At 66.7% G+C, this 115343-nt stretch carries 88 protein-coding genes and 2 pseudogenes (1 of these 90 running past the window's edge); 39 read left to right on the top strand and 51 right to left on the bottom strand.

Going from position 1 to position 115343, the window contains the following annotated elements:
* The 3 genes from ACZK3J_RS00450 to ACZK3J_RS00440 form a co-directional block, all read left to right on the top strand.
* On the top strand, window positions 1-3612 hold the 3' portion of the coding sequence (locus ACZK3J_RS00450; RefSeq protein ID WP_478476281.1) for an indolepyruvate ferredoxin oxidoreductase family protein. 75 nt of this gene lie to the left of the window's left edge; only the last 3612 of its 3687 coding nucleotides appear in the window; its start codon lies off the left edge, out of view; its stop codon occupies window positions 3610-3612.
* Window positions 3613-3769: 157 nt separating this feature from the next.
* Complete coding sequence (locus ACZK3J_RS00445) at window positions 3770-4027, top strand: helix-turn-helix domain-containing protein (RefSeq protein WP_414577283.1); 258 nt, start codon at window positions 3770-3772, stop codon at window positions 4025-4027.
* 3 nt (window positions 4028-4030) lie between these two features.
* Window positions 4031-5353, top strand: a complete 1323-nt coding sequence (locus tag ACZK3J_RS00440) for a type II toxin-antitoxin system HipA family toxin (RefSeq protein WP_478476280.1) — start codon at window positions 4031-4033, stop codon at window positions 5351-5353.
* Here the strand turns inward: ACZK3J_RS00440 and ACZK3J_RS00435 are convergent, their stop codons facing one another.
* The gene (locus ACZK3J_RS00435; protein ID WP_478476279.1) at window positions 5354-5968 is read right to left on the bottom strand and encodes a DUF938 domain-containing protein; all 615 of its coding nucleotides are present in this window, start codon (window positions 5966-5968) and stop codon (window positions 5354-5356) included. It abuts the gene before it with no gap.
* A gap of 760 nt (window positions 5969-6728) precedes the next feature.
* Here ACZK3J_RS00435 and ACZK3J_RS00430 point away from each other — a divergent pair.
* Genes ACZK3J_RS00430 through ACZK3J_RS00390 form a run of 9 tightly spaced genes read left to right on the top strand, consistent with a single transcriptional unit; the run spans window position 6729 to window position 19080 of the window.
* Window positions 6729-8360: a TldD/PmbA family protein gene (locus ACZK3J_RS00430; protein ID WP_478476278.1), complete on the top strand. Its 1632-nt coding sequence runs from the start codon at window positions 6729-6731 to the stop codon at window positions 8358-8360.
* 30 nt (window positions 8361-8390) lie between these two features.
* Window positions 8391-10025, top strand: coding sequence for a TldD/PmbA family protein (locus tag ACZK3J_RS00425; RefSeq protein WP_032128710.1), 1635 nt, complete (start codon window positions 8391-8393; stop codon window positions 10023-10025).
* Between the two features lie 21 nt (window positions 10026-10046).
* Complete coding sequence (locus tag ACZK3J_RS00420) at window positions 10047-11381, top strand: TldD/PmbA family protein (RefSeq protein ID WP_019336350.1); 1335 nt, start codon at window positions 10047-10049, stop codon at window positions 11379-11381.
* Complete coding sequence (locus ACZK3J_RS00415) at window positions 11381-12088, top strand: DUF4159 domain-containing protein (RefSeq protein WP_032128709.1); 708 nt, start codon at window positions 11381-11383, stop codon at window positions 12086-12088. Before ACZK3J_RS00420 ends, ACZK3J_RS00415 begins: the two co-directional genes overlap by 1 nt.
* Window positions 12089-12104: 16 nt before the next feature.
* A complete protein-coding gene (locus ACZK3J_RS00410; RefSeq protein ID WP_049461571.1) occupies window positions 12105-13088 on the top strand; it encodes an AAA family ATPase in 984 nt (327 codons plus the stop codon).
* 7 nt (window positions 13089-13095) lie between these two features.
* Entirely contained in the window at window positions 13096-13992 is an 897-nt protein-coding gene (locus ACZK3J_RS00405; protein ID WP_478476277.1) for a DUF58 domain-containing protein, read from the top strand.
* The gene (locus tag ACZK3J_RS00400) at window positions 13989-15110 is read left to right on the top strand and encodes a BatA domain-containing protein (RefSeq protein ID WP_049461569.1); all 1122 of its coding nucleotides are present in this window, start codon (window positions 13989-13991) and stop codon (window positions 15108-15110) included. Before ACZK3J_RS00405 ends, ACZK3J_RS00400 begins: the two co-directional genes overlap by 4 nt.
* Complete coding sequence (locus tag ACZK3J_RS00395; protein WP_478476276.1) at window positions 15107-17275, top strand: hypothetical protein; 2169 nt, start codon at window positions 15107-15109, stop codon at window positions 17273-17275. Before ACZK3J_RS00400 ends, ACZK3J_RS00395 begins: the two co-directional genes overlap by 4 nt.
* Window positions 17272-19080: a hypothetical protein gene (locus ACZK3J_RS00390; protein ID WP_478476275.1), complete on the top strand. Its 1809-nt coding sequence runs from the start codon at window positions 17272-17274 to the stop codon at window positions 19078-19080. Before ACZK3J_RS00395 ends, ACZK3J_RS00390 begins: the two co-directional genes overlap by 4 nt.
* 79 nt (window positions 19081-19159) lie before the next feature.
* Here ACZK3J_RS00390 and ACZK3J_RS00385 read toward each other — a convergent pair whose 3' ends face one another.
* Both ACZK3J_RS00385 and ACZK3J_RS00380 read right to left on the bottom strand, forming a co-directional pair.
* Window positions 19160-19834, bottom strand: a complete 675-nt coding sequence (locus ACZK3J_RS00385; RefSeq protein ID WP_049398582.1) for a hypothetical protein — start codon at window positions 19832-19834, stop codon at window positions 19160-19162.
* A gap of 39 nt (window positions 19835-19873) precedes the next feature.
* On the bottom strand, window positions 19874-20392 hold the full coding sequence (locus ACZK3J_RS00380; protein WP_049461565.1) for a hypothetical protein: 519 nt from the start codon (window positions 20390-20392) through the stop codon (window positions 19874-19876).
* 212 nt (window positions 20393-20604) lie between these two features.
* Between ACZK3J_RS00380 and ACZK3J_RS00375 the strand changes: the two genes are divergently transcribed.
* From ACZK3J_RS00375 to ACZK3J_RS00365, 3 genes are all read left to right on the top strand, one after another.
* Window positions 20605-23094, top strand: coding sequence for a DEAD/DEAH box helicase (locus ACZK3J_RS00375; protein WP_478476274.1), 2490 nt, complete (start codon window positions 20605-20607; stop codon window positions 23092-23094).
* A complete protein-coding gene (locus tag ACZK3J_RS00370; protein WP_478476273.1) occupies window positions 23091-24116 on the top strand; it encodes a ribonuclease H-like domain-containing protein in 1026 nt (341 codons plus the stop codon). Before ACZK3J_RS00375 ends, ACZK3J_RS00370 begins: the two co-directional genes overlap by 4 nt.
* A 66-nt stretch (window positions 24117-24182) precedes the next feature.
* Entirely contained in the window at window positions 24183-24497 is a 315-nt protein-coding gene (locus tag ACZK3J_RS00365; protein WP_049461562.1) for an I78 family peptidase inhibitor, read from the top strand.
* 67 nt (window positions 24498-24564) lie between these two features.
* Here ACZK3J_RS00365 and ACZK3J_RS00360 read toward each other — a convergent pair.
* The 5 genes and pseudogenes from ACZK3J_RS00360 to ACZK3J_RS00340 all read right to left on the bottom strand — a co-directional run bounded on the left by ACZK3J_RS00360 (window position 24565) and on the right by ACZK3J_RS00340 (window position 30885).
* Window positions 24565-26512, bottom strand: a pseudogene (locus tag ACZK3J_RS00360) (M56 family metallopeptidase).
* 3 nt (window positions 26513-26515) lie between these two features.
* Window positions 26516-26902 (bottom strand): BlaI/MecI/CopY family transcriptional regulator, encoded by a 387-nt coding sequence (locus ACZK3J_RS00355; RefSeq protein ID WP_004133922.1) that lies wholly within the window; start codon window positions 26900-26902, stop codon window positions 26516-26518.
* A 107-nt stretch (window positions 26903-27009) separates the two neighbouring features.
* A complete protein-coding gene (locus tag ACZK3J_RS00350; protein ID WP_134951136.1) occupies window positions 27010-29265 on the bottom strand; it encodes a TonB-dependent receptor in 2256 nt (751 codons plus the stop codon).
* A gap of 17 nt (window positions 29266-29282) precedes the next feature.
* Window positions 29283-30503: an MFS transporter gene (locus ACZK3J_RS00345; RefSeq protein ID WP_478476272.1), complete on the bottom strand. Its 1221-nt coding sequence runs from the start codon at window positions 30501-30503 to the stop codon at window positions 29283-29285.
* Complete coding sequence (locus ACZK3J_RS00340; protein WP_223224697.1) at window positions 30493-30885, bottom strand: hypothetical protein; 393 nt, start codon at window positions 30883-30885, stop codon at window positions 30493-30495. The genes ACZK3J_RS00345 and ACZK3J_RS00340 overlap by 11 nt, the downstream gene beginning before the upstream one ends.
* 127 nt (window positions 30886-31012) lie before the next feature.
* On the opposite strand from ACZK3J_RS00340, the gene ACZK3J_RS00335 reads away from it, so the two are divergent.
* Window positions 31013-31960: a helix-turn-helix transcriptional regulator gene (locus tag ACZK3J_RS00335; RefSeq protein ID WP_478476271.1), complete on the top strand. Its 948-nt coding sequence runs from the start codon at window positions 31013-31015 to the stop codon at window positions 31958-31960.
* Window positions 31961-32104: 144 nt separating this feature from the next.
* A complete protein-coding gene (locus tag ACZK3J_RS00330) occupies window positions 32105-33172 on the top strand; it encodes a serine hydrolase (protein WP_279912792.1) in 1068 nt (355 codons plus the stop codon).
* A 72-nt stretch (window positions 33173-33244) separates the two neighbouring features.
* On the opposite strand, the gene ACZK3J_RS00325 is transcribed toward ACZK3J_RS00330, so the two are convergent.
* Window positions 33245-34351: an SDR family oxidoreductase gene (locus ACZK3J_RS00325; protein WP_478476270.1), complete on the bottom strand. Its 1107-nt coding sequence runs from the start codon at window positions 34349-34351 to the stop codon at window positions 33245-33247.
* A gap of 194 nt (window positions 34352-34545) precedes the next feature.
* Between ACZK3J_RS00325 and ACZK3J_RS00320 the strand changes: the two genes are divergently transcribed.
* Window positions 34546-34854, top strand: a complete 309-nt coding sequence (locus tag ACZK3J_RS00320) for a hypothetical protein (RefSeq protein WP_004153470.1) — start codon at window positions 34546-34548, stop codon at window positions 34852-34854.
* Here ACZK3J_RS00320 and ACZK3J_RS00315 read toward each other — a convergent pair.
* A complete protein-coding gene (locus ACZK3J_RS00315) occupies window positions 34842-35900 on the bottom strand; it encodes a DNA topoisomerase IB (RefSeq protein ID WP_100467659.1) in 1059 nt (352 codons plus the stop codon). The two genes, ACZK3J_RS00320 and ACZK3J_RS00315, sit on opposite strands and share 13 nt — an antisense overlap.
* 111 nt (window positions 35901-36011) lie before the next feature.
* On the opposite strand from ACZK3J_RS00315, the gene ACZK3J_RS00310 reads away from it, so the two are divergent.
* The 3 genes from ACZK3J_RS00310 to ACZK3J_RS00300 all read left to right on the top strand — a co-directional run bounded on the left by ACZK3J_RS00310 (window position 36012) and on the right by ACZK3J_RS00300 (window position 42566).
* Complete coding sequence (locus ACZK3J_RS00310; RefSeq protein WP_004133799.1) at window positions 36012-36401, top strand: I78 family peptidase inhibitor; 390 nt, start codon at window positions 36012-36014, stop codon at window positions 36399-36401.
* 175 nt (window positions 36402-36576) lie between these two features.
* Window positions 36577-41031 carry a glutamate synthase large subunit gene (gene gltB / locus ACZK3J_RS00305; protein WP_478476269.1) on the top strand — a complete coding sequence of 1485 codons (4455 nt, stop codon included), beginning with the start codon at window positions 36577-36579 and terminating at the stop codon, window positions 41029-41031.
* 89 nt (window positions 41032-41120) lie between these two features.
* Window positions 41121-42566: an FAD-dependent oxidoreductase gene (locus ACZK3J_RS00300; RefSeq protein ID WP_014035469.1), complete on the top strand. Its 1446-nt coding sequence runs from the start codon at window positions 41121-41123 to the stop codon at window positions 42564-42566.
* Here the strand turns inward: ACZK3J_RS00300 and ACZK3J_RS00295 are convergent.
* Window positions 42552-44960: an ATP-binding protein gene (locus ACZK3J_RS00295; RefSeq protein ID WP_071228635.1), complete on the bottom strand. Its 2409-nt coding sequence runs from the start codon at window positions 44958-44960 to the stop codon at window positions 42552-42554. The genes ACZK3J_RS00300 and ACZK3J_RS00295 overlap by 15 nt on opposite strands.
* Window positions 44961-45127: 167 nt before the next feature.
* Between ACZK3J_RS00295 and ACZK3J_RS00290 the strand changes: the two genes are divergently transcribed.
* Window positions 45128-45994, top strand: coding sequence for a methylglyoxal synthase (locus ACZK3J_RS00290; protein ID WP_049461554.1), 867 nt, complete (start codon window positions 45128-45130; stop codon window positions 45992-45994).
* A gap of 449 nt (window positions 45995-46443) precedes the next feature.
* Here the strand turns inward: ACZK3J_RS00290 and ACZK3J_RS00285 are convergent, their stop codons facing one another.
* The 3 genes from ACZK3J_RS00285 to ttcA are packed head-to-tail and all read right to left on the bottom strand — an operon-like array spanning window position 46444 to window position 49145.
* On the bottom strand, window positions 46444-47223 hold the full coding sequence (locus tag ACZK3J_RS00285) for a M48 family metallopeptidase (protein WP_032128692.1): 780 nt from the start codon (window positions 47221-47223) through the stop codon (window positions 46444-46446).
* 59 nt (window positions 47224-47282) lie between these two features.
* Entirely contained in the window at window positions 47283-48188 is a 906-nt protein-coding gene (locus tag ACZK3J_RS00280) for a recombination-associated protein RdgC (protein ID WP_005411825.1), read from the bottom strand.
* Window positions 48189-48224: 36 nt separating this feature from the next.
* Window positions 48225-49145 carry a tRNA 2-thiocytidine(32) synthetase TtcA gene (gene ttcA, locus ACZK3J_RS00275; RefSeq protein WP_180862782.1) on the bottom strand — a complete coding sequence of 307 codons (921 nt, stop codon included), beginning with the start codon at window positions 49143-49145 and terminating at the stop codon, window positions 48225-48227.
* A 91-nt stretch (window positions 49146-49236) separates the two neighbouring features.
* Here ttcA and ACZK3J_RS00270 point away from each other — a divergent pair, with 91 nt between their 5' ends.
* Window positions 49237-49440, top strand: coding sequence for a YdcH family protein (locus ACZK3J_RS00270; protein WP_049461553.1), 204 nt, complete (start codon window positions 49237-49239; stop codon window positions 49438-49440).
* A gap of 100 nt (window positions 49441-49540) precedes the next feature.
* Here the strand turns inward: ACZK3J_RS00270 and plsB are convergent, their stop codons facing one another.
* The 4 genes from plsB to ACZK3J_RS00250 form a co-directional block, all read right to left on the bottom strand.
* A complete protein-coding gene (gene plsB / locus ACZK3J_RS00265; protein ID WP_049461552.1) occupies window positions 49541-52177 on the bottom strand; it encodes a glycerol-3-phosphate 1-O-acyltransferase PlsB in 2637 nt (878 codons plus the stop codon).
* Window positions 52177-53130, bottom strand: a complete 954-nt coding sequence (locus tag ACZK3J_RS00260; protein ID WP_049398565.1) for a hypothetical protein — start codon at window positions 53128-53130, stop codon at window positions 52177-52179. Before ACZK3J_RS00260 ends, plsB begins: the two co-directional genes overlap by 1 nt.
* A 424-nt stretch (window positions 53131-53554) precedes the next feature.
* A complete protein-coding gene (gene pyrF, locus ACZK3J_RS00255; RefSeq protein WP_032128688.1) occupies window positions 53555-54280 on the bottom strand; it encodes an orotidine-5'-phosphate decarboxylase in 726 nt (241 codons plus the stop codon).
* Complete coding sequence (locus tag ACZK3J_RS00250; RefSeq protein WP_049461551.1) at window positions 54277-55200, bottom strand: 5'-nucleotidase, lipoprotein e(P4) family; 924 nt, start codon at window positions 55198-55200, stop codon at window positions 54277-54279. The genes pyrF and ACZK3J_RS00250 overlap by 4 nt, the downstream gene beginning before the upstream one ends.
* Window positions 55201-55301: 101 nt before the next feature.
* Here ACZK3J_RS00250 and ACZK3J_RS00245 point away from each other — a divergent pair, with 101 nt between their 5' ends.
* Complete coding sequence (locus tag ACZK3J_RS00245; RefSeq protein ID WP_032128686.1) at window positions 55302-55952, top strand: YceH family protein; 651 nt, start codon at window positions 55302-55304, stop codon at window positions 55950-55952.
* A 26-nt stretch (window positions 55953-55978) separates the two neighbouring features.
* Here the strand turns inward: ACZK3J_RS00245 and ACZK3J_RS00240 are convergent, their stop codons facing one another.
* Together ACZK3J_RS00240 and ACZK3J_RS00235 are read right to left on the bottom strand one after the other, a co-directional pair.
* Window positions 55979-56506, bottom strand: a complete 528-nt coding sequence (locus ACZK3J_RS00240) for a GNAT family N-acetyltransferase (RefSeq protein WP_049461550.1) — start codon at window positions 56504-56506, stop codon at window positions 55979-55981.
* A 269-nt stretch (window positions 56507-56775) separates the two neighbouring features.
* Complete coding sequence (locus ACZK3J_RS00235; protein WP_032128682.1) at window positions 56776-58752, bottom strand: UvrD-helicase domain-containing protein; 1977 nt, start codon at window positions 58750-58752, stop codon at window positions 56776-56778.
* Between the two features lie 101 nt (window positions 58753-58853).
* Between ACZK3J_RS00235 and ACZK3J_RS00230 the strand changes: the two genes are divergently transcribed.
* Window positions 58854-59474 (top strand): thymidine kinase, encoded by a 621-nt coding sequence (locus tag ACZK3J_RS00230; protein WP_008264720.1) that lies wholly within the window; start codon window positions 58854-58856, stop codon window positions 59472-59474.
* 95 nt (window positions 59475-59569) lie between these two features.
* Window positions 59570-60274, top strand: a complete 705-nt coding sequence (locus tag ACZK3J_RS00225) for an SEL1-like repeat protein (RefSeq protein WP_032128680.1) — start codon at window positions 59570-59572, stop codon at window positions 60272-60274.
* Between the two features lie 42 nt (window positions 60275-60316).
* Here ACZK3J_RS00225 and ACZK3J_RS00220 read toward each other — a convergent pair whose 3' ends face one another.
* The 4 genes and pseudogenes from ACZK3J_RS00220 to ACZK3J_RS00205 form a co-directional block, all read right to left on the bottom strand.
* Complete coding sequence (locus ACZK3J_RS00220) at window positions 60317-61921, bottom strand: OpgD/OpgG family glucan biosynthesis protein (RefSeq protein ID WP_012509627.1); 1605 nt, start codon at window positions 61919-61921, stop codon at window positions 60317-60319.
* 105 nt (window positions 61922-62026) lie between these two features.
* A pseudogene (gene mutM / locus ACZK3J_RS00215) lies at window positions 62027-62839 on the bottom strand (bifunctional DNA-formamidopyrimidine glycosylase/DNA-(apurinic or apyrimidinic site) lyase).
* 19 nt (window positions 62840-62858) lie between these two features.
* Window positions 62859-63191, bottom strand: a complete 333-nt coding sequence (locus tag ACZK3J_RS00210) for an EF-hand domain-containing protein (RefSeq protein ID WP_049462410.1) — start codon at window positions 63189-63191, stop codon at window positions 62859-62861.
* The gene (locus ACZK3J_RS00205; protein ID WP_049462412.1) at window positions 63188-64390 is read right to left on the bottom strand and encodes a DesA family fatty acid desaturase; all 1203 of its coding nucleotides are present in this window, start codon (window positions 64388-64390) and stop codon (window positions 63188-63190) included. The genes ACZK3J_RS00210 and ACZK3J_RS00205 overlap by 4 nt, the downstream gene beginning before the upstream one ends.
* A gap of 151 nt (window positions 64391-64541) precedes the next feature.
* Between ACZK3J_RS00205 and ACZK3J_RS00200 the strand changes: the two genes are divergently transcribed.
* Window positions 64542-65363: an ABC transporter ATP-binding protein gene (locus tag ACZK3J_RS00200; RefSeq protein WP_049462413.1), complete on the top strand. Its 822-nt coding sequence runs from the start codon at window positions 64542-64544 to the stop codon at window positions 65361-65363.
* A 143-nt stretch (window positions 65364-65506) separates the two neighbouring features.
* On the opposite strand, the gene ACZK3J_RS00195 is transcribed toward ACZK3J_RS00200, so the two are convergent.
* Complete coding sequence (locus ACZK3J_RS00195) at window positions 65507-66709, bottom strand: DUF4785 domain-containing protein (protein WP_049462415.1); 1203 nt, start codon at window positions 66707-66709, stop codon at window positions 65507-65509.
* Between the two features lie 11 nt (window positions 66710-66720).
* The gene (locus tag ACZK3J_RS00190; protein ID WP_049399000.1) at window positions 66721-67599 is read right to left on the bottom strand and encodes a hypothetical protein; all 879 of its coding nucleotides are present in this window, start codon (window positions 67597-67599) and stop codon (window positions 66721-66723) included.
* Window positions 67600-67861: 262 nt separating this feature from the next.
* Between ACZK3J_RS00190 and ACZK3J_RS00185 the strand changes: the two genes are divergently transcribed.
* The gene (locus ACZK3J_RS00185) at window positions 67862-68701 is read left to right on the top strand and encodes an acid phosphatase (protein ID WP_049399001.1); all 840 of its coding nucleotides are present in this window, start codon (window positions 67862-67864) and stop codon (window positions 68699-68701) included.
* Window positions 68702-68813: 112 nt separating this feature from the next.
* Here the strand turns inward: ACZK3J_RS00185 and ACZK3J_RS00180 are convergent, their stop codons facing one another.
* Window positions 68814-71087, bottom strand: coding sequence for a TonB-dependent receptor (locus ACZK3J_RS00180; RefSeq protein ID WP_049462417.1), 2274 nt, complete (start codon window positions 71085-71087; stop codon window positions 68814-68816).
* A gap of 159 nt (window positions 71088-71246) precedes the next feature.
* On the opposite strand from ACZK3J_RS00180, the gene ACZK3J_RS00175 reads away from it, so the two are divergent.
* Together ACZK3J_RS00175 and ACZK3J_RS00170 are read left to right on the top strand one after the other, a co-directional pair.
* The gene (locus ACZK3J_RS00175) at window positions 71247-72263 is read left to right on the top strand and encodes a TIGR00266 family protein (protein ID WP_032129262.1); all 1017 of its coding nucleotides are present in this window, start codon (window positions 71247-71249) and stop codon (window positions 72261-72263) included.
* A 484-nt stretch (window positions 72264-72747) separates the two neighbouring features.
* Window positions 72748-73740, top strand: a complete 993-nt coding sequence (locus ACZK3J_RS00170) for a patatin-like phospholipase family protein (protein ID WP_049462459.1) — start codon at window positions 72748-72750, stop codon at window positions 73738-73740.
* 39 nt (window positions 73741-73779) lie between these two features.
* Here ACZK3J_RS00170 and ACZK3J_RS00165 read toward each other — a convergent pair whose 3' ends face one another.
* Both ACZK3J_RS00165 and ACZK3J_RS00160 read right to left on the bottom strand, forming a co-directional pair.
* Complete coding sequence (locus ACZK3J_RS00165; protein ID WP_478476268.1) at window positions 73780-75780, bottom strand: hypothetical protein; 2001 nt, start codon at window positions 75778-75780, stop codon at window positions 73780-73782.
* A gap of 87 nt (window positions 75781-75867) precedes the next feature.
* Window positions 75868-76350, bottom strand: coding sequence for an Lrp/AsnC family transcriptional regulator (locus tag ACZK3J_RS00160; RefSeq protein WP_004153377.1), 483 nt, complete (start codon window positions 76348-76350; stop codon window positions 75868-75870).
* A gap of 125 nt (window positions 76351-76475) precedes the next feature.
* On the opposite strand from ACZK3J_RS00160, the gene phhA reads away from it, so the two are divergent.
* Entirely contained in the window at window positions 76476-77369 is an 894-nt protein-coding gene (gene phhA / locus ACZK3J_RS00155) for a phenylalanine 4-monooxygenase (RefSeq protein WP_049462434.1), read from the top strand.
* 110 nt (window positions 77370-77479) lie between these two features.
* Here phhA and ACZK3J_RS00150 read toward each other — a convergent pair whose 3' ends face one another.
* Window positions 77480-78535: a LacI family DNA-binding transcriptional regulator gene (locus tag ACZK3J_RS00150; protein WP_032129266.1), complete on the bottom strand. Its 1056-nt coding sequence runs from the start codon at window positions 78533-78535 to the stop codon at window positions 77480-77482.
* A gap of 239 nt (window positions 78536-78774) precedes the next feature.
* Between ACZK3J_RS00150 and ACZK3J_RS00145 the strand changes: the two genes are divergently transcribed.
* The 4 genes from ACZK3J_RS00145 to ACZK3J_RS00130 all read left to right on the top strand — a co-directional run bounded on the left by ACZK3J_RS00145 (window position 78775) and on the right by ACZK3J_RS00130 (window position 81765).
* Window positions 78775-79365, top strand: coding sequence for a cysteine dioxygenase family protein (locus ACZK3J_RS00145; protein WP_049399007.1), 591 nt, complete (start codon window positions 78775-78777; stop codon window positions 79363-79365).
* 116 nt (window positions 79366-79481) lie between these two features.
* Complete coding sequence (gene eda / locus ACZK3J_RS00140) at window positions 79482-80120, top strand: bifunctional 4-hydroxy-2-oxoglutarate aldolase/2-dehydro-3-deoxy-phosphogluconate aldolase (protein WP_049462437.1); 639 nt, start codon at window positions 79482-79484, stop codon at window positions 80118-80120.
* Window positions 80121-80215: 95 nt separating this feature from the next.
* Entirely contained in the window at window positions 80216-81244 is a 1029-nt protein-coding gene (gene adhP / locus ACZK3J_RS00135) for an alcohol dehydrogenase AdhP (RefSeq protein WP_049462439.1), read from the top strand.
* A gap of 128 nt (window positions 81245-81372) precedes the next feature.
* Window positions 81373-81765, top strand: a complete 393-nt coding sequence (locus tag ACZK3J_RS00130; RefSeq protein ID WP_049462440.1) for a hypothetical protein — start codon at window positions 81373-81375, stop codon at window positions 81763-81765.
* 71 nt (window positions 81766-81836) lie between these two features.
* Here the strand turns inward: ACZK3J_RS00130 and ligD are convergent, their stop codons facing one another.
* The 3 genes from ligD to ACZK3J_RS00115 form a co-directional block, all read right to left on the bottom strand.
* Window positions 81837-84323: a DNA ligase D gene (ligD, locus tag ACZK3J_RS00125; RefSeq protein ID WP_049462442.1), complete on the bottom strand. Its 2487-nt coding sequence runs from the start codon at window positions 84321-84323 to the stop codon at window positions 81837-81839.
* A 3-nt stretch (window positions 84324-84326) separates the two neighbouring features.
* Complete coding sequence (gene ku, locus ACZK3J_RS00120; RefSeq protein ID WP_049462444.1) at window positions 84327-85232, bottom strand: non-homologous end joining protein Ku; 906 nt, start codon at window positions 85230-85232, stop codon at window positions 84327-84329.
* A gap of 164 nt (window positions 85233-85396) precedes the next feature.
* Window positions 85397-85795, bottom strand: a complete 399-nt coding sequence (locus ACZK3J_RS00115) for a hypothetical protein (RefSeq protein ID WP_010487387.1) — start codon at window positions 85793-85795, stop codon at window positions 85397-85399.
* A 146-nt stretch (window positions 85796-85941) separates the two neighbouring features.
* Between ACZK3J_RS00115 and ACZK3J_RS00110 the strand changes: the two genes are divergently transcribed.
* Window positions 85942-86286, top strand: coding sequence for a hypothetical protein (locus tag ACZK3J_RS00110; RefSeq protein WP_032129273.1), 345 nt, complete (start codon window positions 85942-85944; stop codon window positions 86284-86286).
* Window positions 86287-86514: 228 nt separating this feature from the next.
* Here the strand turns inward: ACZK3J_RS00110 and ACZK3J_RS00105 are convergent, their stop codons facing one another.
* A complete protein-coding gene (locus ACZK3J_RS00105; protein ID WP_049462447.1) occupies window positions 86515-88605 on the bottom strand; it encodes a TonB-dependent receptor family protein in 2091 nt (696 codons plus the stop codon).
* Window positions 88606-88776: 171 nt separating this feature from the next.
* Between ACZK3J_RS00105 and ACZK3J_RS00100 the strand changes: the two genes are divergently transcribed.
* The 3 genes from ACZK3J_RS00100 to ACZK3J_RS00090 all read left to right on the top strand — a co-directional run bounded on the left by ACZK3J_RS00100 (window position 88777) and on the right by ACZK3J_RS00090 (window position 92231).
* Window positions 88777-89979, top strand: coding sequence for an amino acid aminotransferase (locus ACZK3J_RS00100; RefSeq protein ID WP_049462449.1), 1203 nt, complete (start codon window positions 88777-88779; stop codon window positions 89977-89979).
* A 419-nt stretch (window positions 89980-90398) separates the two neighbouring features.
* Entirely contained in the window at window positions 90399-91415 is a 1017-nt protein-coding gene (locus ACZK3J_RS00095; protein WP_014035428.1) for a class 1 fructose-bisphosphatase, read from the top strand.
* Window positions 91416-91523: 108 nt separating this feature from the next.
* Window positions 91524-92231: a 2OG-Fe(II) oxygenase gene (locus tag ACZK3J_RS00090; RefSeq protein ID WP_134950649.1), complete on the top strand. Its 708-nt coding sequence runs from the start codon at window positions 91524-91526 to the stop codon at window positions 92229-92231.
* A gap of 636 nt (window positions 92232-92867) precedes the next feature.
* Here ACZK3J_RS00090 and ACZK3J_RS00085 read toward each other — a convergent pair.
* The 17 genes from ACZK3J_RS00085 to dnaA form a co-directional block, all read right to left on the bottom strand.
* On the bottom strand, window positions 92868-95003 hold the full coding sequence (locus ACZK3J_RS00085; protein ID WP_277779116.1) for an RHS repeat-associated core domain-containing protein: 2136 nt from the start codon (window positions 95001-95003) through the stop codon (window positions 92868-92870).
* Between the two features lie 16 nt (window positions 95004-95019).
* Window positions 95020-98238, bottom strand: a complete 3219-nt coding sequence (locus ACZK3J_RS00080; RefSeq protein WP_277779117.1) for a DUF6531 domain-containing protein — start codon at window positions 98236-98238, stop codon at window positions 95020-95022.
* A 192-nt stretch (window positions 98239-98430) separates the two neighbouring features.
* A complete protein-coding gene (locus ACZK3J_RS00075) occupies window positions 98431-99522 on the bottom strand; it encodes a PA0069 family radical SAM protein (protein ID WP_414577308.1) in 1092 nt (363 codons plus the stop codon).
* Window positions 99523-99668: 146 nt separating this feature from the next.
* Window positions 99669-100412 (bottom strand): pyridoxine 5'-phosphate synthase, encoded by a 744-nt coding sequence (locus ACZK3J_RS00070; RefSeq protein ID WP_277779118.1) that lies wholly within the window; start codon window positions 100410-100412, stop codon window positions 99669-99671.
* Window positions 100413-100421: 9 nt separating this feature from the next.
* The gene (locus ACZK3J_RS00065) at window positions 100422-100691 is read right to left on the bottom strand and encodes a hypothetical protein (protein WP_032129280.1); all 270 of its coding nucleotides are present in this window, start codon (window positions 100689-100691) and stop codon (window positions 100422-100424) included.
* A gap of 40 nt (window positions 100692-100731) precedes the next feature.
* Window positions 100732-102192: a cardiolipin synthase gene (cls, locus tag ACZK3J_RS00060; RefSeq protein WP_414577311.1), complete on the bottom strand. Its 1461-nt coding sequence runs from the start codon at window positions 102190-102192 to the stop codon at window positions 100732-100734.
* A 101-nt stretch (window positions 102193-102293) separates the two neighbouring features.
* Window positions 102294-102707 carry an ExbD/TolR family protein gene (locus ACZK3J_RS00055; protein WP_005411740.1) on the bottom strand — a complete coding sequence of 138 codons (414 nt, stop codon included), beginning with the start codon at window positions 102705-102707 and terminating at the stop codon, window positions 102294-102296.
* A gap of 3 nt (window positions 102708-102710) precedes the next feature.
* Window positions 102711-103136 carry an ExbD/TolR family protein gene (locus ACZK3J_RS00050; protein ID WP_005411739.1) on the bottom strand — a complete coding sequence of 142 codons (426 nt, stop codon included), beginning with the start codon at window positions 103134-103136 and terminating at the stop codon, window positions 102711-102713.
* 62 nt (window positions 103137-103198) lie between these two features.
* Complete coding sequence (gene exbB / locus ACZK3J_RS00045) at window positions 103199-103960, bottom strand: TonB-system energizer ExbB (protein WP_049420916.1); 762 nt, start codon at window positions 103958-103960, stop codon at window positions 103199-103201.
* A 94-nt stretch (window positions 103961-104054) separates the two neighbouring features.
* Window positions 104055-104723: an energy transducer TonB gene (locus ACZK3J_RS00040; RefSeq protein WP_049420917.1), complete on the bottom strand. Its 669-nt coding sequence runs from the start codon at window positions 104721-104723 to the stop codon at window positions 104055-104057.
* A 143-nt stretch (window positions 104724-104866) separates the two neighbouring features.
* The gene (locus ACZK3J_RS00035) at window positions 104867-106054 is read right to left on the bottom strand and encodes a tetratricopeptide repeat protein (RefSeq protein ID WP_032128511.1); all 1188 of its coding nucleotides are present in this window, start codon (window positions 106052-106054) and stop codon (window positions 104867-104869) included.
* A 132-nt stretch (window positions 106055-106186) separates the two neighbouring features.
* Window positions 106187-106993, bottom strand: coding sequence for a M48 family metallopeptidase (locus ACZK3J_RS00030; RefSeq protein WP_032128510.1), 807 nt, complete (start codon window positions 106991-106993; stop codon window positions 106187-106189).
* 71 nt (window positions 106994-107064) lie between these two features.
* Window positions 107065-107910 (bottom strand): CPBP family intramembrane glutamic endopeptidase, encoded by an 846-nt coding sequence (locus tag ACZK3J_RS00025; protein WP_134951819.1) that lies wholly within the window; start codon window positions 107908-107910, stop codon window positions 107065-107067.
* Between the two features lie 67 nt (window positions 107911-107977).
* Window positions 107978-110437, bottom strand: a complete 2460-nt coding sequence (gene gyrB / locus ACZK3J_RS00020; protein WP_032128508.1) for a DNA topoisomerase (ATP-hydrolyzing) subunit B — start codon at window positions 110435-110437, stop codon at window positions 107978-107980.
* Between the two features lie 112 nt (window positions 110438-110549).
* Complete coding sequence (recF, locus tag ACZK3J_RS00015; protein WP_134951818.1) at window positions 110550-111644, bottom strand: DNA replication/repair protein RecF; 1095 nt, start codon at window positions 111642-111644, stop codon at window positions 110550-110552.
* A 991-nt stretch (window positions 111645-112635) separates the two neighbouring features.
* Window positions 112636-113736 (bottom strand): DNA polymerase III subunit beta, encoded by a 1101-nt coding sequence (gene dnaN, locus ACZK3J_RS00010; protein WP_005411731.1) that lies wholly within the window; start codon window positions 113734-113736, stop codon window positions 112636-112638.
* Window positions 113737-114011: 275 nt separating this feature from the next.
* Entirely contained in the window at window positions 114012-115343 is a 1332-nt protein-coding gene (dnaA, locus tag ACZK3J_RS00005; RefSeq protein ID WP_005411730.1) for a chromosomal replication initiator protein DnaA, read from the bottom strand.

Below are 115343 nucleotides of genomic sequence, written 5' to 3'. Positions count from 1 at the left end.
TACACCCGCAGCGAGGGGCGGATCTATCTGAGTGGCGTGCAGGCGCTGGTGCGGCTGCCGCTGATGCAGCGGCTGCGCGACGCCGCCGAAGGCATCGACAGCGCCGGCTTTGTCAGCGGCTACCGTGGCAGCCCGCTGGGTGGCTTCGACCTGGAGCTGTGGCGCGCGCGCAAGCACCTTGAAGCAGCCAAGGTGAAGTTCACCCCGGGCCTGAACGAGGACCTGGGCGCCACCATGGTGTGGGGCACGCAGCAGACCAACCTGTTCCCCGGCGCCAACGTGCAGGGCGTGTTCGGCATGTGGTACGGCAAGGGCCCGGGCGTGGACCGCTGCGGCGACGTGTTCAAGCACGCCAATGCCGCCGGCACCTCGCGCTACGGCGGCGTGCTGGCGCTGGCTGCCGACGACCATGCCTGCCGCAGCTCGACGCTGCCGCACGGCAGCGAGGACGAATTCGTCAGCGCGATGATGCCGGTGCTGAACCCGGCCGGCGTGCAGGACATCCTCGACATGGGCCTGCTGGGCTGGGCGATGAGCCGCTATACCGGCCGCTGGGTCGGCTTCAAGACGATTGCCGAGACGGTGGAATCGTCGGCCTCGGTCGAGGTCGATCCGATGGCGCGCCGCATCGTGCTGCCGGAAGACTTCGAGATGCCCTCGGGTGGCCTCAACATCCGCTGGCCGGACCCGCCGCTGGATCAGGAAATGCGCCTGCACCGCTATGCGGTGAAGGCGGCGCAGGCGTTTGCCCGCGCCAACGGCATCGACAAGGTGGTGATGGATGCGCCGCGCGCGCGGCTGGGCATCGTCACCACCGGCAAGAGCTACCTGGACGTGCTGCAGGCGCTGGAATACCTGGGCCTGGATGAAACGGCCTGCGCCGACATCGGCATCCGCGTGTACAAGGTCGGCATGACCTGGCCGCTGGAACCGCAGGGCATCGCGCGCTTCGCGCAGGGCCTGGAAGACATCATCGTGGTGGAGGAGAAGCGTGCCTTCATCGAGCGCCAGATGAAGGAACAGTTCTTCAACTGGCCGGCCAGCTGGGGCCAGCGCCCGTCCATCGTCGGCAAGTACGATGAAAGCGGCGAATGGATCCTGCCGTCCACCGGTGAGCTGACGCCGGCCACCATCGCCGGCGTGATCGGTCGCCGCATCCAGAAGTTCTTCAACAACGAATCGATCGAGCAGCGCCTGCAGTGGATGCAGGAGAAGGAAGCCGAGCTTGCGTTGCCGCGCGCCAGCTTCCCGCGCGTACCGCACTACTGCTCGGGCTGCCCGCACAACACCTCTACCCAGGTGCCGGAAGGCTCGCGGGCGCTGGCCGGCATCGGTTGCCACTACATGGTGACCTGGATGGACCGCAGCACCGACACCTTCACTCACATGGGCGGCGAAGGCGTGACCTGGGCCGGGCAGGCGCCGTTCACCGACACCCCGCACGTATTCCAGAATCTGGGCGACGGCACCTATTTCCACAGCGGCTCGCTGGCGATCCGCCAGGCGGTCGCCGCCGGCGTCAACATCACCTACAAGATCCTCTACAACGACGCGGTGGCGATGACCGGCGGCCAGCCGGTGGACGGCCCGCTGAGCGTGCCCGACATCGCAAAGCAGATGCGCGCCGAAGGCATCCACACCATCGTGGTGCTGTCGGACAACATCGGCAAGTGGACCGGCCAGCGCGAGCACTTCCCCAGCGACGTCGAGTTCCACGACCGCAGCGAGCTGGATGAGGTGCAGAAGCGCCTGCGCGAGGTGAAGGGTGTTTCGATCCTGATCTACGAACAGACCTGCGCCACCGAGAAGCGCCGCCGCCGCAAGCGCGGCAAGCTGGAAGATCCGCAGAAGCGCGTGCTGATCAATTCGCTGGTCTGCGAAGGCTGCGGTGACTGCGGCAAGAAGAGCTTCTGCGTGTCGGTGCTACCGAAGGAAACCGAGTTCGGGCGCAAGCGCGAGATCGATCAGTCCAACTGCAACAAGGACTATTCCTGCGTGAACGGTTTCTGCCCGAGCTTCGTCACCGTGCACGGTGGCCAGCCGCGCAAGGGCAGCAAGCGCGATGCTTCCACCCTGCTGGACAACCTGCCGGCACCGGCCATCCGCGGCACCCTCGAACAGCCCTGGAACATCCTGATCACCGGCGTCGGCGGTACCGGCGTGGTGACCATCGGCGCGCTGCTGGGCATGGCCGGCCACCTGGAAGGCAAGGGTGCGACCGTGCTCGACCAGACCGGCCTGGCACAGAAGGGCGGCGCGGTGACCACGCACATCCGCATCGCCCGTCGTCCCGAAGACATCCACGCCGTGCGCATCGCCGCCGGTGAGGCTGACCTGGTGGTGGGCTGCGACATGGTGGTGGTCAACGACTACTGGGCCCTGTCGAAGGTGCGTGCCGGCCGTTCGCAGGTGGTGCTGAACACCTACGAAGCGATGCCCGGTACCTTCACCACCCGCCCGGACATGCAGTTCCCCGCCGCCGACATCGTGGCCGGTGTGCGCGTGGCGCTGGGCGGCCAGGAGCCGTTGCTGCTGGATGCCACCCAGCTGGCCACCGCGCTGCTGGGCGATGCGATCGCCGCCAACCTGTTCATCCTCGGCTATGCGTGGCAGCAGGGCCTGGTGCCGCTGTCGTTCGAGTCGCTGATGCGCGCCATCGAACTCAACGGTGCGGCCGTGGCGATGAACCAGCAGGCCTTCGCCTGGGGCCGCCTGGCCGTGGTCGACCCGCAGGCCGTGCAGCAGGCCGCCGGCCTGGTGCGCAACCGCCACACCGATACCGAATCCACCCCGGGCCCGCTGCACCCGCTGCCGCCGGGCGAGTGGGAGGGCAACGAATGGGGCGCCACCGCCGCACCGCGCAACACCGGCGACGAACGCGAACTGCGTGGCCTGCCCTCGCACGGTGGCGACGTGGCATTCCTGCCGCTGGACGATGCACGCCTGTCGCGCTCGCTGGATGAAATGATCGAGCGCCGCGCCGCGTTCCTGGTCGAGTACCAGGACGCTGCCTACGCCAACCGCTACCGCAGCCTGGTCGAGCGCGTGCGCGCCGCCGAAGCCGACCGCATCGGCGGTTCCACCGCGCTGACCGAGACCGTAGCCCGTTACCTGTTCAAGCTGATGGCCTACAAGGACGAGTACGAAGTGGCCCGCCTGTATACCAGTGGCGACTTCCAGCGCCGCCTGCAGCAGCAGTTCGAGGGCGATTACCAGCTGCGCTTCCACCTGGCACCGCCGCTGTTCGCCAGGAAGGACGAGCAGGGCCGGTTGCTGAAGAAGGAATACGGCCCGTGGATGTTCAAGGCCTTCGGCCTGCTGGCCAAGCTGAAGTTCCTTCGCGGCGGCCGGCTTGATGTGTTCGGCCGCACCGAGGAACGCCGCATGGAGCGCAAGCTGATCGGCGATTACGAGGCCACCGTGCAGCTGCTGCTGGACGGCCTGGATGACGACCGCCTGGCGCTGGCGGTGGAAATCGCCAGCGTGCCCGAGCACATCCGCGGCTTCGGCCACGTCAAGGAAGCGCATTTCGAGCAGGCCAAGGCGCGCGAAGCCGCCCTGCTGGCGCAGTGGCGGAACCCAAAGGCGCTGCACATCGTGCAGGTGGCTTGAGCACCGCTGACGGCACGAAAGCAACCTATTGATTGCATATTGAGATAGCAATCGATAGGTTGCCTCCAGCGAAGGAAAGAGATAGGTTGCTTGTCGTAATGCAACCTATCCTTTGCGTACACGCTCGCGTACGGTCACTTTCTAGGGGACTGCCGATATGGACAGGCCGCTGCACACGGTGAGGACACCTCAACAACTGGCACCGCTGATGCGTGCGTTCAGGCGCCAGGCGGGCCTGAGCCAGGCGCAGTTGGCGGCCCAGCTCGGCATAAGCCGCCAGGCAGTAGGCGCATTGGAGCGCGACCCGGCATCGGCAAGCTTCGAACGGCTGATGCGGGTCTGGGCAGTGCTGGGTCTGGAAGTCAGATTGCAGCAGCGAAGCCGCCCGGAGACAACGTCAACGTTGGAGTGGTGAGCCATGGGTACGCTGCGGGTCTGGATGAATGGTGTCGAGGTCGCGCTCTGGGATGATGTCCGGAGCGGCTCTTCCCGGCTTTCGTACGTCGACTCGTGGATCAGCTCCGCCCAGTCCCGGCCGTTGTCACTCTCACTGCCCCTGCTCCCGGAGGGTGAGAGCCATCGGGGCGATGTCGTCAACAACTACTTCGACAACCTTCTTCCCGACAACGCCGTCATCCGCAACCGGATCCGCGACAGGTTCTCCACGCGCAGCAGCGACACATTCGATCTTCTCGAAGCCATTGGCCGGGATTGCGTCGGCGCAGTGCAACTGCTGCCGCTTTCGCATACACCGGGGGACATCCAGCAGATTACGTGCGAAGCGTTGGACGAATCAGGCGTCGCTGCGATCCTGCGTCAGGTGACGGCAGGGAATCTACCTGGCGCACCCACCAGTGATGATGCGTTCCGCATATCCATCGCCGGTGCGCAGGAGAAGACGGGACTTCTGCTGCATGCTGGCCAGTGGTGCATTCCTACCGGCAGTACCCCATCCACCCATATCTTCAAGCTGCCGCTTGGCATTGTGGGCAACATGCGGGCGGACATGCACCAATCCGTCGAGAACGAATGGCTGTGCATGCAACTGCTTTCCGCCTTTGGAATCCCCGTTGCGAATACGCAGATGGGACGCTTCAAGGACGAACGCGCGCTTATTGTGGAGCGATTCGACCGCCGCCTTTCTGCGGATCGCCGGTGGTGGCTGCGGCTGCCGCAGGAAGACATGTGCCAGGTCTTCGGTCTGCCCGCTGCCAGGAAGTATGAATCCGATGGCGGCCCAGGCATCGTGACCATCATGGATCTGCTTCGACAATCCGAGGATTTCGAGGATCGGGCGACCTTCTTCAAGACGCAGATTCTTTTCTGGATGTTGGCTGCAACCGATGGACATGCCAAGAACTTCAGTGTTTACCTCGAAGCCGGTGGACGCTTCCGCCTGACACCCGTCTACGACGTATTGTCGGTGCATCCCATCCTGGGTAGGGGGCCAAACCAGCTCGACCCGCGGAATGCACAGCTCGCCATGTCCGTCCAGGGCAAGAACCGCCACCGGAAGCTGCACCTTGTGCGACGACGCCATTGGAACGAAACCGCACGCGCCTGTGGTGTCGCTGATGGTGCGGAGCCGTGGATCGAAGCGCTGATCGCAGCCGTCGAACCCGCCATCGAGCAGGTCACGCGTCAGCTCCCAAGTGATTTCCCCGTAAACGTGTCCGAACCCATTTTCAACGGGCTGCGCGCTGCGGCGGCACGCCTTTCCAGCATGTCGCCGGACGCCTGATCACCCCAGCCGCCACAGCAGCAACCGGTTGTTGGCCGGCATCGCCACATCACCCAGGCGGGTGAAGCCGTTGTCCGCCGCCAGCGCCTGCACCGCTTCCACATCGCGGATGCCGCTGCGTGGATCACGCGCCTTCAGCCAGGCATCGAACTGCGCGTTGCTGTCGCTGGTGTAGCGACCGCCGTAGTTGAACGGGCCGTACACCGCCAGCAGCGCACCATGCCGCAGCACCGACGGCAGCGCGGCGAACAGCGCCTGCACATGCTCCCAGCCCATGATGTGCAACGTGTTGGCACTGAATGCGGCATCGAACGTGCTGCCCTCGGGCAACGACAGGCCCGACGCCGGAGGTAGTTCCACCTGCAGTGCCACCGGCGGCAGCAGATTGAGCAGCGCGGCCTCCGCACGCCAGGCCTCGATGCCGGGCAGATGGTCCGGATGATCGCTGGGCTGCCAGCGCAGCCAGGGCCAGCGCTCGGCGAAGAACGCCGCGTGCTGGCCGGTGCCACTGCCGATCTCCAGCACCCGATGGCGGTCGCCCATCCACGGGTCGAGTGCGGTGGCGATGGGTTCGCGGTTGCGCTCGCAGGCTTCTGAATACGGCTTGCTCGACATCAGGGACGGTGTCCAGGCGGGGTCGGCCCCATTGTGCACGAGGGGGTGTCTGCAGGGCTTGCAGCCCTGCACCCGCAGGAGCCGGAGCAACAGCAACAGCCAAAGCAACTGCAACAGCGGGCTTCCTGGGGGATGGCGGGGTGGGTCCGGTTGCGGGGGACGCCGTGAATCCCCCTCCGGGGTCCGGCCCAGCCGCTGGCGGCTGTGCGTTCGGGCGCTTGCGAAGCGGTGCTTCGCAAGCAAAGCGCCCTCACCCATGGAGGCTCGGTCGCGCCATCCATGGCGCTCACGCCCCCGCAACCGGACCCACCCCGCCTTCGACAGTTTTCAGCGGTCTGTCGGAACGGCTCTTGGGGTCAGATCCGTTTTCCGCAGGAGAACGGCTCTGACCCCGGATACATTTCGATATCTGACAGACGTGTCGACCAAGGTCGACACCTACCAACAGCCGAGTGAACCTGTCGAAGGTGGGGCGGTGTCGGATTGCGGGGTGTCAGCCGCATGGATGCGGCTGCCAAGCCTACAGGGACGTACTTGCGGCGTCCCCGCAGTCCGACACCGCCCCACCAACCCACGGAATGCCGCTCTGGCTTTGGCCGTTGCCGTTGCATTGAGCAGGTGCAGGGCGCAGCCCTGCCGAAACCCACCCAACCATGACTGCAGTCACTTGCCCGGACGCGCCGCGCTGGCGAAAGTCGAGGAGTTGACGTGATCGGTCCGGCCCGTTGCCAACCGCACGCAAGCGAGAGAGAGAAACGCTGTGCAACGACGTGAGTTCCTGGCTTTTTCCGGTCTGGGCCTGGCGGGCCTGCTGCTGCCGCATTCCCGTGCCATCGCCGCCGAGCAGCTGCTCGCCCCGGTCGATACCGCCCAGCGCAGACGCCTGGCGGACGTTGCGCTCGCCGCCGCACGCAACGCCAAGGCCAGCTACTGCGACGTGCGCATCGGCCGCTATCTCAACCAGTCGGTCATCACCCGCGAGCACCAGGTCGGCAATGTGACCAACCGCGAATCGTCCGGTGTCGGCGTGCGGGTGATCGTCAACGGCGCCTGGGGCTTTGCCGCTACCCACCAGCAGACCGAGGCTGCCGTGCGCGCGGCGGTCGAGCAGGCCGCAGCGATCGCCCGCGCCAACGCCGGCATCCAGACCCGGCCGGTGCAGCTGGCACCGACGCCGTCGGTGGGCGAGGTGCACTGGCAGACCCCGGTGCGCAGGAACGCGATGGCGGTGCCGATCCAGGACAAGGTCGAGCTGTTGCTGGCACTCAACGCCGCCGCGCTGAATGCGGGCGCCGACTACATCAATTCCACCCTGTTCCTGGTCAATGAACAGAAGTACTTCGCCTCCAGCGACGGCTCGTTCATCGACCAGGACATCCATCGCATCTGGCTGCCGTTCACTGCCACCGCCATCGACAAGGCCAGCGGCAGGTTCCGCACTCGTGCCGGCCTGTCCTCGCCGATGGGCATGGGCTACGAGTTCCTTGATGGCGATGCGCGCGGCAAGGTGCAGCTGCCCGGTGGCATCACCGCCTACCGCGATTCCTACGACCCGGTCGAGGACGCCATCGCCGCCGCCCGCCACGCGCGCGAGAAGCTGAAGGCGCCGTCGGTGAAGCCGGGCAAGTACGACCTGGTGCTGGACCCGTCCAACCTGTTCCTGACCATCCACGAGAACGTTGGCCACCCGCTGGAGCTGGACCGCGTGCTCGGCTACGAAGCCAACTACGCCGGCACCAGCTTCGCCACGCTGGACAAGCGCGATGCCGGTTTCCGCTGGGGCAGCGACATCGTCACCTTCTTCGCCGACAAGATCCAACCGGGCAGCCTCGGTGCGGTCGGCTACGACGACGAAGGCGTGAAGACCCAGCGCTGGGACCTGGTGCGCGACGGCATCCTGGTCGATTACCAGGCCACCCGCGATGAGGCCCACATCCTCGGCCGCGATGCCTCGCATGGCTGCAGTTACGCCGATTCCTGGTCCAGCGTGCAGTTCCAGCGCATGGCCAATGTCTCGCTGGCGCCGGGCAAAAAGCCGCTCAGCGTCGAAGACATGATCAAGGACGTGGAGAACGGCATCTACATCCACGGCCGTGGGTCGTATTCGATCGACCAGCAGCGCTACAACGCGCAGTTCGGCGGCCAGCTGTACTACCAGATCAAGGACGGAAAGATCGCCGGCATGGTCGAGGATGCGGCCTACCAGATCCGTACGCCGGAATTCTGGAATGCCTGCACTGCGATCTGCGACGAGCGTGACTTCCGCCTGGGCGGTTCGTTCTTCGACGGCAAGGGCCAGCCCGGCCAGGTCTCGGCGGTCTCGCACGGTTCGTCCACCACCCGCTTCAACGGCATCAACATCATCAACACCGCGCGCAGTCTCGGCGCTTGAGCCACCCATCCTTCGACATGGAGAGCAGCCTTGCAAAGACGTGACTTCCTGGCCCTGACCGGGCTTACCGCGGGCGGGCTGATCGTGCCTTCCTTCTTCGGCAAGGCGATTGCCGCCGAACAACTGCAGAGCACGCTGGACCTGGGGCTGAAGAAGCGCCTGGCCGATGCGGCGCTGGCCGCTGCCCGCCAGGCCGGTGCCACCTACTGCGACGTGCGCATCGGCCGCTACCTGCGGCAGTTCGTGATCACCCGCGAGGACAAGGTGCAGAACGTGGTGAACACCGAGTCCACCGGCGTGGGCATCCGCGTGATCGTCAACGGTGCCTGGGGCTTCGCCGCCACCAATGCGCTGGGTACGGCCGATGTAGCCAAGGCCGCGCAGCAGGCCGCAGCAATCGCCAAGGCCAATGCCGGCGTGCAGACCGCACCGGTACAGCTGGCCAAGGCGCCGGGCGTGGGTGAGGTGAGCTGGCGCACGCCTATCCGCAAGAATGCGATGGAAGTGCCGATCAAGGACAAGGTCGGCCTGCTGCTGGACGTCAACGCTGCGGCGATGGGCGCCGGTGCCAGCTTCGTCAACTCGATGCTGTTCCTGGTCAACGAGCAGAAGTACTTCGCCTCCACCGATGGTTCCTATATCGACCAGGACGTGCACCGCATCTGGGCACCGATGACGATCACCGCCATCGACAAGTCCAGCGGCAAGTTCCGTACCCGCGAAGGCCTGTCCTCGCCGATGGGCCTGGGCTACGAGTATCTGGACGGCGCGGCTGCCGGCAAGGTGGTCAGCCCGAATGGCGTGGTCAACTACAGCTCTTCCTACAACATGAAGGAAGATGCCATCGCCGCCGCCAAGCAGGCGCAGGAAAAGCTGAAGGCCCCGTCGGTAAAGCCGGGCAAGTACGATCTGGTGCTCGACCCGTCGCACACCTGGCTGACCATCCATGAGTCGATCGGCCACCCGCTGGAGCTGGACCGCGTGCTCGGCTACGAAGCCAACTACGCCGGCACCAGCTTCGCCACCCTGGACAAGCGCGAACAGCATTTCCAGTACGGCAGCGAGCTGGTCAACATCTTCGCCGACAAGACCCAGCCGGGCAGCCTCGGTGCGGTGGCGTACGACGATGAAGGCGTGAAGTGCAAGCGCTGGGACCTGATCAGCAACGGCAAGCTGGTGGATTACCAGACCATCCGCGACCAGGCCCACATCCTCGGCAAGACCGAGTCCGACGGCTGCTGCTACGCCGACTCGTGGTCCAGCGTGCAGTTCCAGCGCATGGCCAACGTGTCGATGGCACCGGGCAAGAAGCCGCTGAGCGTGCCGGACCTGATCAAGGACGTGGAGAACGGCATCTACATCATCGGTGATGGTTCGTTCTCGATCGACCAGCAGCGCTACAACGCGCAGTTCGGTGGCCAGCTGTTCTACGAGATCAAGAACGGCCAGATCACCCGCATGCTGGAAGACGTGGCCTACCAGATCCGCACGCCGGAGTTCTGGAATGCCTGCACCGCCGTGGCCGACGAGCGCGACTACCGCCTGGGCGGTTCGTTCTTCGACGGCAAGGGCCAGCCGGGCCAGGTCTCGGCGGTCTCGCACGGTTCGTCCACCGCGCGCTTCAACGGCATCAACGTCATCAACACCGCACGCAGCCTCGGCTGATCGGTCAGGAGCCCTTACACCATGAGTATCTTCACCGAAGCCCAGGCCAAGGCCATCCTCGACAAGGTCATCGCCCTGTCCAAGGCCGACGAATGCACCGCCGTGCTGGCCGGCGCGATCAGCGGCAACATCCGTTTCGCGCTGAACAATGTCTCCACCAGCGGCATCGTCGACAACACCGAGCTGGCGGTCACCGTCGCCTTCGGCAAGCGCGTGGGTACCGCCTCGATCAACGAGTTCGACGATGCCGCGCTGGAACGCGTGGTACGCCGCGCCGAAGACCTGGCGCGCCTGGCGCCGGAGAACCCGGAGTTCATGCCGGCCATCGGCAAGCAGAGCTATCGCGCCAGCCCGACCTTCAGCGAATCCACCGCTGCGATCGATCCAGCCTTCCGCGCCAAGGTCGCCGCCGATTCGATCGCCCCGTGCCGTGGCCACGGCCTGATCGCCGCCGGCTTCCTCGAAGACGGCCAGGGCTTCCAGGCCACCGCCAACAGCAACGGCAACTTCGCCTACCAGCGCACCACCAACTTCGATTACACCTGCACCGTGCGTACCGAAGATGGCCGCGGTTCGGGCTGGGTCGGCCGCAACCTGAAGGATGCCGCCGACTTCAAGGCCGACCAGGACATCCGCATCGCCATGCGCAAGGCCACCGAATCGGCCGAAGCCAAAGCGCTGGAGCCGGGCAAGTACACGGTGATCCTGGAACCGGCCGCGGCCGCGGGCCTGATCAGCTTCATGATGAACTTCTTCAGCGCACGCTCGGCCGATGAAGGCCGCAGCTTCCTGTCGAAGAAAGGCGGTGGCAACAAACTGGGCGAGCAGGTCTACGACCCGCGCGTGACCATGATTGCCGATCCGTGGCATCCGGACGCACCGGTGCTGCCGTGGGACGGCGAAGGCATGCCACGCGAGCGCATGGCCATCATCGAGAACGGCAAGATCGCCAACCTGGACTACTCGCGCTTCTGGGCGCAGAAGCAGGGCAAGACCGCCAAGGCAACGCCGGGCAACCTGCTGATGAGCGGTGGCGACAAGAGCACCGCCGAGCTGGTGCGCGGCACCCAGAAGGGCATCCTGGTCACCCGTACCTGGTACATCCGCATGGTCGATCCGCAGACCGTGCTGCTGACCGGCCTCACCCGCGACGGCACCTTCTACATCGAGAACGGCCAGATCAAGCACCCGGTGAAGAACTTCCGCTTCAACGAATCGCCGGTGATCATGCTCAACAACATCGAAGAGCTGGGCAAGCCGGTGCGCGTGGCCGGTGACGAATCCAGCTACGTGATGATGATCCCGCCGATGAAGCTGCGCGATTTCACCTTCACCTCGCTGTCCGACGCGGTCTGATGGATCGCCGGGCCTGCCTGCGCTGGTTGGCCGCTGCCGCTTCGGCGGCGGCGCTGCCGGCCTTGGCGCAGTCAGGCCCGCGCAGTTCGCGCTACGACTTCTGGTTCACCCGCCTGCAGTACGACTCCGGCGATTGGGACGTGGACGCGCGCATGCCGTCCAACCTGATCACCTCGCTGATCGACTACACCTCGCTGCGCGTGGACCCGCAGGAACACGTGGTGGCGCTGGCCGACCCGCGCATGCTGGAAGCGCCGTTCTGCTACCTGGCCGGGCACACGCTGGTGGAGTTCAACGCCGCCGAGCGGCAGAACTTCGTGCGCTATGTGCGCAATGGCGGCTTCGTCTTCGTCGACGACTGCAACCACGATATCGACGGCCTGTTCGCCACCTCGTTCGAGGCACAGATGGGTCGCCTGTTTGGTCCCAAGGCACTGCAGAAGCTGCCCAACAGCCACCCGCTGTACCGCAGCTTCTTCCGCTTCCCCGATGGCCCGCCCGCCACCAGCTTCGAACTCAACGGCTGGGGCGACGACCTGGTGCACGACTATCTGAAGGGCATCGAGGTCGATGGCCGCCTGGGCCTGCTCTACAGCAACAAGGACTACGGCTGCGAGTGGGACTACGACTGGCGCAACAAGCGCTTCCTGGCCGAAGACAACACCCGCTTCGGCGTCAACATCGTGATGTACGCGTTGAACAATTGATAGGACCTGCACGCCCATGACCACCGCTGACCTCGACTCCCTGCTGCCGCGCCTGCACGATCTGCGCGCTGCGCTCGCACGCGCGGTGGTGGGCCAGAACACCGTGGTCGAACAGCTGCTGATCGGCCTGCTGGCCGGCGGACACTGCCTGCTGGAAGGTGCGCCCGGGCTCGGCAAGACCCTGCTGGTGCGCTCGCTGGGGCAGGCGCTGGAACTGCAGTTCCGGCGCGTGCAGTTCACCCCGGACCTGATGCCCAGCGACATCCTCGGCACCGAGCTGCTGGAGGAAGACCACGGCACCGGCCATCGCCACTTCCGTTTCCAGCAGGGCCCGATCTTCACCCACCTGCTGCTGGCCGACGAACTCAACCGCACCCCGCCCAAGACCCAGGCCGCGCTGCTGGAAGCGATGCAGGAACGCACGGTCAGCTACGCCGGCACCACGTATGCACTGCCTGCACCGTTCTTCGTGCTGGCCACGCAGAACCCGATCGAGCAGGCCGGCACCTACCCGCTGCCGGAAGCACAGCTGGATCGTTTCCTGCTGCACGTGCTGGTGGATTACCCCAGCGAAGACGAGGAACGGCAGATCCTGGAACAGACCACCGGCGGTGCCACCGACGCTGTGCCGAAGGTGATGGATGCCGAAGCGGTGATCGCGCTGCAGGCCGCAGTACGCCAGGTGCATGTCAGCCCTGATGTGCTGGCCTGGATCACCCGCCTGGTGCGCGCCAGCCGCCCAGGCGAAGGCGCACCCGCGGCGATCAACCAGTGGGTGAAGTGGGGTGCGGGCCCGCGCGCCGGGCAGTCGCTGGTGCTGGCGGCGAAGGCACGCGCACTGCTGCAGGGCCGCTTCGCCGCCACCCGCGAGGATGTGCAGGCACTGGCCGCACCGGTGATGCGCCATCGCCTGCTGCTGTCGTTCGCCGCCGAGGCCGAGCAGAAGCGTGCCGACGACGTGGTCGCCGCCCTGCTGCAGGCCGTGCCGTTCCCGGGTTGAGCCACGCGTGAACGCAGGTGCCCCGCTGACGTTGCCACCGGAACTGCGTGCGCGCCTGCGCCTGCTGCGGTTGCGGCCGCGCCTGGCCAGTGGCGCAAGCGGCATCGGCCAGCACGCCAGCCGCAGCCGCGGTGCCGGCCTCGAATTCGCCCAGTACCGGGCCTACGAGCCGGGCGACGAACTGCGCCAGATCGACTGGAAGCTGTACGCCCGCTCGGATCGCTTCTTCGTGCGCGAATCCGAACGCGAAAGCCCGATCACGGTCTGGCTGCTGCTCGATGCCACCGCCTCCGCCGGCCAGGCCGATCGCGCGGTACCGCAGCGCACGCGCCTGGATCATATGCGCGGCGTGGCCGCGTGCGTGGTGGAGCTGGCCCTGCAGCAGGGCGACCGTTTCGGCCTGCTGGCGATCAATGGCGATGGACTGCAGCTGGTGCCCGCAGCGAACGGCGCACGCCAGCGTGATCGCGTGCATCTGCAACTTAATGCGCTGCAGGCGCGCGGTGGCTGGCCTGCGGCCGATCGCCTGCGCCCGCTGTGGGAGCGCGTGCGTCCGGGCGACCTGCTGCTGGCAGTTGGCGACGGCTTCGACGAAGCCTGCATCGCGCTGCTGGAACAACTGGCCAGCGCGCGCCGCGAAGTGGCCCTGCTGCAGATCCTGACTGCCGACGAACGCGACTTCCCGTTCGATGCCGGCCACCGCTTCCGCGATCCGGAAACCGGCGAGGAACTGCTGGGCGATGGCGCGGCGATCCGCGCCGACTACCTGCAACGCTTCGCCGTCGCACGTACCGCATTGCAGTCGCGGCTGCAGGCCAGCGGGATTGCCAGCGCAGCCGGCTGGCTCGACCAGCCGCTGGACCAGCCGCTGCAGGCGCTGTTCGGCCGTGGGGGCGATGCATGACCCTGCTGTTCCCGCTGGGGCTGGCAGCGCTGGCCGCGTGGCTGCTGCCGCTGCTGATTCACCTCGCCCGCCGCCATCCGTATACGCCGCTGGATTTTGCCGCGCTGCGCTGGCTGCGCGCGCAGATCCGGCCGCGCCAGCGCATCCGCTTCGATGACTGGCCGTTGCTGCTGGTGCGCCTGCTGTTGCTGGCCGCGCTGGCCTTGTTGCTGGCACGGCCTGCGTTGACCGGTCCCGCTCCGACCCCCAGTGCGTGGACGGTGGTGGCCCCAGGACTGGATGCCACGGCGCTGCGTGGCACGGCCAAGGATGGCAACTGGCATTGGCTGGCACCCGGCTTCCCGGCCATTGATCAGGCGCCCGCCGCAGCCAGCGCATCCCTGCCCAGCCTGCTGCGCGAACTGGACACGCAGCTGCCCGTTGGCACCGCATTGACCGTGCACGTTCCCGATCCCCTGCCCGGCCTGGATGGCGCCCGCCTGCAGCTGTCGCGTGAGGTGCAATGGCACACGCAGCCGATGCCGGTCACTGCGCAACCGCGTGCCGCAACGTCGCCGCGCCTGCGCGTGCACAGCGATGCTTCGGCCGCTGCCCAGCACTGGTTGAATGCACTGCAGCGCGCATGGGGCGTGCAGGCGCCGCTCGCTCCTCTGGTGGCGGATGCCCTGCCCGAACGCGGCGAGGTCGGCGTATGGAGCCGCAACGACGCACTGCCGGCGAACTGGCAGGCCTGGCTGCGCGACGGCGGCAGTGTGCTGATCGCCGCCAAGCCCGCCACGGAAGCCCAGGTCCTGCTGCGCAGCGCCGAAGGCGTGCCGCTGTTGTGGCAGCAACGTGTCGGCCTTGGCCGCCTGCTGTTACTACCGGGTGATTGGGATGCCGCCAGCAACACCGCGCTGCGCGATCCACAGCTGCCGCGTTCCCTGCTGCTGGCCCTGCAGCCGCCGCCGTCGCCACGCGTGGGCGATGCACAGGACCAGGCGCCGCGCCAGATTGCACTGCCCGCCGCAGCGTCGCCGGTGCGTGAGCCCACGGCGTGGCTTCTGCTGGCAATCGTGCTGTTGTTCGCACTGGAACGCTGGATGGCCAGCAGCGCGCGGCGCAGGGCGATCGCATGAAGACGCTGCAGCATGCCTGGCAACGTGCGCGTCGTCGCCGCGCCGCCATCACCCTGCTGCTGGGCCTGCCGTGGGCGCTGGCTGCGACGGCGCTCGCACTGCGGCTGTCCGGTTTCGATATCGCCTGCGTGGTCGCCACGGTCAGCCTGCTCGCCTGCGCGGCCTTCGCCACTGCAAGTGCCCGCCAGCTGGACCGCCAGTGGCTGCAGCGCCAACTCGATGGCAGCGGTACGAGCGAAGACAGCGCCGATCTGCTGTTCGCCGACGCCACCACGCTCAATCCGCTGCAGCAGCGCCAGCGTGTGCATGTGCTGGCCACGCTTGAACGCGCGATGCCGGAGCTGCGTCCGCGTTGGCCGCACCTGGCGGTGATGCTGTGCTGGATCGGTGGCTTGGCCGTTGCCCTGCTCGCGTTCGGCTGGCCGCGTTCGAACCCAGACCCGGCAGCCGTTCATTCCGCCACGACCGGCAGCACGGCGTCCGCAGGCCCGCTGCAACTGCAGTCCAGTCGCCTGCGCATCGACGCACCGGCTTACACCGGGCAAGCCACGCTGACGCAGAGCACGCTGGATGCAAAGGTCGCCGCCGACAGCCGGCTGTCGTGGTCGTTGCGCTTCGACCACGCACCGGCCAAGGCATGGCTGCAGTTCCACGATGGTCGACGGCTGCCGCTGAGCGAGCGCGATGGGCAGTGGCAGGCACAGGATGTGGCGCGCACGCCGGTGCTGTACCGCGTGGTGAGCGAACCGGCGCTGGCCGAAACCCGCCTGTACCGGCTGGATGTTGTGGCCGACCGCGCGCCCAGCGTGCGCGTGCTGGAGCCGGCCGCCAGCCTGGTGCTGGGCACGCCCGGGCAACGGCAATGGGCGCTGCGCTTCGAGGCCAGCGACGATTACGGTGTCGCGGCGCAGGCAACGCTGTCGATCACCACCACCCAGGGCAGCGGTGAGAACATCACCTTCGTGAAGCGCAGCGTCACGCTTGCCGGCAGCGGCGAAGCCACCGCGCGGCGTTTCGCCCATACCCTTGATCTTGCTGCGCTGGGCGCACAGCCCGGCAACGATGTCATCGCCCAGCTGGAAGTGCGCGACAACCATGCGCCCACGCCGCAGACCGGACGCAGCAGCAGCGTGATCCTGCGCCTGCCCAGCGCCGAAGTCGCACTCGGTGCAGAGCTGGAAGGCCGCATCAAGAAGACCCTGCCGGCCTACTTCCGCAGCCAGAGGCAGATCATCATTGATGCCGAAGCGCTGATCCGGCAGCGCCGCACTCTCGCCGCCGAGGACTTCGTGAAGCGCAGCGATGCGATCGGCGTCGACCAGCGCATCCTGCGCCTGCGCTACGGCCAGTTCCTGGGTGAGGAAAGCGAAGGTGCGCCGAAGCCACCGCCGACCAGCGACCTGCCCACCAGCGATACGCCCGCCGCAGACGACCACGATCACGACGACGATCACGACCATGGCGCCGAGGCCGGAGCGCACGATGAGCATGGCCACGATCACGGCGGCAAGGCGTCCAATGCCGATACGCCACCGGTGTTCGGCAGCGCCACCGACGTGCTCTCGGAATACGGACACACCCATGACCACGCCGAGGCGGCCACCCTGCTCGATCCGCAGACCCGCGCCACGTTGAAGGCCGCGCTGGACCAGATGTGGTCGGCCGAAGGCGAGCTGCGCCAGGGCCGTCCGGAGCAGGCATTGCCCTTCGCCTACAAGGCATTGGGCTTCATCAAGCGGGTGCAGCAGGCCGAACGCATCTATCTGGCACGTGTCGGACCGGAGCTGCCACCGATCGATGAAGGCCGCCGCCTCGGCGGTGACCGTGCCGGGCTGGCCAGTCGTGAACTGCCGCTGGCCGCCCGCACCCCGCCCGATCCGGCCATCGTCGAAGCCTGGCAGCGTCTCGGCGACGACACCGGCGCGCCGGATCTGGATGCGCTCGCGACCTGGCAGCAGCGCAACGCGGCCTACCTGCCCGATGCACTCGATCTGGCTGCGGCCATCGAGCAGCTGCGCATCGAGCCCGGTTGCCAAGACTGTCGCCAGCGCCTGCGCGCACAGTTGTGGCGGGCGCTGCAGCGTCCGCTGCCGCAGGCGATGCGGCGCAGTGCCGCCGATGCGATGGGCCAGCGCTACCTCGACGCGCTGGAGGCGCAGCCATGAACGCCTCCGCTGTGAACCTGTGGATTGCGCTGGCACTCGCCCTGATCGTGGTCATCGCCAGCGTGCGCCAGCTGCGTGGAAACACCGCGCACCCTGGCCGCCGGTGGATCGTGATCGCACTGCAGATCATCGTCGCCGCGCTGCTGTATTTCTGCCTGGTACCGCCCACCCGCCAGCAACCCGCAGGCGGGCTGGTCGTGCTGGGAACCGATGCCGGCAAGGCCGGCGCGCTCCCGGCCAGCGAAGGCCCGCTGTTGCTTTTGCCCGAAGCTGCCGATGTTCCCGGCGCACAGCGCGTTCCCGACCTGGCCACCGCGCTGCGCCAGCATCCGGCGTCCACACTGACACTGGTCGGTGCGGGCCTGACCGCACGTGACCGTGACGCGCTGCTGCCACCGGATGTACGTTGGCAGGCCGCACCGGAGCCGCGCGGCTGGATCGCACTGCAACCACCGGCCGATGTCGCTCCCGGTGCTCGTTTTGACGTCCAGGCACAGGCGCGTGGCGCGGCCAAAGCGAAAGCAGAGCTGCTTGACCCCGCCGACAGCGTGGTTGATCGCACGGACGTTGCCGAGGACGGGCGCGTGAAGCTCAGCGGCATCGCCCGCGCCGAGGGCCGCAGCGTGTTCCAGCTGCGCCTGCTCGATGCCGACGGCCATGTGGTGGACAGCGTACCGGTACCGCAGCAGACCCTGCCGGCCGCACCGCTGCGCCTGCTGGTGCGCGCCAGTGCGCCGGGTCCAGAGCTGAAGTACCTGCGGCGTTGGGCGGCCGATGCCGGCATCCGTGTGCAGGTGCAGGCGGATACTGGGGCCGGACTCAGCGTCGGTGATGGCGCGGTGTCGATCGATGCAGCATCGCTCACGCACAGCGATCTGCTGCTGCTGGACGAGCGCAGCCTGGCCGCATTGAGTGCCGGCCAGCTGGCCGCCGTGCGGCAGGCGTTGCGCGAGGGACTGGGCGTGCTGGTACGCGGTGCGGGCGCACCTTCGGCCAGCGCGCGCCAGCGCCTCCGCGATCTGGGCCTGCCAGTGCAAGGCGATGGCAGCAGCCACGCCCTCGAACTTCCCGGCGACGGCGACAGCGCGGTCCTCGCCGCACGACGTGGCCCGCTCGCCGCGGGTACGCTGCCGACCGGCTACGGCGAAGAGGCTGACCGCAGCTCGCACAATGCTCCCCTGCCTGCGCTGGAAGCACTCGCGCTGCAGGCACCGGGCAGCACCGCCCTGCTGCAGGCTGGCACGGGCAAGGCTGTCGGTGGCTGGCGCGCTGCCGGCAAGGGCCGCATCGGCCTGCTGCCGCTGACCGACAGCTGGCGCTGGGTACTGGCCGGGCGCGACGACCGCCACGGCGAACTGTGGAGCGGCGTGGTGGCCACGCTGGCACGTGCACAGGGCAGCGCTGATGCGCTGTGGTCACCGCAACCGATCGGCTGGGCAGGCGAACGACAGACGCTGTGCGGTGTGCAGGCGCCGCTGCAGGTCTTCAACAGGCGTGGCGACGATGTACCCCTGATCGTCGATGGCGCGACGTCGGCGCTGCGCTGCGCTGGCTGGTGGCCCCGCGAACCGGGCTGGCAGCGCCTGCAGCACGGCGACATCGTTGTCTGGCGCTATGTGTTCGATCCGAAGGATGCACCGACGCTGCATCGGCAGGCGATGATCGATGCGACCACGCGTGCACTGGCTGCCAGCACGCCGGCAGACGCGTCAGTGATGCAACCCGTGGCAGGCCCACGCTGGCCGTGGTGGCTGGCGTTCGTGTTGTGCGCATCGCTGCTGTGGTGGCTGGAACGGCGACGCTGAAGCCGGGGATTGATCCCGGGGTCGGATCCCTCCGATTGCCCTGGTAGATGCCAACCTTGGTTGGCGCCTTTCCGCGGGGTCAACGCGAACCGGCGCGCCGGTACACGCCGTTGAAGCGCACGTTCATGCCACCGCATTCGCTGTTGTCGGCCACGATCAGCACCTCCCCCAGCGAATGCACGCGCACCTTGCAGGTGTCCTCTACAAACTCGACATCGGCACCACGCGGCGCCGCGCGCGCTTCCACCTGGCCCATGTTCGGCCCGTAGGGACGCTGCTCCGGCGTGGGGTTGGCGGAGGGCCAGTAGGCGTCACCCTCCACATGCAGCTGCCCGCCCTGCACGGTGATGCGCAGGCCGTTGTCGCCGTCCTTCCAGTGGCCCGCCCAATCCTGCAGCGACGGCACGACCACCGGCAACGCCTGCAGCTTGCTGCGGTCCACCCAGCCAGCACTGCCACCCACCTTGTTCGGGAAGAACGCGCAGCGGTAGCGGCCAAGATCACGCCCGGTCACCACGGTATCGCCATTGACCACATAGCTGCGCTGTCGGCAGGCCGGTTCGCCCTTCGCTGGGCAGCCGTCCATGTCGCCAAGCAGGTACAGACGGGGCGCATCGACCACCCGCGCCAGAGCGAACCGGCTCTGTTCAGAGGGAAACGCGCCATTGCGGCAGGCGCCATCATCGGCGATGCCATCGGCGAAGGCGGACGCCGGCAGCAATGCGGCCAGCAGGCAGATCGAACGCAGGAACATGGCAGCACTAGCGGTGGGGAGCCGGCAGGATATACCGGCCTACTTCACCGGCGGTGCATCGCCGGCATCCTGCTCCTGGGAGAACCGCAGCGCACGCTGCTGCTGTTCGGCACTGAGCTCCGGCGGTGGCCGCGCCACGGCGGCCTGGATCTGCGCCGGTCCGCCGGTGAGTTTGTTGATCCCCTTGGCCGCCGCCATCACACCCTTGACCACGCCCATCATGATGTAGCCACCGCCCATGCTGACCTGCTCCGGCGACGGCGGTTCGCTCCAGTCGCGACTGAAGCGGTTGTCGCCGAACTTCACCGGGTTCTTGAAACGGTACAGATCCAGCGGCTCGTCTTCGGGCTTGAGCGCACGCACTTCGCCAAGGGTGGTGACGTTGTCCTGCGGCAGGGTGGTGGAGATCGGCGCGGTGGTTGCCGCCGGCGCATCTGCAGGAGGTTCGGGCGCTGGGTTGGGCACCGCTACCGGCGTGGCCTGCTGCGCCTGCGCGATACCGGCCAGCAGCATGCTGGCCAGGACGGCTCCCTGCGTTCCACGTCGTGCCACAGCCATCCACCCTGTTGGTTGCGTCCAGCACCCAAGGATACGGATGCCGGCTTCAGATTTCGTTGCTGCACTGGCAGCTGTTCAGCCAGGGGAGATGCGGCGACGCCACGGGACGCGAGCACTGAACGGTTCATGCCCTTGGTGTGCGGTGTCTCACATCCTGAGACGTGAGTGTGGTGCCATGTGACCCCTCGCAATCCGTCCCGGCTCCACTTTCCATGGCTTACGAACTCGCCAAGCGCACCGCCGATGCCGAGCAGAAGCTCGCCACCCGCGATGGCCTGCCCGCCCGCGACGGCGCACTGCTCAGCGCGCGCCTGCAGCGCCGCTACCAGGACCGCATCACCGGCAGCTTTGCCATTCCCGGCCGCGAAGGCCGCTATGCGCCCATTCCCGATTCGGTTCCGCCGGCCCTGGCTGCCGCCCTGAAGGCGCGTGGCATCGAACAGCTCTACAGCCACCAGGCCGAGGCCTGGAACGCCAGCCAGCGCGGCGAGCACGTGGCCATCGTCACCCCCACCGCCAGCGGCAAGTCGCTGTGCTACACCCTGCCGGTGGTCAGCGCGGCGATGCAGGACAAGGCCAAGGCGCTGTACCTGTTCCCGACCAAGGCACTGGCCCAGGACCAGGTGGCCGAGCTGCTGGAACTCAACCGCGCCGGCGATCTGGGCGTAAAGGCCTTCACCTTCGATGGCGACACTCCCGGCGATGCGCGCCAGGCCATCCGCCTGCACGGCGACATCGTGGTGTCCAACCCGGACATGCTGCACCAGGCGATCCTGCCGCATCACACCAAGTGGGCGCAGTTCTTCGAGAACCTGCGCTACATCGTCATCGACGAAGTGCACACCTATCGTGGCGTGTTCGGCAGCCACGTCACCAACGTGCTGCGCCGGCTCAAGCGCATCTGCGCGTTCTACGGCGTGCAACCGCAGTTCATCCTGTGCTCGGCCACCATCGGCAACCCGCAGGCGCATGCCGAGGCGCTGATCGAGGCACCGGTCACCGCCATCACCGAATCCGGCGCGCCCAGCGGGCCCAAGCAGGTGCTGCTGTGGAACCCGCCGGTGATCAACCCGGACCTGGGCCTGCGTGCCTCGGCGCGCTCGCAGAGCAACCGCATCGCGCGCATCGCGATCAAGTCCGGGCTGAAGACCCTGGTGTTCGCGCAGACCCGGTTGATGGTCGAGGTGCTGACCAAGTACCTGAAGGACATCTTCGACCACGACCCGCGCAAGCCGCCACGCATCCGCGCCTACCGCGGTGGCTACCTGCCCACCGAACGCCGCGAGACCGAGCGTGCGATGCGCGCGGGCAACATCGACGGCATCGTCAGCACCTCGGCGCTGGAGCTGGGCGTGGATATCGGCAGCCTGGACGTGGTCATCCTCAACGGCTACCCCGGCAGCGTGGCCGCCACCTGGCAGCGCTTCGGCCGTGCCGGCCGCCGTCAGCAGCCGGCGCTGGGGGTGATGGTGGCCAGTTCGCAGCCGCTGGACCAGTACGTGGTGCGGCATCCGGACTTCTTCGCCGAGGCCTCGCCCGAACACGCGCGTATTGCGCCGGACCAGCCGTTGATCCTGTTCGACCACATCCGCTGCGCGGCGTTCGAGCTGCCGTTCCGGGTCGGCGATGGCTTCGGCCCGATCGACCCGGAAGTGTTCCTGGAAGCGCTGGCAGAGACAGAAGTGATCCACCGCGAGGGCGAACGCTGGGAATGGATCGCCGACAGTTACCCGGCCAACGCGGTCAGCCTGCGTGCGGTGGCCGATGGCAACTTCGTGGTGGTCGATCGCAGCGATGGCCGCCAGCAGATCATCGCCGAGGTCGACTATTCCGCTGCCGCACTCACCCTGTATGAAGGTGCCATCCACATGGTGCAGTCCACGCCCTACCAGGTGGAGACGCTCGACTGGGACGGCCGCAAGGCCTATGTCACCCGCACGCATGTGGATTACTACACCGACAGCATCGACTTCACCAAGCTCAAGGTGCTGGACCGCTTCGACGGCGGCGTGGCCGGGCGTGGCGATTCGCACCATGGCGAGGTGCACGTGGTGCGCCGCGTGGCCGGCTACAAGAAGATCCGCTACTACACCCACGAGAACATCGGCTACGGCCCGGTGAACCTGCCCGACCAGGAACTGCATACCACTGCGGTGTGGTGGCAGCTGCCGCAGGCACTGTTGCTGCGCGCCTTCGCCAGCAAGCAGGATGCGCTGGATGGCTTCCTCGGCGCCGCCTATGCGCTGCACATCGTCGCCACCGTGGCGGTGATGGCCGATGCGCGCGACCTGCAGAAGTCGGTGGGCAACGGCGATGGTTCCTGGTTCGCGATTGCCGACCAGAGCGGCCGCGGCCAGCTGCGCGGCAGCGAGGGTGATCCCGGTGTGGTGGAGCTGCTGCAGGAGTTCGTGCCCACCGTGTACCTGTACGACAACTTCCCCGGCGGCGTCGGCCTCAGCGAGCCGCTGTGGCAGCGCCAGGCCGAGCTGGTGCAGCGCGCGCGCGAACTGGTGCAGCGCTGCGACTGCAAGGCCGGCTGCCCGGCCTGCGTGGGCCCGGTGCTGGCCGCGCAGGAAGAAGATGAGACCTCGCCGCGAGCGCTGGCGCTGCGCGTGCTGGACCTGTTCGATGCCGAGGCCTGCCAGCACGTGCCCGACGTGGTGGTGACCACGCGCGATCCGATGGAGCTGCTGGCCCCGTGAGCCTGAGCCTGGACAAGCTGCGCCTGCTGCGGAAGCAGGCCGGTGACCCGAAGGCAGTCACGCCGGCTGCGCCCGAGCCGCCGCCCGCAGCACCTGCGGCACCGGTTGCCGCCAACGAAGCGCGGCAACCACCGGCCGAGCGTTCGGTGTTCGCCTGGGTCGAACAGGAAATCCGCCACAAGCCGACCGGCGCTGCGGCCTCCACACCGGTACCCGCACCGCTGCGTCGGCCGGAAGTGGGCAGCCTGCATCGCCTGCTCGGCCTGCGTTCGCGGGGTGGAGCCGCGCCGGCACGCGCCAGCGCGCAGGATCGCCAGCTGCCCGGCGAGGAAATCGCACCGGGCCTGTTCCTGATCGAGTCGCTGCAGCCACAGCCGATTCCGTCGCAGCCGCTGTCGCTGGATTTCGCCCGCCGCGAAGGCGAACACGTATCCCCGCTCGACCTGCTGTTCTTCGATACCGAAACCACCGGCCTGGCCGGCGGCACCGGCACCCGCGCCTTCATGATCGGGGCCGCCGACTGGCATGTGTGCCCGCAACGCGGCGAAGGCCTGCGCATCCGCCAGCTGCTGATGGCGACGATGGCCGCCGAGTACGCGATGCTGGCCACCTTCGCCCGCTGGCTGCAGCCGTCCACCGTGTTCTGCAGCTACAACGGCCGCAGCTACGATGCGCCGCTGCTGAAGGCGCGCTACCGGCTGGCCCGCCAGCGCTGCCCGATCAGCGCGTTGGATCACGTCGACCTGCTCTATCCCACCCGCCGCCGCTATCGCGGCACGTGGGAGAACTGCAAGCTGTCCACCATCGAACGCCAGCTGCTGCGCGTAGTGCGCGAGGACGACCTGCCCGGTTCTGAAGCGCCGGGCGCATGGCTGCGCTTCCTGCGCGGCGGCGACGCGGTGAACCTGCGCCGGGTGGCCGACCACAACCACCAGGACGTGGTGACCCTGGCCCTGCTGCTGCAGCGGCTGGTACGGGAAGAACAACGTGAGCGCGAAACCCTGGCGCTGGTCGGGCAGTAGGCGTTGACGCAGCCTGACGGTGGCAGCGGTGACACTGCCGCCACCATCCACGCCTGGAGCCCGACGATGCGCCTCAACCCTCTGGTCCTGCTCGCCATCCTGCCCTTGGCCGCCTGCAGTCACGCCGGCAGCAGCACCACCCACGATCCCGCGCCGGCACCCGTGGCCGATGCTGCGCACGAATGCAGGCCGGAGGCGCTGGAGGCCTTCACCGGCAAGACCGCCGACGAAGCCACGATCAAGAAACTGGTGGCTGACAGCGGCGCGCGCGGTGCACGGGTAGTCAAACCCGGCATGGCGGTGACCATGGACTTCCGCCAGGACCGCGTGACCGTGCAGGTGGATGCGCAGAACCGCATCGAGCGCGCCAGCTGCGGTTGATCGCCTCAGGGTAGTGCCGGCCGCTGGCCGGCACCCCACATTGCCGGCCAGCGGCCGGCACTACCGCTCAGAGGCGCTCGGCCTTGCCGCTGGCCAGTGCGCGCGCGATCACCTGCTGTGCCTGCTGCGATGCCTGCGCATGCACGCGTGCCTGACGCTCGCCCAACGCGGCCTGTTGGCTGCCCAGTGCCGCCTGTCGGCTGGCCAGTTCAGACTGCTGGCTGGCCAGGCGCTGCATGTCACGGGTGCGGCCGGATTGCGCGGCCTCGCTGCGGGCTTCCTGCATTGCACGACGTGCCTCAGCGGCGGCCTCGCGTGCAGCCTCACGTGCAACGGCCATATCGCTGGTCGCACCACGCGCCGCCTTCGCTGCTTCTGCCGCGGCCTCACGGTTGATGTCGTGGGCGGCCATCGCGCTGCGCGCTACCTCAGCGGCGGCCAGCGCAAGGCGGCGTGACTCCTCGCCCTGCAGGCGGCCCATCTCACCCATCTGCCTGCCGAGTTCGCCCTGCTCGCGACCCAGCGCACTCTGCTGGCGGCCCAGTTCGCTCTGCTGGCGACCGAGGTCTGCGGCGCCGCTGTAGGCGCGCTGCAGGGTCTGGATCAGCATCGGGTCGCGCACCACATAGCGCTTGTCGCCCTGGCGGAACCACAGCGCCGGCCCCTTGCCGAGCTGCCTGCGGGCCACCGTTACATCGTCGATGCCGCCATTGGCGAAGGTCGAATCACCATCGACCAGCACATAGGCCTGCAACGGCGACTTGCCGAGATCCAGGCGCCCATAGGTGGTGATGGAGGTGGTGTGGGAAGTCGAATGCTCACTGTGCATGTCGGTATCCACATCGACATCCACGTCGACCGCCACATCGGCATCGTCCGGGCCTGACAGCGCCTCGACATCGGCCGGCTCGGCAGGCGGCGCGGGCGCCACCGGCACGGCCGGAATGCGCGCGGCCGAAGGCGCTGCGGGCGGCGTGTTCGGAGCCTTCGGCGGCGGCGGCACCACGGCCTTCGGTGCGGCCGGCGGCGCGGGCGGTGCCGGTGGCACTGGCGCAGCGACCAGCCGCATCGGTGCCACGCCCACCAGCACCACGACGGCGGTCAGTGCCATCGCCAGAATGCGCGGGCAGGCCCGGCGCGGCGCTGGCCACGCCCAGGTGTGGCTGCGGTGCCACGCCCAGCTGCAACAGCAGGCGGCCATAGGCCTGACGGCTCGCGCCATGCTGGCCAACCACGGCCGCATCCACCGCTTCTTCGCGGGCCTGTGCGTATTCGCGCGCCGACAGGCGCAGCAGCGGGTGGAAGAAGAACAGGTGCTGGGCCAGTGCGGGCAGCAGGCCCCACTGCAGGTCGCGCCGCTGCAGGTGTTGCAGTTCGTGAGTCAGTGCCAGGTCCAGCGCATCACCCTGCAGGGCGTTGTCGCCGGCCGGCAGCAGCAGCACCGGGCGGAACGGCCCGACCAGCTGCGGTGCGTCCACCTGCGTGCTCATCCACAACCGCGGCGCAGGACGCACGCCGTGGGCATCGGAGGCCAGCTGCAGCGCCTGCACCAGCGCCTCGTCCTCGCAGGGATAGGCGGCGGCCAGCAGCGCGCGGCAGCGGCGCCACTCACCGAAGGTGCGCAGGGCCATCAGCAGCACACCGGATGCCCACAGCGCGGCCAGTGCAACGGCCCACCACGCCACTGCCGGCACGTCCGCTGCAGGCACCGGCATCGCCGCCAGCAGCTGCGCCGAGGCTTCCGGCGCCAGCGGGTAGACCAGATCTGCGGCAACGTCAGTGGCGGTCATCGCCACCGCCTGCGGTGCCGGCAGCCAGGCCAGCTGCAGCGGCTGGCTCCAGAACAGGCCGAGCACGGCCTGCAGCGACACCAGCCACCACAGGCGGCAGCGGGTGGCCGCCGACAGCGACGGCAGCGCGCGGCACACGCCGTACACCAGGGCCACCAGCAGCACGGTCTGCAGGCTGGTCCAGCCCAGCCGTTCCAACAACGGGATCAGCATCGTGGTGTCCATGGCTCAGCCCTCGTGGCGGCGCGATTGGAGTTCGGCGACCAGCGCTTCCAGCTCGGCCAGCTCGTTGTCGCTGACCTGCTGGCGCTGCGACAGGTAGGCCACGAACGGCGACACCGAGCCCTGCAGGGTGTTGTCGACGAACTGGGCCACTGCACCCTGCAGCACGCTTTCCGGGCCACGCGTGGCCTGGTAGCGGTAGACGCCGTCCTGCTGCTGGCGACGAAGATACCCCTTCGCCCGCAGCCGCTCCATCATCGTCAGCACGGTGGACCGGGCCAGGCCACGGGCCTCGCCGTAGCCACTGGCGACCTCGCCGACGCTGGCCGGCGCATGTTCATCGATGTACTGCAGCAGGGCCAGTTCCTGGTCCCCGATCGTCTTGCCACGCATGACACCACTCCCTTGACTACACGTGTCGCCACTTTCTGCGTGACGACAACTGTAGTCAACCCCCCGGAAGTCATGGGCCGACGAACGGTAGGGGGACGCCGCCCGGCTCAGTACTCCACCCGATACCCGATCGAGAAGGTGCGCCCTGCCGCGGGCAGGCTGGACATCTTCCCGTAGGTCGCCTCGGCCTGCTGGCCATAGACCGTGCGGTAGTCACGATCGGCCAGGTTGTAGATGCCGACACTGAAGCGGCCGCCTGCCAGCGGCAGCTCGCCGATCAGGTCGAACACCGCATAGCCGTGGATCTTCGCCGCCGGGGTAGCGCGGATGCTGGGACTGATCGCTGCGAGCGGCGCATCGCGCCAGGCACGATCGGTCCCGCCCACCACTTGTCCCTGCAAGCGCAGCAGGCTGTCATTGGCGAAGCGCCACTGCCCATGCACACCCGCCTTCAAGGGTGAAACGCGGAACGCATTGAGCTCACGCCAACGTCCGGCAGCATCGCGGTACTGGCCCCGGGTGCTGGCAAGGCTTGCGCCCAGCTCCAGCTGCGCCGTCGGTGTGTAGCGCAGGTTGGCCTCCACGCCCCACACGCGCTCATCGGTGTCGGCCACCGACACGCTGTAGTCGCGGTTGAACTGCACGGTCTTGTCCGAGCGGTTGTAGAACGCGGTCACCGCGCTCTGCAGCGATGCATCGCTGCGGCGCCAGCCCAGCTCATAGCTGTCGACCTTGATCGGGCCGACGTTGCGGCTGTCGATGACGAAGCTTGCCGGTACATCGCGCAGCATGCGCTGGGTGTCGGGCAGGCTGAAGCCCTGCGAGACGTTGGCGAACAGCTGTTGCGATGCATCCATCCGGTACACCACGCCGGCATTGAACAGGGTCTGCGAGTGGCGCACGCGGCCGCCCCGCAGCAGGTGCGGCTGATACCCGGCAACGGCATCGGCGGTGATCGCTTCGGTGTAGGGAAGCGAGTCTTCTACGCGGTTGCGCAGGATCTGGTGGCGCACGCCGGCCTGCACGCTGAAGCGCTCACTCAGCGAATGGTCGGCCTGCAGGAACAGGCCGGTGGTATCCACGCGCACGTCCGGCCCCATCGCGTACTGCGCGGTGGGCTGGTAATCGAGACCGTTGCTGGCGATGAAGCGGTTGATGTCATACATCTGCCCGCGCTGACTGTCCTGCTCGCGCTCGTGGTCCACGCCGTACGACAGCTGCAGGCTGCGGCCCGCCACGTCGAAACCCTTGTGCAGCGCTGTGCGCAGCCCCCACACATCGATATCGGTATTGGACTGCATCGCCACATAGGCGAAGCCACCGCGCAGTGCCGGGTGCACCAGCGTCGACACCGACGGGAACCAGCGTCCCTGCTCGTTGCGGTAATAGGCTTCCACGCTCAGTTCCTGCCCGCCCAGTACATCGCGGTTGCGGTACTGCGCATTCACTCCCTGGTGCCGGGTACGTGGCTGCGCCTCCAGCTGCAGGCCGGGGAGCGCCTGGTGGCTGGGCGTGAATGCAGGGTTGAACAGCGCAGCCAGGCGCGGGCCATAGTCGGGGCCATGATCACTGTCCTGCTGATCGTCGAACCAGCGCACGCCCACGCTCAACTGCTGGCTGTCCGTCGGGGTCCAGTCGAAGCGCGCATTGAGTTCGCGGGTCTCGGTGTCCTGCCGATCAGTCTGCGCGATCTCCGGGCCGATACGGCGGCCATGCGCATCCAGCGATGCGCCCTGCCGGCCATAGGCGAAGCCGAACGCGCCACTGAACTGATCGCCGCGCACGGTCATGGTCTGCGCGGCGTTCCAGGCCAGCGTGTCACTGGACAGATGCGAGGGACTGCGCAGGCCGAACTGGCTGGCCAGCTGCACCGGCTGCTCACCGGGCTGAAGGGTGATGATGTTGATGATGCCGCCACTGGCACCGGCGCCATACAGCGCGGTGGCACCGGAGATCACCTCGATGCGCTCGATCATGGTTGGCGAAATGCTGTTGAGCTGGCGCGATCCATCGCGCGCGCCGGTCAGTGGTACGCCATCGATCATCACCTGCACGCTGCGGCCACGCATGGTCATGCCGTAGTTGCTGGTGGTTCCGCTGGCCGGCGCCAGCGACGGCACCAGCTGGCCGAGGATGTCGGCGGCGCTGCGCCCGGCGGTGATCTGCTGGGCAATCTGCTCGCGCTCGATGGCATACACGGTGCCGGCGATCTCGGCCACGCTGCGTGCGCCTCGCACGGCGGTGACACTCACCGCATCCAGTTGCCGGGTGCCGGACGTAGCGGACGCATTCTGCGCCGCCAGCTGGCCACTGATGGCCATCGCCAGCATCGCCAGCGGAAGGGTTGCTGCGGTATGCCGCATGGTGTCCTCGTTGCGTATCAGGGGGAGTTCGTGGGTGCTGCGAAGCGGCGCATCAGCGGCCGGCACAGCAGCAACCCGAGCGCCGAAACTGCCGCCAGCGCGATGTAGTAGATGGGGTAGCCCAGGCCCTTGGCGAGGAAGCCGGACAATGCACCGCCGATGAAATTGACCAGCAGCTCGAAGCACACCAGCAAGGTGAAGTCAGTGCCGGCCTGGGCACGCGAACTGACCCGCATGAACAGGGCATACAGGCTGGTCATCGCCACATAGCGCAGCGCCAGCAGTGCGATCACCAGCGCGCCCAGGCCCCACCGTGACGTCGCCATCGCACCGCTGTAAAGCATCAACGCCAGCAGTACATACAACACGGTGCGCCACCAGCCAGCGTGCATCAGCAACTGCTCGGCCCGGCGCTGCTTGAGCAGCCAGGCGGCGCCCACCGCAGCCAGCATGCCGGTACCGGCGCCGCCCACCGAGATCAGCAACCCGACCTCGGTCAGGCTGAACTGCTGGTCGACCAGCAGCGGGTTGATCATCGCCATGGCCGGCGCTTCCACCAGCCGGTACAGCACGATCAGCAGCAGCGCCCAGCGCAGTTCGCGGCGACGCAGCGCACGCAGGATGCTCGGCCGCGGCGCGTCGGGCCTGGCCGGCGTTTCGTTGATCTGCTGCACTGCCAGCAGGGTCAGTGCGCTCATTGCCGCCAGGCTCAGCAGGGCCACGCTCCAGCCGCGGGTTTCATACAGCCACAGCACGCCGGCGCCACCGATCATGCTGCCCAAGGCCACGCCCACGCTCTGCGCCATGCTGCCCAGCCGGTGCTCGGCCGGCGCCAGCGCCTCCACGGTATAGCCGTCGATGGCGATGTCTTGGGTGGCGGCAATGGTCGAGATCCACATGCCGACCAGCACGAACACGACCAGGCCATGATCCAGGCCGGTGAACGCCAGCACCAGGATCCCGGCCAGCAGCAACAGCTGGGTCAGCCACAGCCAGCTGCGGCGGCGGCCGAGGGCGGGCAGGTGCCAGCGGTCGACCAGTGGTGCCCACAGGAACTTCAGCGCCCACGGCAGGTAAAGCAGCGACAACATGCCGATCCAGCGCAGATCCACGCCCTGGCTGCGCAGGATGGCCGGTACCGCCACGTTGTAGAAATACAGGGGCAAGGCATGCGCCATGTACAGCGCGACGATCACACCCAGGCCGAATGGCGAAGCAGCGGCGCGCTCAGTGCGCATCGGCCTGCTCCAGGTGCTCGCCAATCCAGCGCATCCCCGCGCCGGCATCGGCGGTGACGAAGTACGGCACGGCCCAGGCCGCATGCAGCGCCGGAGTGTCCAGCCGTTGCTGCTCGGCGGCATCGCTGGCGATGCGCACCAGGCCCCGGCAGTACTGCCGGAAGGCGGCCTTGTACTGCTTGTACCAGACCGCCTGCAGGGCACGGTAATCGTCGCAGAAGGTGGCACCGGGCGCGGTGCTGGCAACGAAGTAGAAGGGGCGGTGGGCATCGATCAGCGCCTGCACGCGGTCCAGCCAGTACCGGATCTGGTGCGCATCCACCGCGCCATGGAAGACGGCACGCAGCACCACCGCCTCGTTGATCACCAGACCCATCGCCATCGACCTTCTTGCTGAACAGGGGAAAGGGGCAGCGAGCCCCCGCAAATGAGAATAATTTGCAATACCATTGAAAGTTTAGGCGCGACGAAAGAAAATTTAGGCACGACAGCATTCGCGGGTGCCTTGCATGCAGGTCTATTCCTGCGCCGAACTGATGAGCGCCGCCCACGCGCTGGGCGGCCGGGTCGACTTTGAATCGGGCCTCCCCGATGCGCTGCCGGTGCTGGCCGGCTGGCAGCAGGTGCAGTCGATGGACAGCGGCCTGGTGCTCTACCTCAGCCGCAGCCAGGACATGGTCGGCGGCCGCAGCCAGAACTGCCTGCCTGCGGGCCTCACCGCCAGCTTCCTGCTGCAGGGGCAGGCCGAAGTGGTCATCGCCAACCAGCGCCTGCAGATGGACAGCCGCCGGACCGGGAGCCCGGCGATGCTGGTCCACCTTCGTGAGGAGGAAGCGTTCCAGCGCCATTGGCAGGCGGGTCGCGAGGAAACCAAGGTCAGCCTGCACCTCGGCCAGGACTGGTTGTCGCGCCAGCTCGATGGCATTGCATCGGCCGGACTCACCCGTCTGCGACTGAGCCACGCACGCAACCAGGCGTGGCAACCGCCTGCGCCACTGCTGCGGCGGGCCGCAGCGTTGTTCGGGGCGGAAACGGCGGAGCCGCCTCTGCTGGCCAGCCTGCAACGCGAGAGCTTTGCGCTGGAAGTCGCGGCCAGCGTGGTTCGATCCATGATCGCCGAACGCGAGGCGCCTGCCCCCAGCGCACATCTGCGGCGTTGCGTGGACCAGTTGCAACAGTGGCTGCAGAGCGGCGAGGCCGATGGCCTGACCATCAACCAGATGGCGCGCAGGCTGGGTACGAACGCCGTCGACCTGCAAAGCACCTTCCAGCAGCTGCACGGCAGCAGCATTGCCGCCTGGCTGCGTGCACTGCGCCTGCAACGGGCGCACGATGCCCTGCTGCAACGACGGGTGTCAGTGGACGTGGCGGCCAGCGTGGCCGGGTACGCCCATACCAGCAGCTTCAGTGCCGCGTTCAAGCGGCAGTTCGGAAGGTCTCCTTCCCGGATCCGCTAGCCGCAGCAGGCACGCCCCGCGCACACAACCAGTACCTGCCTCGCAGCGCAGGTACTGCTTAAACCTTTTACGCACCCGCTGCATCCGATCCTCGACGCCCCGCCGGAATCCCGCATGTTCCGCCCAATGCTTCGAGTCGTGCTCATGCTCATCACTGCCCTGCCCTTCGCCGCCATCTCCGCCAGCCAGGACCAGGCCAACGACCAGACCCGCCGCCTGATCCGCCAGATCATGCTGGAGCAGCGCATTCCCGGGCTGCAGGTCGCGGTGATCAAAGACGGGCAGATCGTGTTGTCCGAGGCCTACGGCCTGGCCAATGTCGAGAACGGTGTGCTTGCCTCGCGCGACACCCGCTTTCCGCTCAATTCGGCCACCAAGGCGTTCACCGGCGTGGCCATCGCGCAGTTGGCACAGCAGGGGCGATTGGATCTGGATGCCCCAGCATCGCGCTATCTGGATGATCTTCCGGCCACCTGGCAGGACGTGCGTGTGCGCCAGCTGCTGGCACATACCTCGGGACTGCCCGACATCCTCGATGCGAGCGGGCTGCTGGGTGGTGGTACCGAAGCCCAAGCGTGGGCGGCGGTCACCGCGCTGCCGATGGAGGCGGCCTCCGGCCAGCGCTTCGCCTACAACCAGACCAACTACGTACTGCTGGCACGGATCATCGCGCAGCAATCCGGCATGCCCTACGAACGCTTCCTCGCCACCCGCCAGTTCAGCAGCGCGCGCATGGCGCGCACCACCTTCGGCGACAGCTACGACCTGATCCCGGATGTGGCGACGATGTACAGCCTGGCCCCGCGCGCCACCGACGCAGCCGATGCACCGCCGCGCCTGTCGCATTGGTTCTACGACATTCCGCCTTCACTGTGGGCCGGTGGTGGCATCCTCACCACCGCCGATGACACCGCACGCTGGCTGGTCGCGTTGACCGACGGGCGCCTGCTTCAGGATGCACCTCTGAAGAGGATGTGGACCGCAGAGCGCCTCACCGATGGCCGTGCCGGCCCATGGGCGGGCGGCTGGCCGGTGCTGCGCACATCGCCCGACCTGCAGGTGGCCGGTATCGGCGGTGCGCGCTCGGCCTTCGTGGTCTATCCCGACCGCGACGTCGCGGTGGTGGTGCTGACCAATCTGGTCGGTGCCAATCCACAGCAGTTCATTCCGCGCATTGCCGATCTCCATGCGCCTGCGGTGACCGTGCCCTGAGGCTGCCGGCCAGCGGCCGGCACTACCGGAGCATCGGCCGCGCCGACGGCCATTTCCGGCAGAATCGGTGCGTCAGCCGTGCGGCCCGCCCATCACCGGCAGGATCACCCCGCTGATGTAACTGGCACAGACCGGCGAAGCCAGGAACACATAGGCGGGCGACAGTTCTTCGGGTTGTGCGGGCCGCCCCATGTCACTGTCCTTGCCGAACTCCGCAACATCTTCGGCCTGCTTGTCGGCGGGGTTCAACGGCGTCCACACCGGCCCCGGCGCCACGCAGTTGACCCGGATGCCACGGGGCAGCAGCTGGCTGGCCAGCGCCTTGGTGAACGCATGGATCGCGCCCTTGGTGGCCGAGTAGTCGATCAGCGCCTTGCTGCCGAAGATTCCCGTTTCCGATCCTGTGTTGATGATGCTGGCACCCTCGCCCAGGTGCGGCAGCACCGCGCGCGCCATCTGGATGTAACCGCCGATGTTGGTCTGCAGGGTTTCCTGCAGATGCGCGTCTTCCAGGTCTTCCAGCCGCGCGCAATGCAGCTGGAACGCGGCGTTGTTGACCAGGATGTCGATGCCGCCGAACGCCTTGGCCACCTGCTTGACCGCCTTGTTGCAGAAGCGCGGATCGCGCACGTCGCCGGCGATCACCACGCAGCGGCCGCCTTCGCGCTCCACGTGCTGGCGGGTGATGTCCGCGTCCTCAGCCTCGTCCAGGTGCAGTACCGCCACATCGGCGCCTTCGCGTGCGAACAGCACCGCCACCGCACGGCCAATGCCGGAATCGCCACCGGTGACGATCGCACGCATGCCCTGCAGCTTGCCGCTGCCGGTGTAGTTCGGTGCAAGGAAACGCGGCGCCAGCTCCAGTTCGTGTTCATGCCCGGGCTTGGCCAGCTGCTGCGCCGGCATCGCCTCCGGCTGACGGCGTGCGCCTGCCTGGGTCGCGGTCTTCCTTGTCGCCTTCTTCGCCGCGCGCACATCCTTGGCCTTTTCCTGGTCCTGCAGGCGCCGCTGCCGGGCCGCGACGCGCGCTGCCCGCGGATCGCTGGCAGCCGCCTTGCGGGTTGCGGTCTTCACCACGCGCGGGCGATCGGGGTCGGCGACGGTCTTGCTTGCGGTGCTGCCTTTGCGCACCTTGGGCGAGGCTTTGCGGCGGACGGGGGCTTTCTTGGTGGTGGCCATGCAGGTCTCCTCGGGGGGAATGGGGTTGCCGGCCAGCGGCCGGCACTAACCGGGGCGGCATCCGCCGCGCCTGCAGTGTCTCCACCCACGCTGTTGGCGGCGGTGAGCGCGCCGTGTCCACGATGTGCACGGCATTCATTCCGCCACCACGTCTGACGTCGCACCCTGCACGCAATCAAACAAGGAACGCCACCATGAAACATGCCATCGCTACCACCGCCGTCTGCTTCGCCCTCGCCGCCTGCAGCAGCACACCGATGGCCCAGGTGCAGCCGATCGACGGCGTGATTTCCGGGCAGTGCCACAGCGACATGGTGCGCGGCGCACTGGGCTTGGCCGCTTCGGATGCCACCGTGGCCCGCGCACGCGTGGACAGCGACAGCCTGCATGTGCGGGTGCTGCGCCATGACGGTCCGCGGGTACCGCCGGCCAGCGAAGGCGGCGATCGCCTGACCATCGAGAAGGGCCGCACCAACAACATCACCGCGATCTACTGCGGCTGACGACTGCGGTTGAGCCGGCGCGCCCTGCGCAGCACGCGCAGGGTGGCCTGTTCCCACTGGCGCGGCCCACGCAGGCCGGCCAGCTTGGCCAGTTCGCCGCGCTCCCAGCCGGCGAACACGCACGGGTCGATGTAGGCCTTGCGGCACACCGCCGGGGTATTGCCCAGCAGCGATGCCACTTCGCACACCACCGCGCGCTGCGCCTGCGCCAGCGCGCGCTGACTGGCCGGTTCCGGCAGTTCGGTGGCGGCAAACGCCTGCACCGCCGCCACCGTGCCACCCCAGGTGCGGAAATCCTTGGCAGTGAAGTCCTCGCCCATCACCTCGCGCAGGTAGTCGTTCACCGCGCCGGAATCCACCGGCTGCAGCGCACCGTCGTCATCGCGATACTGGAACAGCGCCTGTCCCGGCAGCTGCTGCAGGCGCCGTACCAGCAGCCCCAGCCTGCGGTCGCCCACGGTCACCTCCTGCAGCTGCCCGGACTTGCCGCGGAAGCGCATGCGCACCCGGCCGCCGCGCAGCAGTTCCAGATGGCGGTTGCGCAGTGTGGTCAGTCCGAACGAACGGTTCTGTTGTGCATAGGTTTCATTGCCGACCCGCACCAGGGTGTCGGCCAGCAGCGCCACCACCACCGCCAGCACTTTCTCCCGCGGAAAGCCTGGCCGCTTGAGGTCGCGTGAAAGACGCCTGCGCAGCGTAGGCAAGGCCTCGCCAAAGGCGATGATGCGGTCGAACTTGCCGGCGTCGCGCTCCTTGGCCCAGTCGGCGTGGTAGCGGTACTGCTTGCGTCCGCGTGCATCGCGGCCGGTGGCCTGCAGGTGGCCGTTGGCGTGGGCGCAGATCCATACGGCGGTATACGCCGGCGGAATCGCCAGCGCACGGATGCGTTGCAGGGTGGTGGCGTCGCGTATCGCGTGACCATCGGCATCGCGGTAGCTGAAACCCTTGCCGGCGCGGCGCCGGCTGATGCCCGGTTGGGTGTCATCGACATAGCGCAGGCCGGCCGCGCGCGCGGCCTGTCGTTCGGGGGTGGAGGGGGTTGGCATGTCGGTAGTGTCGCCGTCGCCATGCCGCGATCCTGTCGATAACACAAGACAAACACGTGAGGGCCGGTTCGCCGCTATGCTCGGGTCTTCACAACCCCTTCCGGAGTCATGATGTCGTTCCCGATTCGCGCCCGTTCGCTCTCCGCCCTGTTGCTGCCGGCCGTGCTGGCGCTGACCGCCTGCCAGGCACCGGCGCTGGATGAACAGGATTCGGCCACGGCCCACGCCCAGCAGGCCGCCGAAGCCGCCAAGGCGCCGGCCGACGAAGCCGGCAAGGCCACCGAGGCTCCGCCGGTCGGCACCTGCGATGCCAGCCAGGTGCAGAGCCTGGTCGGCCAGACCTACACCGACGCGCTGGGCAAGCAGGCGCAGGAAGATGCCGGCGCCAACCAGGTGCGCGTGCTAAAGCCCAACGACGTGGCCACGATGGAGTTCCTCGGCGACCGCCTGAACATCGAAGTGGACGCCAAGGGCGCCGTCAGCGGCGCGCGCTGCGGCTGAGTCCGGCCCCGCGCCGGCACTGGGTTGCCGGCGCGTTCTGTTGCACCTGCAACCGTGTATTGCGGCGTTGCAGCAACCTGTGATCTAGTCGAGGCATCCGGTGGCCTCACGATGCGCTCCAGGGATTGAGCGGGCTTGAGTGTCCCCGTTCAATTCATTCCGCATCGAGGTAGAGATGGCCCCCCGCAACCGCCAAGGGCTTTACGACCCGCGCTCCGAGCGCGATGCCTGTGGATTTGGCATGGTCGCCCAGCTCGACGATCAACCATCGCGCCTGTTGGTTGATACCGCCATCGCCGCGCTTTCGCGCATGACCCACCGTGGCGGTGTCGCCGCAGATGGCCTGACCGGCGATGGCTGCGGCCTGCTGCTGCGCCGCCCCGATGCGTTCCTGAAACTGCTGGCCAGCGAAGCCGGCATCGCGGTCGCTGCGCGTTTCGCCGCCGGCCTGGTGTTCCTGCCACACGACGCCGACGCGGCGCAGGCCTGCCGCGCGCAGCTGCAGGCGCAGGTGGAAGCGGTCGGCTGCAAGGTCGCCGGCTGGCGCGAGGTGCCCACCGATGACAGCGTCTGCGGCCAGCTGGCGCGCGACACGCTGCCGCGCATCGAGCAGGTGTTCGTCGACGCCGGCATCGGCCAGGACGATGCCGGCTTCGCGCTGGCGCTGTTCCTGGCCCGTCGCCGCAGCGAACAGCAGCTGCGCGAACACGCCGACTTCTACGTCACCACCCTCACCCCGGATGCGATCAGCTACAAGGGCATGGTGCTGCCGGACAAGCTCAGCCGTTTCTTCCCGGACCTGCAGCGCCGCGAGCTGGCCTCCAGCGCGATCGTGTTCCACCAGCGCTTCTCCACCAACACGCTGCCGCGCTGGCCGCTGGCGCACCCGTTCCGCATGCTCGCCCACAATGGCGAGATCAACACCATCGAAGGCAACCGGCGCTGGGCGCAGGCGCGCAGCAAGGTGTGGAAGACGCCGCGCTTCGACATCGGTGAATTCGACCCCGTCATCTCCATGCACGGCTCTGACTCGCAGAGCCTGGACAACATGCTGGAGCTGATGGTGGCCGGTGGCATGGAGCTGATCCAGGCGCTGCGCATCCTGGTGCCGCCGGCCACCCAGTCGCTGGAATTCAAGGATCCGGACCTGGCGGCCTTCTACGAGTTCCACGGCCTGAACAGCGAGCCGTGGGATGGCCCGGCCGGCATCGTCGCCTGCGACAGCCGCTACGCCGTATGTACCCTCGACCGCAACGGCCTGCGCCCGGCGCGCTGGATGCTGACCGCCGACCGCCACTTCCTGGTCGCCTCCGAAGCGGGTGTGTGGGAAGTGCCGACCGAGCGCGTGGTACGCAAGGGCAAGCTCGGCCCCGGCGAAATGGTGGCCATCGATCTCAAGCGCGGTGACCTGCTCGACTCCGATGCGGTGGATCGCATCAACCGCGGTCGTGCGCCGTACAAGCAATGGCTGCAGCAGGGCGTGACCTACCTGCAGACCGAACTGATCGATCCCTCGCTGGTGGAGGAACCCTTCGACGAAGGCACGCTGCGCAGCTACCACAAGCTCTACCAGCTCAGCAGCGAGGAAGTGGAACAGGTGCTGCGGCCGCTGGCCGAGACCGAGCAGGAAGCCACTGGCTCGATGGGCGACGACACGCCGATGGCGGTGCTGAGCCAGCGCAGCCGTCCGCTCTATGACTACTTCCGCCAGGCGTTCGCGCAGGTCACCAACCCGCCGATCGACCCGCTGCGCGAAGACTGCGCGATGTCGCTGTCCACCCAGCTCGGCAAGGAGACCAACATCTTCCATGCCGGCCCGGAGACGGTGAACCACGTCATCCTCAACTCGCCGGTACTGAGCCAGCGCAAGCTGCGCCAGCTGCTGAAGATGGACCAGTACGTGCAGGCCAACCGCCTGCTGGACCTGTCCTACAGCGAAGACGAGGGCCTGCGCGCCGGCATCGAGCGCATCTGTGCCGAGGCCGAACAGGCCGCGCGCGAGGGTATGGTGATGCTGCTGCTGTCCGACCGCTACCCGGTGGCCGGGCGGCCGATGGTGCATGCCCTGCTCGCTACCAGCGCCATCCACCACCACCTCTCACGGCTGGGCCTGCGCTGCGACGTGAATCTCATCGTCGAGACCGGCACCGCGCGCGACCCGCACCACATGGCCTGCCTGCTCGGCTTCGGCGCTACCGCGGTGTACCCGTACCTGGCCTACCAGACCCTGTTCGACCTGGGCCGACGCGACATCCTCAAGCTCAGCAAGGGCGGTGAGCAGTCGCAGATCGGCCGCCGCTACCGCAAGGGCGTCTACAAGGGCCTGTCGAAGATCATCTCGAAGATGGGCATCTGTACCGTGGCCAGCTACCGCGGCGCGCAGCTGTTCGAGATCATCGGCCTGGAACCGGAAGTCGTGGACCTGTGCTTCCCGGATACCGCTTCGCGCATCGGTGGTGCCGGTTTCGCGCGCCTGGATGCCGACGCACGCGAGCTGTGCGCGCAGGCCTGGGACGCGCAGCAGGACGTGGATGTCGGCGGCCTGCTGAAGTACGTGCACGGCGGCGAGTACCACATGTACAACCCGGACGTGGTGACCACCCTGCAGCGCGCGGCGCGCAGCGGCGATCCGCGTGCCTGGCAGCAGTACTGCGATGCCGTGCACGCGCGTCCGCCGTCGGCACTGCGCGACCTGCTGGAACTGGTGCCGGCCGCTGCGCCGACACCACTCGATGACGTGGCGCCGGTCAGCGAGCTGTTCCCGCGCTTCGATACCGCGGCGATCAGTCTCGGTGCGCTGTCACCAGAAGCACACGAGGCGCTGGCGATTGCGATGAACCGCCTGGGCGGCCGCAGCAATTCCGGCGAAGGCGGTGAGGATCCCGCCCGCTATGGCACCGCCAAGCGCAGCAAGATCAAGCAGGTGGCCTCGGGCCGCTTCGGCGTCACCGCCGAATACCTGGTCAATGCCGAAGTGCTGCAGATCAAGGTCGCGCAGGGCGCCAAGCCCGGCGAAGGCGGCCAGCTGCCTGGGCACAAGGTCAACGAGCTGATCGCGCGGCTGCGCTACGCGCGTCCAGGCATCGGCCTGATCTCGCCGCCGCCGCACCACGACATCTATTCGATCGAAGACCTGGCGCAGCTGATCTACGACCTCAAGCAGGTCAACCCGACCGCGCTGGTGTCGGTGAAGCTGGTCAGCCATGCCGGCGTCGGCACGATTGCCGCCGGCGTGGTCAAGGCCGGTGCGGACCTGATCACCATTTCCGGACACGATGGCGGTACCGGCGCGTCACCGGTCAGCTCGATCCGCTATGCCGGCGTGCCGTGGGAACTGGGCATTGCCGAAGCACACCAGGCACTGCTGGCCAACGACCTGCGCGGGCGCACCCTGCTGCAGACCGACGGCGGCCTGAAGACCGGTCTGGACGTGGTCAAGGCCGCGCTGCTGGGCGCGGACAGCTTCGGCTTCGGCACCGCACCGATGATCGTGCTGGGCTGCAAGTACCTGCGCATCTGCCACCTCAACAACTGCGCCACCGGCGTGGCCACCCAGGACGAGCGCCTGCGCGAGAACCACTTCACCGGCCAGCCCGAGCGCGTGGAGAACTTCTTCCGCCTGCTGGCCGAGGAAGTGCGTGGCTGGCTGTCCTACCTGGGCGCACGTTCGCTGGAAGAAATCGTGGGCCGCACCGACCTGCTGCGGCAGATCGAGGCGGCGCCGCGCGACGGCGTGCGCGTGGACCTGTCACGCCTGCTGGCCGATGCCCGCTACGAGGGCAGTCACTGTGCCGCGCAGCGCCTGTACGAATCGCCGGACAGCCTGGCCACGCAGATGGACGGCCTGCTGGCCCCGGCCATCGAGTACAAGCGCGGTGGCGAACACCGCTTCCTTATCCACAACACCGACCGCAGCATCGGCACCCGCCTGGCCGGTGCGGTGGCGCGCGCACACGGCAACCAGGGCATGGCCGAGGCGCCGCTGGAACTGCGTTTCCGCGGCAGTGCCGGGCAGAGCTTCGGCGCGTTCAACGTCGGTGGCCTGCACCTGGAAGTGGAAGGCGAAGCCAACGACTACGTCGGCAAGGGCATGGCCGGCGGCCGACTGGTGGTGCGTCCGCCGCGCGGCGCCCGCTTCGAGGCACGCAGCACCGCGATCATCGGCAACACCTGCCTGTACGGTGCCACCGGCGGTGAACTGTTCGCTGCCGGTCGTGCCGGCGAACGTTTCGCCGTGCGCAATTCCGGCGCGCTGGCGGTGGTGGAAGGCGCCGGTGACCACTGCTGCGAGTACATGACTGATGGCGTGGTGCTGGTGCTGGGCAAGGTCGGCCTGAACTTCGGTGCGGGTTTCACCGGCGGGCTGGCCTACGTGCTGGACGTCGACCGCGATTTCGTCGACCGCTACAACCACGAGCTGATCGACATCCATCGCGTCTCCGCCGAAGGCTTCGAGAACTACCGCCAGCACCTGCACCGCCTGATCGGCCGCCATCGCGAGCTGACCGGCAGCATCTGGGCGCAGCAGATCCTGGACGAGTTCCGCGACTACATCGGCAAGTTCTGGCTGGTCAAACCGAAGGCCGCCAGCATCGAGTCGCTGACCGAAACCCTGCGACGCGCCGCGTAACGGTAGTGCCGGCCGCTGGCCGGCATCCCAGGATCACGTAGCGCCGGCCGCTGGCCGGCAACGTTCCCCCCCGCATTCCAGAGCCCGCCATGAGCCGCAAGCACGCCTTCCAGTTCCTCGACCTGCCCCGCACCATGCCGCAGCGCATTCCGGTGGAACTGCGTACGTCCGGCGACTGGGGCGAGCTGTATGGCAAGTTCGGCAAGGAGGACGCCCAGTACCAGGCCGGCCGTTGCCTGGACTGCGGCAACCCCTACTGCAGCTGGAAGTGCCCGGTGCACAACGCCATTCCGCAGTGGCTGCAGCTGGTGCAGGAGAACCGCATCCATGAAGCCGCCACGCTGTGCCACAGCACCAACCCGTTGCCGGAGGTGTGCGGCCGGGTCTGCCCGCAGGATCGCCTGTGCGAGGGCAGCTGCACGCTGGAGGAATTCGGTGCGGTCACCATCGGTGCGGTGGAGAAGTACATCGTCGATACCGCGCTGGCCAGCGGCTGGCGCCCTGACCTGGGCGCGGTGCAGCCCAGCGGCCACAGCGTGGCGGTGATCGGCGCCGGTCCAGCCGGCCTGGCCTGCGCCGATCGCCTCGCCCGCGCTGGCATTGCCGCCGTGGTCTACGACCGCTATGAGCAGATCGGCGGCCTGCTGCAGTTCGGCATTCCCAGCTTCAAGCTGGACAAGGACGTGATCCATCGCCGCCGCGAAGTGCTGGAGGGCATGGGCGTGCAGTTCCGCCTCGGCGTGGAGATCGGCCGTGACCTGAGCGTGCAGCAGCTGCTGGACAGCCACGACGCGGTGTTCGTCGGCACCGGCGCCTACCGCTACACCGATGGTGGCCTCGACGGCCAGGACCTGAAGGGCGTGCTGCCGGCCCTGCCGTTCCTGGTGCAGAACAGCCGCATCGTTGGCGGCGATGATCCGAAGGGCCGGCCGATTGCCGGCTGGGAAGACACCATTGCCCTGCCCGACCTCAACGGCAAGCGCGTGGTGGTGCTCGGTGGCGGCGATACCGGCATGGACTGCGTGCGCAGCGCGGTGCGGCTGGGCGCGGCCAAGGTCACCTGTGCCTATCGCCGCGACGAAGCCAACATGCCCGGCAGCGCGCGCGAAGTGGCCAATGCCCGCGAAGAAGGCGTGCGCTTCCTGTTCAACCGGCAGCCGCTGTCGATCGAAGCCGGCGCCGACGATGAAGTGATCGGCGTGACCGTGGTGGAAACCCGGCTGGGCGAGCCCGATGCCAACGGCCGCCAGAACGCCGTGCCGATCGAAGGCAGTGAATCGCTGCTGGAAGCGGACGTGGTGATCATCGCCTTCGGCTTCTCGCCGAGCGTGCCGGCGTGGCTGGCCGAGCTGGGCGTGGAAGGCCAGTCCAACGGCCGCATCGTGGCCGGCGGCAAGGACCGCCTGCCGTTCCAGACCGCGCATCCACGCCTGTTCGCCGGTGGCGACGCGGTACGCGGTGCAGACCTGGTGGTGACCGCCGTGGCCGAAGGCCGCGATGCCGCCGCCAGCATCGTGCGGCTACTGGCCCACTGAGTCCGGTACCAGCAGTGCCGCCAGCAGTGCCCGCAGTGCGTGCGGCTCTACGGGCTTGGCCAGGAAGTGGTCGATGCCAGCCGCACGACAGGCTTCGCGGGTGCTTTCCATCACGCTGGCGGTGAGCGCGATGATCGGCACCTGCGCACGCGCCGGGCAGGCATCGGCACGGATCGCCCGTGCCAGCGCGAAGCCATCCATGCCCGGCATGTGGCAGTCGGTGATGACCAGGTCGAACGGCTGCGCCTGCCATGCTTCAAGCGCCGACCGTCCATCGGTACAGGCGTGGACCTGCAGCCCGAGCGCACACAGGTGCTGCTCCAGCAGATGCAGGTTGGTGGGATGGTCTTCAGCCATCAGCACGCGCGCCGCCGGCAATGGACGCTCGTCCGCAACCGCCGGCGCGGGCGCGGCCACGGGTGCCTCACAGGCATCCAGGTCCAGATCCAGCCACACCGTGGTGCCCTTCCCGGGTGAGCTGCGCAGCTGCAGCTCCGCCCCCATCGAGATCGCCAGCTCACGGCAGATCGCCAGGCCCAGCCCACTGCCGCCGAAGCGCCGCGTGGTCGAGCGCTCCGCCTGGGTATAGGCAGCGAACACCGCCTGCTGGCGCTCCTCGCTGATGCCCACGCCGCTGTCGCTTACCTGCAGGCGCAGTCGCTGGCCCCAGTCGCGTTGCTGCAGTACCTGCACCTGCAGTTCCACGTGGCCGTGCCGGGTGAACTTCAACGCGTTGCCGGCCAGGTTGAACAGGATCTGGCGCAGGCGCAGGCCATCGGCCAGCGATCCCGGCTGCATCTCCGGATCAAGCACCACCTGCAGGTGCAGGCCTCGGCTGGCGGCCACCGGCATCAGCAGCTGCTGCACCGCGCGCACCAGTGCCGCCAGGTCGGTGGGCCGCAGCTGCAGTGGTGCGCCCTCCAGGCGTTGGCTGTGCAGTACATCGTCGAGGATCTGCCGCAGCATCCACGCGGCATCATCGACGGTGGCCAGCACCTGCTGCTGGCGTGGCTCCAGCCTGCTGCCCGCCAGCCGTTCGAGCATGCCCAGCAGCGTGCTCATCGGGGTGCGGATCTCGTGGCTCATCGTTGCCAGGAAGTGCGCCTTGGCCTGTGCCGCCTGCTCGGCCTCGCGGCGCGCTTCGGCCAGCGCGCGGGTACGTGACTGCACCTCACTGACGTCGATCCAGTAGCCGCTCCACTCGACGTCGCTGTCGTCGCAGGACAACGGCCGCCCATGCGAGCGCACCCATCGCCAGCCCTGTGGCGAGCGGGTGCGGAAGGTGACGTCGATCGGGCCACGCGCCAATGCAGCCATCTCGACGCAGGCCATCACCTGGTTGCGGTCATCCGGGTGGACCGCGGCCAACAATCGCTGGTGATCGATCCGCGCGGTCTCCACGCTGATTCCGAACAGAGCCTGCACGTCCCCGGCGATCTGCGGAAAGCTGTAGTTGCCGCCCGCCGAACGACGCGCCTGGTAGACCACCGCCGGCAGGTTCGCGGTCACCTCCTGCAGGCGCTGCTCCACCCCTCGGCGGCGCACGCTCTCGCGATGGACCCGCCAGTAGCCGAAGGCATGGACCAGCGCCAGGGCGAGCAGGATCAGCGAGGCCGGCACCAGCCAGCGCAGGGGCGACGATGACGGAGCGTTGCGCGGCCGGTCCGGCAGCCAGGCCGCGCGGATCTGATCGCGCTCGGTATCGGTCAGCTGCGACAGCGCCTGTTCGAAGCCGGCGATGACATCGGCGCAGGCGGGCGTGGTCGCCAGCACCAGGGCATCATCGAAACCGGCCGGCGCGGCGATCAGCAGTGCATCGCCCTGGTAGCGGCGCAACGCCGCCTCGACGTCGCCGAGGTTGGCAACCACCGCATCGATCAATCCGGTGCCCAGCAGCGGGAGTGCATCGTCCAGCGCTGCCGGTGGCAGCAGCTGTGCACCCGCTGCCTGCTCGGCCAGCAGCCCCTGCAGCGGCACCCGGCTGGGGCTGGCCACAATGCGTCCACGTAGATCTTCCAGGCCCAGCACCGGCGGCGCATCCTCCCGGCGCACGATCACCTGTGGCAGCTGCAGGTAGGGCGTGCTGACCACCCATCCGGCAGGCAGTTGCGAGCGTGGCCATCCCAGCAGCGCCTGGGTGCCGGCCGGCAGCTCGTCCCGGTCCACGCTGGTGGCCGGCACGGGCAACAGCTGCAGTGGCCGTTGCCCGCCCAGCAGCTTCAGGTACGCCGCGCCGAGCCCCCGGGCTTCGCCCTGTTCGCTGGACGACAAAGGAGCACGGTCGGACGGCCAGGCGATGCGCAGCGGTGTGCTGCAGCCCGTGGCGGAGGCCGCGGCAGGCAGCAGCAGGCTGGCCATGACAGCAATGGCTGCCGGGAAGCCGGCGACATTCACGGTAGGCATCCTCATCTCGCGGGCGGAAGGAACGGCCGCGCTGCGGTACCGCTGCCTGCCACGCTATCGACGCCCGGGCCGACGGCAATGAAGAAAGTTGTAAAAGCATCCAGATGGGGGAATGCCGACATACACTGCCGCCTTCACCCGTACCTGCGGAGCGTTCGATGCGCATCGGCCTGGCTGCCAACCGTCTTCATCACCACGACGCGCGCGCTGCGCTGTTCCGTTGGCTGCGCAGCAGCGAGGCCGGCCTGCGCGAGCTGGGCGTGTCGCTGCATGCGGTCGGCCGCACCCATGACGCGATCGAACGGCAGGGCTTCCTGACCGGGTACGCGGGCCTGCACCGTTATCCCTACGGACGCGAGGGTGGCCTGATGAAGCTGGTCGCCGAAGTCGTTGGCATGGGTCCGGATCGGACACTGGATGGCGCGATCTACCTGATCGACCCGGTCGATCCATCCTCGGTGTTTCCGGAAGCAACCGCGCTCAAGCGGCAGTGCGTGATCCACGGCAAGCCGTTCATTTCGACCGTGGCCACCGCACGCGACTGGGTGGAGGTGGAGCGCGTCCACGCCGGGCTGGCAGCCGATGCCGGCGCCGACGACCTGCATGCGTTCGAAGGCCAGACGCTGGCGCTGATCGCGCACGATGCGATGAAGCCGGCGATGCTGGCCTTCGCCGATGAGCACTTCGATGTGCTGGCCCGGTTCGGTGAGCGGGTGGCCACCGGGACCACCGGCCAGCGTTTGAACGAGCTGGCCTGGAGCCGGGGCTGGCCGCGTGATACGCCGTGGGTGACGCGCTACCAGAGCGGTCCGATGGGCGGTGATGCGCAGATTGCCGACCGGGTGCTGGAGGGGCGTTGCCAGCGCGCGATCTTCTTCGAGGATCCGCATGTGGCGCGCCAGCATGAGGCGGATATCCAGCTGCTGGAGCGCGCGGTGACGACGGTGACCGATCAGGCGGTGTGCATCACGGCGCCGCGGGTGGCGGCGCGGTGGGCGGCGGCGGTGGCGCTGCGGGCGGGGTGAGGGTTTCGGCCAACGGCTGAGCCCCTCGTGGTGGGTCGTTCAGATCAGAAGCCGTGCTTGGCCGGGTGGGGTGGATTGCGCAGGGGTCGCTGCAAGTCCCCCTCCGGGGCCCGGCCCAGCCGCTGGCGGCTGTGCGTTCAGGCGCTTGCGAAGCAGTGCTTCGCAAGCAAAGCGCCTTCACCCTTGTAAGCTCGATGGCGCCATCCATGGCGCCAACGCCCCTGCATGGCTCACCCGCCCGGCCTCAGACAGTTTCCGTGCGTGTCCAGCCACGGAAGAGAGAAAGAAGAGCAAGAGCGGAAGCGGGTCGCGCGCTGTGTGCGCTTCTGTAGAGTCGAGCTTGCTCGACTGCTCAGCACGCGGTCTTGAGTGAAGCCCCTTCTGTTGAAGGGGCGCGCCGAAGGCGGGGGTAGAGGAAGAATGCGTGGGCAACTGCTGTAGCGCGCGCGCTACAGCAGTTGCCGGAGCATGGCCTTCAGGCGTCGCCCTTCCAGCTGGAAGTAATCGCGCTGTTCGCGCCAGGCGGGGAAGCGTTGTTCCACTTCGTGCCAGAACGCGGGTGAGTGATTCGGCTGGATCAGGTGGCAGAGTTCGTGCACCAGCACGTACTCGAACGCTTCCGAACGACCGAGCACGAGGGCCAGGTCCAGTGCCATGCTGCCATCGGGGGCGAGCGAGCCCCATTGCGAGGACATCACCTTCAATCGCAGGCGGCTGGGTGCGCGCGGCAGGGTGGGCAGGTACTTCGGCAGCCAGCGGCCGACGTCGGCGCGGGTCTGTGCTTCGTAGAACTCGCGCAGCAGGCGACGCAGGGTGGCGTCACCACCACGTGTCGGCCACTGCACGCAGGCACCATGCGCGTCGATCTCCAGGCGCGCGTAGCGGCCTTCCTGCCAGCGCAGCGGCAACAGTTCGCCGCGCAGGGGCAGCACGCCGTCTTCGCCGGGCTGCAGCGGTGCCGGCAGGCCCTGGCCCTGGTACTGGCGCAGCTGCAGTGCCAGCCAGTCGCGGTGCTGTTCCAGGAAGCGTTCGCCCATCACCAGGCTTGCGCGCGGCGGCAGGGTCAGGCGTGCACCGCGTTCGTCCACGCTCAGCTTGATGCGGCGCGCACGCGGATCGCGCACGCGCAGTACCTCGATCTCGGCATCCTCCAGGCGCAGGCGAACGGTGTCGCGCTGTACGGTGGCGGGCGGGGTCGGGCTGATCAGGCGGCGCAGCAGACGGCTCATGCGCCCAGCATAGCGCCGCTTCGGGCCGCCGGATGACCGGCGGCCGTCGGGCTGCCTGTTCAGTCAGCCTTGCTGAGCTTGAAGGCTTCTTCCAGCAACAGGAACAGACGGCGGATCTCGGCGCTCTGCAGGGCGAAGCGGGCGTCGAACTCGGCGCGGCGGCCGTCTTCGTCGGCATGCTCCAGCTGGTCCAGGGCGCCGTCGAGGAACTTCAGCTTGCGCACGATCAGGTCGTCGCCGATGACGAACGACAGGTTGTCCTCGAAGATCAGCGCCAGCTTGGTCACCTGCTTGCCGGCGTCCAGGTGCTTGTCGATCTCGTCGCAGCGCAGTTCCTGGTGCTGGCACTTGACCACCGCGCCGCCTTCCACCGGGTCCTTCATCTCGCACTCTTCGCCCAGGCTCAGCCCGGTCGGCAGCGGCTCGCCGGCGATCCAGCCGGTCAGGATCGAACGCGGTGCGACTTCGGCGTTCAGCGGCATCGCCGGGAAGCTGCCGAGCAGGCCGCGGATGTCGGACATGAAGTACTCGCCGGTCTTGCGGCTGGAGGTATCCACCGCCACGTAACCGTGCTGCAGGTCGATGAAGGCGTCGTTGCGCGAGGACTTCACGAAGGCGCGCGGCAGCAGTTCATGCAGCAGGTCGTCCTTCATCCGCTTGCGTTCGCGGCCACCCGGGCGGCGGCCTTCCTTCTCCTCGATCTCCTCCAGCTTGCGCTCGAGCAGGTCGTTGACCACCGCCGCCGGCAGGATCTTGTCCTCGCCGCCCACGGTCAGCCACAGGTGTTCGGCGATACGGTGGGAGAGCAGTTCCTTCTCCTCGCGGCCGAATGGCGAGATGAAGCCGCGCGAATTCATTTCCAGCGCGCCGACCGGTTTCAGCAGGGCGTGCGGCAGCAGGGTGTCGACTTCGGAAAAATCGGTGGTGGTCGGGAAACGGAAGAACGTCAGGTTGCGAAAGAACATGGAATTCCGGATGGCAAAGAGGAAGGGCGACCGACCTTAGACGGTGGGCGTCTCGGGATCTGCGTCGGCGTCGGCCGGGGAGCCGGCCAGCCAGGCATGGGCGTCGGGCAGCGGCGCGTCGTCGCGACGGCCCAGCGCCATGAAGTCGAACAGGGTGGTGTCGGCCAGCTGCGAGGGCCGGACTTCACCCATGGCACGCGCGATCTGCTCGATGCGGCCCGGGTGGTCCTTTTCCCACTGCTTCAGCATCAGGCCGACCTGGCGGCGCTGCAGGTTCTCCTGGCTGCCGCACAGGTTGCAGGGAATGATCGGGAACTGGCGTGCCTGTGCGTACTCGACGATGTCGCTTTCGCGCACATAGGCCAGCGGCCGGATCACCACGTGCTTGCCGTCATCGCTGCGCAGCTTCGGCGGCATGCCCGACAGCTTGGCGTGGTGGAACAGGTTCATGAAGAACGTGGCCACCATGTCGTCGCGGTGGTGGCCCAGCGCGATCTTGGTGAAGCCATGGAGTTCGGCGTAGTTGTACAGCGCGCCACGACGCAGCCGCGAGCACAGCGAACACATGGTCTTGCCTTCCGGGATGACCCGGCTGACCACCGAATAGGTGTCCTGCTCGATGATGTGATACGGCACGCCCAGGCCTGCCAGATATTCCGGCAGCACGTGCTCGGGGAAGTCCGGCTGCTTCTGGTCCAGGTTCACCGCCACCAGCTCGAACGGCACCGGCGCCTTCTTCTGCAGCTGCAGCAGCACGTCCAGCAGGGTGTAGCTGTCCTTGCCGCCGGACAGGCAGACCATGACCTTGTCGCCGGCCTCGATCATGCCGAAGTCGGCAATCGCCTCGCCGACCTGGCGGCGCAGGCGCTTGGCCAGCTTGTGCTGCTCGCGCTCGGCCACGCGCGGATCACGGGCGGCGCGCGGCTGGGGATCGGGAAGGGAAATCACGGCACTCATGGGTTCCATTCTAACGGCTCGGAGCGGCCACGGCCGGGGGTCGGAATTCCCCTCTCCCGGCAGTCATCATCGCTGTGTATGCTCGGAGGCTGTGGACACCTACAGCCCCGCCGAGATCGTCGAGCACCTCGCCGCCCTGCGCGCCGAGCACCGCCTGCTGGATGAACAGATCACCCGCATGGCCGCCAATGGCGAGGACGAGCTGGAAGCCAAGCGCCTGAAGCGGCGCAAGCTTCAGCTGAAGGACTGCATCGCCAAGCTGGAAAGCCTGCAGATTCCCGACGAACCGGCCTGAGCGGTGGCCCATCCACGCATGGCGTGGATCTACTGCTTCGCCCCGGTAGATGCCAACCTTGGTTGGCATGCCGTTCGCCGGGCATCGCCCGGCGCTGCCTTCAATCCTGCGGCGCAGGCTCGTCCGGGCGGGCCGCTTCCGGGCTGACCCTTTCGATGGTGTGGCGCAGCTCGCGGCCGAGGATGAACTTGGCATCCTTGGCCCAGGCGTCCAGGCGTTCGTCGAACAGCAGCTTGCTGTTCTCGTCCGGCCACACCAGGCGCAGCTCGCGCAGCTTCTGGATGAAGCCGCGGAACAGGGACTTGTCGAAAAACTCCGGTGCCGCCGGTGCATAGAGCAGGCTCAGCCGCTGCGCGGCCTGCTGGCACAGGCTTTCCAGCTCGGCCGCGCCGAGCACGCCCGGGCCGTTCTTCACCAGCACCGAGATGGCGATGTAATAGCGCTCGAACGCCTGCTGCAGCGAATGGCCGATCGCACGCAGGCGGAACACCTCGTCGGTCTGCCCGGTGTTGCGCGCCAGGATGCCGCCATCGTCATCGTTGACGTTCTGCAGCAGGCCTTCGCGCACGAACACGTCGATGGTCCGGTCGATGCGCTGGGCGAACTCATCCTCGCTCCACGGCAGGAACAGCTCGGCCTGCAGGAACGGGTATACCGTACGGCCCAGCTGGACCAGGCCGGTGCGGCTCATGCGGCGGTTGTTCTGGAAGCAGCAGGCCACCCACGACGAGGCGGTGAACAGGTGCACCACGTTGTTGCGGAAGTAGCTGAGCAGCACCGCGGTATCGCCGCTGACGCTGAGCACGTCACCCAGCGGGTGCTTGATGCGGGTGAGGACGTTGATTTCTTCGGCGTGGGCGATGATCCGCTCCGGCGAGTGCGGGGTCACCGTCACCCGGTCCGAATACGGCATCTCGACCAGCAGGGTCTTGCACAGCTCGATCTGCGCGATCAGGTCGGACTCGCCCATCGCATGCTTCGGCGTGGACAGCAGGGCCAGCGCCAGCAGGTTGATCGGGTTGACGTCGGCGGCGCCGTTGATGCGCACCTGGATGCGTTCGGCCAGCGTATCCACCGTGGTCGACAGCCACGCCGGCTTCTCGTCCTCGGAGACCGCCTCGCCCTTCCACTCCGGCGCCTTCTCGGCGAGCACGTCGTTCAGTGCGATCGGCTCGCCGAAGTTCACCACCACCTGGCCGTAGTTCTGCTTGAGCACCTTGGGGATGCCCCACAGCAGCGACCAGATCGATTCCTTTTCCTTCGGCCGGCCGGACAGTTCGTCCAGGTAGCTGCCGCCCTCCATCAGCTTCTCGTAGCCGATGTAGATGGGCTGGAACAGCACCGGCTTGCGCGGCTGGCGCAGGAACGCGCGCAGCGTCATCGAGATCATGCCGCCCTTGGGCTGCAGCAGTCGGCCGGTACGCGAGCGGCCGCCTTCGACGAAGTACTCCAGCGAGTAGCCACCGGCCACCAGCTGCGCGACGTATTCGCTGAGCACCGCCGAGTACAGCGCGTTGCCACGGATCGAGCGGCGGATGAAGAACGCACCGCCCTTGCGCAGCAGGGTGCCGACCACCGGCAGGTTCAGGTTGATGCCGGCCACGATGTGCGGCGGCACGATGCCACGGTCGTACAGCAGGTAGGACAGCAGCAGGTAGTCCATGTGGCTGCGGTGGCTGGGCACGTAGACCACTTCGTGGCCCGGCGCGGCGGCCTTGAACTTGTCCAGGTGGTGCACCAGCACGCCCGCATAGATGCGGTTCCACACGTGGCTGAGCATGAAGCTGGCCGAACGCACCACCGGGCTGGAATAGTCCGCGGCGATTTCCCAGGCGTAGGCGTGCGCCTTCTTCCAGGCATCGGCCGGCTTCGAATTGTCGCGCTTGGCCTGTGCGGCGATCGCTTCGCGCACCGGTTCGGCGGCCAGCACCTGGTCGACCAGCAGGCGCCGCGTCGACAGGTCAGGGCCGATCACCGATTCACGAATGCGGCGGAAATGGGTACGCAGCACGCGCTGCAGCTTGCGCACCGTGCGCTCCGGCTCCAGGCCTTCGTCCACGGTGCTGCGCAGCGAGATCGGCGGGGCAAAGCGGACGATGGTGCTGCGGCCGTTGAGCAGCACCGCCAGCAGGCGGCGGAAGCGACCGACCAGCGCCCAGTTTTCCGAGAACAGCACGGCGAACCAACCGCTCTGCTTGTCCGGCGCGCGGCCGACGAAGATCGACACCGGCACCAGGTGCACGTCCAGGTCATCGCGCACGCGATGGGCCTGCAGCACCTTGGCCAGCGAATCGGAGTGGGTCTTGGCGCCGCGCTGTTCGGGAATCAGCGAGTTGCTGGAGCTGCGCCGCGACAGCGCCAGGTAGGCGCGCTTGCGGCCGGTCGGGTCACCGGCCAGCGGCACCAGCGGCGACGGCAGGCCGGCCTGGCGGCAGGCCTTGTCCAGGATCAGCGCATTGGACAGGCCGTAGTCCTCCAGCACGTACATGACCGGGCGGCCATCGTTGTACTGGCCCGGGTCTTCCGGTTCGATCTTCAGCGACAGCCACGGTTCGACCAGACGGCCGAGCAGGCGAGCCCACAGCGGGCGGCGGCCAGCCGGACGCGCGTGCGCGGGCGGCGGTACCGGGTTCGGGCCGGTACCGGTCGAGGGGGACGCCGGCACCGTATCGGCGGGCGTCGACTGGGATTCTTCGCCGGGGAACGGCAGCGGGTTCTGTTTCGACATCGGCGCCATTATGGCTTAGGCGGCAGTGTTGCCGCTTCCCCACCCTCGGGCGGGGTCTCGGCCGGTGCCGGCGCCGCTGCGGCACGGGCCGCGTCGGCCTTGCGCAGCAGGGCATCGGTGTCGGCCAGGGTGCGGGTCAGGTACCAGTGGCCCTCGCGGCGGCTCAGCGGCAGCTGCAGGGTCATCTCACGCCCCGCCAGGTCGTAGTGCAGGCGTACCAGCGCATTGTCGCCCTCCACCGACAGCAGCTCGCCCCGCACGCTGCGCAGCGCGTCATCCACGCCCAACCCGTAGCTGCCCAGCACCGCCTTGAGGGTATGGATGAACGGCGCCAGCTGCTGCAGGCTGCCTTCCATGCCCGCGGCCTGCAGGCCGGCCTCATCGTCGAAGCCGACCTTGCCGGCGGCCCCCACCAGCGCGGCGATCGTGCTGCGTGCACGCGCACGGTCACTGATCGGCGCGCCCTGCGCCCAGCTGGCGAGGGTTTCCACCAGGGCGATGTAATGGGCCTGCTGGCCGGGCGTATAGCCCTTCTGGTGGCGCAGGTACTGCACGCCGAAGTTGCCCATCGACTGCGCGGCCTGGCGTACGGCGCTGGCCTGACCAGCCAGCTGGCGATCGAAGCTGCGCTGCAGTTCGGCACCGGCATTGGGCGTGCGCAGTGCGGCCAGCATCGGCAGCAGCTGGTCGCCCAGTGGCAGTTCAGTCAGCGGCCACTGGCTATGGCCCTCGGCCCAGGCCTGCTGCAGGCGCTGGTACTGGCTGGGCGGAACCGACAGCTTTGCATAGCCGACCAGATCGTCCTCGGCCAGGCGCAGGGCCATCGCCTGCACCGCCGCGACCGGCTCGGCCGCCGGCTTGGCCGGATCGTTGACCGATTCACGGCACGCGGCCACGGCCAGCAACAGCATGGCTGCCAGCCCCCATCCACGCGCAGACCTTCCTCGCACTGCCACGCTCATGCACTCGGACTCCCCGGACCGGTCCGCATCTTGCGGCCTGCGAGGTGACAGCGGCAAGCCGGGACGTCACGGTTTCCGCGGTTGCTTGTGCAAGTCACTGATCGGAATAAAAAAAGAGCCGGGATCACGAGGATCACAGGCTCTTCAAGCCGGCGCAGGGCCGGTGGACAGTGTTGTGGCACATGTCCGGTCCGAGGACCGGATGGCGGCGATCCTACGCTGCCCTTCAAGTTAAGGCAACACTTCACGTAGTGTCATATAAATCATTGATTTTATTGAGTAGCCTGATGCCTTGCGCCGGGGCCATGAAATCTACGGCAGGTTTCGCGGCGATTCGGGCACAACCGGTCCTTCGGCGGATGCAAAAACGCCATCCCGCGCGGGTCGGGATGGCGTTCGGGCCTGCAGACTGCGCAGCGGAATCTCAGCGCGTAGCCAACGCCGACGCGATTTCCTGCTGGATGGCCCGGGCCGCAGCCTGCGGATCGGCGGCCAGGCGGATCGGGCGACCGACCACGATGGCATCGGCGCCATCGGCAAAGGCCTGGGCCACGCCAACGGTACGCTTCTGGTCATCGCCGACCGGGCCACCGGGGCGGATGCCCGGGCAGACGATCGAGAACCCGGCGCCGGTAGCGGCGCGGATCGGGCCGGCTTCCTGGCCCGAGGCGATCACGCCATCGATACCGGCCGCCTGCGCGGCCAGCGCGCGCTCGACCACCACGTCCACCGGCTCACGGTCGATGCCCATCTGCGCCAGGTCCGGGCGGCCCATCGAGGTCAGCACGGTCACCGCCAGCAGGCGCATGTCGCTGCTGTTGGCGGCGGCGCAGGCTTCCATCATCGCCGGGTGCCAGCCGTGGATGGTGGCGTAGCTGACCGGCCACTGCGACAGGCGCTTGATCACCGCCGCGGCGGTGGCCGGGATGTCGAAGAACTTCAGGTCGACGAACACGCGCTTGTCGCGGCGGGCCAGCTCGTCCAGCACCTGGAAGTACTCGCCGGAGGCGAGCAGTTCCATGCCGATCTTGTAGAACGCCACGCTGTCGCCGAGGCGGTCGACCCACTCCAGCGCCTGCACGCGGTCAGGCACGTCCAGCGCGAAGATCAGGCGCTCGTCATCGCGCAGCGGCAGCGGCGCGCGGCTCACGGTGCGTAGTCCAGGGCGGCGCGCTTGGCGTCGTGGCGGGCCTGGCGCGACTGGCTGTAGTCGTTGTTGAACTGCGCCGGCTCGAAGCCGCCGTAGGTCGGGTTCGGCAGCATCCACCAGCGCTCGCCGAACCAGTCGTGGTACTGCTGCAGCAGCGCGTCACGACCGTCGTTGGTGTTGGCGGTCACTTCGACGAAATCGCCCAGCTGGTCGCCGAACTGCATCAGCACGCGGTATTTCTGCCCGGCCAGGCGGCGGCGGCAGTTCTTCTCGCTGCCGGCCTGCTCGCAGCCTTCGACCACGGTGCCCAGGCCCAGGAACACGCTGTCATCGGCCACCGGCAGGCCCTGCTCGCGCAGGTTGGCCAGGGTTGCGTCCTTCAGGTGCACGGCGCGGTTGGAGATGTACAGCAGGGTCACGCCCTTGGCGTTGGCGGCCTTGGCGAAATCAACCACGCCCGGAATGGCCTTGGCCTTCTTTTCGGCCACCCACTGGTCCCAGGTCAGCTCGTCGTATTCCTTGCCGTCGCGCACCAGGCGCGCCTGGTAGGGCGAGTTGTCCAGCACGGTCTCATCCACGTCCAGCACCACGGCCGGCTTCAGGCCCTTGGCCTCGTTGCCGCGTTCTTCCGGCACCAGCGCATCCCAGTGGGCTTCCTTCAGCGCGGCATCCAGGTGGTCGGCGGCGGCACGGTAGGTCTGTTCGGTGATCGCCTTGTACTCCTGCGCGCGCTGCATCCACAGCACCGCATTGAGGTTGTCGTTGGCAGTGGCATCGAGCGTGCCGTCGGCCTTGGCAGCGGCGGCCGGGGCCTCCGGTGCAGCGGCTTCGGCGGCAGGCGCATCCACGCGCTTGCAGGCGGACAGGCCCAGCGCCGCGGTGGCGAGCAGGGTCAGGGACAGGGAAACGGGACGACGCATGGATTCACCGGCAATCAGATATACCGGCGCATTTTACCGGCAAAGGCGGTCCCGGGACGGCTATGCTTGGCGGTTGACCCGTTGCCCTTCCGGAGGCCGCCATGACCGATTCCACCCAGACCCCCGACGTCCCCCTGCTCGACGCCGTGCAGGCCCGCCTGCTGGGCTGCCTGGTGGAGAAGGAGGCAACCACCCCGGACACCTATCCGCTGACGGTCAACGCCGCCCAATCGGCCGCCAACCAGAAGACCGCCCGCGAGCCGGTGATGAACGTCGATGCCGGCAGCGTGCAGCACGCGCTGCGCCAGCTGGAAACACTTGGCCTGGCCCGCCAGCACTTCTCCTCCCGTGCAGACCGTTACGAGCACCGCCTGCAGGCCGCGCTGGACCTGACCCGGCAGCAGACCGTGCTGCTGGCGATGCTGCTGCTGCGTGGGCCGCAGACCCTGGGCGAACTGGTCACGCGCAGCGAGCGACTGCACCGCTTCGCCGACGCCGACGAAGCCCGCCACGCCATCGAGCGCCTGCAGCAGCGCGCGCTGCTGGTAGTACTGCCGCGCGCCAGCGGCCAGCGCGAAGACCGCTACATGCACCTGCTGTGCGGTGAAGTGGACGGCGCGGCGCTTGCGGCCAAATACGCCAGCAGCGGCGGTGGCAGCGACGCGGCCGATCCGGGCCTGGCCGAGCGCGTGGCCCAGCTGGAAGCGGCCGTGGCCGAACTGCAGGCGCAACTGGCTGAACTGCGCGGTTGATGGTGGGTGCCGGCCAGCGGCCGGCACTACCCGACGTCAGCCGCACCCAAGGTGGCGTACAGCCGGCTGGGCGTTTCGATGCCCGGCAACTGGATCACCCCGCGCTCCTGCATGCCCAGACCCAGCAGGATCTTCCCGGACACCACGTTGTCCAGATCGGTGATGCCGTACAGATCCTGCAGGCCCAGCTCAGCGCGCGCATGCGCGAACACCGCCCGCGCCGCCTCACCGGCATAACCCTGCCCGGCGAATTCAGACAGCACCGCGTAGCCGATGTCCGGCCCCGGCAGGCCATCTCGGCGCACCAGCCCGGCATTGCCCAGCCACGCCCCGTCGGCCAAGCGCTCGATGGCATACATGCCGAACCCGTTCAACGCGTAGCTGTGCAGCACCCGCAGCGCGATGTACTCACGCGCCTGTTCTTCACTGCGCACATTGCGGTCACCAATGAAGCGCACGAAGCCCGGATCATTCAACAGCGCCAGCATCGGCGCCGCATCGCGATCAGGTTCAATCGCACGCAGGCGCAGGCGTTCACTTTCGATGGGATGCACGCGCAGACCTCCAGCCGAAACCCCGATTCTGCCTCAGCCCCCGGCTGCTGCTGTTGCTTTTGATTTTCTTTTTTCTTTTCCGTGGCTGGTGCGCACGGAACCTGTCAGAGGCCGGGCGGGTGGGCTGGGCGGGACCGTCCGCGGCATGGATGCCGCGGCCGAGCCCCCAAGGACGGGTTTACGGCGTGTCCCGCCCAGCCCACCCGCCTGGCACGCTCACGAATGCACTGCGGACGACGCCAGCCACGAGGGGCTGCGCCGTTCGCCGGTCAATCGAACAGCGCCTCGATCGCCGCCAACCCCGCACTCGCCCGTTCCTTCTTGCGCACCGCATCGGCCACCGGATCAGCACCATCGCGCTGGATCTCCTCCGCCGGAATCTCCTCGAAGAACCGGCTCGGCTTCAACCGCACGTGCTCACCGAACTTGCGGGTCAGCTTGCTGTAACTCATCCACAGCTGGATCTTGGCGCGGGTGATGCCCACGTAAAGCAGGCGACGCTCTTCCTGCAGATTGCCCTCGTCCAGGCTGACCTGGTGCGGCAGCACGCCGTCCTCGCAGCCAACGATGAACACGTACGGGAACTCCAGGCCCTTGGAAGCGTGCATGGTCATCATGCGCACCTGGTTGCCGCCCTCGTCCTTGTCGCTGCGCGACAGCAGCGCCAGCTGGCCGGCCAGGTCGGCGGCAGTGGCACCGCGCGGGCCCCCCTCGAACCACTGCGCCAGTTCCTCGATGTTGTTGGCACGGCGCTGGTAACTTGCCTCTTCCTTGGCCTGCTGGCGCAGTTCGCTGAGCAGGCCGGATTCCTTGGCGACCTTGCGGATCATGTCGCCGGAAGTGACCTGCCGGGTCTGTGCACGCAGGTCACGCAGGATGTCGGTGAAGCGCGCCAGGCTGTTGGCCGCGCGCGGGGGCAGTTGCTGCAGGGCACCGATCGCCTCGGCAGCCTGCGCCATCGGCATGTCCTTTTCCTGCGCCAGTTCGGCCAGCTTGGCCAGCGTGCCGGCACCGACGTCGCGCTTGGGTGACTGCACCGCACGCATGAACGCGGTGTCGTCGTCCGGGTTCACCAGCAGGCGCAGCCAGGCCAGCGTGTCCTTCACTTCCTGGCGCTCCAGGAACATGGTGCCGCCGGTCAGGTGGTAGGGGATGCGCAGCAGCTGCATCGCCTTTTCCAGCGGGCGCGACTGGAAGTTGCCGCGGAACAGGATGCAGAAGTCGCTCCACGGCACGTTGCGCGACTGCGCCACGAAGGCGATCTCGGCGGCAACCTTTTCCGCCTCATGTTCGCTGTTGCGGCATTCCCACACGCGGATGCGTTCGCCGTCGGCCTGGTCACTCCACAGCTTCTTCAGGTGCTCGTGCGGGTTGTTGGCGATCAGCGCATTGGCCGCGCGCAGCACGCGGTTGGAACAGCGGTAGTTCTGCTCCAGCTTGATGATCTCCAGCTTGGGATAGTCGCGCCCCATCTGCTGCAGGTTTTCCGGATTGGCGCCGCGCCAGGCATAGATCGACTGGTCATCGTCACCCACGCAGGTGAAGTTGCCCTTGTCACCGGCCAGCTGCTTGAGCAGCCGGTACTGCGCGTCGTTGGTGTCCTGGCATTCGTCCACCAGCAGGTAGCCGATGCGCTCGCGCCAGGCCAGCGCGATCTCCGGATTTTCTTCCAGGATCTGCACCGGGAGACGGATCAGGTCATCGAAGTCGACCGCATTGAACGCCGTCAGGCGCAGCTGGTAGCGCTCGTAGACGCTGGCCGCTTCCTTCTCGCGATTGCTGCGCGCGGCGGCCATCGCCTGCTCGGGCGACAGGCCGGCGTTCTTCGCGCGCGACACCAGGTTCTTCATGTCCTCGATGTCATCAGGCTTGGCCCCGTACATCAGGTCCTTGATCTGCGCAGCGGCATCGTCTGCATCGAAGATCGAGAAGCCGCGCTTCAGGCCAACGGCGGCATGTTCGATCTGCAGGAACTTCAGGCCCAGCGCATGGAAGGTGCAGATGGTCACCTCGTCGGCGTCCTGCTCGCGCAGGCGCTTGGCCACGCGCTCGCGCATTTCCTTGGCCGACTTGTTGGTGAAGGTGATCGCCGCGATGCGGCGCGCCGGATAGCGGCCGCAGCCGATCAGGTGGGCGATCTTTTCCACGATCACACGCGTCTTGCCGCTGCCCGCGCCGGCGAGCACCAGCAATGGACCTTCGATGTGCAGGACGGCGGCGGCTTGGGGGGGATTGAGACCGTGCATGGGATGGGGATTGTAGCGGGGCCGGGTGACGACCACAGCGGGCCGCCGGTGGGGTTGCTGAACGGCTTCGGCGAAGCGGGGCCGCGGCGTACAATCCGTCGATGGCCAAGCTTTACTTCTACTATTCGGCGATGAACGCCGGCAAGACCACCACCCTGCTGCAGAGCGCCCACAACTACCGCGAGCGCGGCATGCGGGTGGCGATCCTGACCCCGCGCCTGGACGATCGTGCCGGCGCCGGCGTGGTCGCCTCGCGGATCGGCCTGCGTGCGGACGGCATGGCCTTCGACCGCGATACCGACCTGCAGCGCTGGGTTGAACAGGATCTGGCAGCCAACGGCCCGATGGGCTGCGTGCTGGTGGACGAGGCGCAGTTCCTGACCCGCGCCCAGGTCTGGCAGCTCAGCGAAGTGGTCGACCAGCTGCGCATTCCGGTGCTGTGCTACGGTCTGCGCACCGACTTCCGCGGCGAGCTGTTCGAAGGCAGCCAGTACCTGCTGGCCTGGGCCGATGAGATGCAGGAGATCAAGACCATCTGCCACAGCGGCAAGAAGGCGACGATGACGGTGCGTGTGGACGAGCATGGCCACGCGGTGCAGGACGGCCCGCAGGTGGAGATCGGCGGCAACGACCGCTACGTGTCGGTCAGCCGCGCCGAGTTCAAGAAGATCACCCGCGGTGAAGGACGGATCGATCCGGCGCAGGCGCCGCTGCCGCTGTAGCAGGCGCGCCGGTGCGCCATGACCTCCAGCGGTTTACAAGCAAGCGCTGTCGCGCCTAGGCTGCGGCTCCCCTGCTGCCGAACTGGACGTCCGACATGCGCTCTGCCCTCCTGCTGCTGCCGCTGCTGTTGCTGCCCCTGCTGGCCACCGCGGCCGAGCGCCCGTCAGGTGAAGACGATGCGGCAGTGATCGGCGCCGGTTTCATGGACAGCCACCCGGACATGATGTACCGGCAATGGGGCGTCAACGCGCTGCGTCGCAACGATGTCAACGGCGCGATGGACAACTTCCGGCTGGCCGCGCGGTATGCGGACAAGCCTGCCCAGGGCTACCTCGGCGAGATGTACTGGTACGGGGTAGAGCAGCCGCGCAATCCGGTCATGGCCTATGCCTGGATGGAGGTGGCGGCCGAACGTGGCTATCCGTTGTTCGTCGAGCTGCGCAACGAGTACTGGGCCACGCTGCCGCTGGAGCAGCATGATGCGGCGCGCGCGCAGGCAAGCGCGCTGCGCGCCGAGTATGGTGACGAAGTCGCGCGCCCACGCATGGCCGAAGTGCTCAGAAAGGGGCGCCGCGAGATGACCGGCAGCCGCGTCGGCTCGATGTCCAACAACGTCGACATCGTGTACATGGACGGCGGAATCTCCCGCACCATCAAGGCCGATCGCCTCTACGACCCGAAGTACTGGGACCCGAAGCAGTACGAACGCTGGCAGGACGAAACCTGGATGAAGATCCGCCGGGGCACGGTGGAAGTGGGTGTGCCGACCCAGTCGCACGCCACCGACAGCAAGCCTTGAAACAACGGTGCCGGCGTGTAGCCGGCACCGGGCCGCATCCATTCAGTACAGCGTGCGCTCCGGCGCACCTGCCGGCGGCGGGGTGTACTGGTACAGCCAGGTCTCGGTGAGGGTCTTGCCGCCACTGCGCAGGAACAGGCGGATGTCGATCTGCTCGGTGCTGCCTTCCGGCGGCACCAGGTCGAACATCGCGCGGTAGCCGTTGATCTCGCGCAGCGGGCGCGCCGACACGATCTCGACCCGGCCACGGCTGGCTTCCACCACGGCCTCGACCTCACCCTTGTCGATCAGCCTGGCCAGTTCGCCGCCTTCGAAGTCCACCGCGAAGCGCCAGCTGAAATACTCGCGCTTCTTGCCGACCACGCCGCCCAGACCGGTGCGGCTGGCCACGCAGTGCGCCAGCGGCGGCCGTGCCGGCGGCTCGGCGCCCCAGTACAGGCGGTAGCCGACCAGCAGCTCCTGGCCCGGCTGCGGCTTTTCCTTCGGGTTCCAGAACGCCACGATGTTGTCGAAGGTCTCGTCCACGGTGGGAATCTCCACCAGCTGCACCGAGCCCTCGCCCCATTCGCCCTTCGGCTCCACCCACAGGCAGGGGCGCTTCTCGTAGAACACGCCGTCGTCCTGGTAGTGGTCGAAGTTGCGGTCGCGCTGCAGCAGGCCGAAACCACGCGGGTTGCGGTCGACGAACATGTTGAAGCGCAGGTTGCGCGGATTCAGCAGCGGTCGCCAGATCCATTCGCCGGCACCGGTCCACAGCGACAGGCCGTCGGTGTCGTGGATCTCCGGGCGCCAGTCCCATGCCATGCGGCGGTCGTTCTCGCCCACCTGGTACATGCTGGTGCACGGGGCGATGCCCAGCCGCTCGATCGCCTTGCGCGGGTACAGCGCGCTGTCGATATCCATCAGCAGCACGTCGCCGTTGGTGATGGCGAAGCGGTACGCACCGGCCACGCTGGGCGAATCCAGCAGGCCGTAGACCACGATCGTCTCCGAATCGGCCGACGGCTGCTCCAGGTAGTAGGCGATGAAGTCCGGGAATTCCTCCGGCTTGCCCATGCCGGTGTCGATCGCCAGGCCGCGCGCGGACTGGCCGTACTGGCCTTCCTTGCCGACCGCGCGGAAGTAGCTGGCGCCGAGGAAGGCCGCGAAGTCGCGGTCGGTGTCCTTGCGGGTGTTCAGGCGGAAGCCGGCGAAGCCCAGATCGGCCGGCAGCTCGCCGTCCTTGATGCCGCTCTTGCCGTAGTTGAACGCCGCGCCGTCATAGGCCAGCTCCTGCGCCTTGCCGTCGACCACGTCGAACATGCGCACCGGCGAATGGAAGTACAGGCCCAGGTGGAAGAACTTGGCCTGGAACTTGCCCGGCTGGTCAGCCCACAGCGCATGGTCCTGGCGGTAGCCGATCGACTGGTACTGGTCCCAGTCCAGGCCTTCCAGGCGGCCCGGCAGCACCCGCTTGTGGCTCTTATAGGGTGCCTGTGCCAGCGCGCGCGCCTGGCCCTTCAGGGTGGCGAAGTCGAACGGCTGCGGCTGGCCGAGGCGGCGCAGGCCCATCTGGCCGCTCTTGCTGGCCGCGCACGCGGGCAGGGACGGCAGGCCGAATGCAGCCAGGGCGAGGGAGGCATTGCGGATGAAGTCGCGTCGTTGCATGCAGGCGCGTCAGGCACAGAGGGAAGGTCGGCCATCATAGGCAGACAAACGTTAACGGGCAGCGGAGACGTACCCTGCCCGTTCAGCTGCCGCTGGCCGCCCGCCTCAGCGCTGGCAGTGGCTGCACCAGACGCTGGCGCGCTGGCCGATGGTGGCGTGCTTCAGCGCGCGGCCACAGTTCGGGCAGGGCAGCCCATCGCGGCCGTACACCAGCAGTTCCTGTTCGAAGTAGCCCGGTGCGCCGTCAGGGCTGATGAAATCGCGCAGCGTGGTGCCGCCACGGGTGATGGCGTAGCCGAGGATTTCCTTCACCGCGTCGGCCAGCCGCTGATAGCGCCCGCGCGAGATCTAGCCGGCCTCGCGCAGCGGGCTGATGCCGGCCTTGAACAGGCTCTCGGCGGCGTAGATGTTGCCCACGCCCACCACCACCGCCTGGTCCATCAGGAAGGTCTTCACCGGCGCGCTGCGGCCGCGGCTGCGGGCGAACAGGTAGTCGCCGTCGAACGCGTCGTCCAGCGGCTCCGGGCCCAGCCCCTGCAGCAGCGGATGGACCTCACCGGCGGGCTGCCAGAGCAGGCTGCCGAAGCGGCGCGGGTCGTTGAAGCGCAGCAGGCGGCCGTTGTCCAGGCTGATGTCGACGTGGTCGTGGGCGCGTACCGGCGTATCACCGGGCAGCACACGCAGGCTGCCGGACATGCCCAGGTGCAGCACCGCGCTGCCGATGGCGGTATCCAGCAGCAGGTACTTGGCGCGCCGGCGGATCTCCTCGATGCGCTGCCCCGGCAGCAGCTCGGCCACTTCCGGCGGAATCGGCCAGCGCAGGTCGGCGCGGCGCAGGATCACGCCATGCACGCGGCGGCCCTGCAGGTGCGGCGCCAGGCCGCGGCGGGTGGTTTCGACTTCGGGCAGTTCAGGCATGAACCGATTCTACGCCCGCTCAGCGTGGCGGTGCCGCCAGTTCACGGGCATCCAGGACGCCATCACCGTTGGCATCCTGCTTGTGGAAACGCTGCACGATCACCTGCCGCTGCTGCTCGCGGCTGATCGCCCGGCCCTTGCCGCCCGGCAGCTCATCGGCGCTCAGCACGCCATCGCCATTGCGGTCCATGCGGTCGAAGGCATACAGCATCCACTGCACGTACTCGGATTCACTCACCCGGCCGTCGCCATCGCTGTCCATCCGCTGCAGGTAGCTGGTGGTGTCGGTGACCTGGGCCAGCGCCGCGCCCGGCAGCAGCATCGCCAACGCAAGCCCATACCCAGCCCTCACGCGCCCACCAGGCTGTAGCCCTTCAACCGTGCGGCATAGGCCTGCAGCGCGGCGATCCCGCTTTCCTCGGCCTCACGGCACCACGCCTGCAACTGATGCAGGCGCTCGGCGGCATCGTGGCCGCGGGCCTCGAGCAGCGCCGCCAGCCGCGCGCGGTACTCGACCAGGGTGCGGATGCGCGGGCGCTGCGCCACCCATTCGCTGAGCTGGGCACGACTGTCCGGCTTCAGCCAGCGGCCATCGTTGACCAGGCCACGGCGCAGCCGGCGTGGCAGCAGGCGGCGCAGCTTGGCCCCGGCCTGCACGGCTTCCTCGCGCAGGGCCGGCATGAACACATTGCGCTGGTAATCGGTCATCGCCTGGAAGCGGTGCGACAGCAGCGCCTTCAGGGTTTCGGCATCGGGCACGGCGATGTTCGGGCGCACATCCATGGCCGGCGCCACCCGCAGCACCTTGGCCAGGCGCAGCGCCTGCAGCAGGCGGATCGCACTCCAGCCGATATCGAACTCCCAGCGCCGCATCGCGAAGCGCGCCGAGCTGGGGAAGGCATGGTGATTGTTGTGCAGCTCCTCGCCACCGATCCAGAACCCCCACGGCGTCAGGTTCGTGGAGGTATCGGCGGACTCGTAGTTGCGGTAGCCCCACCAGTGGCCCAGGCCATTGACCACGCCGGCTGCCCAGAACGGGATCCACGCCATCTGGACCGCCCACAGGGCCACGCCGGGCAGGCCAAACAACACGGTATTGATCGCGAACAACAGCACCGGCCCCAGCGTGGCATGCGGGGTATACAGGCGGCGCTCGATCGCATCATCCGGGGTGCCGCGCCCGTACTGCTCGATGTCCGCGCGCTGGCCGCGCGCTTCGCGGTACAGCTCCACGCCATGCCAGAACACCTTGCCGATGCCACGGGTGACCGGGCTGTGCGGGTCGTCCTCGGTCTCCACCTTGGCGTGGTGCTTGCGGTGGATGGCCACCCATTCGCGGGTGATCATCGAGGTGGTCAGCCACAGCCAGAAGCGGAATACATGGGCCAGCGCCGGGTGGAAGTCGACCCCGCGATGGGCCTGGCTGCGATGCAGGTACAGGGTCACCGAGAAGATGGTGATCTGGGTGAAGACCAGCAGCACCGCCAGCATCGCCCACCAGCCCAGGCCGAGCACACCACCGGTCAACAGGGACATCAGGGCATCAGGCATGGCAGCGCTCCGGATCGACGCGGGGATGGCAGACATGATGGGCGCTTGCGTTGCAAACTGCATCCCTGCGGCGGTGCTTCGCATCGCCATCCGTGGCACCGTTCACAGTTGGGGACCTGAGTTGTCGAGCCTTGATCCACGCGCCAGCACCATGACTGCGGCCCCGCCCATCGCGGAGCCGCCCCCGTTGATCGAACTGGACCGCGCCACCGTGGTACGCGGCCAGGTGAAGGTGCTGCACGGGCTCAGCCTGCGCATCGCGCAGGGCCAGCACACCGCCCTGCTCGGCCCCAACGGCTGCGGCAAGTCCACCTTCATCAAGCTGATCACCCGCGAGCTGTACCCGCTGGCCCAGGGCGACGGCGCGGTGGCGGTGAAGGTGCTGGGCCAGAACCGCTGGCAGGTGGACCGGCTGCGCTCGCAGCTGGGCATCGTCACCGGCGACCTCAGCAGCAACCTGGCCGACATGCCCGGGCTGACCGTGGAACAGGCGGTGCTGTCCGGCTTCTTCGCCAGCTACGTGGTACCGGCCTTCCGCGAGGTGACCGCCGACATGCGTGCACGCGTCGGCGAGACACTGGCGATGACCGGCGCGCTGTCGCTGCGCGACCGCGCCTACGCCGAGTTGTCGGCCGGCGAGACCCGCCGCGTGCTGATCGCCCGCGCGCTGGTCAATCGGCCGCAGGCACTCCTGCTGGACGAACCTTCCACCGGGCTGGACCTGGTTGCCCGCGAACAGCTGGTGGCAACCATGCGGGTGCTGGCACAGCAGGGCATCACCCTGGTGCTGGTGACCCATCACATCGAAGAGATCATTCCCGAGATCGAGCGGGTGGTGCTGCTGCGCGACGGCCGCGTACTGGCCGATGGCACCCGCGCCGAGCTGCTGCGCAACGAACCGCTGTCGGCGGTGTTCGGCGGCGCGATCACGGTGGTCGAACAGGAAGGCCGACTGACCGCGTACGCGGGATAGACAGATGCATCGCTCTCCGTAACCGTCTGTAGAGTCGAGCCATGCTCGACTGCCGTTCGCCGCGAGCAGAAGCAGCCGAGCATGGCTCGGCTCTACAGAAGGCGGGGCAGCGGGCCGGATGTTCCGGCCCGCCACCGCTTTGCTCAGAACCGCAACGCCAGTGCGCGCGACTCGATCGGTGCCATCCGGCTCTGGTCCTGCAGCTGCAGGTCGCGCAGCTCGTACGGTGCGCCGAAGCCGGCCGGCAATGCGGCCTGGTCGAACGGCAGCACCAGCTGGCCTGCGCCCGGGCCATCGAACCACGCGGCCGCATGTGCCTGTGCGACCGGCTTCAACTGGCCATCGCGGGCCGTGGCATACAGCGTGCCCCGTGCCTCATAGCGGCCTGCGGCGGCCACCTGCAATGGCAGTGCCACCTGGCGATTGGACGGATCCGGTGCCGCCTGGCCACTGAAGCGGGCAGTCGGCCGTGCCACCGCAAAGGCGACCTTGCCATCGCGCAGCACACCGTCGGCCTGGGCGAACACCTGCAATTCCCACAGCCCCTGTGCAGTACCGACATCGGCCGGGATGCGCACCTGCGCGCGCAGGCTGCCATCGGTAGTGCGCAGCAGGCGCTGCGGCCAGCTGCGGCCATCCGGCGCGACCAGCAGGGCTTCTCCGCCGAGGCCGCCACGGCGCGATGCCAGCTGCGCGGTGGTGGCGCCGTCTTCCAGCAGGCGTGCCTGCAGCTGCATGTTGCCGCCGGCCAGCACCTGCGCCTGGTTGGCCTGCACCTCCAGCCGCAGCGGGCTGTTCGGCTCCAGCACCTGCACCACGTAGCGGCCCTGGGCCTGCGCGCTCTGCAGCGTGTAGGCACCGACGGCACTGGTCGCGCCGGTACGCAGCATGCTGCTGCCATCGCTGACCGGCATGCCGGCGTCCTGCAGCGCGCGCGCATCGACACTGCGCGCCACGCTGCTGCGGCCGGCCGGGTCGCGCACCTGTAGCGTGTTGGCCGGCAGCACGCGGGCACCGTCGGCCGGGCTCAGCTGGATCACCGCATCCGGCGCCGTCAGTGGCAGGTCCAGGCCGCGTTGCAGCTGCGTGCCATCAACCTGCTGCCAGTAGCTGCGGCTGACCGAGGCATACGGCGTGGCCGCCTGCAGCGGTTGTGCGGGGTCCAGCGCCCAGGCAAAGGCCAGTGGCGCGTGTTCGCTCTCATCGGTGGGAAGCGGCGCGGCTACCAGGGCGGCAGGCACCTGATCGCCCGCACGGGCGCCCTGCAGCGGCTGCGCGGCCTGCGCTGCGGAAAGGGACAGCACTGCCAGGGTGGCGCCGGCCAGCAGGGTGGATTGAATCGTCATGGTCGTCTCCCTCACTGGGTCAGGTCGTTGCGCAGCAGGGTGCCGAGGCCGAAGCACTCGCGGCGGCTCTGGTTGTGGCTGAGCGGTTCTGCACCCTGGGTACGCGCCTTGTCGGTGAACCAGGTGGTGCCGGCGGCCTTCTGGCTGCTGCACTCCAGGAAGCCATCGGAGCAGGACGACAGCCAGTTCTGGGTGAACTCCAGGCCGACGTTGGCGGCATAGCCACCGCAGTAGCTGTTGCTGTCCCACACCGCCGATTCCACATCGCTGCCCACCACCGCGCGGAACGGTTTGGGCAGGGCGGGACGGCCGGCGGTGCCGTACAGGTTCTGCGCGTTGTAGGTGGCCATGCTCGCCACCTGCTGCTGGCGCACGGCGTCGTTCTTGTAGCCCAGCAGCCAGCCCAGCGAGGTTTCAAAGGTGTTGCCGTTGAGCACCGCATCGGCCAACGGCGTGCCGGCCGAAGACGGTGCCAGCGCGTTGACCTTGCGCACCGTGCGGATGATCTTCGGATAGCGGCTGTCATAGGTCGGGTTGGACAGGATCCAGCGCATCACGTTGCCGCCGTTGGAGTGGGTGATCACCACCAGCTGGGTGATGCCACGGCTGTCGATGAAGCCGGTCAGCTGATTGGCCAGGCAGCCGGCCGCTTCCGGCTTCCACATGTACTGGGTGAAGTCACAGTTGATGACGACGTAGTTGCTGCTGTTCGGCAGGCCTTGGCGCACGGTGTCGATGATCGCCGGCTGCCAGTAGTCCTGGGTGGCGTTGGTCTGTGCGCCGGTGCCATGCACGAAGGCCACGCCGACCACGTCGGCCGCCTGAGCCGGCGCGGCTGCCAGCCCGAGGAGCAGGGCCAGGACGGTACTTCCTGTTGCGGTGCTGCGCATCGCTTCTCTCCCTCTGTCAACGGATCCCCTCGACCCGGCTGGAACTGGACGGCCCCTGGTGCTTGCCGTTGTGCCGATGCTCGCGGCGCGGCCGCGTGAAAGTCCGTGCGCTGCGCCCGGATTCAGGAGACTGACGTCACTCGATGACGCTTTTCATATCGCCGGGATGACCATGCCGGGTCTGGCCGTATGACCGATGGCCACTGCGGTGTCGTATACGGGCTGCGATCATGGCGCGATGTTTTTCCTCCGGAGCCTGTCCATGTCGCTGATTTCCCACCCTGCCCGCCCGCTGCTCGGCCTTGCCGTCATCGCGGCCCTGGCCGGTTGTGCCGCCACCGCCGCCAAGCCGACCGCCGTCGAAGCCAACATCACCACCAAGGCGGTGGGCTATCTGGACAAGAGCGCGGTACCGGCCAGCCTCGACCTGGTGCCAGCACCGCCGGTGGCCGGTTCGGCCGCCCTCGCCCTCGACGAACAGGTCAGCCGTGAAGCCCGCGCGCTGCGTGGCAGCCCGCGCTTCGCCCAGGCCGGTGTCGATGCGGAACTCGGCTTCCCCGAAGGCGCCAACCACTTCTCCTGCGCCGCCGACATCGACGTCGATGCGGTGAAGACCCCGGCGCTGTACCGCCTGCTGGAGCGCAGCCGGATCGACGCCAGCGCCGCCACCAAGGCCGCCAAGAACCACTACCAGCGCCCGCGCCCGTTCATGGTCAATGGTGAACCGACCTGCTCGCCGAAGGACGAAGAAGGCCTGCGCAAGAACGGCTCGTACCCGTCCGGCCACACCTCGATCGGCTGGGCCTGGGCCCTGATCCTGTCGGAGATCGCACCGGATCGCGCCGATGCCATCCAGGCGCGCGGCCGCAACTACGGCGAGAGCCGCCTGGTGTGCAACGTGCACTGGCAGAGCGACATCCTCGAAGGCCGCTTCATGGGCGCCGCCGCCGTGGCCCGCCTGCATGACAACGCCGCGTTCAACAAGGACCTGCTGGCCGCACGCAAGGAGATCGCTGCCGCGCGCAAGGCCGGCCTGCACTCCAGCCGCGACTGCGCGGCCGAGGAAGCGGTGCTGAAGGTGCGCCCGCAGAGCGCGCTGTAAGCGCCTGGCGGTTCAATTGTTGCCGGCCAGCGGCCGGCACTACCGATGGGTGTAAAGCAGAAGGGCCGGCATTGCGCCGGCCCTTCTTCATTCCATCAACGCAGCCACCACATCAGAACTTCGCGGTGAACTCCACGCCCCAGGTACGCGGCTCGTTGAGGAAGCCGGTCAGGTTGTTGAAGTCGATCGCGCCGACCACGCGGGTCTGGTTGGTCAGGTTGCGGCCGAACACGGCCACGTCGTACTGGCCGTAATCCCAGTTGTAGCCCAGGCGCAGGCCGCCTTCCAGCGAACTACGGCCGCGGAATTCCGGCGACTCGTAGATGAAGAAGTTCACCGCGCTGCGGTAGGCCCAGTCGGTGTAGGCATACAGCTCGCTGCCATCGCTGAGCGGGAAGCCGACACGCAGGGTCGCGTTGTGGATCCACTTCGGCGCCTGCGGCAGCGGATTGCCGTTGACCAGTGCGTAGGTGCCACCGTTGATGACGGTGGTCGGGTCGTTGATGGTGCAGCCACCGCCGCAGATCGCTACCGCCAGATCCTTGTCCTTGATCTCGGTGTCGTTGTAGCTGCTGCCGAAGGTCAGCAGCACGTTGTCAGCCAGATAGGCTTCCAGGTCCAGCTCCACGCCCTGGCCGATGGTCTTGTCGGCGTTGAGCAGGGTGGCGGTGTTGTTGGTGCCGCCCACGGCGATCAGCTGCTGGCCGTCAACGTTGTAGCGGAACACGCTCAGGCCCAGGCGCGCACGGCGCTCGAACAGGTCGGCCTTGATGCCGGCTTCGTACGAGATCACCTTCTCCGAATCGGCCTGCGACAGGCCCGGCGCGAAGGCCAGGCGGCCCTGGATCGACGGCGCACGGAAGCCCTTGGCCACGCGGGCGTAGGCATTCACGTTGTCGGTCAGCTTGTACACGCCGCTGACATCCCAGCTGACGTCGTTGACGTCGGTGTTGGCCAGGTACGGGCCACTGACCGGGGTGCCGAACGGAAGGACGGCCTGCAGCACGCTGGCGTTGAAGTCCTTCTTGTCCTGGGTGTAGCGCACGCCGGCGCGCAGCTTGAAGCGGTCGGTGACATCGAAGTCACCCGAGGCGAACACCGCCCATGCCTTGTTGCGCTGGTTCTGCACCACATGGCCGGTCTGCGGGTTGCCCGGCTTCAACGAGTTGTAGTTGAAGTTGTTGATGGTCACGTCTTCGTCGAAATAGAAGACGCCGGCCTGCCAGTCGAAGCGGCCCCATTCGTTGGATTCGACGCGGAACTCCTGCGTCCACTGGCGATGGTGCGGCAGGCCGTCGGCCGACTCCGACGAGAACGGGATGAAGCCCGGCCCATAGTTGCCAGCGCCCAGCGATGCGTCGCCGTAGCCACCGTCGATGTCACCACGATTGAGCGATTCGGCGGTTTCATAACCGGTGATCGAGTGCAGGGTCACCGAGCCGAGGTTCCACTGCAGGCGCGCGCTGCCGCCCCAGGTCTCCAGGTCGGAGAAGTTGACGCCGTCGTTGGCCACCTTGTCGCGGTCGAAGTTCTCGACCAGCGAATTGCCACCCTTTTCGATGATGTTGGCGCGGAACAGGCGCGCGGTACCGTTGAGCTTGCGCTTGTGCAGGTTGAACAGTGCTTCGAAGTCGTCGCCTTCGTACAGGAACTGCACGCGGCCGGCGGCTTCGTCATAACCTTCGAAACCGCTGTTGGGCGCACCGGCGCGGGTGTTGTCGACCCAGTCGTCACGGCGCTGGTAGATGGCCGAGACGCGTGCCGACCAGCGGTCGGTCAGCGGGCCGCCATAGGCGCCCTGCACGTTCCAGCTGTTGTAGCTGCCATAGCCCACGCGCACGTAGCCGTCGGCATCCTGCGACGGGCGCGCCGAATCGAACTTGACCACGCCGGCCGGGGTATTGCGGCCGAACAGCGTGCCCTGCGGACCGCGCAGCACTTCCACGTTGGCCAGGTCGAACAGCGGGAAGCCCTTCAGCAGCGGGCTTTCCTGCACCACGTCGTCGTACACCAGCGACACCGGCTGCGACGCATTGAGGTCGAAGTCGGTGTTGCCCAGGCCACGGATGTAGAAGCGCGGGAAGGCACGGCCGTAGGACGACTCGATGTTGAGGCTGGGCACGCGCGCGGCCAGGAAGCGGATGTCATCGCCCGCCGAACCCAGCACATCGAGCTTCTCGCCCTGGATCGCGCTGATCGCGACCGGCACGTCCTTGGCGTTCTCGACGCGGCGCTGCGCGGTCACCTGCAGGGCATCAAGGGCAACCGGATCCTTGGCAGCGGGAGTTTCCTGGGCGGCTGCTACCAGCGGCAACAGGGCGGAAAGAGCGGCAACGAGGGGGCGCGCGACCGGAAGGCGGCCACGGGAAGTGCGGGTCGGAGACATGGCGGTAGGCTGTGTTTGGAGGGGTGGTAAAACGGCGCTACCAGATAATTGTTGCAATACAGCACCTGCCCCGCAAATGCCTGCCGTTCATGGCCGCGTCGCTCCGGCCCCCGCGCCCTCGCTAGACTCGGGGTTTTCCAGCCCTGCAGAGCCGCCGCGATGACCCAGTGGTACTTCCATGCCTCCGCCCAGGCCGAGCGTATCGGCCCGCTTGATGACGAGGCCGCGCGCCGTTATGCGCAGGCCAACCCGCGCGCCCTGGCCTGGTGCCAGGGCATGAGCGGGTGGACCTCGATTGCCGAGGTGCCCGAACTGCAGTCCGCGGCCCCGGGCATGCCGAACACCCCGCCGCCGGTCCCCGCCGCGGCCAGCGGCCGCGCCGACGACATCGAATTCCGCATCGTCGGCCATGAAATGCAGTTCGTGGAGATCGAGCTCGACCCCGGTGAGAGCGCCATTGCCGAGGCCGGCGCATTGATGTTCAAGGATGCCACCGTGCAGATGGACACGGTGTTCGGCGCCGCCAACGGCGACCAGGGCGGCGGCTTCATGGGCAAGGTGATGGCCGCCGGCAAGCGCGTGCTGACCGGCGAGAGCCTGTTCGCCACCGTCTACACCCAGAGCGGCCACGGCAAGGGCAAGGTCGCCTTCGCCGCGCCCTACCCCGGCACCGTGCTGGCAATGAAGCTGGACCAGCATGGCGGCCGCCTGATCTGCCAGAAGGACAGCTTCCTGGCCGGCGCGCGCGGCGTGCAGATCGGCGTGCAGTTCCAGCGCAAGATCATGACCGGCCTGTTCGGCGGCGAAGGTTTCATCATGCAGAAGCTGGAAGGCGACGGCTGGGTGTTCATCCATGCCGGCGGTTGCGTGGTGGAGCGCGAGCTGGCCGCGGGCGAGCGGCTGGATGTGGATACCGGCTGCGTGGTGGCCTACCACCCGACCGTAGACATGGACGTGCGCCGGGTGGCCGGCATCAAGAGCATGCTGTTCGGCGGCGAAGGCGTGTTCCTGGCCACGCTGACCGGCCCGGGCAAGGTCTGGCTGCAGTCGCTGCCGTTCTCACGCCTGGCCGGCCGCATGTGGATGGCCGCGCCGCAGGGCGGTGGCCAGAACCGCGGCGAAGGCTCGGTGCTGGGCGGCCTGGGCCGGATGCTGGACGGCGACAACCGGTTCTGACCGCCCCCGGTCGTGCCGGCCGCTGGCCCGCAACCTCATGGACCTTGGCGCGCATCCCGGTAGTGCCGGCCGCTGGCCGGCAGCCTCATGAACCTTGGCGAGCGTCCCGGTAGTGCCGCCCGCTGGCCGGCAGCCCCATGAACCTTGGCGCGCATCCCGGTAGTGCCGGCCGCTGGCCGGCAGCCTCATGGACCTTGGCGAGCCTCCCGGTAGTGCCGGCCGCTGGCCGGCAGCCTCATGGACCTTGGCGCGCATCCCGGTAGTGCCGGCCGCTGGCCGGCAGCCTCATGGACCTTGGCGAGCGTCCCGGTAGTGCCGGCCGCTGGCCGGCAGCCTCATGAACCGTTGCCAGGTTCCCAATGATTGCCGGCCAGCGGCCGGCACTACCTTTATGAATGGGCGATGTTTCCTACCCTGCCCGCCCCGCCACGGCTTCGGTATGCTGGCGCCCTTTCCTGAATCCGGCGCCGCGAGCGCACTGCCGATGAGCCTGTTCCGCCCCCGCATGCTGCTGTCCGTCGCCCTGATCGGCCTGCTGGCCGGCTGCGGTGGCGACCCGGTCCGCCCCACACCGCCGCCGGCGCCGACCGTGGTGCCGCAGGCCAAGCCGGTGAAGATCGGCATCGCCCTCGGTGGCGGCGCAGCCAAGGGCTTCGCGCACATCGGCGTGATCAAGATGCTGGAGGCCAACGGCTTCGAACCGGCCGTGGTGTCCGGCACCAGCGCCGGCAGCGTGGTCGGTGCGCTGTACGCCAGCGGCATGGACGCGTTCCAGATGCAGAGCAAGGCGGTCGCGCTGGACGAAGCCAGCATCCGCGACGTGCGCCTGTTCTCCGGCGGCCTGGTGCAGGGCCAGAAGCTGCAGGACTACGTCAACGAGCAGGTTGCCAACCGTCCTGCCGAGCGCCTGAAGAAGCCGTTCGCCGCCGTCGCCACCCAGCTCGAAACCGGCGAGCGCTCGATCTTCGTGCGCGGCAACGTCGGCCAGGCGGTGCGCGCGTCCAGCAGCATTCCCGGTGTGTTCGAACCGGTGAAGATCGGCGGCCGCAACTACATCGATGGCGGCGTGGTCAGCCCGGTGCCGGTGGATGCCGCGCGCCAGCTCGGCGCCGACTTCGTGATCGCCGTGGACATCTCCAGCAAGGCCAGCGGCAAGGCGCCGACCGACATGCTGGGCATCGTCAACCAGTCCATCTCGATCATGGGCCAGCGCCTGGGCGAACAGGAACTGGCACGCGCCGACATCGTCATCCGCCCGAAGGTGCTGGACATCGGCGCCGCCGATTTCAGCCAGCGTGGCACCGCAATCCTGGAAGGCGAAAAGGCCGCGATGGCAGCCATGCCGCAGATCCGCGCCAAGATCCAGCAGCTGCAGCGTGCACGTGCCGCCGCAGCCGCACCGGCACCGGTGGCCGCGCCGAAGTGCGAGGAAGCCTCGCGCCTGGGCAAGCTGATGGGCCGCAAGGGCAAGTGCTGATCTGAGCCGGTGTGTCGCTGCCAGACTGCGACGCGCGTGCTAGCGCGTGGGCCGGTAGCCGCTGGCCTGCTGTCGCTCGCGCCTGCGCTTCTGGCGCGCCTGCTCCTGCAGTGTCGCCGTGTGCTGCAGCTGTTCCATGCCATCGGCCGGTACGTGCAGCTGGCGTCGCGCACGGGTCAGCGCCAGATAGACCGCGCGCACCGGGTTGTGCCAGATGCGCCCGCCCTGCCCCGCACTGAAGCAACCGGGCGACAGCGAGACCACGTCGAACTGCAGGTTCTTCGCGTGTTCGGCCAGGCACAGCGCCACCCGCCCTTCAGCGGGCGTGTCCTGGTCATCAAGCGCTTGCAGCAGTGACTGCACCCGATCGGCAGACGCAAACAGTTCGACCAGCGCGCCCTGCCCTTCGTCGGCCTGCGTGGCCAGGAAGCGCTCCCATTCCTGGTCCGATGCTCTGTCGCGGCGCCGGCGCCACGCATCCAGTGGCCGCTGCAGCACGCTGCGCAGCGCGCGCAGCGATGCCGGATGCAGGTAGGGCCGCAGCCCGAGTGCGTGCAGCTGTGCCGCGTCCAGGGCCAGATCGGCGACGCTGCCATGGATGCGCAGGCCCTCGCTCGGCACCTGCGCCCAGTCGCGGTAATGCAGCACACCGGTGGCGCGGTCGGTGGCACCGACGAACGGCCCACTTTCCTGGCCCAGTCCATCCAGTGCCAGGGTCTGGTTGACCAGGCCCTCGACCTGGTTGCCCTGGCGCACCGACTGGTGCATTTCCAGCACCTTCGACGCGGCCCAGCGCGGCACCGTACCGGTCAGGCACTGGTGCGGATCACCCAGGCTGACCACGCCAGGCGCATGGCCGGCCAGCAACTGCTTCCACGACGGGCTCAGGTCATGCGCCTCGTCCACCAGCAGCATGCCCATGTCCAGCGGCGGGGTGACGCCGCGCAGGGCCAACCACTTGCCGATGTGCGCCGGGCTGAGGCTCAGCAGCGTGCCCCGCTGCAGCTCGGCGTCGAACATGCAGCGCCAGACGTGCTCGGCGGCCGCCATGTACGGTGACACATCGAGCATCGCGGCAGGCACCGAACGGTCGAAATGCTGGAAGGCCATGCGCGGCGCGGACGAGGCGCACCAACGGTTGATGGCCTCGAACGCGGTCAGCAGCACCTGCTCCGGGCTGCGCCCACCGATGCCCTGCAGTCCGATGCGGCCGGCAATCTCGCGCGGCGTACGGGTGCTGCGCCGGTAGCTGGCAACGAAGCCACCGGTCTGGCCGCTGCGCGCGGCGTGCTGGGCCACGCGGTTGGCGAACTCGATCTGGGTCAGCAGGCGCACCGCAGTGCTGGCCGGCACGCGGGCGCGGAAGGCTTCCACCTGCCCACGCGAGGGCGCCACGTAGGTGTAGCGGCCCGGCCGCGCATCCATCAGCGCCAGCACCAGGTGGCCCTTGCCGGTGCCGGCATAGCCATCGAGGTCGATCAGCTCATCGGGGTTGGCGGCGATGGCGCGCAGCACGCGGGCCTGCTCGGAGGTGTACAGGCCATGGTGCTCGACCGACCGCGCGTCCGCGGCGGCGACGTCATCCTGCGTGGCCTCGTCGTCGTCACTGGAAAAGGTGGCGGGAAAGCGGATCTCATGTTCGACCAGGGTTTCCTGGCAGGCCTGCTGCAGGGCCAGGCCCGGGTACTCCCGTGGCGACTGCGCGATGACGTCCTGCAGGATCTCCGCCGGCGCCAGCAGCACGCCGTGGGCAGCCAATGCGGTCAGCCAGGCATCCAGCTCCGGTTGGCCACCGCCACCGGGCCCGGCCAGCTGTGCAGCCGCGCCTTCGTTGCCAGCAAACAACGCGCAGGCATCATGCAGCAGGCGCTCGATCTCGGCCGCCGGATGCAGGCGCGTCCGGCACAGCTGCGCGGCCATCAGGCCGGCCTGCTCCACTGCGGTCTGCGGTGGCGTGCCATGGGCAACGTAGCGCGCCAGCGACTTGCGCTGCAGCGGCAGGAACGTGGTGGTGGGCAGCGGGTGCTGGAGTTCGGACATGCGTGGAACCGGAAAGGAACGCTGCGACGCGCGCAGGGCGGAGATGCTCGGCTACCCGCCCGGCGCCGTCAAATCGCAGCGGCGCGTTCATTCCAGCTGCGAAAGCGGCAATGCCTGGAAGCCCTTCACCGTGCGCAGCACGAAGCTGGAATTGGCATCGGCCACGCCACCGGCGTTGAGCAGCCGGTCAAGCAGGAAGTGCGAGAAGTGCTCCAGGTCGCGCACGTAGACGTGCAGCAGGTAGTCCATGTCGCCGGTCAGTGCATGGCAGGCCACCACTTCATCCCAGCCCTGCACGCTGTCCACGAAGTGGCCGATGGCGGCCTGGTCGTGCTTTTCCAGCTGCACGCGCACGAAGGCCTGCAGGCCCAGCCGCAGCTGCCGTGGCTCCAGCCGCGCGCCATAGCCGACGATCACGCCCTCGCTTTCCAACCGCTGCAGGCGACGCAGGCAGGCAGAGGGCGAGAGGTTCACCCGCGTCGCCAGCTCGGCGTTGGTGGCGCGCCCATCCCGCTGGATTTCAGCCAGCAGACGTATATCCGTGCGATCGAACTGGACTTCTCCGGCCATTGTTGCCCCGCAACATGGTGAGTACGCAAGGATATTGCGCCAACAAGGCCAATCGGCGCAACTTTTGCAACCCTGTTGCGCGCGCCCTGCCCTAGCATCGTGGGTATCTCATCCCGGAGTGCCCCATGGACCTCGCCCAGCCCCGCCGCGTCGAACACCAGCAGACCGACAAGGGCTACGTGCCGGTGTATACCACCGCGCTCGTCGAGCAGCCGTGGGACACCTACAGCGCCGACGACCACGCCACCTGGAGCACGCTGTACCAGCGCCAGCGCGAACTGCTGGTCGGCCGCGCCTGCCAGGAATTCCTGGATGCACAGGACGAGATGGGCATGAGCGCGCACATGATTCCGCGCTTCGACCAGCTCAACGAAGTGCTCGGCGCCGCCACCGGCTGGACCCTGGTCGGCGTGGAAGGCCTGCTGCCGGAACTGGACTTCTTCGACCACCTGGCCAACCGTCGTTTCCCGGTGACCTGGTGGATCCGTCGCCCGGACCAGATTGATTACATCGCCGAGCCGGACCTGTTCCACGATCTGTTCGGCCATGTGCCGCTGCTGATGAACCCGGTGTTCGCCGACTATATGGAGGCGTACGGCCGTGGCGGCGTCAAAGCCCACGCGATCGGCCCGGATGCACTGCAGAACCTGACCCGCCTGTACTGGTACACGGTGGAGTTCGGCCTGATCGATACGCCCGACGGCCTGCGCATCTACGGCGCCGGCATCGTGTCGTCGAAGGGCGAATCGCTGTACTCGCTGGAGTCGGCTGCGCCCAACCGCATCGGTTTCGACCTGCAGCGGATCATGCGCACGAAGTACCGCATCGACACCTTCCAGAAGACCTACTTCGTCATCGACAGCTTCGAACAGCTGATGCAGGCGACGTCGCCGGACTTCACCCCGATCTACGCGGCGCTGTCTGATCAGGCGCATCTGCCGGCGGGCGATGTGCAGGCCGATGACCGCGTGTTCCAGAAGGGCACCGGCGAAGGCTGGGCCGACGGTGGCGACGTGTAAGCGCACGGCGCCCACCTCTTCGCATTGAAAAGAAAACGGCGCACCGGGATGCGCCGTTTTCGTTGCTGCCTGCCTGCACCGTCACGGCAGTGCAGGCGAGGGCAGGGCGATCAGGCGTCCACGGCCCGGCAGGAACCGCGCACCATCAGCTGCGGATGCACGCTGGTTGCGGTCGGCGCATCCGGCACGTCGGCCTGCACCAGCATCGCCGCTGCCATGCGCCCGATGTCGGACACATGGCGGCGCACCGAGGTCAGCGGCGGCCACAGCCGCGACGCCAGCGGGCTGTCGTCGTAGCTGACGATCGACAACTGCTGCGGCACCGCGATGCCCGCACGCAACGCCACCTGATACACGCCGGCAGCCATTTCGTCGTTGCCGGCAAAGATCGCACTGGGCCGTTGTCCGCCCATCAGCAGCCGTTCGGCGGCATGCACGCCCGACTCGAACGTATCGCCCGCTTCCAGCACGCGTTCACCCGGCAGGGTCAGGCCCACCTGCGCCAGCCGGTCGAGGAAGCCATGGGTGCGCTCGCGTGCGGTACGGCGGTCGCCTGGACCGGCAATCACCGCGATATCGCGGTGGCCGAGCGAGAGCAGGTAGCCCGCTGCCGCGGCTGCACCGTCGCGATCATGGGTGACCACGGCCTGTGCCTCGTCATCCGACACATGCGCGTTGATGCGGACGTAGCGGCATTCAATGCCGTCGAGCATCTCCGTCAACGCAGCCGACTCGGAGGCACGCGGGCCCAGGATCACGCCGTGCAGCTTCTGCTGCTGCACGAAGCGCCGCACGCCGTACGCACAGTCCGGAGCCAGGCTGTCGCAGGGATGCACGACCAGTTCATAGCCGGTGCCGCGCAGCGCTTCCAGCGCGCCGTGCTGCAGGTCGACGATGCATTGGGCGCCCGGGTCGTCATACACCAGGCCGATCAGGAAGGAGCGGCGGAACGCGAGGCCGCGCGCCAGGGGGTCGGGCACGTAACCGACCTCGCGCATCAACGCCTCGACCTTGTCGCGGGTGTCTTTGCGCACCAGCGGCGAGTTGTTGATGATTCTTGAAACCGTTTTCTTGGAAACTCCCGACAGTCGTGCGATGTCGTTGATCGTGGCAGCCTTGCCCTTCGATGCCGGCAACGCGGCATCGCTAATAATTCGCACTGACATGTATAGAACCAGGTAAGTCGGAGAATTCTAGCCTTGCGCCCGTGGGGCGCGAAGTTGCGGAATGTCGCAGCGAAGATGGATCGCGTCGTGTTCGACCGCTTCTGCTGCGCGAGGTTCCATTGTGATCGCTCTACTTGATGTCCATCTGAACCGTTCTTCCGCGCGTGTTCACCTTGAATGCGGGCGCGACGCGTGCGAACGCCAACATTCCCTTAACCACGCTCCGCTACAGTCGGGGCATGGACCTGCAGACTTCTCCGTTTCCGGTGTTCCGTGGCCGCGACAGGTTGATCGCTGCGGTCGACGCAGCGATGACCTCCGGTGATGCCGAGCGCATCACCGCCGACCTGCAGCTGGCGCTGCAGGAAGCCATCGCGGACAGCCGCATCGAATTGCCCGAGTGCGTACACCGTCCGGTCAGTGATCATTACGCGCGACGCCCGCTGTACCACAGCCGCGAACACGGCTACAGCGTGATTGCCATGAGCTGGGGCCCAGGGCAGGGCACGCCGCTGCACGACCACGATGCCATGTGGTGTGTGGAGGGAGTGTGGTCAGGCGAGCTGGAGATCACCCGCTATGAACTGCTGGAGCGCAACGGTGAGCGCTGCCGCTTCCGCCGCCACGCCGTGCTGCGCGGGGGCTGCGGCAGTGCCGGCAGCCTGATTCCGCCGCACGAGTACCACACCCTGCGCAACGCCAGCAACGAAGCGCTGGCGATCTCGGTTCACGTGTACGAGGCGCAGATGGAGCGCTCGGCGGTGTTCGATCCACTCGGTGGTGACTGGTACCAACGCCGCATCCAGGCATTGCAGGCCGACCCGGCCTGAGCCGGGGGCAGGGCGGGGCACCACCAGCACCGTCGTGAGCCACGTGGCATCATGCGCCGCTGCGCTGCCGGACCCGGCGGCGATCCGCGATGCCCGGTCGGGCAAGGAGCAAGACGATGTCCAGCGCTGATCCGCGCCTGCGCGCGCTGTTGAAGCTGGCACCGGTGATTCCGGTGTACACCCCCGAAGATGTGAATGAAGCGGTCGAAGTGGCCCAGGCGCTGTTCCGCGGCGGCCTGCCGGTGATCGAAGTGACGCTGCGCACGCCGCAGGCGCTGGATGCGATCAAGGCGATGGTCGAGGCCGTGCCCGATGCGGTAATCGGTGCCGGCACCGTGCTCAACGCCGCGCAGATGCAGGCAGCCAAGCAGGCCGGTGCGCGTTTCGCGGTGTCCCCCGGTGCCACGCCGACGCTGTATGCCGCCGCGCGTGATGCCGACCTGCCGTACCTGCCTGGTGCCGCCACTGCCTCCGACCTGATCCTGGGCCTGGAGCACGGCCACGACACCTTCAAGTTCTTCCCGGCGGTGCAGGCCGGTGGCGCTGCGTTGCTGGCGGCCTGGCACGGCCCGTTCGCCGATATGCGCTTCTGCCCGACCGGCGGCATCAGCGCGCAGACCGCGCCGCAGTTCCTGCACCTGCCCAACGTGCTGTGCGTGGGCGGCTCGTGGCTGACCACCCCGGCGCTGCTGCAGACCCGCGACTGGGATGCGATCGAGCGTCTGGCCCGCGAGGCCTCGGTACTGGCCGGCTGAACCGCTGCACGAATCGTCAAAGGTTTGATCGTGATCAAAGCGCCGGCCTCGAGCCGGCGTCATTCTGTGGGCAAGCGCACTACGGAGATCCGAACATGAATTCGACCATGAAGGCCGCTGTCGTGCGTGAGTTCGGCAAGCCACTGGTGATCGAGGAAGTCCAGGTACCGCGCCCGGGGGCGGGCGAAGTACTGGTCAAGATCGAGGCCTGTGGCGTCTGCCACACCGACCTGCACGCCGCCGAGGGCGACTGGCCGGTGAAACCGAACCCGCCGTTCATCCCCGGCCACGAGGGCGTGGGGCACGTCGTGGCCGTGGGAGGCGGGGTAGGGCACGTCAAGGAAGGCGACAGGGTCGGCATCCCCTGGTTGTACTCGGCGTGTGGCCATTGCGAACACTGCCTGGGTGGCTGGGAAACGCTGTGCGAGACACAGCGCAACACCGGTTACTCGGTCAACGGCGGCTTCGCCGAGTACGCACTGGCCGATGCCAACTATGTCGGCCTGCTTCCGAAGGACGTGGGCTTCGTCGAGATCGCGCCGGTGCTGTGCGCCGGCGTGACCGTCTACAAGGGCCTGAAGGTCACCGACACCAAACCCGGTGACTGGGTGGCGATTTCCGGCATCGGTGGCCTGGGCCACATGGCGGTGCAGTACGCCCGCGCGATGGGTCTGAACGTGGCTGCGGTGGATGTGGACGACAACAAGCTGGCATTGGCCCGGCAGCTCGGCGCGCAGATCACCGTGAACGCGCGTACCACCGATCCCGCCGCCTTCCTGAAGAAGGAAATCGGCGGCGCGCACGGCGCGCTGGTCACCGCGGTGTCGCCGAAGGCGTTCGAGCAGGCGCTGGGCATGGTCCGCCGTGGCGGCACCGTCTCGCTCAACGGACTGCCGCCCGGTAATTTCCCGCTGGACATCTTCGGCATGGTGCTCAACGGCATCACCGTGCGTGGCTCGATCGTCGGCACCCGGCTGGACCTGCAGGAGTCGCTGCAGTTCGCCGCCGAAGGCAAGGTCGCGGCCACGGTCAGCACCGACCGCCTGGAAAACATCAACGACGTGTTCGCGCGCATGCATGCGGGCACGATCGAAGGCCGCGTGGTGCTCGACTTCGCCGCCTGACCGCCTGTGCATGGCCGCCGTCGCTCCGTCCCCCTCTCCCACGGACGCGGCGGCCATGCCTATCCCCCGGTGGTGCCGGCCGTTGGCCGGCAAACCCCAGGCATTTCGCGCCGCCGTACAATGCGCGCATGCCCGACCTGCTCAAGACCCTGTTCCTGTCCCTCGTCGCCCTGATCGGCGGCGTGCTGTCGCTTGCGCTGGTCAGCAGCGTCGCCAGCTGGCTGCCCCCGCTGGTGGGCATGTCGCCGGACAACAACAGCGTGCAGCTGGGGTGGGACCTGGCCTTCAGCGTACTGGGCGGCATCGCCGGCATTTCCTTCGCCACCTACTACGCGCCGTGCTGGCCGCGTTCGCATGGGTTCTCGATCTGGTCGCTGATCGCGCTCGGCTGCGCCTACGCAATGTGGACCGCAGGCGCGGATTTCCCGCTCTGGTTCGTCATTTCGCTGCTGGCGTCACTGCCGCTGCAGCTGCTGGCCGGCTGGTGGTTCGGTCGCCGCGCGTCGCGCGATCCGCGCTGAGCGCATCCAGGTAGTGCCGGCCGCTGGCCGGCAACCTCGCCCATCCTACAGGTGCCGGCCAGCGGCCGGCACTACCGCTTCAGCGACGGCAGCGTCTGCTTCAATCGCGCGATGCCCTGCCATGGGTCACCCTTCAGCCGCTTGGCACGCGCCAGCGCCTTGGCCATCGGAAACGCGTCGGCCGCGCTCACCCGCGCCAGTTCTTCCCAGCGCAGCGGCACCGCCACGCCGCCAGAATCGCGTGCACGCAGCGACCACGAGCACACGCTGGTGGCGCCTCGGGTGTTGCGCAGCCAGTCGATGAAGATGACGCCATTGCGCTTCGCCTTGCTCATCGTCGCCACGTAGCGGTCCGGCGCCTGCTCCGCCATCGCCTGTGCGAACGCCTCGCAGAATGCCTTGGCTTCGCCCCAGCCTGCCTTGGGCTGCAGTGGTACCACCACGTGCACCCCCTTGCCGCCAGACAGGCGTACGACGCTCTCCAGACCCACCTGCTGGAGGCGGTCACGCACATCGCGTGCACCGGCTTTCACCTGTGCCCAGCTGACGCCGTCACCAGGGTCGAGATCGAACACCAGTCGATCCGGATGCTCCGGGTCGGCCACGGTCGCACCCCAGGGATGCAGCTCCAGCGTGTTCATCTGCACCAGTTGCAGCAGGCCCCGCGCATCGTCGATGTAGACGTAATCCTCGCGGCCGCTCTTCTGCAGGAGGGGCACCGCATGCACCGCATCGCCCAGGCCGGGGCCATGATGCTTCTGGAAGAAGCAGGCCTTGCCGACGCCATCCGGACAGCGCAGCAATGACAGCGGACGTCCGGCGATTTCGGGCAGGATCCAGCGCGCCATGCGCTGGTAGTAGTCGGCCACGTCGCCCTTGCTCAGTTTCTGCTTTGGAAACACCACCCGCTCAGGATGGGTGATCTGGACCTCACCTCCGGCTTCGGCATCTGCGGTGCTCATTCCCAGGTCCTCCTCCTGCTTGTCGCTGCGCAACCGCTTGAAACTGGCCTGGCGGAGCAGGCCTTCCTTGCCCCAGCCACGGAACGCCACCTCCGCCACCGTCACCGGTTTCACCCAGCGTACGCTGGCGGCGCGGAACGGCACATGCGCCGGCAGCTGCAGCACCGGCGTCTTCACTGCCAAAGGCTGCAGTGCCTTGAGCAGCGCGCGCAGGCGCTCGTCGTCGAAGCCGGTACCCACGCGGCCCACATAGCGCAGCCCGGCCTTGTCCGGCGTGGCCAGAAGCAGCGAGCCGAATCCCACCCGGGAACCCTTGGGTGCCGTATAGCCGACGATCACGAACTCGTCGGTGTCTTCGTGCTTCACCTTCACCCAGCTGCGCGCGCGGGTGTTTACGTACGGCGCATCCACCTGCTTGCTGACGATGCCTTCGAAGCCGGCCTCGCCGCTGGCATCGAACACCTGCGGCCCATGGTCGACCACGTGTTCGCTGAAGGCCAGTGTGCCGGGCGCCGGCCCGATGAGATCCTTCAGCAGCGCCTTGCGTTCCAGCAACGGCGCACGACTGATGTCCACGCCGGCCACACCCGGAAGATCGAACACGATGTAACGCAACGGTTGCTTCGAGCTTCCATCGATCACGCGCTGCAGTGCTGCGAAATCGCTGCGTCCTTCCTTGTCCAGAACCACCAGCTCGCCATCCAGGCGCGCATCGCGCACCGGCAGCGCCAGCACGGCCTGCGCGACCTCGGGAAAATCGGCCGTCCAGTCCAGGCCGTTGCGCGAGCGGAGTTTCACCTCGCCATTGTGCAGATCGGCCAGCAGACGATAGCCGTCCCACTTGATCTCGTGCAGCCAGCGCTCGCCGTCGGGGGCACTGTCGCGATGATCGGTCAACTGCGGTTTGAACCCAAGGGGAAAGGGCGTATCACGTGCGCCGTGCAGTTGCAGCGCGCGTGCATGCCAACGCGCATCGGCCTTGCGCGTGGTCGTGCGTGCGACGGGTGCAGCACGCGCCGCCTTCGCTGTGGAACGCTTCTTCGCCGCAGATGCTCGTTTCGGCGTGGGTGCCGTCAGCAGGTCATCCGCCTCCGCGTCGCGCGCTTCGCCGTCGTCGCGCTTCATCAGCAGCCACTGCACCTGGCGGCCTTTCATCGCGGTCCGCACCAGCTTCCAGCCACCGGCCAGGCGTTGCCCGTGCAGCACGAAGTCGATCTTTCCAGCCGCCAGCGCCTGCAGTGGATCGCCTTCACAGGCCCAGGTGCCGTGATCGAAGACATCCACGTGGCCAGCGCCATAGTGGCCTTCAGGAATGTCTCCTTCGAAACCGGCGTAGGACAACGGGTGATCTTCCACCTCCACGGCCAGCCGCTTCTCACCAACGCGCAGCGAAGGCCCCTTGGGCACAGCCCAGCTCTTCAGTACGCCGTCCATTTCAAGGCGGAAGTCATAGTGACGCGAGCTTGCGTGATGCAGCTGGATGACGAAGGTCGGCCGCCGCTTCGGATCGCCGCGTGCGGGCGTGTCGTCAGGCTCCGGCGTCTGCCCGGCGCCACCACCCAGTCTGCGCTTGCGCCGGTACTGGTGCAGCGACATGGTTCAACCTGCCTTGCGCCGCGTGGTCTTCTTTATGGCCCTTTTGGCGGCCTTCTTCGCAGCCTTCTTCGCCGGTGCCTTGCGCATTGCCGGCTTCTTCGCCGGCGTGCGCTTGTTGGCGTCCAGGCTCTTCTGAAGCAACGCCATGAAATCCACCACATTGGTGGTGGCATCTTCACGTGGTGCGGGCTCGTCTTCCACCCGGGTAGTGCCGCCCTTGGATTTGATGCGCTTGTTCAGTACCAGCTGCAGACGCTCGCGGAACTCATCGTGATAATCCGAAGGATCCCAGTCACCGGCCATTGACTCGATCAGCTGTTCGGCCATCGCCGTTTCCTTGCTGGTGATGCGATAGTCGGACAGTTTTCCGGTGGGCAGCTTGTAGTCCTCGGGATCCACCAGCTCCTGCGGATAGCGCAGGATCATCAACACCAGCGCGTCCTCATGCGGCATCACCGCGCACAGGTATTCGCGCGTGCGCACCACCACCCGCGCGATGCCCACCTTGCCGGTACTGCGCAGCGTTTCGCGCAGCAGCACATAGCCCTTTTCGGCCTTCTTGCCGGGCACCAGCAGATACGGTTTCTCGTAGTAGCGTGGGTCGATCTGCGCCGCATCCACGAACGATTCCACCTCCACCGCTTCGTGGCTTTCCGGCGCCGCCGAACGGATATCACCTTCCTCCAGCACGACATAACTGCCCTTGTCGTACTCATAGGCTTTGACGATGTCCTTCCAGGGCACTTCCTCACCGGTGTCGGCGTTGACCCGTTCGAAACGGATCGGCTTGCGATCGCGGGAGTCGAGCATGCGGAACTGCAGATCGACCTTGCGTTCGCCGGACATCAGTGACACCGGCACGTTGAGCAGGCCAAACGACAACGTGCCGGTCCAGATCGGGCGGGCCATGGGCGCACCTTTGGCGGGGCAGGGTGCCCAGCGTGGGCCGGAGGGCGTAAACCAGCCGTGTCCGTGCCGTGCACGTGGGTTCTACGGAAAGCGGTAGTGCCGGCCGCTGGCCGGCTGAGGCTCGCGGCCTGAAGTTTCCTGGGGTTGCCGGCCAGCGGCCGGCACTACTGCAGCAACGGCCTCACCGCCGCCGCCGGAATATGGTCCAGTGCGCGCCAGGCGTCCTCCACCACCGGCCTCGCCTGCGACCAGCTCAACCGCGACTGCCCGCGCATCTGCTCCCAATGCTCGGCCAGTTCCTCGCAGGTATCGGCGGCATCACCGCGCGGCCAGTCGGCAGCGTGGGTAGTCAGCGCGAAGGCATACACCGGGCACAGATCGCGCCAGTTGCGGTGGCTCTGGCCTCGGCGCTCTTCGTAGTCACTGAGCATGTACTGCAGGTAGTCCTGCGCCACCGCCTGCGGATCTTCCTGGCGGCGCGTGCGGCGCTGCGCGGTGCGCTGGCCGAGCGGATCGAGCAGGGCGTTGAACACGGACGGTGCGGGTCGTTCAAGACGGGGCATGGCCGGCTCCTGCAGCGGGGGCGGGTGGGCAGGAATACGCGCGGTGCCGTTACCGGGGGGTGAGCGAGATGTTCATGACGCCAGGTTCGCGGCGGCTTTACCTGCAGGGCGGTGTAGTGGGAGCCCCCGAGTGCAGGTACCAGACCATGAGCCGAGAGACCTCACGAGACCCGCTGCGCGAAAACCACCCGCCCATTCCCGGCGAGCAGCGCGGCAAGCGCGATGCCGACAATGCCGACTACCGCGGCACCGGTGCACCGTTCTTCGATGCCGAGCATGCCGGAGAGCATCTGCCGGTGAAGCACGAGTCTGAACAGGCCGCGCTGGACCGCAAGGACGGCGGCGACCGCCATCGTGGCGGCCAGGAAAGCCCGCTCAAGCGGCGTGAGCGCAAGCAGCGCGCCAGCGACAACCAGGATGAGGCGCTGGAGGAGACCTTCCCGGCCAGCGACCCGACCTCGCCGTTCGTACCGGCCAAGGCCCCCGACTGACGGTAGTGCCGGCCGCTGGCCGGCAACCTCCTGACGTCCTGCACGGCGCGATTCTGGCCAGGGCCCCCGACTGACCGGTAGTGCCGGCCGCTGGCCGGCAACCTCCTGGCGCCCTGCACGGCGCGATGCCGGCCACGGCCTCCGATTTACGGGTAGTGCCGGCCGCTGGCCGGCAACCTCCTGACGTCCTGCACGGCGCGATGCCGGCCAGCGGCCGGCACTACCACTTCAACGCCACGACCACTGCAGGCCGACGTTGGCCCGCCGTCCCGGTCCCGGCTCGTAGAAGCGGCCATTGCCGTCATTGACGATCACCGAGCCGATGTAGGCCTGGTCCAGCACGTTCTCCAACCGTGCGAAGGCCCGCAGCTCGCCACCCGGCAGGTTCCAGCGACGCCCGCCTTCCAGATGCAGCAGGGCGAAACCGGGCGCACGTTCGGTCGCCACGTCGTTGACCACGGTATCGCTACTGGCGGACGCCTCCAGCGCCCATTGCCAGTCGGCGGGGGTCCACTGCAGCCTGGCGAAGGCCTGCTGCTGCGGCACACCGGGCAGGCGGCTGCCCGCGGCGACCACGCTGTTCGAGGTCAGGTACGGCGAGCGCACCTGCGCCTGCAGCCATGTCCATGCCAGCTGCAGTTCCAGCTGCTCGGCCAGCGGCTGTCGGTACTGCAGTTCCACACCCTGGCGGCGGGTGCGGCCGATGTTGCGATAGGTGCTGCGCCCACCAGAGTTGCTCGCAACTGCCAGCTCATCGTCGGTATCTGCGCGGAACAGGCTGATATCAAGCTGGGTTCCGTCCTGTGCGTGCCATTTGCTGCCTATCTCCAGATTGCGGCTGCGCGCGGCCGCCAGATCCAGTGCCAATCCCGCGTGGCCGTCGGCGCGATACCCCAGCTCATTGAAGGTAGGCGTCTCGAAGCCCCGGCCCACGGCGGCGTGCAGCCGCCACTGCGGGCTGGCCTCGAAGCTGACACCTGCCACCGGCGTGGTTGCCTGATAGCGACGGTGGCCGCTGTCGTCCGGATTGCGCCCGGTGATGTAGCGGTCATTCGATTCGAATCGCACGGCGCTGTGGCGCAGCCCGGCCAGCAACGACCAGCGCGGGCTCCACTGCCACCAGGCCTGGGCGAACTGGTCCACGTTCTGCACGACGTCGATCTGGTCACGACGCAGGCGCCCACGCACGCCCAGGGTGCTGCCGATGAAGTTCTCGTAGCCGGTGCGATGCTGGCGCTGGCGGTCGGCGCTGAGCCCGGCCACAAGATCCAGCGGTCGGCCGGCGAGGTCGCCGTGCCAGCCCCAGCGCGCGTCCAGTCCGCCGTAGCCCGCGTCCAGATCGATCACGCCGCCCGCATGCAACGGGTTGGCCTGTGCGGTCGGCGGAATCGGCAGGTACTGGGTGACCTCACGCTGCCCGGCATAGCCCATCAGCTGCCAGCGCTGGGTGTCGGTTTCCCGGGTCCAACGCAACCCAGCCTGCTGCTGGCGCACCGATTTGCGGGTGTTGTACTGGTGAGCCACTGCCGTGGCCTGGCGCGGATCGGCCGCCACCTGGGAACGGCTCAGGCCCAGCGGATCCTGCGCATCGGGGGCATCGAGCGCGTTGAGCAGCAGCTCGAGCCGTCCACCGCCCAGATCACCACCAATACGTGCGTTGAGCGATTCACGGCGCGCGCGGCTATGGTCCCGCCAGCCATCGGTGCGGAAGTGATTGGCGGCGATGTTGTAGTCCAGCGCTTGGCCGGCACCCTTCAGTTGCGCGCCGACACTGAGCGTGTTGTCGGCGCCGGCGTTCACGCGCAGCCGCCACGGGTCGCCGGCCTGGCCCTGCGCGCTCCAGACCTGCAGCACGCCGCCGGAGGAATTGCCGTACAGCGCCGAGAACGGCCCGCGCAGCACCTCGATGCGTTCGGCGCCCAACAAGCTGGCGTGCGACAGCTGGCCCTGGCCATCGGGCATGGTCGCCGGCACCCCGTCGATCAGCACCCGCACCCCGCGCACACCGAAGGTCGAGCGCGCACCGAAGCCACGGATCGACAGCTGCGTATCCTGAGCGAAGTTCTGCCGGTCGCGTGCCAGTAGTCCCGGTACGCCGGCCAACGCCTCGGACAGCTGCGCGCCGGTGCCCGCGCGGCTGGCGTCGATCCAGACGGTGTCCAGGCTGGCCGGCAGCGCGAACGGGTCGATACCCGGCACCCGCGCCACCTGCACCTGCACGGCGGGCAGGGCGGTGGGCGCAGGCTCGGCCATGGCCGCCAGTGGCGACAGCAGCAGGGCGGACAGCGGCAGGCAACGGCGTCGTGCGGCAGGATTCATGATTCAGGTTGATGGATCGGGCGGCAACGCACGCCATGGTACGGGGCCGCGGATGACGATGGCGGCGGCCAGCCCCGGCAGGCTTTGTTACGATGGGCTGTTTCCGGCCGAAAAGCCGCAGACCGCGTGGCGCAATTCCTCCCCCTTTCCGTCTACCGAACGAGTACCGCCGTGTCCTTCTTTGCAAACGTGGAACTGGTCCCAGGCGACCCGATCCTGGGCCTGACCGAGGCGTACAACGCCGACAGCCGCCCGACCAAGGTCAACCTGGGTGTGGGCATCTACTACGACGAGAGCGGCCGCATTCCGCTACTGCGCGCCGTCAAGCAGATCGAGCAGCAGCTCGCCGCTGAAGCCAAACCGCGCGGCTACCTGCCGATCGATGGCCTGCCGGCGTACACGCAGGCCACGCGCGAGCTGGTGTTCGGCAAGGACTCGCCGCTGCTGGCCGCCGGCCGCGTCACCACCGCACAGACCGTCGGTGGCAGCGGTGCGCTGCGTGTCGGCGCCGATGTGCTGAAGAAGCTGCTGCCGCACGCCACCGTTGCACTGAGCAACCCGAGCTGGGAAAACCACCGCGCCGTGTTCAGCGCGGCCGGCTTCGAAGTGGTGGATTACACCTACTTCGACCCGACCACCCACGGCGTCAACTTCGACGGCCTGCTGGCCGACCTGGGCAAGCTGGAAGCCGGCACCGTGGTGCTGCTGCATGCCTGCTGCCACAACCCCACCGGCGCTGACCTCACGGTCACCCAGTGGAAGCAGGTCGCGCAGCTGCTGAAGGAAAAGCAGCTGTTCCCCTTCATCGACATGGCCTACCAGGGCTTCGACAAGGGCATCGAGCAGGACGGCGCCGCCGTGCGCATCATCGCCGAAGCCGGCATCGACAGCTTCATCGTCGCCAATTCGTACTCCAAGTCGTTCTCGCTGTACGGCGAGCGCGTGGGTGCGCTGTCGATGGTGGCGCCGACCGCCGCTGACGCCAAGGCCGTGCAGTCGCAGGTCAAGCGCGTGATCCGCACCATCTACTCCAGCCCGTCCACCCACGGTGCCGCGCTGGTGGCCGGCGTGCTGACCAACCCGGAACTGCGCGCGATGTGGGAGCAGGAGCTGACCGAGATGCGCGAGCGTATCCACGCACTGCGCCAGGGCCTGGTGGAGAAGCTGGCCGCTGCCGGTGCCCCGCAGTTCGGCTTCATCAACGAACAGGCCGGCATGTTCTCCTACTCCGGCCTGAGCCGTGAGCAGGTCGAGCGTCTGCGCGACGAGTTCGGCATCTACGCCGTCGGCACCGGCCGCATCTGCGTGGCCGCGCTGAACCAGAACAACCTGGAATACGTCGCCAAGGCCGTGGCCACCGTCGCCAAGGGCTGAAACAACGCTCCAGTGGTTTGAAGACAAAGGCGCCGAAAGGCGCCTTTGTTTTTTGCTTTTGCTCTTGCCTTTGCCATCCCCACCGCGCTCGCGGCGAACCCTGAAGCGCGTGGGAGGGGGAGGTGATGCAGGACCGTTGGCGCCATGGGCCCGAGGCATGCCTCGGGCGGGTTGGGCAGGACGCACCACCCCGGTCTTGCCGTGTGCGCAGGACAGCGCACACGAGCAAGGCGCCATCGAGCTTACATGGACGTACTTGCAGCGTGTCCTGCATCGCCTCCCCCTTCCACGCGCCTCGACAAAAGGAAGGCGCCACGAGCGCAACGCATCTGGAAACGATTACGCCTTCCCGCGCTCACGCACGGCCCCGCCATACGGGCGACAATAGGCGTTTTCCCGCTGCCGAGACCTGCCCGACCATGTCCCGTACTTCGTTGACCCGCTTCCTGATCCAGGAACAGCACGCCGGCCGCATCAATGCCGACCTGCGCCAGCTGATCGCGGTCGTCGCCCGCGCCTGCACCAGCATCTCCATCGCCGTCAGCAAGGGCGCCCTCGGTGGCGTGCTCGGCGACGCCGGTACCGGCAACGTGCAGGGCGAAGCGCAGAAGAAGCTGGATGTGATCAGCAACGAGATCCTGCTCGAAGCCAACGCCTGGGGCGGCCACCTCGCCGCCTGCGCCTCGGAGGAAATGGACCACAGCCAGCCGGTGCCGGACATTTATCCGCGCGGTGATTTCCTGCTGCTGTTCGATCCCCTCGATGGCAGCTCCAACATCGACGTCAACGTCTCCGTCGGCACCATCTTCTCGGTGCTGCGCTGCCCGACCAACGTCGAACTGCCGGGCGATGATGCCTTCCTGCAGCCGGGCAGCAAGCAGATCGCCGCCGGCTACTGCATCTACGGGCCCAGCACCCAGCTGGTGCTGACCGTCGGCCACGGTACCCATGCCTTCACCCTGGACCGCGAGAAGGGCGAGTTCGTGCTGACCACCGAGAACATGCAGATTCCGGCGGCCACCCAGGAATTCGCCATCAACATGTCCAACCAGCGTCACTGGGAAGCGCCGATGCAGGCCTATGTTGGTGATCTGCTGGCGGGCAAGGAAGGCGCGCGCGGCAAGAACTTCAACATGCGCTGGATCGCCAGCATGGTCGCCGACGTGCATCGCATCCTGACCCGCGGCGGCATCTTCATCTACCCGTGGGACAAGAAGGATCCGTCCAAGGCCGGCAAGCTGCGCCTGATGTACGAAGCCAACCCGATGGGCCTGCTGGTCGAACAGGCCGGTGGCGCTGCCTGGACCGGCCGCGAGCGCATCCTCGACATCCAGCCCGACCAGCTGCACCAGCGCGTGCCGGTGTTCCTGGGTTCGCGCGAGGAAGTGGCTGAAGCCGTGCGCTACCACCACGCGCACGACGACGCGCAGGGCTGACGGCCTATCGCCTGACAGCGGTCATGGCAGTTCGGTGACATGACCGTGGGGTGACACCGAGGGCGGCAAACGGCACCATCAAGCCGTTGCCGCCTAAGGAATGCACGCATGCACGAGCAGGGCCCGGTCGATTTCATCGAAGTCATCCACAACGCCGTCCCCAGCGAGGTCTGCGCGGCCATCGTTGAGCGCCTGCGCGCTACGCGTGGCCTGCAGCCCGGTGCGGTGGGCAGTGGCGTGTTCCCGGAACTCAAGCACAGCAAGGATCTGCGCATCAGTGGCCTGGACGGCTGGCAGGATGTCGATCAGCAGCTGCAGATCGCGGTGTTCAATGGCCTGCTGACTTATCTACGCCGTTATCCACAGGCGTTGATCGCGCCGCTGATGTTGCAGATCCAGGACAGCAACGGCCAATCGCGACGCCTGTCTGCCGAGGACTTCCCTGACATGCCGCAGCAGCAGCTGGCCGATCTGGCCCGCACCTGCCTGCGCCCGGGTGCGATCAACCTGCAGTGGTATGCGGCAGGCGAGGGCGGCTACCCGTACTGGCATTGCGAGCTGTACCCGAAGGATGCGCAGGCCGAGACCCTGCACCGGCACGTGCTGTGGACGCTGTACCTCAACGACGACTTCGACGAAGGCGAGACCGAATTCCTGTTCCAGGGGCGGAAGATCGCGCCGCGCACCGGCAGCCTGCTGATTGCGCCGACTGCGTTTACTCATACCCATCGTGGCAATCGGCCACAGGGTGGGGACAAGTTCATCGCGACGAGTTGGATCCTGTTCCAGAGTGCGCAGAAGTTATTTGGGGGGTAATGCGGTGCAGCAGCACATGTAACAACAGACCGCTACTTCCCTCTCACTGGGTGGGCCTGATCAAACGGTGAGGCGTCCGGGTCAGCTTTTCCCGTCCAGGCATCCAGTTGCCCAATGTCCAGTTCCGTTGTTCTAAATCTCTCAGAAACACGAGCAGGAATGTCACACTCTCCCCGCCATTCCAACGGGCTCTTCTGATCGAAGAGAGCGTCGACCTGAATATCAACGCGGCCCGGACTAGACGATACAATCGTAATCGTTCCTGACGATGCAGCGCCATAGCATCCATTCTTGCCCGCGAACGCACTGGGCCCGGTGCTACGGAATGCCTTGGCTATGCCATCCGCTATTTTGTAGGAATCGCCAGACTTTAGCCCGTCTGGCAACTCGACAGTGAGCTTCATGAAACTCGATCTATCGCTCCTCCACGAGGAATAGAATGTTCTGATTCCGAACACCTTGCGGTCGCCAGGGACGATCTGATGGCAATCGAAAAGAAGACGCCGACTATCGACCCGCAAACAGTCCTGAGCATTCATCGCCGCCTTATCGACGAAGAATCGAACACTCTTTGCTGCAGCTGCGTCGCCGCTGGGAATGGAAAACAGAAATGCACAGGCTGTCAACGTTAGAAAATTATTCACAGCTTTCTGTAGCAAGCTTGATCTTGGTAGCATTTCGGCTCGTTCTCCGCGCGGCCTCATCGTAGATTTCCTTGTGGCGCCCAGTGTACTTATCTCCATTTCCCGAGAGCACGCCTCTATTGCGATGGAGAACTTCATGGACGATGGTGTCATATAGCTCTCTCTTCTGAGCATCAGAAAGGACCTCAAGATACTGCTTGTCTAAGTAGAGCCTTCTGGTTACGTGATTGTACTGCCCGGCCACATTTCCCATATCCCTTACAAATGGGTCACGTGCAGGGAAATCAAGATCCGTTTCCGTTGCCTTCGCGAGTGCGTATAGGCGATCAATGTCCTCCTGAGTCAAACCTAGTGGATCAATGAAGTTTATTGGATTCCCTGAGACGTACGCGTAGGTATTCAATCCCCCCGCCAAGCCAATCGGATCACTCTGCACATACCGGCCAATGCTCGCGTCATAGTCGCGGAAGCCGTTGTACCAGAGTCCGCTTTCCGCGTCGTAGTACTGGCCCGGGAAGCCAATGTTCAACCCGCCAATCTCATCCTTCTGGACGCTACGTCCGTAGGCGTAGTTGTACGCCTTCCAGACGGTCTGCTGGCTTGGGCTGGTGACGAACTCCGGGCGTCCCAAATGATCGGTATGCACGTAATTGTGCTGCCCGCTGCGAGCAAGCCCAACCAGTTCACCTTCAAACCAGAAGTAGTTGGTCCACACCCCGTTGTTCAGCTCAGTCATGAGCTGGTTCTGGCCGGCGTAGAAGTAGCGGCTGTTGGTGGTCTGGTTGATCTTTGCAACGCGCTGCCCCTGCGCATTGAGCACGTAGTCAGTCGCAATGCCACCGATGTTGCTGCGGCTCATGCGATTGAAGGCGTCATACTCGTAAGTGCTGATCCGGCTGCCTGCGGTCTCGCTGATGCGGTTTCCCAATGCGTCGTACTGGTACTGACGGCTGCCGTCCTGGTTGGTGTAGTTCAGCACCCGGTTGCTCCCCGGGTCGATGCTGTATTGGGTCAGCTGATTTCCTGCCTGGTAGCGGTCGTGATTGCCGCCGGCATCGTAGGAAAGATTGTTGATGACACCGAAGCGGGTCAGCTTGGTCATACGACTCAACGCGTCGTAGCCGATCAACTGGGTCATGTTCGGGTCGACAGCGTCGACAATGGCGGTGATTTCGCCATCGCCGCTGTACTGATAGTCCCAATAGCTGACCTTGCTGCCATTGGGTCCCCAGACCGACATTGCGGTCAGCCGCCCCTCCTGATCGTGGTTGTAGCCCCGGGCAAGCCCGTTGCCGTAGGCCAGCCACTCATGCGCTCCCGTGACCTTCCAGTTTGCCTGGGAAATGATTGAGCGCTGAGTCCCGTCGACCGTCGCCATCAACGCACTTGGTTTTCCTTGGGAGCCATATGTGTAGGTCGCCTTGTCACCGTTGGGATAGGTGATCTGGCTCAGGCGATTGATGCCGTCGTATCCATAGGTGGTGCTGTAGTCCGTCTTCTGACCAGACAGATCGGTGAAGTCGCGGCGTATCTGCAGCTGACCGTTCGGTGTATAGGCAAAATGGGTGGCGGTTCCGGGCCCTGAAGTGCCGCACAGTTGGCCTTTACCATTGCCGCACCAATCGTAGCTGTAACCCATTGTTCGGCCTTCTGCGCTCGCAGAAGTCATTCGTCCCAGACCGTCGTAGCCGAAGGAGACGACGCTGCCATCGGCCCGCGCCGTCGATGTCCGCAGACCTGCAGCATCGTACTGGTGCTGTGTCGTTCCCGTGTCCGGACTCACCTGTTTCCAAAGCTGGCCGAAACCATCGAATTCGTAGGTGGTAACGAGATTGCGGGGATCGCTCACACGGATCGGGCGATCTGCCAGATCGTAGGCAATCTGGGTCGTGCCCCCGGCGGCGTCGATTGATTTGATCAGGCGTCCACGCGGATCGTAACTCATACGGGTGACGCGATTCTGCGAATCGGTCACCTGGGTGACTCTCCCCTCTGCGTCGTAGACGTACCTTATGCTTCTTCCCTGCTCAGTGCTCTCGGATATCACACGCCCCAACTCGTCGTACTGATAGTTCACGGAAGAGACGATGGTATTTAGCCCCATCATGGCCAAGGCAATTGCGGACATGTCTTTTGGGCCTTCCTTAGCGTGGCTCTTCGCAGAATTTCGGGTTGCAGCTACCCTTGTCGTTTTCCGCCCTTACCGTCACCTGTGCCTGCGGCCCCCAAGAGGTGGGCCCAGATGCCAACTGGCCCATATACCCGAATTGCGCAACACCACTGCCGGTGTTCACGGGCGAGACGATCACGGTGAATGTGGCTACAGCGCCTGGTGCGACCGGAGACGAAAGCCCGATGGCCTCGCTGGTCCGCAACGTCCTCAGGACCATATAGGTATCGCTTGGATTCCAGATGACATTGCCAGTGTTCCGGAACTGGAATGTCACGCTGGATGACTGGCCATTGAAGATATGAGGCGCCGAGGTTGATGCGGAAACCAGCTCGGCGCTACGCACCACAGCAGGTACGGTAAAAGCACCTGAGCGATTGATGGTCAGGTTCGGACCGCCAACAGGCGAGATACCGTGCACGTATAGTGCTTTGCCTCCGTGATTCGATCGTACGTTGCCGTCAAGAGGAATCTTGAACCAATAGGCACTTCCGCGTGCCTGACACGCGTTGGCAACGTTTCCGTCGGTGGCCAAGTTGGCGCGGCTCGAAGCGACGAATGTACCGCCACCAGCTGCGCCACCGGCATAGACGTGTACGTCGATCGAGGCGTCCACGCCAGCTGAGCAGGCCCAGCCTTCAATGAAGAAGTTCCAGTTGCCGTCCTGGGTCACGCCGCCGATGTCACCAACGATGCTTGCAGTTGGAATCGCAAACACCCCTGAGTTCGCGAGCGGTCGATCCTGGCCGCGGCCCTGCGGAGATTGGCCGTAGACGGAGAATTTGCGACCGCCCAACTGTTGCCTCTGGGCTAGCGATATCGGCAACTGATACCTATAGGCACTACCTGATGCTTTGCAAGCCGCAGCAACACCTGGCTCGCTGGCAAGGTTTGCCTGAGTGCTACCCAGATAGACGTTGCCATCGGCGTAACCGTCCACCTGGATTGACCCAGCCGAGCCGGTGGAGCAGGCCCAGCCACGTACGAACCAGTTCCACTGCGCATCATGGGTGATTTCGTCAATCACGCCGCTCACCACCGAATCCAGCGGATAGTCGGTTTGTGAAACCTCGGTGCGCGTGCGATTGGAGGCGTTGTTGTAGCTATGACGGGTCCACGCCCACTTGCCGTCCCCCATCGAACGGACTTCCTGTGTCAGTCGGCGCCCTGCATCGTAGCCGTAGCGGACTGTTACGCCATCAGGCTGGGTAAGCGAGGCGATGTCACCTGCAGCGGTGTAGCCAAAGGCGGTCGTCGCCCAGCCGGTTCCCGAACTGGTTCTGTCGAATAGAACGCGGCCGCGGCCGTCGTACGTCAGCTCTCGCACACCACCGTTCGCGTTGACGATGCGCCCCGGCAGCCCAAGTCCGTTGTAGTTGGAATAGCTGATCGTATGACCGAGAGCGTTGGTGGTGCTGGTCAGATCGCCCTGGTTGTTGAAGGTCGAGGTGACGTCATCCTGCGGAAGCGGGCCATCGATTTTGATCGAGGCCTTCAATCCATTGGCGTGATAGCTATAGGTGGTGCGGGTTACCCGCGTCTGGCTGGGCACCCCACGTGCCGTCAGATTGCGCTCAGTCACGCTGGCCACGTTTCCGCGATCGTCATAGGTGTAGGCGACTTCAAGATCACCCACCACCGTTGTCTTGAGCAGCCGGTTACGCGCGGTATCCCACTCCTGCAACGTCGTACGTTCGGCCGTGCTGCCGACCGCTTCCACCCGCTTCAGCAGGTAACCCTGTGCGCTGTAGTCGAAGTTGGTCAGATTGTCCTGGAAATCATGGACCAGATCAGGGTACCCATTGGCGTCGTAGCTCTGCTCCTTGTAGCTGGCAGGGCAGTTCGGCGACGGATCACCCTTGGTCGACACCATCTTTCCGTCCTTGAACGTGTAGGTGGTGCTGCGGCCAAGAGGGTTGATCACAGTGACATCGATATCGACGGGCCGCGTAAGGCTCGGCGCAGCGGCGGCGGTCATGCCGAGAGCGCTCTCCATCGGCAGCGAATCGACAGGCAGCGAGCGCGGCTGGTAGCAGATGCGTGAGCCTCCGGGGCGCTGCTCGCACCATCCACGCTCTTCGTCGGCGCGGACACCGCCCGGTCGAGCCGGGGCGGGGGGCGGAAGCACCGGTTCGGTGCTGCGCACGGCGTAGTTGAAGCGGAATCGTTCGATGCCGCCATTGTGCTCGGTGCTGATGGCGCGCCGCTCCGCGTCGTAGGCAAACGTGGAATAGCGCACGCCGTCAAAGGACTTGCCGGTCAGGGCACCCGGGAAGCGGCCGTCTTCGTAGTGGTAGCTGATCGTCGTTGCAGGAGCGCCTGGCAATGTCGTGCTGGCGAGCCGCCCACGCCCATTCCCGAACACGTTGGGGGTATAGGTGTAGCGGTAGATGTTGCCGGCCGGGTCGGTCACCTGGGAGACCTGTCCATTGGTCCAGCCAAAGCTGATACTGCGTCCCGAGGAGTGGGTGACCTTCTGCAGGTAGCGATCGGTATAGGAGAACGTCCAGCTCACACCTTGCTCATTGCTGAGCCGGGTGATGTAGCCCTCGGCGTTGTAGATTTCCGTCCCGTTGTTTTCGTTTCGAAGCGTGAACGTGCCGTCTCCGTTCGCGGCGAGATACGCGATGGGCTGGGCCTTGTCCTCGTACCAGCGGCCGCTGGCTGGATCCTTGAGATACTTGATGCGGCGACCGTCGGGCCGTTGTACCCACGCCAGCTGGTTTGCATCGGTGAACGCGAGCGAATAGTCGAAGTTGCTCAGCCAGTGATTGCCGAACAGACCGGTCGCGCTCCAGTAATGATTGTAGTTGCGCTGCAGGAACAGGCCCATTTCGCCCTGGCTGGCGAAATCGAGTTCCGGCTCGACCTTGTTGCCGCTGTAGAGCACGACAGGATTGCCCTTGCGGCCATTACAGTCCTTCTCCTTGTCATCGGTCGGCTGTTCCTTCGCCGTTTCGGTCGGAATTGCACCGCCGCCACCGCCATTGTCCATCTGTGACTCGGACAGGTGGACACCACTGCCGCCACCAAATCCAAAACCGCCTGCACCGCCACCTCCAACAGGGAGCGTGGCGGTGACTTGAACGGTTTCGAGGGTGTTTGCCGCAGTTGCCAATGTCATCGGCAGGGAAAGCAGCGGCAGAAGAAGAAGTCGGGACTGCAAGGTGTTCCGTGTTGCAACGTGCGTCATGCGCTTGCCTAGCTCCTCATCCGAGACCGACTCATTCAGTCATCGGGAATTCATGTTTGTAACGAGTGTATGACGGCACGCTGCAACGGTGCAATGGAGGCACGTAATGTTTCTCGTGCATTGCCCATCAATGAGCTGGGCACAGCACAGCGCGACGAATCGCTGGTGCATACGCCAGCAGATGTACACACCTCAGAAGAGCGAACCCTGTGGCGAATCCTTCTTCGGCGGCAGCGGCTTCTGGAACCGGCTGCAATCCAGCTTCGGCCAATGGCTGTTCTGCGCATTGAAGCCGAGACGCTTTCGCGCCAGCTTGAAGCGGTTGTTCAACAGATCGGCATACACGCCCTGGCCCCGCATGCGCGTGCCGAACTGGCTGTCGTAGTCCTTGCCGCCGCGCAACTGCTGGATGGTACTCATCACATGTGCGGCGCGATCTGGATGATGGGTGTCCAGCCACTCGCGGAACAGCGGCGCCACTTCCAGTGGCAGGCGCAGCAGCACGTAGCCTGCGGTGCTGGCACCGGCATCGTGTGCGGCCTCCAGCACGGCTTCCAGTTCGCTGTCGTTGATCCACGGGATCACCGGCGCCACCATTACACCCACCGGAATGCCGGCGTCATGCAGACGCTTCATTGCGCGCAGCCGTGCATGCGGCGCCGACGCGCGCGGTTCCAGCTTCGCGGAGAGGTGCGGGTCCAGCGAGGTTACCGAGAAATGCACGCTGACCAGGTTCTCCGCCGCCAACGGTGCAAGCAGATCGATATCGCGCTCGACCAGCGCGTTCTTGGTGATCAACGAAAACGGATGCTTGGTTTCCAGCATCACTTCGATCAACTGGCGGGTGAGTTTGAACTTGCGCTCGATCGGCTGGTACGCGTCGGTGTTGATGCCCAGCGCGATCGGCTGCGGCACGTAGCCCGGCTTCGACAGCTCCTTGCGCAGCAGTTGCGGCGCATTGGTCTTGGCGAACAGCTTGGTCTCGAAGTCCAGGCCTGGCGACAGGTTCAGATAGGCGTGCGAGGGTCGCGCGAAGCAGTACGAGCAGCCGTGCTCGCAACCGCGATAGGGATTCACGGATTGACTGAAGCCGACGTCCGGCGAGGTGTTGCGGGTGATGATGCTGCGCGCGGTTTCGGCGCGCACTTCGGTGCGCAGGCGAGGGGCGAGGAACTCTTCGCTCTCGTCGACCGCCCAGCCGTCGTCCACCGCCTCGCTGACGGTGCTTTCAAAGCGCCCGGCAAGGTGGGACGTGGAACCTCGGCCCTTGATCGCAATACCCATTGCGGCAGGGTACGTCGTGGTTGTCTCAATGGCTGCGACGGCCGCCTGAAGGGTTCAGCGCCACCCGTAGAGTCGAGCCTTGCTCGACTGCACCCAGGGTGGCCCCAGACCGAAGTCGAGCAGGGCTCGACGCTACAGGGGAGGGGTCAGAGCAGCGCCAGGTACCCGCGCACCGTGGCGTCCAGCCCGTCGTACAGCGCCTCACCGATCAGCGCGTGGCCGATCGACACCTCCAGCACGTCCGGCACGTTGGCCAGGAAATCGCGCAGGTTGTCCTGCGACAGATCGTGGCCGGCGTTCACGCCCAGGCCAACGGCCTGTGCACGGCGTGCGGCAGTGGCGAACAGCGCCAGCATCGCGTCAGCATCACCAGCCGCATGCGCCTCCGCATAGGGCCCGGTGTACAGCTCGATGCGGTCCGCACCCACTTCGGCCGCCTGCTCCAGCAGCGGGTTGCCCGCGTCGACGAACAGGCTGACCCGGCAACCCATCGCTTTCAGTTCGGCAATCAACGGGCGCAACCGCTCGGCATCGCGCTCGAAGTCGAAACCGTGGTCGGACGTGATCTGCCCATCGCCATCCGGCACCAGGGTGGCCTGCGCCGGACGGGTCTGTTCGCACAGCGGCAGCAGCCCCGGGTAACCCTCGCGCGGCGGCGCAAACGGGTTGCCTTCGATGTTGAATTCGACGCCACGCGCGCGGGTCAGCGTGGACAGGGCCAGCACGTCCTCGGCGGTGATATGGCGGCGGTCCGGTCGCGGATGCACGGTGATGCCATGCGCGCCGGCATCCAGGCAGGCCTGGGCGGCGCGTACCACGTCCGGTTCGGCACCGCCGCGCGAATTGCGCAGGACGGCGATCTTGTTGACGTTGACGCTGAGCTGGGTCATGGAACGAAACTACTTGGAAAGAGGGGATGGATCGTGATCGTTGGGGTCGTCACCGCGGCGGGCCTGGGCCTGTTCGCGCAGGCGGCGCAGTTCTTCGGCATCGACCAGTGTGGACGGATCGCGCTGTGGATCACCGAAACGGGCCACATAGCGGCCGCGTACCCAGGCCAGCAGGAAGGCGAGGGCGGCCAGCAGGCACAGGGTCATCAGCCCGGGGCTGGGGGTCTTCAGCGCGAAGGCGAAACAGCCCAGCGCCAGCAGCAGGTACAACCAGTACATAGTCGGGCTCCCCGGATGATCGGCGCAGTGTAGCGCTGCGTCAGAGCAGCGGCGAGGCCAGCCGGGCGAAGGCCTCGGGCAGGCGGTGCAGCCACAGCGAACGACCGGCCTGGTCGTGCACCCGCGTGGAACGGTCGAATTCGCCCTGCAGCAGTTCGGCCAGCGCAGCCACCCGGTCACGGTCGCTGATCATCATCGACAGCTCGAAGTTCAGCCGGAAGCTGCGGTGATCGAAGTTGGCACTGCCGACGATGCAGACGTCGTCATCGGCGATGAAGGCCTTGGTATGCAGCATGCGTGGGCCGTACTCGTAGATCTTCACCCCGGCATGCAGCAGCTCGTCGAAGTAGGAGCGGGCGGCCTGGGTGACGAACCAGGAATCGCTCATCTTCGGCACCAGCAGGCGCACGTCCAGCCCGCCCAGCGCGGCCGAGGTCAGTGCCATCCGCGCCGCTTCGCCCGGCACGAAGTAGGGCGTGACCAGCCAGACGCGCTCGTGCGCTTCCTGGATCGCCGCCACATGCAGGCGATGGATCGTTTCCCAGCCCGAGTCCGGGCCGGAGACCAGCACCTGGGCGTTGATCGCACCATCGACGCGCAGCGGCATGTCAGCTGGCCACAGACGCGCGATGTCCATGCGCGAGGGATCCTGTCCACTGGCGTAGAGCCAGTCCTCGGCGAATACCAGCTGCAGGCTGCGCACCACGTGGCCGCGGATGCGCATGTGCAGGTCGCGGTAGGCATCCGCCCTGCGGCTTTCATCCTCGTCGTCGGTGATGTTGATGCCGCCGGTGAAGGCGAGGCGGCCGTCGACGATCACCAGCTTGCGGTGGGTACGCAGGTTCAACCACGGGCGCTTGAATGGCTTCAGCAGCTGCCGTGGGTGGAACCAGATCGCTTCGCCACCGGCGTCGAGCAGCGGCTGCAGGAAGCGGCGGGGCAGGGCAGACGAACCCACCGCGTCGAGCAGCAGGCGCACCTGCACACCCGCGCGGGCGCGCTCGACCAGGGCGTCGCGCAGCGCGGTGCCGGCATGGTCCGGGTTGAAGATGTAGTACTCCAGGTGCACGTGATCGCGGGCCTGCGCGATGGCGTCCAGCAGGGCCGCGTAGGTTGCCGCGCCATCCACCAGCCAGGTGACTTCGGTGGCGCTGCTCGGCGCGAGCCCGGTCGTGGCCTGTGCGACCTTGGCCAGCTCGGTGCAGTCGGCGTCGGGTGGGCAGACATCGCTGTAGTGCTCCATCCCCGAGCGGGCACGGCCACGGCGCAGGCGCTGCCGCTTCACCTTCTGCGGGCCCAGCAGGTAGTAGATGAAGAGACCCAGGTAGGGCAGCAGCGCCAGCGACAGGATCCAGCTCAGCGTGGCCACCGGCTCGCGCTTCTGCAGCATGATCCAGCCCGCCAGCGCGAACAGGTACAGCAGATAGGCGACCGCCAGGATCGTGCCAAGGTGGGCGATGCCGTCGAGCCAATGGCGCAGGGAGTCGAAGAGGGCGAGCATCCGCGGATCATAACGGTCCAGACCGTCAGGCATAAAAAAGACGCCCCTGTTTCCAGGGGCGTCTGCAGTCGCGTCATGACTGTTGTGTTGCGGTGTAGCGTTTACTGCTGCACAAAACCGATCTTCTTCATCTGAGCATTCTTCGCGGCGGCCAGAACCTTGGCCATCACGTCGTACTCGGAATCCGGGCTGGCGTCGATGCGCAGTTCCGGCTGGTTGGTCGGGTCACGCTGGACCTCCTGCTCCATCCGCTGCTGCAGCTCGCTCGTATTGATCGGGCTGTTGTTCCACGAGACCTGGTTGCTGGCGTCGATCTTCAGTTCGATCGGCGGCGGCGGTTCGACCAGCTGCGGCGGTGGGTTGAGCACGCGCTGCGGCAGGTCCACGGCGATCGGGTACGTCATGATCGGCGCGGTCACGATGAAGATGATCAGCAGAACCAGCATCACGTCCACGAGGGGCGTGACGTTGATGTCTGCCATGGGGCCCTTGCCACCACCACTACTGAATGCCATGGCTTATTGCCCCTTTTCTTTGGTCGCGACGAAGCCGACGTCCAGCATGCCCTGCTCCTGCGCGACCTTGGTCAGGTCGTTGATGACGCGCATCTTGGTGGTGCGGTCACCACGCAGGTTAAGCGGCGGCTGCGGGGTCTGCTGGGCGGCGGTCGCCAAGCGCGACTCGAGAGTCTGCTTGTTGATTTCTTCGTCGTTCCAGTAGATCGAGCCGTCTTCCTTGACTGCCAGGGTGATCGGTCCGGAACGCTTTTCAGCGTCTTCCGGCTTCTGGATCAGGTTGGCTTCCGGCAGATCCACCTTGACCTTGTGGGACATCAGGGGCGCCGTGATGATGAAGATGATCAGCAGCACCAGCATCACGTCCACGAGGGGCGTAACGTTGATGTCGGCCATGGGGCCGCCGCTGTTACCACTACTGAAAGCCATAACGGGCTCCGTCTAGATCTTGGTGACTACTTACGTTCGTCGCTGGGTGACGCGCGCCGCAATTAGCGGACGCGCGAGCCGGTGGCGAAGAAGTCGTGCAGGTCGTGCGCGAAGGTATCGAACTTGCTGATGGTCGCGCTGTTGATCTTGCTGAAGAAGTTGAAGGCGAACACGGCCGGGATCGCGACGAACAGACCGATCGCGGTCATGATCAGCGCTTCACCCACCGGGCCGGCAACGGCGTCGATCGAAGCGGAGCCGGTGGCACCGATCTTGATCAGCGCGCCGTAGATGCCCCACACGGTACCCAGCAGACCGACGAACGGAGCAGTTGCACCGACGGTGGCCAGCAGGGTCATGCCCGACTGCAGCTTGTTGCTTTCGCGGGTGACCGCCTGACGCAGAGCGCGGTCGACGAACTCCGAACGGCTCAGGTTCTCACCGACGCCGCCGGTAGCACCGCCTTCAGCGCGCTGGTGGTGGGCAGCTGCCTGGGCAGCGTCCAGGGCGATCTTCGAGAACGGCTCGGAAGCCGGCTGTTCTTCCATCGCACGGATGGCGTCCTGCGCGTTCGGGGTGTCCCAGAACAGGCTGACGACGCGATCAGCGGCGCTCTTCAGGCGGGTGGCGCGGAAGATGTTGATGACGGTCCAGTACCAGGACATGGCCGACATGATGACCAGGGTCAGCAGCACGACCCAGGAAACCGCGAAATCACCCGGCTTGGTGGTCATTTCGTGGATCAGGTGCTCGAAGCCCATCTGCGACAGGGCGTTGGACGGATTGCCCCCGGCAGCAGCGGCGATGAAAATTTCCTGCAGCATGACGCTTACCTTTGTTGTGTGTGGTGATAAAGGGTGTAGCTAAGCTAAACAATCGAACTGGGAGCGGGGGTGGCCAGGTGGCCACCCGGACGCATCAGTTCAGCGCAAAGTTGACCGGGACGCGAACGCGACCTGCCGCCTTCTTACCGCCAGATTCAGCGGCGTTGAAGCGCCACTTGCGAGCTGCTTCCATCGCAGCACGGTCCAGGTCGCGGTTACGGCTGGACTTTTCCACCGTGACATTGGTGACGTTGCCGTTGGCATCGACATCAATGATCAGGATCACTTCGCCCTGGATACCCGCGCGGAAGGCTGCCGGCGGGTAACGCGGCGGATTCATGGCCTTCGAGGAGATATCCACGCTGGCCTCGATCGAGGTCGGCGGAGCCGGCGGCGCGGGCGGCGACGGCGGGGTGACGATATCGTTCGGACGCGGTTCCGGCACGTCCACGACCGGCGCCTGCGGCGGCGGCGGGACCGGCGACGGCTTCGGCGGCGACAGATTCTTCACCGGCGGTGGCGGAGTATCCTGCGGCGGCGGCGGCGGCGGCGGCGGTGGGGGCGGCGGCGGCGCGTCGACGATGGTCACCATGACGTTGCGCTCCTTCTCAGCCACGGCCTTGGGAGCCACGGCGGGGATCAGGAGCATCATGAACGCGGCCAGATGCAGGGCAATTACAAACGCGATGCCGACGATGCGAGGCCAGCTCAGCCCCTTGTCATCGGGTTGTTCGTACCGGTGAACGACTAGTTGTTCCGTCATGCGCCAAGAGCTCAATAGTGGGGCCGGGATGCCGGGGGCGGAATCCCTGATCAGCGGTGCATGACACCGCAGGAACCTCCAAGCTTATACCAATCCTGAGCGCCTGCGCATCAACTGAGCAGGCATTCAGGCGTTATTCCTACTTACTTCAGGTTGATGATTTTTTTTGCATCAGCCTGGTTCTTCACACCCTTCGCCAGCGCCTGCTGGGCGGCTTGCTTGGCCTCCGGGATGCGACCTTCGGCATGCAGGACGCGTGCCAGGTTCAGGTAGGTCTCACCGTCCTTGGACAGCGGGGCAGCCTTCTGCCACGCATCGATCGCCTGCGGCACCTGGTCGGAGTAGTAGTAGGACTGGGCCAGCGCCAGGTAGACCTGGTAATCCGGCTTCAGGATGCCCTTCTGCAACCCTTCGTTGATGACCGCGATGACGTCCTTTTCCTTGTGTTCGGTGTTGGCATAGATCGAGTACAGCTGCTTGTACTCGCGCTCTTCGGTGAGCTGGCCGCTGCTGCGCAGCTTGTCCATCACCGCGGCAGCCTTCTCCATCTGATCGGCCTGCATGTACATGCTGGCCAGGTTCAGCTGGGCCTTCTTGTCATTCGGGTTCTTGGCGGCCAGTGCCTCGGCTTCCTTCACCGCTTCACCGGACTGGCCGGCTTCGGAGAGGGCCGCCATCAGCAGCTGGTTCCAGTTGTCCTTCGGTTCGGTGGCGCCGGCGATGGCCTGCTTCAGCACCGGGATCGCTTCCTGGTAGCGCTCCAGCTGGTACAGCGCCTGGCCCTTGGCGATCAGCTCTTCCGGCTTGGTCGACTTGCTCTCGGCGAAGTACTTGTCCAGGGTCGCCAGGCCTTCGGCGGTCTGGTCTTCCTGCAGCTGCAGCTGGCCCAGCATCAGCATCGACTGGAAGTGCCCGTTGTTGTCCAGGCCGTTGAACTGCAGGACCTGCTTCAGGTAGGCCACGGCAGCCGGGGTGTCGTCGGTCTGGTAGGCGGCCTGCGAGGCCAGCTGCGCGGCCAGCGACTTGTCGTACTCGTTCGCGGCGCTGTCAGCCAGGATCGCGTCGGCCTGCGTGCGCGTCTCCGGGAACTTTTCCTTGTTGTAGCTGTCGATCATCTTCTGCAGCTTGCTGCCCAGCTTGGCCGATGCCTTGACGGTCGGCTCCTCGCGGGTCGCGTTCGGGTACAGCGCTTCGGCCTTGGCCTGCTTGCCGCCGCGGTTGCCACGCTCGGAGGAACGCGAGGACTGCGCGAAGGCATCGGTGACCACGGCGCCGGTCAGGGCGGTCGCGACGAGGACGGAAAGCACAGCTTTGTGGTTACGGAAAATCATCGTTCACCTCGATCGAACCGCCGGATAGCGGCAAAGTCGGACTGTCAGAAAAATCTGAGCCGCCAAACGTATCAGAAACAGATGGCGTGAGAAATCGTTTTATGTGCTGCAATACAGCATAGAACTGCGCACTCATCCGCACTTTGGCCGCAGCCCGGCCGCCTGCGCCTGCTGATAGACCGGCGTCAGTCCCGGTGCATCGCGTCGCAGTTCCTGGATACGGTTGGCTGGATCGGGGTGGGTGGACAGCCATTGCGGGCTGCGGCCGCCACTGGCGGCCATCATGTTCTGCCACAGGTCGACCGCCTGCGCCGGGTTGAAACCGGCCTGGGCCATCAGTCGCTGGCCGATCACGTCGGCCTCGCTTTCCTGGGTGCGTGAACCGGGCAGCAGGAAGGCGGTCTGCGCGCCCATGCCACCGAGCTGGTTGACGGTGCTGGCAGCGCCTTCTCCGTAGGCCGCGCCGGCCAGCGCACCGAGCACGGCCAGCCCGGTCTGCGCACCCATCTGCCGGGTGATGCGCTCTTCGTGGTGGCGGGCGATGACGTGGCCGATTTCATGGCCGATTACGGCAGCCAGCTGATCCTGGTTTTTGGCGACGGTGAAGATGCCGGTGTTCACGCCGACCTTGCCACCGGGCAGGGCGAAGGCGTTGGGCTCCTTGTCGACGAACACGGCCGTCTCCCACCGTACGCCACGGTATTGAGGCGGCAGCTGCGCGACCAGGGCGTTGACCACGCACTGCACGTAACCGTTCTGGCGGCCGTCGGTGCTGATCTTTTCCTTCTGCTTGGTTTCGGCGAACGCCTGTGCGCCGAGCTGGTCCAGCTGCGCCTGCGACACCCCGCCCACCATCTGCCGACGGCCGGTAGGAGAGGTCGTGGTCGCGCAGGCACTGACCAGGGTGGTGATGACAAGGGCCAGCAGCAGTTGTTTCATGGATCCACCCCCGTGTTCATATGCGCAGTGTGTAGCGTAGCGGCTTAATCTTTCGTCAAGCGGACACGGCGTTACGTTGCCCCGAAGAACACAAGCGCGGCAAGCGCCACGCCGTTGTTCAGCGCGTGCGCGGTGATCGCGGCCCAGAGTGTGCCGGTGCGCTGGTACAGCCAGCAGAACGCGGCACCCATGCCGCCATAGACCAGCCACAGCTGCGCGATCTCGGCCGGGCCGTTGGCACTGGTGCCAGGGATTTCATGGATCAGGGCGAAAGCAAGGCTGCTCAGTACCACGCCCAGCCACGGGCGCCCGGCCTTCCACAGGCGGCCAAACAGCACGCGGCGGAACAGCAGCTCCTCGTAGGCCGGTGCCAGTACCACCGCGAACAGCACCAGGAACAACGGGAAGCGCGCGATCGCACTCTGCATCAGCGCCAGATTGGTGGGAACCGGCTCGATGCCGAACTGCTTGGCCAGGAAGGCGATGCCATTGCTGCCGAGCACGATCAGGGTCGCCACCAGCAGGGTCCAGCCCCAGGTGGAGGGACGGCGCAGCGCCTGGCGCGACGCGTGGCGCTCGGCGGCATTGGCCGGCCGTCGCCAGAAGTACAGCAGCAGCGCGGCGCCGCCGGTGGCAAACAGCGCCATGAGAATCTGCGCAAGCGCGCCCGGCTGGCCCAGTGACGCCGCTACCGAACTGGCGTCGGGGGCACCAGCGCCGGCCTGCGCGTTCGCGTAACCGACCACCAGGCCACGGTACAGGCCCCATAGCAGGCCGCTGATCAGGCTCAGGCCGAACAGGGTGACAGCGGCGATACCCAGGTCGATGAAAAACCCCGCCAACGGCGAAACGACACGCGGCGCGGCAGAAGCCGGCGGAACCGGGGGCGGAGCGGAAACCGGGGCGGATGCGGACATCAGGTACCTGCGTTCAAGAGTCGAAGGCCGGCGCGCCTCCCCGCGCACCGGCCGTGTCCCGATTGTGTCAGATATCCAGGTTTGCGACCTTCAGCGCGTTGTCTTCGATGAAGTCGCGACGCGGTTCGACGACATCGCCCATCAGCGTGCTGAAAATCTGGTCGGCAGCGACAGCATCTTCGATGCGCACCTGCAGCAGTCGACGGGTTTCCGGATTCACCGTGGTGTCCCACAACTGCTCCGGATTCATTTCACCCAGACCCTTGAATCGCTGGATCTGGCGGCCGCGCTTGGCCTCCTCGAGCAGCCAGTTCTGTGCCTTGGCAAAGCTGTCGACTTCGATCGACTTGGCACCGCGGGAAATGGTCGCGCCTTCGCGGACCAGACCGTGCAGCAGCTTCGATGCCTGGTGGATCGCGCGCAGTTCGCCGCTTTCGAAGGCCGACATCGGCAGCACCTGGATGTGCTGTTCGCCCATGTGGCGACGGGTCACCAGCACAGCGGCCGGGCGCTCGTCGTTGGCGTCCTGCAGTTCCAGCGTGAAACGCGGGCTGCCCAGGCTGCCCTGGTTGAGACGCTTGGCCAGTGCATCCAGGCCCTCACCTTCGCCGGCAGCGCGCAGGCTTTCCAGGTCCATCGGGACGAAGTCGACCAGCGCTTCAAGCAGATTGCGGTCGTAGCGGTGTGCGTTGCGCTCGATCGAATCCAGCGCCGCCGCGTAGGCCAGCAGCAGCTTCTCCAGCGCCAGGCCTTCGATGCCGGGCTCGCCGGTGGCCGGCACCAGTGCAGCGTTTTCCACTGCGCTGCTGGCCAGGTAGCTGTCCAGCGCCGGGTCGTCCTTCAGGTACAGCTCCTGCTTGCCCTGCTTGATCTTGTACAGCGGCGGCAGGCCGATGTAGACGTAACCGCGCTCGATCAGCTCCGGCATCTGGCGGTAGAAGAACGTCAGCAGCAGGGTGCGGATGTGGGCGCCGTCGACGTCGGCGTCGGTCATGATGATGATCTTGTGGTAACGCAGCTTGTCCGGGTTGTACTCGTCACGGCCGATGCCGGTGCCCAGCGCGGTGATCAGCGTACCCACCTGGTCGGAGGACAGCATGCGATCGAAACGCGCGCGTTCCACGTTGAGGATCTTGCCGCGCAGCGGCAGCACCGCCTGGTTCTTGCGGTTGCGGCCCTGCTTGGCCGAACCACCTGCCGAGTCACCCTCGACGATGAACAGTTCGGACAGCGCCGGATCCTTTTCCTGGCAGTCGGCCAGCTTGCCCGGCAGGCCCGCGATGTCCAGCGCGCCCTTGCGGCGGGTCAGATCGCGGGCCTTGCGCGCGGCTTCACGTGCACGTGCGGCATCGACGATCTTGCCGGCGATCGCCTTGGCTTCGTTCGGGTTTTCCTGCAGGAACTCTTCCAGGCGCGCACCGAAGGCGTTTTCCACCGCCGGGCGCACGTCGGAGCTGACCAGCTTTTCCTTGGTCTGGCTGGAGAAGCTCGGGTCCGGCACCTTCACCGACAGCACTGCGATCATGCCTTCGCGCATGTCATCGCCGGTCAGGTTGATCTTGGCCTGCTTGGCGATGCCGTTCTGCTCGATGTAGTTGTTGAGCACACGGGTCAGCGCACCGCGGAAACCGGCCAGGTGGGTACCGCCGTCCTTCTGCGGAATGTTGTTGGTGAAGCAGTACATCGTCTCCTGGTAGGAGTCGGTCCACTGCAGCGCCACGTCCACGACGATGCCGTTGTGCTCGCCGGTGACTGAAATGACGTTCGGGTGCAGCGGGGTCTTCAGCTGGGCCAGATGCTCCACGAAGCTGCGGATGCCGCCTTCGTAGTGGAAGTCATCGCGACGGCCATCGCCACGCTCGTCGGCAAGGACGATCTTGACGCCGGAGTTCAGGAACGACAGCTCGCGCAGGCGGCGGGCCAGGATGTCGTAGTGGAATTCCACGTTGTCGTGGAAGGCGACGGTCGACGGCCAGAAGCGCACGGTGGTACCGCGCTTGGTGGTGGCTTCCAGCTTGGCCAGCGCAGTCACGGCTGCGCCGTTGCTGAATTCCTGCTGGTAGTGGGAGCCATTCTGGAACACGTCCACCAGCAGCTTCTGCGACAGCGCGTTGACCACGCTGACGCCGACGCCGTGCAGGCCGCCCGAAACCTTGTAGCTGTTGTCGTCGAACTTGCCGCCTGCGTGCAGGACGGTCATGACCACTTCGGCCGCAGACACTTCGCGACCGAGCTTGGCGCTCATCTGCTCGTGCTTGCCGGTCGGAATACCACGGCCGTTGTCGGACACCGAGACCGAGCCGTCGGCGTGGATCGTCACTGCAACGTGGTCGGCGTGGCCGGCCAACGCTTCGTCGATCGAGTTGTCGACGACCTCGAACACCATGTGGTGCAGACCGGTGCCGTCATGCACGTCGCCGATGTACATGCCGGGACGCTTGCGGACAGCCTCCAGGCCTTCCAGGGCGGTAATGCTGTTGGCGTCGTAATTGCCGTTGTTTGCCGGGGTGTTCTGTTCGTCGCTCATTGCGCTTGCCGTAGGCTCCGCAGGTCGGGCACCGCTTGGGGCGATGCGCCGAGAATGAAAGGATTCCAACCCGAATTATACCAGCCGGGGTCGAGCGGCCCTGGTGTGCCCACTATGGCACAGCCACGATCTGTGCATGTTCCACGTGGAACCGGGCGATGTGGGTCAGTTCCTGCAGCGCCGCCGGGGTTTCGGTGGCGGTGATGAAGATCTGTGCCGGCCCATTGAGCAGGCGCTCCAGTACCCGCGCCTGATGGGTGCGATCCAGCTCCGAGGCCAGATCGTCCAATGCGATCACCGGCCATTCGCCTCGCTGTTCCGCATAGTCCTCCGCCTGTGCCAACAGGCACGCCAACGCCGTCAGCTTGGCCTGGCCGCGGGACAGCGCATCACGACCTGGAATGCTGTGGAAATCCACACTCCAGTCCGCGCGGTGCGGGCCCACCGAGGTATACCCGGCCTGCCGGTCACGTTCCCGGGCCAGAAGCAGCGCATCGGCCAAGGGAAGCTCATGCCGCCGCCAACCGGGGCTCAGCTCCAATCCCTGGATACCGAGTTGTGGAGCGAGGCTGGCGGCCAAGGCGACCGTGCGCTGCTGCAGACGCTCCAGGTAGTGCTGGCGGCGGCTGGTCAGTGGTTCTCCTGCCTCGGCCAGCTCGTGATCCCAGGTATCGAGCATCCGCGACGGCCCGCCCTGCTTGAGCAGGGCATTGCGCTGCTTCAGCGCCCGGGAGTAGCGACGCCACAGGGACAGAAAATCCGGTTCCACGTGGAACAAGCCCCAATCGAGGAAGCGGCGACGGGGTTCACCACCACCACTGACCAGTGCATGGCTCCCGGGCTCGAACGTCACCACGGCCAGCGCTGCGCAGAGATTACCCAGCTGTGCGACATCCTCGCCGTCCAGTCGACCCTTCCAGTCCTGACCACTGTGGCGCAGGCCGGCTTTTCGGCGGTGGGGCGGGTGAAGGGCACGCTGTTCGTCCCATTCCACGAAGATTTCCAGCGCTTCCTGGCCCTGGCGTACCAGACCGTCGCGCACCCGGCCACGGAAGCTGCGGCCATAGGCCATCAAGTGCAGGGCTTCGAGCACGCTGGTCTTGCCGGCACCGTTGTCGCCGGTCAGCAGGTTCAATCCCGGCTGGGGCGACAGGTCCACCGCACTGAAACGACGCAGTTGATGCAAGGCGAGGCGGCGGATCTGCATGGGGCGCGAAAGACCATCCGCACAAGGCGGTAGAGGGGCAGGGAATCCATCAGCTTACTGCATCGGTCAAGCCAGCCGTGCCGCCCCAGACATCGCCACTGTGCTGAAGCTTCCGTCTGGCAACCCTACGCGTGTTCCACGTGGTGGCGCTTCCTCACCTGGGCTCGCCTGGGTCTGGATACGCCCGGGAATCCTTGAATTCTGAGCGGCGGCGCAGGGTACCGGCCCTCAGATTTCAGCGATTTCAGCCTCATTCCGCGAGCATCGCCAGGTGCCCCGACGGTGGTTTGCGCGAACACCGCGCAGATTTCTTGAAATCTACGATGCGATGCCCTGGAGGGTTCCACAGATTTCAAGGAATTCGAGCCCGCCGTTTCACACTGTCCACAGCAGGTCTGTATGACTTATACACAAGATATGGGCAAACTGTGGATAAAAAAGCCCTTTTGCCCGACCTGCGAAACTATCCACAGGTTCCCCCCCAGCCTGAGGGGCCTCTATACAGGGGGTTTCAGTTGCATAAATCTTTTAAAAATCAATTAGATAATGCATTTTTCCACGAAATCTGGGCCTACCATCACCACCATGCTTTAGATTTATACCCAAATTTAGAAGCTAGGCCGACCCCGATCCGACCCCAACGAGACCTGTGGACAGTGGCGTCTGCAGATGAAGCAACCGCAGCGTTGCGACCCACGATCTGCTTCACCCCTCCGGCAAGTTCGGGGAACGTGCATCAGGCTGAAGACCCAGAACGGCATACTCGATCGAAAGCGGCTGGACAGCGCCCAAGCTCACAACCTGGATTCCAATCGCTCAGCACCGATTGCATCAGAAGGGCAGCCAGGATCAATCGGCAACCAGCGATCTCAAGGAAGCCATTCACCCACACCTGGAGATCCGGCCATCGCGATGCTCCACGTGGAACCTGCAAAAAAAACGCCCGGGAAGATCCCGGGCGTCGTTCGGTTCCACGTGGAACAGGCTGCCGTCAGAGACGCAGCGGCATCACCACATGGCGCGACTTCTCGCTGCTGGATTCACGCACCAGCGCCGAGGAGTTGGAGTCGCGCAGCTGGATGATGACTTCCTCGTCGCGCAGGGCGGAAAGGGCATCCAGCAGGTAGTTCACGTTGAAGCCGATGGCCAGATCGCTGACCGTGGTGTCGGCTTCGATCTCTTCCTGGGCTTCTTCCTGCTCCGGGTTGTGCGCGCTGATCTTCAGGTTGCCCGGCGAGACTTCCACGCGGATGCCGCGGTACTTCTCGTTGGACAGGATCGCGGCACGCTGCAGCGAGGCACGCAGTGCTTCGCGATCAACCTTCACTTCGCGGTCGGCACCGATCGGAATCACCGCTTCGTAATCCGGGAAACGGCCGTCGATCAGCTTCGAGGTGAAGGTGACATCGTCGCGCTTGACGCGGACGTGGCTGCGGCCGACTTCCAGCTCGATCTCGCGATCGCCGCTCTCCAGCAGGCGCTGCAGTTCGGTCACGCCCTTGCGCGGCACGATGATCTGGCGCTTGGAACCACTGGGCTTGGCCAGGTCGGTTTCACACAGCGCCAGGCGGTGGCCGTCGGTGGCGACGGTACGCAGCGCATCGCCGCGCAGATCGAACAGCAGACCGTTGAGGTAGTAGCGCACGTCCTGCTGGGCCATCGCGAACGCGGTGCGTTCGATCAGTTCCTTCAGGGTCGCTTCGCCGATGGCCACGCGCTCGGTGGCTTCCACTTCGTCAACCGACGGGAAGTCGTTGGAGGGCAGGGTGGCCAGGGTGAAGCGGCTACGACCGGCCTGCACGGTGATCTTGTCACCGGTCTGCGAGACGGTGATCCGGCTGCCGTCGGGCAGGGCGCGGATGATCTCGAACAGCTTGCGGGCGGGGATGGTGGTTTCGCCGTCCTGGGCATCTTCAACCGCGATCCGCGACACCATCTCCACTTCCAGGTCGGTACCGGTCAGCGACAGCTGGCCGTTCTGCACCTGGACCAGGAAATTGGCCAGAACCGGAAGGGTCTGGCGGCGTTCGACCACGTTGACGACCTGTGCCAACGGCTTGAGAAAGGCTTCGCGCTGCAGTGTGAAACGCATGTGGTTCCGTGCCCCTATGCTTTAAAAAATGTGGAATAAATCAAAAGCTTGGTGGTGCTGGTAGAGACAGAATCGCTGGAAAACAACGCTAAGTCTTTGTAAATAAAAGGATTTCAGGCCTCGAAACCCTCTGTATTACCGACCCCCAGGGGGTGGGGAAAGCTGTGGATAAATTCGACGCGATTTCAGACGCCATTTTTATCCACAACGTGTCCCGCGCTTGCTACCGGATTCTGCACCGTTTTGTGCGATGACGCCTCATCGGCATCCGTGCATCATTCGCTCAACTTCCGGATCAGCTTGTCCCAGTCCTCGCGGAGCTTGCCGTCGGTTTCCATCAGGGTCCGGATCTGGCGGCAGGCATGCAGCACCGTGGTGTGGTCGCGACCGGCAAAGGCGTCGCCGATCTCGGGCAGGCTGTGCTCGGTCAGTTCCTTGGTCAGGGCCATGGCGACCTGGCGCGGGCGTGCCAGCGAGCGGGTCCGACGCTTCGACAGCAGATCCTTGATCTGCAGGCCGTAGTAGTCGGCAACGGTTTTCTGGATGTTGGGAATGCTGATCGCCTGCTGCTGGGCGCGCAGCAGGTCGCGCAGGGTTTCCTGGGCGAATTCGGTGGTGATCGCGCGGCCGGTGAAATTGGCGCGGGCGGTCAGGGTATTGAGCGCGCCTTCGAGGTCGCGCACGTTGGAGCGCATCTTCTTGGCGATCAGGAACGCAACATCATCGGGAATCTCGGCACCGCGTTCGCGTGCCTTGGCCAGCACGATCGCGGCGCGGGTCTCGAAGTCCGGCGGTTCGATCGCGACCGACAGGCCCCAGGCAAGCCGCGACTTCAGGCGCGCTTCCAGGCCCTCGACTTCGCGCGGATAGCGGTCGCAGGTCAGGATGATCTGCTGCTTGCCATCGAACAACGCGTTGAAGGTGTGGAAAAACTCTTCCTGGGTGCGGTCCTTGCCGGCGAAGAACTGGATGTCATCGATCAGCAGCGCGTCCACCTGCTGGAACTGGCGCTTGAACTGATCCATGGTCTTTTCCTGCAGGGCCCGGATCATCGCGCTGAAGAACTGTTCCGAACGCAGGTACAGCACCTTCGCGCCCGGATTGGCCTGGCGCATGGCGTTGCCGGCGGCGAACATCAGGTGGGTCTTGCCCAGGCCGGTGCCCCCGTACAGCAGCAGCGGGTTGTGCGCGCGGTCGCCCGGCTTCTGCGCCGCCTGGAAGGCGGCGGCCAGGCCCAGCTGGTTGCTGCGGCCTTCGACGAAGTTGGCGAACGTGTAGTGGTTGTCCAGGTTGCCGGCGAACGGCACCTGCGGTTCGCTGGACACATGCGCCGACGGCGTGGAAACCGGCGCGTTCTGCGCCTCCACGGGACGCGGGCGCGAGCCGATTTCAAGAAAAACGTCGCTGAAACCGGCGAAATGGGCCAGCAGTTCGCGGATCCGGGCCAAGTACAGCTCGCGGACCTGGTCGACGATGAAGGCATTCGGTGCATACAGCACCAGGCTGTCCACGCGCAGATCGGCCTGCAGCGGCTTCAACCAGGTATGAACGTCTTCCGGCGGGAACTCCGCTTCGAGGCGCTCGAGACTACGGGACCAGGCATCCAT

The sequence above is a fragment of the Stenotrophomonas sp. 86428_Sma genome (assembly GCF_056481585.1).
Note: the sequence above shows the minus strand (reverse complement) of the source record. Positions and strands in the feature narration are given on the sequence as shown.

Bases quoted from the DNA above. Each gene is read 5' to 3' on its own strand.
- ACZK3J_RS00310 (WP_004133799.1), top strand. From the start codon at position 36,012: ATGTCGTTCCCGATTCGCGCCCGTTCGCTCTCCGCCCTGTTGCTGCCG.
- ACZK3J_RS00375 (WP_478476274.1), top strand. From the start codon at position 20,605: ATGGCTTACGAACTCGCCAAGCGCACCGCCGATGCCGAGCAGAAGCTC.
- ACZK3J_RS00150 (WP_032129266.1), bottom strand. From the start codon at position 78,535: ATGTCAGTGCGAATTATTAGCGATGCCGCGTTGCCGGCATCGAAGGGC.
- ACZK3J_RS00325 (WP_478476270.1), bottom strand. From the start codon at position 34,351: ATGGCCACCACCAAGAAAGCCCCCGTCCGCCGCAAAGCCTCGCCCAAG.
- ACZK3J_RS00415 (WP_032128709.1), top strand. From the start codon at position 11,381: ATGGATCGCCGGGCCTGCCTGCGCTGGTTGGCCGCTGCCGCTTCGGCG.
- ACZK3J_RS00115 (WP_010487387.1), bottom strand. From the start codon at position 85,795: ATGCCCCGTCTTGAACGACCCGCACCGTCCGTGTTCAACGCCCTGCTC.
- ACZK3J_RS00385 (WP_049398582.1), bottom strand. From the start codon at position 19,834: ATGTTCCTGCGTTCGATCTGCCTGCTGGCCGCATTGCTGCCGGCGTCC.
- ACZK3J_RS00040 (WP_049420917.1), bottom strand. From the start codon at position 104,723: ATGACGGAACAACTAGTCGTTCACCGGTACGAACAACCCGATGACAAG.
- ACZK3J_RS00080 (WP_277779117.1), bottom strand. From the start codon at position 98,238: ATGACGCACGTTGCAACACGGAACACCTTGCAGTCCCGACTTCTTCTT.
- ACZK3J_RS00280 (WP_005411825.1), bottom strand. From the start codon at position 48,188: ATGTTCTTTCGCAACCTGACGTTCTTCCGTTTCCCGACCACCACCGAT.
- ACZK3J_RS00395 (WP_478476276.1), top strand. From the start codon at position 15,107: ATGAAGACGCTGCAGCATGCCTGGCAACGTGCGCGTCGTCGCCGCGCC.
- ACZK3J_RS00180 (WP_049462417.1), bottom strand. From the start codon at position 71,087: ATGTCTCCGACCCGCACTTCCCGTGGCCGCCTTCCGGTCGCGCGCCCC.
- ACZK3J_RS00330 (WP_279912792.1), top strand. From the start codon at position 32,105: ATGCTCATCACTGCCCTGCCCTTCGCCGCCATCTCCGCCAGCCAGGAC.
- ACZK3J_RS00300 (WP_014035469.1), top strand. From the start codon at position 41,121: ATGAGCCGCAAGCACGCCTTCCAGTTCCTCGACCTGCCCCGCACCATG.
- ACZK3J_RS00440 (WP_478476280.1), top strand. From the start codon at position 4,031: ATGGGTACGCTGCGGGTCTGGATGAATGGTGTCGAGGTCGCGCTCTGG.
- ACZK3J_RS00065 (WP_032129280.1), bottom strand. From the start codon at position 100,691: ATGTACTGGTTGTACCTGCTGCTGGCGCTGGGCTGTTTCGCCTTCGCG.
- ACZK3J_RS00365 (WP_049461562.1), top strand. From the start codon at position 24,183: ATGCGCCTCAACCCTCTGGTCCTGCTCGCCATCCTGCCCTTGGCCGCC.
- ACZK3J_RS00230 (WP_008264720.1), top strand. From the start codon at position 58,854: ATGGCCAAGCTTTACTTCTACTATTCGGCGATGAACGCCGGCAAGACC.
- ACZK3J_RS00285 (WP_032128692.1), bottom strand. From the start codon at position 47,223: ATGAGCCGTCTGCTGCGCCGCCTGATCAGCCCGACCCCGCCCGCCACC.
- ACZK3J_RS00260 (WP_049398565.1), bottom strand. From the start codon at position 53,130: ATGAGCGTGGCAGTGCGAGGAAGGTCTGCGCGTGGATGGGGGCTGGCA.
- ACZK3J_RS00035 (WP_032128511.1), bottom strand. From the start codon at position 106,054: ATGATTTTCCGTAACCACAAAGCTGTGCTTTCCGTCCTCGTCGCGACC.
- ACZK3J_RS00025 (WP_134951819.1), bottom strand. From the start codon at position 107,910: ATGTCCGCATCCGCCCCGGTTTCCGCTCCGCCCCCGGTTCCGCCGGCT.
- ACZK3J_RS00050 (WP_005411739.1), bottom strand. From the start codon at position 103,136: ATGGCTTTCAGTAGTGGTAACAGCGGCGGCCCCATGGCCGACATCAAC.
- ACZK3J_RS00320 (WP_004153470.1), top strand. From the start codon at position 34,546: ATGAAACATGCCATCGCTACCACCGCCGTCTGCTTCGCCCTCGCCGCC.
- ACZK3J_RS00355 (WP_004133922.1), bottom strand. From the start codon at position 26,902: ATGCGTGGCAAGACGATCGGGGACCAGGAACTGGCCCTGCTGCAGTAC.
- phhA (WP_049462434.1), top strand. From the start codon at position 76,476: ATGGACCTCGCCCAGCCCCGCCGCGTCGAACACCAGCAGACCGACAAG.
- ACZK3J_RS00105 (WP_049462447.1), bottom strand. From the start codon at position 88,605: ATGAATCCTGCCGCACGACGCCGTTGCCTGCCGCTGTCCGCCCTGCTG.
- ACZK3J_RS00095 (WP_014035428.1), top strand. From the start codon at position 90,399: ATGTCCCGTACTTCGTTGACCCGCTTCCTGATCCAGGAACAGCACGCC.
- ligD (WP_049462442.1), bottom strand. From the start codon at position 84,323: ATGTCGCTGCACCAGTACCGGCGCAAGCGCAGACTGGGTGGTGGCGCC.
- ACZK3J_RS00380 (WP_049461565.1), bottom strand. From the start codon at position 20,392: ATGGCTGTGGCACGACGTGGAACGCAGGGAGCCGTCCTGGCCAGCATG.
- ku (WP_049462444.1), bottom strand. From the start codon at position 85,232: ATGGCCCGCCCGATCTGGACCGGCACGTTGTCGTTTGGCCTGCTCAAC.
- ACZK3J_RS00420 (WP_019336350.1), top strand. From the start codon at position 10,047: ATGAGTATCTTCACCGAAGCCCAGGCCAAGGCCATCCTCGACAAGGTC.
- ACZK3J_RS00165 (WP_478476268.1), bottom strand. From the start codon at position 75,780: ATGTCCGAACTCCAGCACCCGCTGCCCACCACCACGTTCCTGCCGCTG.
- ACZK3J_RS00335 (WP_478476271.1), top strand. From the start codon at position 31,013: ATGCAGGTCTATTCCTGCGCCGAACTGATGAGCGCCGCCCACGCGCTG.
- ACZK3J_RS00290 (WP_049461554.1), top strand. From the start codon at position 45,128: ATGCGCATCGGCCTGGCTGCCAACCGTCTTCATCACCACGACGCGCGC.
- ACZK3J_RS00235 (WP_032128682.1), bottom strand. From the start codon at position 58,752: ATGCACGGTCTCAATCCCCCCCAAGCCGCCGCCGTCCTGCACATCGAA.
- ACZK3J_RS00250 (WP_049461551.1), bottom strand. From the start codon at position 55,200: ATGCGTCGTCCCGTTTCCCTGTCCCTGACCCTGCTCGCCACCGCGGCG.
- exbB (WP_049420916.1), bottom strand. From the start codon at position 103,960: ATGCTGCAGGAAATTTTCATCGCCGCTGCTGCCGGGGGCAATCCGTCC.
- ACZK3J_RS00410 (WP_049461571.1), top strand. From the start codon at position 12,105: ATGACCACCGCTGACCTCGACTCCCTGCTGCCGCGCCTGCACGATCTG.
- ACZK3J_RS00055 (WP_005411740.1), bottom strand. From the start codon at position 102,707: ATGGCATTCAGTAGTGGTGGTGGCAAGGGCCCCATGGCAGACATCAAC.
- ACZK3J_RS00435 (WP_478476279.1), bottom strand. From the start codon at position 5,968: ATGTCGAGCAAGCCGTATTCAGAAGCCTGCGAGCGCAACCGCGAACCC.
- ACZK3J_RS00315 (WP_100467659.1), bottom strand. From the start codon at position 35,900: ATGCCAACCCCCTCCACCCCCGAACGACAGGCCGCGCGCGCGGCCGGC.
- ACZK3J_RS00160 (WP_004153377.1), bottom strand. From the start codon at position 76,350: ATGGCCGGAGAAGTCCAGTTCGATCGCACGGATATACGTCTGCTGGCT.
- ACZK3J_RS00110 (WP_032129273.1), top strand. From the start codon at position 85,942: ATGAGCCGAGAGACCTCACGAGACCCGCTGCGCGAAAACCACCCGCCC.
- ACZK3J_RS00090 (WP_134950649.1), top strand. From the start codon at position 91,524: ATGCACGAGCAGGGCCCGGTCGATTTCATCGAAGTCATCCACAACGCC.
- ACZK3J_RS00200 (WP_049462413.1), top strand. From the start codon at position 64,542: ATGACTGCGGCCCCGCCCATCGCGGAGCCGCCCCCGTTGATCGAACTG.
- dnaN (WP_005411731.1), bottom strand. From the start codon at position 113,736: ATGCGTTTCACACTGCAGCGCGAAGCCTTTCTCAAGCCGTTGGCACAG.
- ACZK3J_RS00185 (WP_049399001.1), top strand. From the start codon at position 67,862: ATGTCGCTGATTTCCCACCCTGCCCGCCCGCTGCTCGGCCTTGCCGTC.
- ACZK3J_RS00170 (WP_049462459.1), top strand. From the start codon at position 72,748: ATGAGCCTGTTCCGCCCCCGCATGCTGCTGTCCGTCGCCCTGATCGGC.
- gltB (WP_478476269.1), top strand. From the start codon at position 36,577: ATGGCCCCCCGCAACCGCCAAGGGCTTTACGACCCGCGCTCCGAGCGC.
- recF (WP_134951818.1), bottom strand. From the start codon at position 111,644: ATGCAGATCCGCCGCCTCGCCTTGCATCAACTGCGTCGTTTCAGTGCG.
- ACZK3J_RS00145 (WP_049399007.1), top strand. From the start codon at position 78,775: ATGGACCTGCAGACTTCTCCGTTTCCGGTGTTCCGTGGCCGCGACAGG.
- ACZK3J_RS00400 (WP_049461569.1), top strand. From the start codon at position 13,989: ATGACCCTGCTGTTCCCGCTGGGGCTGGCAGCGCTGGCCGCGTGGCTG.
- ACZK3J_RS00390 (WP_478476275.1), top strand. From the start codon at position 17,272: ATGAACGCCTCCGCTGTGAACCTGTGGATTGCGCTGGCACTCGCCCTG.
- ACZK3J_RS00195 (WP_049462415.1), bottom strand. From the start codon at position 66,709: ATGACGATTCAATCCACCCTGCTGGCCGGCGCCACCCTGGCAGTGCTG.
- dnaA (WP_005411730.1), bottom strand. From the start codon at position 115,343: ATGGATGCCTGGTCCCGTAGTCTCGAGCGCCTCGAAGCGGAGTTCCCG.
- ACZK3J_RS00070 (WP_277779118.1), bottom strand. From the start codon at position 100,412: ATGACCCAGCTCAGCGTCAACGTCAACAAGATCGCCGTCCTGCGCAAT.
- ACZK3J_RS00130 (WP_049462440.1), top strand. From the start codon at position 81,373: ATGCCCGACCTGCTCAAGACCCTGTTCCTGTCCCTCGTCGCCCTGATC.
- ACZK3J_RS00030 (WP_032128510.1), bottom strand. From the start codon at position 106,993: ATGAAACAACTGCTGCTGGCCCTTGTCATCACCACCCTGGTCAGTGCC.
- ACZK3J_RS00225 (WP_032128680.1), top strand. From the start codon at position 59,570: ATGCGCTCTGCCCTCCTGCTGCTGCCGCTGCTGTTGCTGCCCCTGCTG.
- ACZK3J_RS00445 (WP_414577283.1), top strand. From the start codon at position 3,770: ATGGACAGGCCGCTGCACACGGTGAGGACACCTCAACAACTGGCACCG.
- ACZK3J_RS00340 (WP_223224697.1), bottom strand. From the start codon at position 30,885: ATGGCGATGGGTCTGGTGATCAACGAGGCGGTGGTGCTGCGTGCCGTC.
- eda (WP_049462437.1), top strand. From the start codon at position 79,482: ATGTCCAGCGCTGATCCGCGCCTGCGCGCGCTGTTGAAGCTGGCACCG.
- plsB (WP_049461552.1), bottom strand. From the start codon at position 52,177: ATGGCGCCGATGTCGAAACAGAACCCGCTGCCGTTCCCCGGCGAAGAA.
- ACZK3J_RS00345 (WP_478476272.1), bottom strand. From the start codon at position 30,503: ATGCGCACTGAGCGCGCCGCTGCTTCGCCATTCGGCCTGGGTGTGATC.
- ACZK3J_RS00245 (WP_032128686.1), top strand. From the start codon at position 55,302: ATGACCGATTCCACCCAGACCCCCGACGTCCCCCTGCTCGACGCCGTG.
- ACZK3J_RS00085 (WP_277779116.1), bottom strand. From the start codon at position 95,003: ATGTCCGCAATTGCCTTGGCCATGATGGGGCTAAATACCATCGTCTCT.
- gyrB (WP_032128508.1), bottom strand. From the start codon at position 110,437: ATGAGCGACGAACAGAACACCCCGGCAAACAACGGCAATTACGACGCC.
- ACZK3J_RS00175 (WP_032129262.1), top strand. From the start codon at position 71,247: ATGACCCAGTGGTACTTCCATGCCTCCGCCCAGGCCGAGCGTATCGGC.
- ttcA (WP_180862782.1), bottom strand. From the start codon at position 49,145: ATGAGTGCCGTGATTTCCCTTCCCGATCCCCAGCCGCGCGCCGCCCGT.
- adhP (WP_049462439.1), top strand. From the start codon at position 80,216: ATGAATTCGACCATGAAGGCCGCTGTCGTGCGTGAGTTCGGCAAGCCA.
- ACZK3J_RS00220 (WP_012509627.1), bottom strand. From the start codon at position 61,921: ATGCAACGACGCGACTTCATCCGCAATGCCTCCCTCGCCCTGGCTGCA.
- cls (WP_414577311.1), bottom strand. From the start codon at position 102,192: ATGCTCGCCCTCTTCGACTCCCTGCGCCATTGGCTCGACGGCATCGCC.
- ACZK3J_RS00350 (WP_134951136.1), bottom strand. From the start codon at position 29,265: ATGCGGCATACCGCAGCAACCCTTCCGCTGGCGATGCTGGCGATGGCC.
- ACZK3J_RS00205 (WP_049462412.1), bottom strand. From the start codon at position 64,390: ATGCCTGATGCCCTGATGTCCCTGTTGACCGGTGGTGTGCTCGGCCTG.
- ACZK3J_RS00075 (WP_414577308.1), bottom strand. From the start codon at position 99,522: ATGGGTATTGCGATCAAGGGCCGAGGTTCCACGTCCCACCTTGCCGGG.
- ACZK3J_RS00190 (WP_049399000.1), bottom strand. From the start codon at position 67,599: ATGCGCAGCACCGCAACAGGAAGTACCGTCCTGGCCCTGCTCCTCGGG.